The organism is Scytonema sp. NUACC21 (assembly GCF_054684315.1).
This window is the reverse complement of sequence record NZ_BAAFZH010000066.1, coordinates 1-84,287: the sequence shown is the minus strand read 5'-3', so window position 1 is coordinate 84,287 and position 84,287 is coordinate 1. Positions and strand designations below refer to the sequence as shown.

Here is an 84,287-nt window from a genome sequence, read left to right as displayed (position 1 = left end):
GAATCAAAGCATTGGTAATTACTAAATCTACTGCACCATCGGCATTGGAAATAGGCGACTGTCCCATCCCGTCACGGATAACTTTACCACCGCCAAATTTTACTTCATCCCCGTAACTTGTCAGGTCTCGTTCAACTTCGATAAATAATTCTGTGTCAGCTAATCGGATGCGATCGCCCACTGTTGGACCAAAGGTTTCGGCATATGCACGACGATCCATTTTGTAACTCATTGTTAAGCCCTCAAAAAGATTGAACCGCACTCTTAAGGCGGATGGAAAAGAGTTTTTAAGTGTCGAGTTGTCCGTTAATTTTGGCGTTGAAGCCATAGACTTGACGGCTACCCACTAAGGAGACTAAAGTGACTTCTTTTTCATCCCCAGGTTCAAAGCGAACTGCAGTTCCTGCGGGAATATCAAGACGCATTCCCCGCGCTTGTTCTCTATCAAAACTTAATGCAGCGTTGACTTCGTAAAAGTGAAAGTGGGAACCAACTTGAATCGGTCGATCGCCTGTATTTGACACTCGCAATTTCACACTAGGACGACCTGCATTCAGTTCAATGTCCCCGAATCGTGGAATGATTTCCCCTGGTATCATACTTCTTCTGCGCCTTTGCTTGAAATTTATCTTATGGGATTATGCACCGTTACCAACTTTGTCCCATCAGGAAAAGTTGCTTCCACCTGGACTTCATGAACCATTTCCGGTACTCCTTCCATCACATCATCCCGTGTTAACAGTGTGGTTCCATAACTCATTAACTCTGCAACAGTTTGCCCATCTCTGGCACCTTCCAAAATGGCGGCAGAAATATAAGCCACTGCCTCTGGATAATTCAATTTCAAACCTCTTCCCTTACGTCTTTCCGCCAACAGTGCGGCAGTAAAAATTAACAGTTTATCCTTCTCCTGGGGTGTAAGTTGCATCTCCTACCTCTTTCTTCTCCGCTACTCTGCGTCTGGTGCAGTTCAAATCTGCCAAACTCGTGGTATGCAGTCACCACGCGCCAACAATGACTGACGCAGCAGTAGCCACACAGCTGTAAACCAGTTTCTCACTTCATCTGTTGCAGAACCACGGTATCGACACAATAATCCACATGAAAGACGAGTCACACCAGCTGAAGCAGGAGGATTTGTAGAAACGCGCCACGGTGCATCTGTCAAGGAGTAGGGGGTAAAGAGATTCCGCGCCGTCTTTATCAAATCAGGTGAAACCTCTTGTCCAACATAAGCTAGACTACCTGTTACCGGTTGCCCTGCCAATCCATGAGGGCTGTGGAAAACTTCTTCACTACCCGGTAACCATTGCCTGTCAATCCATAAAGGAATACCTTGCTGCCAAACTTCCGTATGCGATCGCCACTCTCCAAGGCAAAATTTCTCTCCTCTGGCACTGCGTCCAAATCGTGTGATTTCCCAACCAATCCAGCTAGCACCTGTTGCTAATTCTACCCGCAAGTCTTGACGATAGATTGCACCGTTAAAAACTATTGTTTCTTGGGGTAACCATTCCAAACAAGCACCACTATCAACCTGTATCTCAATACTTTGTCTTGCTTGGATGCCGTTACTACGGTATATCTTACTTGCTGCTGCTGTTGTGATCAGTGCTTGAGCATCGGGTTGGAGATGAACATTGCACGACAGGCGATCGCCACCTACTACACCCCCCGCTGTATGTAAAATTACACTATGACAAACCCGTTGCCCTTCTGGGTATAATGGGCGTTGCACCTTAAATGGTGCTTGGCTTTGATTGTAAATGAGGGTTGTTGCACCTTGGCGATCGGCATACACTAAGTTCAGTTTGCCATGCCACCCGTCTGGACATTGTGCCGTAGTTTGAGAATTCAGCTGATGATTCACACGTGTACACCGTAGCTTATCAACAGAGGAAACCAGAAATCGAATTTCCTCTCCTTATAAAGGGGAGGTTAGGAGGGGTAAAAATTATGTGCAGCTTCATATCAAGTTGGTATCATACTATTTTTCTTGCCAAAATTATATAATCATCTAATACATAATTAGACTCATACTTTTGACTTAAATACTGCTGAAGTATTGAACTCATATACAATTGTTTGGGTAAGTTTTCTTTAGCGTATTTTGTAAACTCAACACCTCCAAGAGGAGTTCTCAAGTTGGTTGATGTGAGATACTTATACCACACTAGCTCTAACCCAAGCTCATCTATAAAAGTTTTCACTAAAGTTTTTTCCTGCTCGTGGTCTTCACTCTGCTTGGCTTGGTAAGTTCTAAATAGCTTCTTATCTTGAATAATTAAAAGAACATATCCTTGATGCTTTAAACTATCAGAAATTATTTGCTTATAGGTATTATTGGCTTGAGCCCTTTTTTCAGAATCGGTAAAAAAACAATGAGAAATAACTATACAATCAAAAAAATCCTTGGGTATATTGCTAGATAGAGGATTCCAAGTAAAGAGGTCAGCAGTCACAAAACGGAAGTAAGCATTTACTGGGTTTTTTCCGGATTCTATATATCTTCGCCAAAACTGAAGCCCCCGGAATTGGAAGGCATTTTGTTTCTCTAAAGAATAGTATGATATGTGCATTTGAGGGATTTGAAAAAAGCCGCTAGTGCTTTGGAGAAACAAAGCTAAACCATAAGCAACGGTTGCTGGACCTGCTGCAATATCAAGAATCTTGATATCAGTCGATAGCAAACGAGCTTGGTAAATGAGAAACCAGGCTAAGTAAATGCAATAGATATTTTCTAAAAAATATTTCATAAAATAGACGTGTGGAGTCATGCTCAAACTATAGTTTGGGTCTTGTCCACTCTTTAAGCTATTAATATCTTCTAGAGCATCCTGAAGTTTGATGAATAGCTGCTTTTCAGATACCTTGCTGAACTCCTCTTGAAGATATTCCACTAGCCGAACTTCAAAATCTTCAAATATACGTTCATCTATCCCAGTAACTTGAAGTTTATTTTCATCATGTTGTACAATTTGAAAAACTTTATTAACATAAATAATAAATTCTTTGTCGGGAGCTAATATATTGTTATTTATCTTATCTAAAGCCTCTTGAAACTCAGATTTCTCCAAGCGCTGTAATGCTTCGTTGAGTTGAGCACTTAAAGAAGCCAACTCTCTTTTAGATTGCTGCAAATAACTTTCAGACTGAAGATTATCCCTAAATAGCTTTTCCAACCAAGATAGCTTTGCACCCGATTGTTGAATTTCTTGCAACAGCTTTACTGCAAGACGCTTGTTACCTAGTTGAAGAGCCAATTTAAACTGCTGGCTTCTCCACCAATTCGCAATCCTGTTACTCATATCCGAAACCAACTTTACCCTCCTTGATTTCTACACCAGGAAGTTGGCAAACCAATTTTTCCTTAAATCTCATATAGCTTACTTGTCGATCCTTATACCACCAATCGTATTTTTTCTTAATTTCCTCAGCTTCTTGGCGAGTTGAAGCCACAAGAGAACTCCGATTGCTTGGGTGAAAATCTTGAATAACAACCCTATCTACAATATTGAGTTTGGCAATAAAATCAGCTTCATCAATTGGTAATGTCGGAAGTAAAGGTGTAATAGTTATAGACAGTTTTGGAACAAAACCCTTTAAAGGGTGAATATTTTGCTTAATTTTAAGTATGGCATTCAGTCTGGCTTTTATACTAGGGGAACGGGGTTCAAAATCCTTTCTGACAGATTCACTTCCCGTTGGAATACTCATATTAATCCGCAACCGTTTAAATCGTTGTAAAATATCAATATCTCTGGTAATAATTGGGCTGCGAGTTTGAATCACTAGTGTTGGACAGTATTCAAGCATGACCTCCAATAACCTGCGAGTTAATTGATACTTAGACTCGATTGGTTGATAGGGGTCTGTGACGCTACTCATATAAATACTAGGAGGTTTATTAGGGGTCTTCTTATACCATGCTTCCAGTTCCTTTTCTAAAATTGCGACAGAATTTTCCTTGATGATGACCCATTTTCCCCAATCTTGACGCATTTGGGAATCGGGGCTAAACGCAGCAGCATAGCAATAACTACATCCATATTGACAACCACGGTAAGGATTTAACGTAAAATCATAAGCACCAATAAAACCAGTCGCTTTATTCAGCAGTGATTTGGCATTTTGAGCATAAATATTAATATCTCCAAATCGTTCTTTTACTAGTTTTGTTGGGTTATTGATACAATAACCTTCATAAAGTGGTTTCGGCATTTATCAACCCACTATTATATAGAGACGAACAAAGGATAATCTCACGCAAAAATGCAAGATTTACTCCATAAATCACTTCTTCACGCCTTTGGGTTTTTGTATGAACCTTATGACGGTTCTGCAAGGTGGATGCTAGTACAGTACACCATGTAGATATAGCCATGCTCATCGCAAAAGCGCTGGTACAATTCCTGCAACCCTGATATGAGTTGCTGATGCACCTCCCCTTCACGGGGAACATAGGAAGAACTCATTGCACGACCAATAAGTCCAGTTAAATCTAACTGTTGCCGATAGACAAACGTATATTCCCGGAGATTCCTAAAATAAGGAGTGGATAGCAGTGGTTCTACCGACTGCATCCGCGACTCAGCTGGATGGTTCCTTGATGCTTCACGTATCAGGCGGCTATATCCAGCAGTTAATTCATCGGTTTTGTCACGGTTATTCCAAACTACAGCCAGTCTTCCTGTTGGTTTGAGAATGCGACGAAACTCTAATAAACTTGGTTCGGGTTGAAACCAATGAAAAGCTTGAAAACAGGTCACTAAATCAACAGATGCATCCGCTAGGTTGGTGGCTTCTGCGGTTCCATCCCTCAATTGTAAGTTCTGTGATGGTTCAGCCGCCTCTCTCATGGCTGTGTTGGGTTCGATCGCAACTACACTGACACCTCGTTCAGCTAACAAACGTGAGGAAATTCCCGTACCTGCACCAATATCAGCAGCTACAAGTTGTTCAGGCGATGCTAGCCCCTCCAAAATGACATCAATTGCTGCTGTTGGGTAACTTGGTCGGTATCTCACGTAGTCTGCTACTCTATCACAGAAGCACGTGAGAGGATTTAAGGTGTATAGGGGTGTTCGATCGAAATCGTTTTGATTCATAGTTTGGGTAGTCAGGCTCGTTACTTTAGCTGAATTTCTGGGAATGCTATAACTGTAGCCTTTAAGAGCGATCGGTTAAGCAAGAATTATGACGGCTAAAGTTGTTTGCATTTGTAACCTTAAGGGTGGGGTTGGCAAAACTACCCTTGTTATGGCGTTAGCAGAGTACTTAGCAGGCGATACGTATCGTAAACGTGTGCTTGCTATCGACCTCGATCCTCAAACTAATTTAACCAATGCTTTAATGTCAGAGGAGGCTTGGTATAAAGACTTTGAAAAAAGAAAGCTGACTTTACCCTATCTCTTCAAAAATCCAGTTGACTTTTTAGAGCATGCTAAAAATGAAGAATTTATAGTTAAGCATAATGTTTCTACTGTCAAAAATAATTATAAAAACTTTTTACATCTTATACCAAGCAGTCCCATACTATTTCAATTTCAAGAAGAATTACCACCTGATTTCTATTTCAATATTGGGTTGACACCAATAAACCTGATATCTGTACTCATAAAGCCGATTTTAAGAAATTATGATTATATTCTCATTGATTGTCCACCTACTATTAACAAGGTAGTGAAAAGCGCTTTTTTAGCCAGCCATGCTTGTATCTTACCTTGTGTACCTAATAGAATGTCAATCCTTGGTTTACACTTATTACTTGAACATATTAAGAAATTTAATCAAGACAATGGGCATAATTTAAAGCCGTTAGCTACTCTAATTTCTAGATATAACACAACCAGAAAAAATGACAATCAATTTGTCAAATTTATCATAACAAATAAAAACTTACCTCCAGCATTTAAAACTCAAATTTCTGAAAGAGCAAAATTAGCAGAGAATTTAGATTATTACTCTGATAATAAGTTAACATATAAACAAAAATATGATGATTTACATAATACGTTGCTTCAACTGACTCAAGAATTTATTGAAAAAGTAGGATAATAACATGAACGCTACAGAAATTGTAAATTTATTAAGAGCAGTCGCAGACGCTATAGAAGCAGAGCCACAACTGGCAAAGAGCGTAGAAAGACATATAGCTGAAAATTTGAATATACACAAGAAACAGGAGTTTTCTAAAGCAAGTTCCAAGAAGCCAAAAATTACAAGTAAGAATCTTGTAAATGGTGAAACTCTTTTAGCTCAATGTAGGCAAATTTTAAGAGAACAGGGAGAAGAAGAACTAAAAACTTACCTAACTGGAATGGGAGAACAGATAAAAGAAATTTTGAAATACGGTCATCTCGATCCGAATCGTTTGATTCGTCGCAGGAAAAATTTAGATAGCATAATTGAGTACATTATTCAAACTCTAAAAACTCAAGAACACAACGGAAAAACATTTGCATCGTCTATTCTCCTGAATGAAAAAGCTGATTGAACAGTATATTTAGGTGCATTATACAGGGCGCTAAAGCGCTACTACAAACAAAGAGTGATTTAATAAAGCCGACGTACTTAACGCACCTTATCTCTTGCACTTTTCTTCCTTCGTGCCCTTAGCGCCTATGCGCTGGCACGCACGCTAAGCGCAAAGCGCACGCTCCGCGAACGCTATCGCGGTTTAATAAAAAAATATTCCTCATACATTGGTAACTACTTCAACAGCAATCTTAATTCTCTACTTGAGTCTATTACAGGGGATGCCGTTTTATGATAGTAAAAGATTTTCGCATATTGCCTAATAATGGAAAAAATAATTAATTTACACTTTGAATGACTTTATTATGCATCAGAATAGAAATCTGCTGTAAGTTCTATAGACAATTCAGTAACTTTACTGAGTAAGCAATATACAGGGCTTGCTAAGCTTTAGCATGAGTTAGAAAAAATAGACCTTTAACTACTAAAAAATGTATGGAAAATAGCTATGAACTTAATACCATGGATTACTTTACTAATATTAGAAATAGGATTTTTTATTTGTTTTCTATCGAACAAGACGTTAATTGAACCAATACCTTTCAGTATTCTTATAGCTGTAATTATCTTAATTGCCAGCTTGTTTCAACTAACAATGGCAGCAATTTTCCTTTTTAATATTGTCTTTCTCTTGGCATTGCTAATTCTTCTCCTTGGATTAGTTTGGTCTGTATTTTACCTTCTGAAAAGGTGGAAACAAAGACGTTATACTGCTATTCCTCTCGCGATAATTTTGTCCACATGTATTTTATCAACTTATATTTCTCCCATTCAAGTGGAGTTTTTACTATACGCTAAAAACCGTAATGCCATAGTTTCAGCGATCGCAACAGGAGAAATAATGCCAAAGCCTTTGTCAGAAGAAGACATAAGCAGAATGAGTAGACGAAACCCTAATAAAAAACCTCCTACGGCTGCTGAAGTTAAAAATTTTCCAAATTTATGGCGGAATAATTTATTAGGATGTGATGGATTGGGTATGCCAAGGGGCATAGAGTTGCCACAGGGCGTACACACTTCTACTGCTTACGATGGTGTTTTGGTTCGTCGCAAAGATGCCGAAGCCTTGGTGGTAAAATTTTTGGTTGCTAACTATGGTTTTGGTGGTATACAAACAAGTTTTATATATAGTTCAGACAAAACCTTAGATCTACAAGATAAACGTATCGTTTACGATCCTTATGACAAGTCCTCACATGATGAAGAAACAATCAAAGTAATAAATGCTTTGTGTGATAATAAGAATTATTATTTTTCTGCTAGACAAGTAGCAAAGAATTGGTTTTATGTATCAGTAGCAGAATAAGCTGTAAGGCTGGTGGGCACTGCCTGATTCAACAACAATCTTAATAAAAAACAAATATGAAAATGGTGGGCAGTGCCCACCCTACAAAAATAGCCGCCTCCTGTGAGGGAAGCAGCTGTTTGTTGAAAGGTGGGGGTTCCCCACCCGAAAAGAATCTTAGTAGTCGAAGTCACCACCGCCCATACCAGCGCCAGCGCCAGCAGGAGCATTATCCTTTGGTTCGGGCTTGTCAACCACGATACATTCGGTAGTCAACACCATACCAGCGATGGATGCAGCGTTTTGTAGGGCAGAACGAGTTACTTTAGCTGGGTCAACAATACCAGCATCCAACAGGTTGACGAATTCGCCTTTAGCAGCATCGTAACCGATGTTGAATTCTTTCTCTTTCACGCGCTCAGCAATGACAGCACCATTCTGACCTGCGTTTTCAGCAATGCGCTTCAGAGGAGCTGTTAAGGCACGAGAAACAATCAACGCACCAGTTAACTCTTCACCGCGCAGGTTGCCATTTGCCCATTCTTCAAGTTGAGGAGCAAGGTGAGCCAGTGTTGTACCGCCACCAGGAACGATACCTTCTTCAACAGCAGCCTTGGTAGCGTTGATAGCGTCTTCCAAGCGCAGCTTCTTGTCTTTCAGTTCGGTTTCAGTAGCAGCGCCTACTTTGATAACGGCGACACCACCTGCCAATTTAGCCAATGGTTCAGTTACAAGCACCTGTAGACATGAGTCTAGAGCGTGCTTTGGAATACATTGGTCCAGATGAATTGGTGGAAGTCACTCCCCAATCTATCCGTCTGCGGAAGATGACGAAGAAGTTGGCGAAGCGTTAATAGTTAGTGGTTAGTAGTTAGTAGTTAGTAGTTGTTTGTTCGCTACTACCTACTAACTATTAACTATTGACAAATGACCAATGACAAATGACCAACTACAATCCCTTATCGAGGATTGTAACTATAACTCCCCTGAAAGTCCCGCTTTGTAGAACGAGATGGGTCGAAACCGTCATTGCGGGCGCGACGACGCAAGTCACCAAGGTCGGGTGAAGCACTGACAGCATCTTCAATACTAATTTGACCGGTTAGCATCAATTCGCAAAGGGCGTGATTCATGACCTGCATTCCTTCGTCGGTGCTGCTTTCCATGAGTTGGAATGCTTCTACCTCTTCACCCTTGAGCAAGTAATCTTGCATTGCAGGTGTATTGATGAGAATTTCTTGGGCTGCTACGCGACGACCATCGGTTGTGGGAAGCAGCTGTTGGGCAACGATCGCAACTAGTGAGTCCACAATTTGCACCCGCATGGCTGCTTGCTCTTCGGGGTTGTAAATGTTAAGCAAGCGATTGATAGCGCCAATGGCGTTTTTGGTATGGAGAGTTCCTAAAACCAAGTGACCGGTTTGTGCTGCTTTCAAAGCGGTATCAACAGTAATGCGATCGCGCATTTCACCAATCAAAATAACATCTGGGTCTTCCCGCAACACTGACCGCAAAGCTTGATGAAATTCATGGGTATGCAAGCCTACTTCCCGTTGGCTTATCAGGGATTTTTGAGAAGTATGAACGTATTCTATGGGATCTTCTATAGTGACAATGTGTCTTTGCACCGTCTCATTGAGATGGCGAATCATAGCTGCTAAAGTTGTCGATTTTCCTGAGCCAGTTGGTCCTGTAACTAAGATTAATCCTTGTTTGTGACTAATAATGTATTTAAGGATTGGTGGCAAACCCAAACTATCAATAGAAGGTACCTGTAGGGTAATTAGCCGCAATACCATTGCGCCACCACTTAAGGTTTCAAAACAATTAACACGACAGCGCAGGAATTCAGGATAATAAATTGCGGTATCCAGTTCTTTAGTTTCTGCAAACCTTTCTCTTGCAGAAGGAGACAGAATCTCTTCTAGATAAGCCTCAAACATTTTTGGCGAAACTTTCCCGGCTTTTTCATAGCTAACCATTTCACCCCGAATCCGAAAGCGGGGAACTTCTCCTACTCGAATATGGATGTCGGAGGCATGCTGAGTATAAGCATCGCGTACCAATTGTTGAATAGAGAGAGAGATGGTCTTGTTTGGAACTTGCTCTACTCGTTGCAGGAGGTGATTTGGCGGAGGTGGTGGTAGATGGGGTATTTTTGCATTCTTAAACCGCGACGTTAAATCGTTATCCATTTGAGTTTCCTGGGGTAGATGTGGAATAAACAGGAACGGTTAGTTCAGCCAAGACAAAACTAACTGGTTTTACCTAAATTAACCGTAAACTTACCTAGAGTACTAATTTAATCCCATCCTCAGTTAATCCACTCGTTTCATAATTTATCTTCATCAAGTCTTTAGGGAAACCCTTAAGTAATGCCAATTTGAAGATTTGTGGGTTAGCTTGGTTTACATGAAAATCATTAAAAATATCACTAACTGGTTGGAAACCCGCGCTTGTGCCCCTGCATACAGTGGTTGGGTGTTAATGGGAATTGCTATTTGTTTTTTCGCGGCTGGAATTAATACAATGGCTGGCTGGCTTTATGCCATCAGCGGTGTCAGTTTTGCTTTGTTAGGCTTGGCAGTCGTCTTACCACCGCGATCGCTTTTGGGTCTGGTTGTGAAACGTCTTCCTATCGAACCAGTGACAGCAGGAGACGATTTCACGGTTGAATTAGAAATTTTCAATCAGGCACAACAACCTGTAACTCTGCTGCAAGTTCAGGATATGCTGCCCTTTGTTTTAGGAAAGCCCGTACAGAGGTCAATTGAAAAAATTTCCATTGGAGAACATTATCGTTGGGTATATCACCACCCAACAAAGCGGCGGGGGATCTATCGCTGGCAATCCGTTGAATTGGTAAGTGGTGCTCCCTTAGGGTTGTTTTGGTGCCGCCGTTTTCGTGATGCTGCTGTCATGGCAATTGTCTACCCCAAAATACTACCCCTTACCTCCTGTCCCCTTATAGATGAAATGGGAGAGGAAGATAGTAAAAGGGGTGACCCCCGTGGCAGACCTTTACAGACAGCCACCCAAGGGCTAACTCGCTCCCTGCGTCCTTACCATATAGGAGACCCCATTCGTCTCATCCATTGGCGCACTTCTGCCCGTTATGGAGAGTTCCGAGTGCGGGAGTTAGAAGTGGTTACAGGTGGCCAGGAAATTATCATTGCTCTGGATAGTGCTGGCAATTGGAATGAAGAGAATTTTGAACAAGCAGTGATTGCTGGGGCATCACTGTACTTCTATGGCGCACGACAGCAAATGCAGCTAGCACTGTGGACAGCATCAACAGGGTTAATCAGGGGTCAACGTGTTGTTCAAGAAACCTTAGCAGCGATCGCATCTAATGAAGACGCTAGTACACTACGTCCCAACTCCCCCTTAATCTGGCTGACACAAAATCCTTTAACTCTCTCTTCTTTACCTAGCGGTAGTCGTTGGGTTCTATGGCAAGATACTTCTGCACCACACGAACAAGTGGTAGTCAATAGGGATTACCCAGGAATAGTGCTTGACGCTCAACAACCACTCCAACCCCAATTGCAACAAAGGTTAAATTAACTGGAGTTGCTCTCTAAAATACACAATCAGACAATTCTGTCCGGATAATCAGGGGAGGCAGGGGAAGAAAAATGATACCCCTGCTTATCTTCTTCCCATCAAATTCCGTAGGAAAGGATGGCTAAGGTTGTATCAATTAAAATCAGTACAAAAAGATGAGGCTATAAATACAGATACAGTTAAAATTCCTGTTTAAAGTATCAACACATATCTCCCATTATGTATAAAAAATCCATAAAGCGAACACATATTCGTTGACGGCAAAAGAACAAGATAATTAGTATATACATATACGACCGGGGTAAACACATCTTAACAATCATTGACAAGAATATGATTTTATAAATTGTTTGCAACGTAGGCTTTTGCTGCTAAATGCATCAGGAGTTATCGCTTGGATTGTTAAGATTCAACATGATAATTGTTAAGCAAAGTTCATAATTATCGTGAATTGCAATAGTCTGAAAAAACAGAACTGCGTCCAACAGATAGATTGTTATTCTTGTCAATAGCATTCAAGATGCGCTTGCCTTGGATATACATCTTCAAATACGGATGCGGAATTATCAATAGCAAGATAATTGTCTTTCAGAACCTGCGTCTAAATACTTTTTACATTTTTCACACAAATTTAAAAATGGTAAATATAGGCTATCACAGTGCTAGGATTCAAGGGCAAGTACTTCGTTCCTTGTATAAAGCTTTGCTCGTTAACTTAGTTAATACTTCTATCGAACAAACTCGGAAAGTTCCAATAAATGTTTACGCCTTATCATGCGAGCGAGATTTGCCAGAACAGGTGGTAAGTATTCGGTCATTTATCCGTTATATTGGCATTCCAGATACATTCACTGTCATTTCTGATGGAAGTTACACGGATGCCAGTCGTGATTTGCTTTGCCGCATACATCCCTGTGTTAAGGTGATGCCTATAGAAGAACTTATTCGAGCGGATATACCTAAATGTGTCACTCATTATGCCCAGCTACACCCAATGGGCAAAAAGTTATCGGCATTAATGTCTATTCCTGTTAACGGTACAACTATCTACACAGATTCAGATATTTTATTTTTTCCTGGCGGAATTGACTTACTTGATATAGTTTATTCTGACGATAAATACAATCGATATCTACCTGATTGCGCTAATTCACTAGATAAGCGAATTCTTTACGAGGCTGACGAAATATTAAATCCAATCAACGCAGGATTTATTGTATTCAAGCATGAGTTAGATTGGAGCTTTGCTACTGAACGCTTGGCGTATCTTAGAGAACCTCCGGGCTATTTTACTGAACAAACCATCGTACATTTGACAATTCATAAAAATCATGGCAAGCCGCTGTGTAAAGAACGATATGTTCTCAGCGTAGAAGACCAGTTCATCTATCCAGATAAATTTGCTAGTAAAGAAATTGCTTTAAGACATTATGTTAGAGATGTCAGACACAAGTTTTGGTTGAATGCAGGGTTATATAGCTTTTCCTAGTCATTTGAAAATAGTTGCGAGCAGTGTTAGAACGCAGTCACCGAATTTAGAACCCATCATTCAGCGAAGAAATGAATACAATACAAATCTCCTCATTTGACGTATTTGACACAGTTCTGACGCGAGTCGTTGGAGCACCAAGGGCAATCTTTCTTCTGCTAGGTAAACAACTCGCTAGCCAATCGCTGATTAGCTGTACGCCTGAAGCCTTCGCTCATGCTCGTATCAAGGCTGAACACCGAACCTACGGAAATGTAGGTGAAAAATGTTCTTTATATCAAATCTATATAGAACTTGCTATTGCGCTGCGGCTCACCGATGAGCAACGCGACAAAATGATGCACCTAGAATGTGTCCTGGAGTCCGAACTCATTCGCCCCGTTCCGATGGCAAAGAAACTTATACAAGCTGCCCGCGACCAAGGCAAGCGTGTAGTTTTCGTTTCCGATATGTATTTGCCACCGGAGTTCATCAAAGAGCAGCTAGTGCGTCATTCGTTCTGGGTACAAGGTGACGAGTTATATGTATCTCACGAATACGGAAAATCCAAGGCAACAGGTCAACTTTTCCAAGAGTTGATAAGACGTCAGGGGATTTCACCTGGACAAGTATCTCATTGTGGTAATGATTTGCGTGTTGATGTCCAAGGAGCCAAAAAGGTTGGACTGAAAGCTCAGCATTTTAACGAAGGCAACTTGAATCGGTATGAAGAAATACTTGAGTCTTATTCTTCTGCCACAGAGGGTTTATCTTCTGCTCTAGCTGGGGCTTCAAGATTAACGCGTTTACAAGTCCCAGTGTCATCCTCAAAAGAAGAGGCTCTGCGTGATGTTGCAGCTGGTGTGGTTGCACCTATATTGGTTGGTTATGTTCTCTGGGTGCTCCAGCAGGCACAGATGATGGGCTTAAAACGGCTCTACTTTGTGTCGCGGGATGGTCAAATTTTGCTGGAAATAGCGCGTAGATTAGTTGGTAAGCTTGAAGTTTCTTGCGAGCTGCGCTATATCTATGGCAGCAGGCTAGCTTGGAATATGCCAGCTGTCGCCAGTCTCGATCGCAAGCAAGCATCCGAGATGTTGCAAAGATCGAGTTGGATTTTGGATGGCACCACTGACGTTTCTATTCGGGACTTTTTTGCTCGGGTTTGTATTGCTCCTGAAGAAATTAGCGATTGTTTGGCTAGCGTTGGATTCAAAGAAGAAGATTGGTTCCGAATTCTCAGCCCTCGCGAACAGCAAGCTTTGCATCCATTGCTGCAAAACGACAAGGTCATTGAACTGATTCTTCAGAAAGCAGAACAGAAGCGACAACTTCTGATGAAATATCTGGAGCAAGAAGGAATGTTAGACTCAACAACCAAGGGGTTAGTTGATGTCGGTTGGTTTGGCAGTTCCTATGATTCCCTGGTCGCGCTGCTCAATCCTGAGGGAGCTACACTCAATGCGGGTCTATTTTTTGGACTCAGAAGCAATCCCAAAGACAATGTATATGACCCTACCAAGAAAGGCTATTTCTACGATCTGCGGACAAGGACTGGGTTGAGTGAGGGGTTACCTCATTTGGGTATGGTTCCTCTAGAAATGTTTTGTAGTGCAGATCATGGTACTGTCGTGGGCTTCATGGAGGAAGGCGATCGAGTTCGACCAGTTTTCAAAGAAGAACGCAATCAAAAGATTATCGACTGGGGTCTACCACTTGTGAGAAAGGCAATTTACTCTTTTACAGAGAATTTGCTACTTGATGCAAGCTTAATTAATTCATGGTCAGATGTGCGTGAGGCTTCTGGAAATGTGCTTCAGTCCTTCTGGTTCAATCCTTCTTATATTGAGGCGCAGGCTTGGGGCGATTTTCCTTGGGAGAAAGGTCATAGTGATAAGACTGATTCTCTTGCCCAATCCTACAACTGGATGGATGTCGCTAAATCTTTTTTGACTGCGAGATTAGCTGATAATCCAGGAGTCTGGTTAGAGGGATCGATAGCCCGGAGTTCTTCACCAATCCCAAGTGCAATACAAAGTTTTCTCCGCTATCGGAGCTTGCTCTCAAAAATCAAGCAAAGTTTGCCTCAAAAGCAATTATTAATAACTGAATCTTGATATACCTTCAGTGTCGGAATTGGGGTGTATACGAGATAGTTGAAAAATATTGCCATTTCACCGGGAGCGCGGATTGTGTTTAGTTCCCGGAATTGGCTCTATTACCAACTATTAATAGGAAAAAAACAAGCAGATCGCCTTAAGAATTAGGAACAAAGAGTAATGGTTAATTTAATTAATAATGGCACTATAATTCAAGAACAATTTACTGAACTTGGGGTTGAAAAAGACTCAATTTATCATTGTTCTGGTTTTCCCATAGGTGAAGGTGGGGGCGCTGAACGTTATTTGGCTTATCTTTTTTCTCGTCAGTTACCTGGTGTTAGCTCGCGTATTATTAAATCACTCGACACTATTGACCAGAGTCAGGTAAAATTGCTGCACATCCATAGTGCAGAGTTTTTATGGGAACTAACCGGAGAATGTTTGGCTATTTTTACAGCTCACAATCACACTCTCTACTGTCCTAGCGGAACTAAATATTTAGCAGGTCAAAGCGTAATTTGCGATCGCAATTTTTCTTATCTGGGATGTATGTGGGGCAAAGTAGTCGATGGCTGTGGTAGCCGTAAACCTGCGAGAATAATTAAAGAATTTCAGTTCACTCACGATCTCCTATCTCTTGTAAAAAAACTTAAAGTTATTATCATAGCCCCGAGTGATTACGTCCGGAACCAGCACATTAAAAATGGTATACCCGCTCACCAAGTTATAACCCTGCATAATGGAATTGCTGTTTCTGAAACACCTACTGCACCCCTAAGTGTAGAAACACATAAAAATCATAGAATCTTGTTTGCTGGGCGGATTGTTCCTGATAAAGGGTTGGAATGGCTGCTCAAGAGTTTGGCACAAACTGATGAGCGCATTCACCTCGACATTGCAGGTGACGGGTGGGATCGACCCAGGTTAGAAAGGTTAGCAAACTCCCTTGGTTTAAATAATCGTATTACTTGGCACGGATGGTGTGAGAGTCATAAGTTAAAGTCTCTTTATCAAGAGTGTTTTGCAGTTATTTTCCCGAGTGTTTGGCCTGAACCTGCAGGTTTGGTTACCCTTGAAGCTTATGCTCACCATCGACCTGTTATTGCCAGTGCGGTAGGTGGTATCCCAGAATACATGCAAACAGGAGAAACAGGTATTTTGGTTCCAGGTAATGATATTCAAAAACTAGCGCAGGCGATTACTGAGTTATCTACAGATTATCAAAAATGCGTTCGCATGGGTCAACAAGGTAACGCTTTGTTAATGGAAAAATTTACTATGGATGTTCACGTGAAAAAGTTACAAAAAATTTATGAAAAAACCGTAACGGAATTCTATTCCTAAGTTTTAGGGGCTTCCAAATCAAAAACTATCCCAAAATCTCTTGAGGGTAGGGGTTCTCCCCAACCCTCAATACAGAACGGGCGAGACGACAGTAGGGGCGAACAACCGTTCGCCCCTACAACTTCGTTACGTACCATTTTTGTTAGTTTTGGTAAGTTTTATCTTAAAGATAGTAAGGTAGGCTATGCAATACAGCAGCAATCAAACGTGTAGCATAGCCCAACCTACATTTGTTACTAACCAATGACAAATGACTAAGGACGATCCTTACTAGTTACGTTTTTCTTACCGACCTACTTATATTTGAAAAGCGCCTTGATAATCGAATCAAATTTTGTCAATTGAAAACTTCAATAAACGCAAAGAAACTTAATTTGCGCGATCGCCACTCAATGTAGCAATTCTTCTCTTCCCTGCGCCCCATCCAGTTTTCACCTAATTGATTAAGTAAAATATACAGGCTGGATGAATGGGAAGACGGGGAAGTTCCCCCAGTTGTACCTTACATATGCTGCGGTACAATGCGAAGATATGTTTAAATTATGAGTAGTCGATCCCATGATTTCACCAGAAGTTAATACAACATCCAGCGAGCATAGCTTGGAGGCAATGCGCCACTTTTCCGAACAATACGCGAAGCGCACGGGAACTTACTTCTGTAGTGAACCCTCTGTGACAGCCGTTGTGATTGAAGGGCTTGCCAAGCATAAAGATGAACTAGGAGCTCCTTTGTGCCCCTGTCGCCACGATGAAGACAAAGAAGCGGAAGTCAAAGCCACTCAGCTGAATCATATCACGATTGGGTAACAATACTTTAGAAAAAAACAATTAACTTATTGTCCGGAGAAAAGTAGCAGGGTAAATGTGGCAGCTTAAAAACGATTTTCAACACGGAATATGCGGATGACAAGGACAAATTCATACCCTTTTGTCCATAAATTCCGTGTCGGAAGTTGTGGGGAGATAAGGACTCGTAGAAGAGAAAAGCACAAATTCCCTTTATTCCTATTTTACCTTTTTGGTTCCCTTCTGTGCCCTAATGTTGGCAAGCTCAAATTTAATACTTCGTTCTTACAAACTTACACTGAAATAAAAAACGAATGATAACACAAAACGGACAAAAAATAACCGCTTCAGCAATATGTTTCCATCAGGCGGGGAATCAATCCAATACGTAGGTTGGGTTGAGGAACGAAACCCAACACAACGAAACCGAATGGAACGAAACCCAACACAGAGGGCGTCTGTATATTCTTTGTTGGAGATGTTTGTGTGTTGGGTTTCGCTGTCGCTCAACCCAACCTACGTCTACGTTGTTTGTCGCAGATGTTTATGTGTTGCTACCGATTGGGTGACAGCATAATCAACTGTTGCTTTAAGAGTTCTCTCACCCTATCTAACTCTAACTGCGTATTTTTCAAAATCTCTCCTACTGTTAACTCCCCATTGCAGCTTTGTAAAAACTCTAGCTCCATTGGAGATAGGTTAACAAGTTGATAATCGTAGTTGAAAATACACTGGTTGGGAAAACCTTCTATACAGGGGTTTCTCTCTGGAGTTGCTGCGAGTATTGTTTCTGAATCTGACCAGTTTGCTTTAGGCAAGGGTGGACGACTTAAGAAAAATTCGTAGTGAGTGACTTCTGGATCTAATAATTCTATCAGGCGGTAGCGTTGGCGATCGCTGAACTTATTTGCCCGTTCTACTAACTCTGGTGCTTTACCCAAAAGTCTGTCTAACTGCCAAAAACTGGGATTTGAAAAACCAACAAAATCCAATCCTGAAGCATCAATGAGTTCAAACAATGTTTCTATGTTGTAATCTATTTCCTGGGGATGTACGTACATATCCGCAAAGCACTCATCCCGCTGATTCTCCAATAACCAACGTTCCTTTTCCCGCTTCAGAATACGGTTATTTTCAGGTAAGGAAGCAAATATCTGTCGTCCAACCGCTACACCATCGCGATAATCGCCCCGCTTTTCGCCCTGAAGGAGTGCGATGGCTTTTTGCATCAGTTGAATTTCCCAACGCCCCAATTCTCCGTAAACAAAGATGTGCATCAAGCCACCAGGGGCTAACTTTTTTGCCAAAGCTTGAATTCCACGAATTGGGTGGGGTAAGTGGTGAAGTACACCCACGCAGTTAATCAAATCAAACTCACCCGGTAATTGTTCCACATCATACAAGCTGAGATGGTGAAATTCAACTCGGTTTGCCCCAGAACGTTGGCAGCGTTCCTTTGCGACATCCAGCGCCTTAGCACTGAGGTCAATACCAACAACATGGGCTGTAGGATTGAGATGAACCAGGTATTCTGTTCCAACCCCCGTACCACAGCCCGCGTCTAAAATCCGGATATCTTGCTTTTGAGGTTTCTGACCCGTACAAAAGTTATAGGCAGCCAACCAATTCCAGCGCCAGTTGTAACCTGGAGGTGGCTCATCTAATAAGGGTTCAGGGGGGAAGGGGTAGGTATTGTAAAGTTTGGCAACAGCAGCGCTAATAGTTTGAGAGTCCGACATAATGAGCCTCGGGCAAAAGTTTTTATGCCTTTAAATTGGTAGTCTAGGGCTATACAAGCAAAGCCTACCTGGGCAGGGTACATATATTCTTAGTGCAACATACAACATAGCGCTTTTCTCCACCTTGTAACCCAATCATTCAATTGTTATCATTATCGGTTTTCTGTCTTTCTCGACCTCTGTAGAAATTGATACAAATATCTAAAATTTATGGTGTAAACTTTATTGTAAATGCAGTAATTCTACTGAAATAGAAATTTTGAATTTGAAGAATAAATTTACTACTTTGCATAAAAAAGCAAGCTTGTTAAAAATGGACTACCATACCAGTTCAAAATAAAAGTTAAACTTCTGCGTGATTTTGAAGACAAGTCAGTGTGTGTCTTTATTGACTAAAAATATTTATTATAAACAAAAATTTAACTAATTTAAAAAGCTTGTTCACAATAGCTAAATAATGCGAGAATCTGGAAATATTAGAAAAAATCATGGCAACCACTGATGGCAAAGATTTTGATGGCACTTAAAAATTAAAAAGTATTTAATCTAAATATCAAAATGTCTATTATAATGAACAGTTTAAGTGGTCAGATGGAACCTGAGCCAAACGTTATAAGTATCTACGAAACTATTGTGGCTGGAGACATTTCTAAAGTGAGAGAATTTATTGATAGTGGAATTGATGTCAATTGCTTGGACTCTGAAAGTGGTTGGACACCCTTAGAAATAGCAGCAAATGAAGGCAATTTGGAAGCGATAGAAATTTTGCTAGAGGCGGGTGCTTCTGTTCACAAAGGTGCGTCTACTCCATTACACTTAGCAGCTAGTAATGGTTTTACACAGGTCGTTAATTTATTACTGGAAACAGGAAAATACGCAGAAAAAAAGAAAAACCAGAAATTTTACAATGCGTTCCTAACGGCGATTTGCGGGGGTTATCTTGAGATCGTGCGATCGCTACTTGCTGCTGGTGCTAATGTTAACCAGGTTTGGGATTGTGGCAGTAGCTTGCATTACGCTATACAACAGGGTCACAAAGCCATTGTGGAATTACTTCTAACAGCAGGTGCTAGTGTTGATATTCGAGATCCGGATGAATACGGTTACCAATTCACTCCCCTTATGGAAACTGCAACTGAAGTTAGAGATGAGACTGGTGAAATTGCCAAGATGTTGATTGCAGCTGGAGCAGATATTAATGCTAAGGATATCAATGGTCGAACTCCATTGATACTTGCTGCAGAATTTTGCAATGCTGAAGTTGCTGCCATACTTATTCAAGCTGGGGCTGATATCAATGCAAAGGATAATGACGGTAATACTGCTTTAATGTATGCCTCAAGAAATGAAGTTTTAGAAACGGAAAATTATCTAGAAACCTTTGGAAGCTCCCTTGATAATCTCAAAATAATGAGACGCATCAGTATTGCTAAAATGTTAATAGATGCGGGAGCTTCAACAGAAGGCTTGATGGCGATCGCTTTAGTAAAAGCAGCAGAACAAGGTAGCCTATCAAAAGTTCTAGATTTTATTGAAACTGGGGTTAATATTAATGCAAAAAATTCTTACGGACAAACAGCTTTAATACAAGCAGTAGAGCAAAACCATATTGATATTGTTGCAACCTTAATTAAAGCTGGCGCTGATGTTAACTTAGGTGAAACTGATGGGACAACACCTTTAATGAGGGCAGCTGAAAAAGGTCATATTGGAATTGCTCGAATGTTAATCCATGCAGGATCTCATGTAAATGCCCATAATAAGTACGGACATACAGCGCTTTTCTATGCCCAACAGGATAATTTTTCAGCTATTGTTCAATTATTACGCAAGTCGGGAGCTAAGCAATATCACAATACTCCAATTTTACAAAGACTGGGCATTGATAGCAGCAATTTAAACGATCGATACGTTTTGGTACAAGCCCCAATTGATGATGTATCCAGAGCCCTATCTCAAATTAGGAATGCTACAATTTGGTGTCGCGATGTCTTTGAAAGAGAAGTCATCCTCACGGATGTTTGCTTTGTAGTCTTTCGGTTCTTTGGCCATCATTGGACATTGATTCATGAAGAAAATATGACTTTGTCCTATCATATCGGGAATGGCAAGCAGGAGATTTTGGAGGAGCAACTTCAGGATATGTTGAAAGTAGAAGACGCTCAAGCTCTCTCCAAATTATTACAAACAAAAGCTATTTACTACGGTTGTAACTGTACAACTAATAATAGCAGGTACGAGCTATTTGACAAGGGCGAATGCCTCGAAGAGTTCTACTACTCTTGTAACGAGAATTTTGCGGATGAAAAACTGGTAAGTTCAGACGAGTGCCTGATCGCTCATAAACACTTTCGATTCCGTTCAAAGTTGCGCTATCTCAGTTTAGGTGAGATTGTCAAGCATCAATCAACTGAGGATGAGGACTTCGACAAAGAATCTTCAGTCTCAATTGACAGCTTCAAATTTGTAGATGATTTTTTTAAAAGTCAAAACGCTTATATTCCAGCTTGGGGAAGCCATGGATGGGGTAACAATGCAGGTCGGCGAGTGACTCTAAGTGTCATTGGTCTCGACCCTGAGGACGTAGAACGTATGGATTTTATTGCGGTGAAGTAGAGAATGGGGTGTTTCTCGCAGTTCAACCGTACAAAAGCAAGAGAGTCAATGAACGGGCTGGATGTAACAGTTGGTGTGGAGGTGCGTTAAAAAGCGCATCTCCAAAACAAGTTAAAAATTGTAATATTTATTTACAAATTTTCATAAAATTCTCAGAGACGTTGAAGCACGGACTTTGAGACCTGATACATAAGAACTACAGTTTCTACATACTTCTTAATAAAGCCCCTGATAAACCGCAAAACGTTCTAATCTAAAAGCTGACTGGGTTAATTTTTTCTGGCAGTCTTTAAGGCGGCACTCTTTAGGCATAACCACACGCCCGTGTCAAGCCTGAGAGCAACCCAGACTTAACACAAGAAAAAATATGATGGGAGTTTTACAAATCCGATGAGTGTTAAGGCAAGTGGTGGAAGCTCAGTTGCGCGTCCGCAACTATATCAAACCCTAGCTGTATCAACAATTTCCCAAGCAGAGCAGCAAGACCGCTTTCTGGGATCTGGCGAACTCAATGAACTGGCAAACTATTTTGCATCGGGTGCAAAGCGTCTAGACATCGCCCAGACGCTCACGGAAAATTCAGAGATTATCGTCTCTCGCGCTGCCAACCGTATTTTCGTTGGTGGTTCGCCAATGGCTTTCTTAGAAAAGCCAAGGGAACCCGAGATGGCAATGGTTGCTGCTGGGAACGTCAAAGAAGGTATGAAGTTGGGAACTGTCACCTATGTTGAATCTCGTGGTGGTTTCCTAGAAAACTTACGTTCTATCTTTAACAGCTCGCCCGGTGCTCCAATTCCTCCAGGGTTCCGACCCATTAACATTGCCCGTTACGGTCCGGCAAACATGGCGAAGAGCTTGCGAGACCTATCGTGGTTTTTGCGCTATGTGACTTATGCGATCGTGGCAGGAGACCCCAACATTATCGCTGTCAATACCCGTGGTCTGAGAGAAATTATTGAAAACGCTTGTTCCGGTGAAGCCACAATTGTGGCTTTGCAGGAAATGAAACTAGCAGCGCTTTCTTATTTCCGTAAAGACCCTCAAGGGACAGAGATTGTATCTCAGTACATGGATGTTTTGATTACAGAATTCAAAGCACCCAGCCCTTCGAGTAAACTGCGCCAACGTCCGAGTGGCGACCAACAGGGTTTACAACTGCCTCAAATTTACTTTAATGCGGCAGAACGGCGTCCTAAGTTTGTGATGAAGCCGGGATTGTCAGCAACAGAAAAAATTGAAGTCGTGAAAGCGGCTTACCGACAAATCTTTGAACGCGATATTACTCGCGCTTACGGTCAGTCCATTTCTTACCTGGAATCTCAGGTGAAAAATGGCAGCATTTCAATGAAAGAATTTGTCCGTCGCCTTGGCAAATCTCCGCTTTATCAAAAACAGTTTTTCCAACCTTTTATCAACAGCCGCGCCCTAGAACTCGCTTTCCGCCACTTCTTAGGACGGGGACCAAGTAGCCGGGAAGAAGTACAGAAATACTTTGATATCGTTTCCAGCCGTGGTCTACCAGGTCTGATTGATGCTTTGGTAGATTCTCAGGAATACGCCGATTACTTTGGGGAGGAAACAGTACCCTACATCCGGGGTTTGGGTCAAGAAGCCCAAGAATGCCGCAACTGGGGACCTCAGCAAGACCTGTTTAACTACAGCGCCCCCTTCCGCAAAGTTCCTCAGTTTATTACACTGTTTGCTGACTACGAGCAGCCACTGCCCGACCAGCATCCATACGGTTCTGGTAACGACCCATTAGAAATTCAGTTTGGGGCAATCTTCCCGAAAGAAACTCGGAACCCAAGCAACCGTCCTGCTCCTTTTGGGAAGGATACCAAGCGCATCCTGATCCATCAAGGACCTGGTATTAACAACCAAAACAGCAATCCCAAAGCAAGAGGTGAATTCCCCGGTAGTTTGGGACCCAAAGTGTTCCGTTTGGATCAACTCCCCGGTACAAGAGGGAAAAAATCACCCACTGGAACCAGTGTTAAATTCTCGGAAAGCTCAACTCAAGCTCTTATTCGGGCTGCTTACCTACAAGTTTTTGGTCGCGCTGTCTACGAAGGTCAGCGTCTGAAGGTAGCAGAAATTAAGCTGGAAAACGGTGAAATTTCCGTAAGGGAGTTTGTCCGTGCTTTGGCTAAGTCAGACTTGTTCCGCAAGCTGTACTGGACTCCGCTTTACGTCTGTAAAGCAATTGAGTACATCCACCGTCGCTTGTTAGGTCGTCCTACTTACGGTCGTCAGGAAAATAACAAGTACTTTGACATTTGTGCTAAAAAGGGTTTCTACGCGCTGATTGACGCCATTATCGATACCCAAGAGTACAGTCAAGCATTTGGTGAAGATACAGTTCCTTACGAACGGTATTTAACTCCTAGCGGTGTTGCACTGCGACAACTTCGTGTTGGTAGCATTGGCGAAGATATCGGCACTAAGGTAGAAAAGCAAGAAACACCCCGCTTTGTGGAACTGGGTGCCGTAAAAGAAATGCGGACGGAACCAGATATTCAGTCCCGCATTAGCCAAGGTGTTAGCAAGAAGCGCGAACAAACAAAAGTCTTTAAGTTGGTAGCAGGCAATAACGATAAAGTTGCGATAGGAACTGTTATCGGTGCTGCGTATCGTCAGATTTTTGAGCGCAATATTGAGCCTTACGTCGCCCAAAATGAATTCTCATCGCTGGAAAGCAAGTTGGGTAACGGTGAAATCACCGTTAAGGAATTCATTGAAGGGTTGGGTAATTCTAACCTGTACCAGAAAGAGTTCTATACTCCTTACCCCAACACCAAGGTCATTGAGTTAGGCACAAAGCATTTCCTGGGACGCGCTCCGCTGGATCAAGCAGAAATCCGCAAGTATAATCAAATACTGGCTACTCAAGGACTGCGTGCGTTTATCGCGGTAATGGTGAATAGTGCGGAGTATCTCCAAACCTTTGGTGAGGATACCGTACCTTACAACCGCTTCTCCACCTTCCCTGCGGCTAACTTCCCCAACACTCAAAAGCTTTACAACCAACTGACCAAGCAAAGTAAGGACATTGTTGTCCCCAGCTTTGAGCCAGTGAAACCACGTATGGATGTCGCTCAAATGCCAATTTTGGCGAAGGCGATCGCAGACATGGCAGCGAAGGCTCGTGAAATTGACAAGAGCAAGCCACTGTTTATTGAACTGGGTCGCTCCTATAACGATGGTCGCGGGCAATCAGTTGAAGTGGGTGTGGGTACAACCCGCCGCAAACCAGCACGCATTTACCGCATGACAGTTGGTGCAAACCAAGCAGAAATGCAACAGGTGATGAACGCCATTTACTGTCAGGTATTGGATGTGTTTAGCGGTCAAGTTCCCCAATACTTCCGCCGTACTGACTTAGAAAGCCGACTGCGGAATGGAGAAATTTCTGTCAGAGAGTTCGTTCGCGAACTAGCAAGTTCAGAAATCTATCGCAAGCGCTTCTACACCCCCTATCCCAACACCAAAGTTATTGAGTTCCTCTTCCGCCATATCTTGGGACGCGCACCAGCAACCCAAGCGGAAATTCGCCAGTACAACAAACTGCTGGCTGACAGTGGTTTAAAAGCTGCTGTAGAGGCACTGGTCAATAGTGCGGAGTACTCTCGCTACTTTGGTGAGGATGTGGTACCTTACTACCGCTATCCATCTCTACCCGCAGGTAACTACCTTGGCAGCGTGAAGGCAGCAGCTGACCTAGTGAAACAGTCTTGGTCTAGCTTGTCTCCTTCTCTGCTGACTGGTCGGTCTAACTTGCGTTAAGCGAAGTTAGCCAAAAATTAAGAGTCAAGAGTCTCTGTAGAGAAGCGCCATGGCGCTTCTCTACACCAGATTGTTGACTGAGTTCGCTGTTGCAATATTTCTTAATGTTGCATTCAGATTGCAGTTGCAACAGTAAACATGAAAAACAATGTTACAAAGTGTTAAGAGCAGTCATATTTGCTCAACATAATGCCCGAAAATAAATCCGGAAGGTAGATGAGTTCAAAAGCTTGTGTACGACTTTTGACACAAGCAAACTCCGCCAACCAAATTAAAGTCGCACCAGTTTAACTAAAGTTCTGGTTTCATTAGTTCTGGAGGAATCCATTAATGAGTATCGTCACGAAGTCCATCGTAAAGCGGGTAAAGCATCAACACGATATAAATTACTAAAACCAGGTGGTAATTCTGCTCGAAAGCTTTCAGCAACAAAGCGCAAACGGTTTTGAACTTGTTTTTGGTCTTCTGGATCGAGTAAATTAATAAAGTTGGCAACAAAAATAACTGTTTTAATACTACGTTCTAGCAGCCAATCTCGCAAGTTTTCTCGCTCTCCTAAAGTCATTAACTTGCGTGCATCTAGCAATTGTATTACTAAGTCTGCACCTAAAAGTTCTTGGCGTACCAAATTATTTTGTTCTTCTCTGTCGTTGGTTCCCGGTAAATCTAAGAATTCTACACCTGTATCTAAAAAGGGATGAGGACAAAAAACTTCTACAGATGCTACATCATTTCGCATCCGCCTGTCACCATCCAAAATTGCAAATTGCTTTAAAATTTCAGTTCCATTACGATAAATTTCATTACCATCTATTAAATTAATCCGAGTTCTCAGACTAGTTCCATACTTAACAATAATTGTAGCACCTGTAGTAGGAATTAAATCTATTGGTAAAGCGCGATCGCCCAACATGGCATTTATTAAAGTAGACTTGCCATGATTAAAGGGTCCAAAGACCGCAATCCGAAAGTTAGGATTGATAAGATGATTGCAGATGGTAGTAATATCTTGTTGTAATTGCGATTTTGGCTCTAAATTGAGCAATGCAGATGCTGCTTTTAGAGTATCTGCCAGTTGTCGGTAATCTACTTTTTGTTGTGATTGCATACTTTTCTTCTTCTCCTTCCCATGCTTTGTTGAAGTAAGTCGGTAAGAAAGAACGTAACTGGTAAAGGTCGTCCTCAGTCATTTGTCATTAGTAAGGATTTCAGATGCATTTACATTTTGTAACGTATTTCTGTTTATTGACACCGACTTACTTAATTCTTATGTTTTAGATTGCTGATATCCCCGGCTTATCTAAAAAGTCGGGGAGCTACCAACCTAACCACTTAGAATTAATAACATGAAGCACTAGCTGTAATAAGCTAGTAAATCGTTGTAAGCTGACTCGACGGTTTGCAATTGTGCAAAAATATCTTCCTCTAACTGTTTCAACCGCTTCAATTCATTATCGCGGTTGATTTCGCGAGTTTCCTTTTGCTTCAGCAAATTATCCAACTCCGATTTACGGGCAGAGATATCATCATTAATGCGCTTGCTGACTTCCTTTTCATAAGAGTCAAAACACTCTTTTACCGCCTTGTGAACTGTATGCCATTGCTCTTGCGCCACCTGTGGCAGATACTTCACTAACTCTTTCTTTGCTGTTTTCACTAACTCTTTTCGTGCTTGATCTGCCTGCAAAACGCCAACACCCAAGCCTAGCAAAGCAAATCCAATAGGTCCGAGTAACATCCCCGTGACTGCTGTAATTATTCCCCCAATACCAACAACAGTGAAGTAGTTCAATAGAATATTTTTCCAGTCAAAACCTACGCCAGCCATTGCAACACCAGCTAGGTTACCGCGAGATAAGGATAACAAACCCATTGCCCATTTTGCCCATTTAGGAGCATTATCTTCTTCGGTCGTTGTGGAAGTGTTAACCTGAACTTTTTCACCAGTCAATTGTTCTGTAATTCGGTCTGTCACTTGATTGTAAGAAGCGCCATATTGGGCAGCACTTCTTGACAGTTGGGCAAAGGCTGCATTAATGTCTTTTTCAGCAGTCAAAGTCCAAGCAGCAGCTTTATCATTGATGTATTGCTCAAAAGCTTTCTGCAATGCGGCGTTAAAGGCTTCCCGTTTCCCACGACTTAAAAAATCAAACAGATTTAATTCTGGCTGATAGCGAAGGAAATCGGTTTCAAAGGTATTGCCTAGGTTTAAAACGTAGTTCCGGAAAGAATCTGCAACAGCTTTGGAGCTTGTATCCCTCGTGTTTCTAATTTCTTGCTGGAATTGGTCGTGGATACTTGTCAGTTTTTTAAATTCTGGTTCCACAGAGTTAATTCTTGCTCGCAATTGATTGACATCTTGGTCAAGTAATGGTATTCTTCTTTCAATCGCTTCACGAGTGCGATCGCAAGTTTGTCTCGCTAATGTCCTGACTTGACGCAGTTCGGCGATCGCTCTTTCCCTAGTGAGAAAAGTATTTAGCGCACCCATAAATTCGGTAAAGCCAGTTCCCTCTAAGGAAGCCTGAGGATTTTTCAATCTTCGGCGCAGTGCTTGAATTGAGGAGATTTCAAACACTCGTTCATCATAGATGTCATGACCGTCTACATAACAATATTCCGACAAATTCGCTCGAAAAACTTTCCGTAGTTTATCTTCTGCTGCTTTTAGTTCCTCTTCGTCATCAGGATCGATCAATGATTCCTTCACTTGGTCCCAAGCATTAATTAAAAAGAAAACTGATAGTCCTCGACCTTTAATATAGTTTTCCAGATAGCGCCTTTCCCCAAGCGTACAAGGCTGTGATGCCCTCATGACAAACAGAATGGCATGACAATTGTTAACGTAACCTAATGATAGTTCGTTTCTTGCTTCTGTATCGTTCAATCCTGGACTATCAACAATTTCAATACCCTTAGACAGGAGTGGTAATGGGTACTCCACCACTGCATAATCAACATCTGGGAATGCTTGTTTTTTCTCTTGCTCTAGTTTTTTTGCTTCTTGTGGGTCGATAGTATATTTAAATTTAAAGCTTTGAAAGTCCAATTGTTGTGGGCTTTTGCCATCATTAAAGTAAACAGTGACTTTTTTTTCCGGTCCGTAACGTAGAACTGTCAATACTGCCGTACAGGGATTAACATCGCTTGGTAGTAAATTCTCACCAAGTAAAGCGTTCAGTAGCGTACTTTTACCCCGTTTCATATCTCCCAAAACGAGCAGGCGAAATACACCAGTACGCAGATTTTTACTAGCAACTCTAATGTCGTCAATATCACGTTCTAAGCTAAGTTTTCCTGATGCTGTGTCTGCAACCACTTCAGCTTTGTTAATTGTGTCAGCTATATTATTTAAAGCAATAGCAACTTCAGCCCGAACTTGAACAACACGCTCTAAATCATTGAGAAAACTATCAGTTCCTGCTTTAACAACCATGTTTATTTTTTCCTAAAAATATTTTTACTTTTTGAGTCGAAGAAAAGTTTATAGGTAACAAAAGACAATAATCCAATAATGACAATTCCTGCGAAAAATGAGGCTACTTTAACAGCAACAATTGTTACCACCCCAAGAGCAAATAATTTAGCTCCTAAAACAGCTTTTTTTTGCCACAGTTTTTCAGATCCTTCAGACTGATGCTTGACAGTTTGATAGACCTTTGCATCTTCAGCACTCATTTGAGTTTCTAACTCACGCAGTCGCATTTCCGTGTCTTTTTCCCGGAGTTGGCGCTCAACCCGTTCTAAGTCTTTATACTTATCGTCTGGAGATTTCACCCTAGGTTACTCCATTAAATCAGGATAATACTAGCAATTAAAATGCCTGATAGGTAAAATAACTGACATGACTTTATATTTACATCAGTGCAAGTACTGTTTTTGTAGTAGTTAGTAGTTAGTGGCTGTGACGTTAATCTAAAACGAAGCTTTTACCACTATCCACTAACTACTATCCACTATCCACTAACAGTGACGAACTTGAGACTACCTTCCCTGCTGTGCCCAAATACGTGTTGGTAGCCCCCAAACGTAGATAAAACCTTCAGCCGCCTTATGGTCGAATTTATCTTCAGCACCGTAGGTGGCTAAATCAGGAGTGTAGAGGGTATTCTCGGAAGTCCGCCCAACAATGGTAGCGTTGCCTTTGAAGAGTTTTACCCGCACGGTTCCAGAGACTCGCTCTTGCGTCTTTTGCATAAAGGCATCTAGTGCAGCTTTGAGAGGGCTATACCACAGACCGTTGTACACTAATTGACTGTAAGTCTCTTCAATCCCACGCTTGTAGTGGGAAACATCTGCGGTCAAAGTCAAACTCTCTAAATCCCGATGTGCCTGAATTAACACGAGCATTGCAGGAGCTTCGTAAATTTCCCGTGACTTGATACCTACCAAGCGGTTTTCTATCATGTCAATGCGTCCGACACCGTGATTGCCAACTACCTGGTTAAGTTGTTCAATCAGCTCAACTGGGTTTTGCGGTTCACCGTTGATTGAGGTGGGAATACCCCTAGTAAAACCAATTTCGATATACTCTGGCTCGTTGGGAGTATCGGCAATAGCTTTTGTCATCGCATAGATTTCTTCTAGTGGTTCCACGTTAGGGTCTTCTAAAACCCCTGCTTCTATACTCCGACCAAGCAAGTTTCGGTCAATACTGTAGGGTGAGGATTTTTTTACTGGTGCGGGGATACCATATCGTTCACCGTAGGCAATGGTTTCTTCACGGCTCATTCCCCATTCCCGTGCTGGTGCAAGTATCTTGAGATTGGGGTTTAGGGCGGCAGTCGAGACATCAAAGCGCACTTGGTCGTTACCCTTACCAGTGCAACCGTGAGCGATCGCATCAGCACCGTATTCCTCTGCTGTTTCTACTAATATCTTAGCAATCAACGGACGGGCAAGAGCCGTTCCCAGAGGATAGCGATTTTCATACAAAGCATTCGCTTGAATTGCTGGAAAAGCGTAATCTTTGACAAAACTCTCTTTAACATCCACCACCAAAGATTCACTTGCACCTGATTTCAGTGCTTTTTCTCTGACCGGTTCTAATTCATCGCCCTGACCTAAATCTGCGGCTAAGGTGATGACCTCTTCTACACCCCACTCATTTTTGAGGTAGGGAATGCATACGGAAGTATCGACTCCACCAGAATATGCCAAAACAACCTTTTTTGCGCGACCCATGTGTTTCTCCACTTGCTGAAACAAAAGCAAAGCAATGAGTCACTATTTTACGTATAAATTTTGATTTTATACACATCAAAAATTTCCTAATAATTGTAAAATCTTATACACATTTTCCCGAAATTGTATTATGGAATTAGAAAAACTGGTGCCTACATATGTCTCTCAGCATTAAGGATTTGGAAAAACTGCAAACCCAACTTAGGGAGGTTTCTGAACTTTGGCCCATTGATTTTGAATAGCTTTCGATCGGAATTTATCTCCAAAGTGATTTGGGAAACCCCCACCATAATCTTGGATTTGGTGGGAAGGATGTCACTTTTTGGCAGATAACATCGAAACTAGATTTTGCTTAAACAAAGGATGGATTGGGAGAGTTGATAGGGATGTTGGGCTGGTGAGTTGCAAAGTGGTTTCGTGAATGCCAAAAGTTTCTTGGAGATGGGTTTTTAATTGCTTGAGCAAGCGATCGCGTTCCTCAAGAGTAGTACACTCAGTTGTTATGTGAGCGCAAAGCATCACCAGGTTTGGGCTAATTCTCCAAATACGGAGTTTGCTTACCTCCACAACTTGAGGGAAGGATTTTAAAGAAGTTTCTACCTGTACTGGATCGATTGATGGTGGTGCGTACTCTAAAAGAATCAAGAGACTTTCTCGAAGCAGTGGCAAGGCACTGAAACCCGTAAAGCCAGCAACTAATAGACTAACAACGGCATCTGCCCAGAACCAATCCCAAAGGTGAATCGCTACAGCTGCAAGAATAACACCCAAGGAACTAGCAGTATCTGCGATGACATGAAGCAAAGCACCCCGCACATTCAAGTCGTTGTGAGAGTGGGGATGAAGCAAAGTGATATTGAGGAGATTGACGATTAAGCCTATCATTGCCACGACTAACATTGGTAAGCCAGAAATGCCCTCTGGGGTTTGAAAGCGGTGGATGGCTTCCCAACAGATAACAAGAGCAATGACAAGCAAGGTTAACCCGTTTGCTAAAGCAGCTAATATTTCAATGCGGCGATGACCAAAAGTTGCCCTTTCAGTAGCGGGTTTCTCTGCCAACCAACTGGCTAGTAACGATATTCCCAAGGCTGCCACATCAGAGAGAATATGTTCTGCGTCTGCCTGTAAAGATAAGCTGCCGCTTAACAAACCCACACTCCACTCTGTCATAAAAAACCCAGTCAGCAAACATATAGTTATTGACAAAAGCCGAGTTTTTTGCTTATTAGAAGTTACTTTTGTAACACCATCTGAACAAGGGCATTCACACCTTTGAACTGAAAGCATGGCTTACCACCTTGTATAAATTATCTTTTTAAGAAGAAAGGTATATGTTTGGGATAATAACGCCCAGCAATAAATTTTTAGTGGGTATTGCTTGACAACTGACGCTTTAGGACGATGCACAAGTTCCTCTATGGCTGTGGAAAAGAATGAAAACGCTCTAGGTAATTTTACCGCTTTCAGAGAATAGTTGTTATTAAAATTACGTAAAATTACCTTTACTTTATAAGAAATTCATCAAGGTTCTCTTCGTTTGTACGTATTATTCTGGTTGAGCGGTGCGATTATCTTTACACTCAGTTTTTTAAACTAAAAAGCAAAGGACTATTATGCTCCGTCAAAAAGTCAAATGGTTCATTTCGGTAACCTTAACTTTACTCGGTTTCGGGTCAAGCATAAAAACTGCAACTGCACAGACTACCTATGAATTTACAGCCAACTATAGCACAGCAGTCGAAATTAATGAATTCAGACCAGACTTGGGTATAATCAGGGCAACCATAACAGGTGAGAGTATCGGTGCTCCTTTCGGATTGGAATCTTTTATCAGCAATACTTACGGGCAACTTCAACCCTCAAGCAATCCATCTATTCTCAAATACAACTTTAATTCAGATCCTGGGGCATTTGGCTTGACAAATTTACCTGTATTTGCTGACAGGTATTTTGGTGGTTCTAATGAATTATTTGGAAGAGCCAGCGATAGCGCTGAAATTAATTTAGCCGAAGGTACAATTAGGGGTGGTGGTAATATAACTATCTTTGATGGAACGGGTATATTCCAAAACGCCACAGGTACAATAACTTTTACCCAAGAGGACAGACTTGGTCCTCCAGGAACGCCCTCTCAGGGTCTCGCTACACTAAACTTCTCTATCCGCACCCCCCGCACAGTTCCAGAACCAACAGCTACCACAACGCTAGTTGCTATAGGTCTAACTGGAGCATCTCTCATTCTCAGTCAATCCCGTCGTAAGGGTAGTTCTAACTGATAAAACAGCCTTGCTGCTTCTAAACGACTAAAACACCTTTGTTGTCAAGGGACAAAGGTGTTTCAGCTGTTAGGAACAGTGTAGGCGCTACGGCTGTCCTATGCTAAAGATGGGCAATATTATTGTGGGTGAGTTTGTGTTTTTTAGCGTTGTTATTCCGACTTACAATCGCAAGCCAATTTTGGAAAAGTGCCTGAGAGCCCTGGAAACTCAGAAACTGGGAGATGATGTAGGGACAAGAGGTGACGACGCGTCAAGACAAAGCGGGGCGTCTGTTCAAGGTTACGAAATTGTCTTGGTGGATGATGGATCTACTGACGGTACCTTAGAGTGGTTGTCAGCACACAAAAGCGAGTTTCCCCACGTACAAACATTTTGTCAAGACCACAAAGGACCTGCGGCTGCTCGAAACTTGGGAGTAGAAAAGGCGCAGGGAGATATTATTATTTTTATTGATAGCGATTTAGTTGTCACAGAAAATTTCCTGCAAGCCCATGCTAATGCACTAGCCCAAGGACACAAACAATTGGGAAGCGATCGCTTCTTTACCTATGGTGCAGTCATTAACACTTGCAATTTTGCCAATCCTACAGCTGAACCCTACAAAATTACCGATTTTTCCGCCGCTTTCTTTGCAACGGGTAATGTAGCGATCGCAAAACATTGGCTGGAAAAAGTAGGTCTTTTCGACACCAGATTTCAACTCTATGGTTGGGAAGATTTAGAACTAGGTATTCGCCTCAAGAAACTGGGTTTAAAACTTATTAAATGTCCGGAAGCTGTAGGCTATCACTGGCATCCACCCTTTAGTTTGGAGCAAATTCCCCGCTTAATTGACAAAGAAATTCAACGCGGGCGGATGGGCGTTTTATTTTATCAAAAGCATCCAACCTGGGAAGTGCGAATGATGATTCAAATGACTTGGTTACATCGCTTACTCTGGGGAATTCTCTCACTAAATGGCACTCTAAATGAGCGGACAATGGCTCCATTTTTGCAATGGCTGATTAATTTAGGTAAACCTCAGTTGGCGTTAGAAATTGCCCGAATTTTTTTGAACTGGTATAACGTCAAGGGTGTGTATGAAGCTTATTACGAGGGTTTAGGGACTGGGGAATAGCCAGTAGGGAATTTTCTACCTTGTATTTCGTATTTTTTCACAGTTCGTTACTCCCGACCTAGCACTCCCCATTCCTCAAAATGTGTTAACCTTGTATGGTTCAATAATCTCGCACATTCAGGAGTTCGGGTGTTTCCTCCAGGGGAAATACGCCTGAATGGAGGTTTAACCCGAATAGGAGTAAAAAATATGCCAGTTGTTTCATTGGCTCAAATGATGGAGTCAGGGGTTCACTTTGGGCATCAAACCCGTAGATGCCGTGTTCATCACTAATTTTCTATCTACCTTTGGAATTAGTAACTAAGCTGGTCTATCAGAGATCATAATCTCGACTGGGAATCGATTTTTGTCGAATATTAAATTTTGTCATAAAAGGTAAAAAAAATCGGTTTTTTTGTAAAAACCGGGTTGTTAGCTGTATCTATTGCAATTGGTAGGCAGTAGGCACCCAGCCCAAATATCTTAATTGCCAGATTTTGGCTTAAGTGCTAGCAACATTTCCACTTGAGAGGTTTCTTTGTTGGGGCTAGTTGCAGTAACGCCCAAACCGCGAATGGAATTCATGATAGCGCTTGCTTCTGGTGGGATTGGTTGCTGTTGTGCAGTGGCGAAACGGTTCAACAAGGACAAGGTTTTATCCATATCTACATAGAAGTAACCGCCGTTAGGTTTTTGCAAAGTGTCGGTGACTGCTTTGAAGTTATCGCTGCTGCTCAAACCTTGACCTTTCCTATCCGCGAGCATTTCAGCGATGGGACCACCAATAGCCACAAATACGGTGTCTTGATTTAACCAACCATGTGCCAGTAATGCTCCCTGTTGGGGAATTTGCCATTCCGTAACTTCTTTGTTACCAATATTTCTTTTGGCAATATTTAGAGATTGTGCTTTAACAAGGTTATCCAACTTGCTGAGGGTGCTTTCCGCAGCTTTGCGATCGCTCGTGTGGAAGATAAAGGCTCCGCCAAAACCAACCTGTGCCAACACGCCTTGATTGGATGGAATGGCAGCAATCCCAAACTCTCCGTTCATCCAGCCGAAAATGTCCTTATCCAAGTCTATGTTGATATATTTCAGTTGCTGGCGGGCAGTTTCTAAGGTTTGCTTCAATTCAGGAACATCTTTTGATTGTTCTACAACTGCTGACCACCAACTGTTGATCCCCTGACCGCTAATTAAGGCTAATGTCTCAGCAGGTAATTCAGACACCACCTGAGCGGAACTGTTTTGATACTGAAATTTGACCAGTTGGGGATCTAGCTTAGCCACTGCCTTCATTCTTACGCCCGCGTTATCAATGCCAACCCCAGCCACCATAGATTTCACCTGCTTGAGTTGTGACATCGTTTGTGGGGGTAACTGCGCTGATTGTGGATTGGTAGCTACGAGTTGCTTTACCATGCCAGCATAATCGGGCACATAAATTTGTGCGATGGTGTTTTCTACATTCACACCTTGGCTCAGCAGACTGTTTGAACCTTCTTTCGTAGCGAAGGAAGGTTGTCCTTTATACGTATCAATTGCATTTTCTATAGCTGGTTTTTCTGTGGCTGATACTACATATGTATTATTTAAAATGGCAGTATAAGTGGGTGAGCCTTTACCCGATGCTTCTATAATTTTTTCGCCTTTGTAGTCACTTTCTTTAATTTTTACGTCTTTTTGTGCCTTTAACTTGCTGGCAAAATTCAAAGCGTTTACTTTATCTTTGATCCCCACCACCATTAGGACATTAGATTGCTGTGCTGTTTGCGGGGAATTCTGAGCCGGTTTGACTGGGTTAGGTGGAAGGACGGCAATCATCACACCGCCTATCCAAGGTTTAAGGTCTTTTTCATAAGAAATGCTGTTGTCAGCTGATAAGCTCTTATTAAGGTCTTCGAGCCCTTGAGCAACGATTTTTTGTGCTTCTGGAGTACCAAACTGCTCTAACTTTGCCCAAACCTTGGGATCGGTGGAAATATAGGTTGCCATCAATGCTTCATCTGGTACGATTTTGGCAGCACCCAAAGCATCAGAGATATTTCCACTAGGTCCTGCTTTGAAATACATATAGGCAGCTACACCCCCTGCTACGACTATTGCAGCGCCGATAGCAGGAATTAAAAAATTATTAGATTTACTTGCTGGCATTGTTAAATATCCTATTTTGTTCCCATTTTCTTAGAGGTTTAGTAAAAACGTCATTGTGGAGTTTTCGGATCTATCGCTCATTTGGTACTATTTTTTCGGTTTTTACTGATAAAATTAGTACTTCTATACGTGGTGGGTATTTATAGCGCTCCTAGAACTACTACATCATCTTTAAAAGCGAATCCGTAAATGGAAGTTCTTTATCTGAAAAATATATTCCTTATGATAGTTGCAAGCTATTCTAAGCTATATATCTATGGTGTATTTTTACAAAATGTTAAACTTTCTACATTTAAGATACCCATATTCAGATAAAGGTGTGCAAAGTATTAGGGTGCATCGGGGTCAATTGAGAAACAGCACGGAGAAATCGTGTTGCTCTCTCAATATTTCACTTATGAGTTTTCAGGGTTTCCAAGGTCAGTAAACATCGATGTCGCAGTATTATTTTGATACAGAGAGTAACCAATACAAATCTTTTGAATTACCGGGGGCAAAACCACACTACAACCCAGATCGACCCGGACAGGTAGAGCATATTTTTCTTGACCTCAGCCTGGATGTTCCTAACAAAAGTTACCAAGGCAGTTGTGTTATTACGCTAACACCCATCCGTAATGGTCTGGAGCGTTTGGTTCTGGATGGGGTTAACCTCAACATTCACTCTGTTGAGGTGGATGGAAATCCACAACAGTTTGAATACGATGGCAAACAGTTGTTTGTCAACCTCAATCCACCAACCCAGGTGAACAAGAGGATTGCGATCGCGATTGCTTACTCAGTGGAAAAACCACAACGGGGTCTTTATTTTATAGAAGCAAACAAACACTATCCCAACAAGCCCACTCAGGTGTGGACTCAAGGAGAAGACGAAGATTCTCGCTTCTGGTTCCCCTGTTTTGACTATCCGGGGCAGTTATCTACCTCCGAAATTCGCGTCCGGGTTCCCAAACCTCTCATCGCCATTTCCAACGGCGAACTTATTGCCACAGAAGAAGACGGCGATGACAAAATTTATCATTGGTTGCAGAAGCAAATTCATCCGACTTACTTAATGACTTTAGCAGTAGGTGATTTTGCTGAAATACGGGACGAGTGGAATGGTATTCCCGTTACCTACTACGTAGAAAAGGGGCGTGAAGAAGACGCCAAGCGCAGTATGGGCAAAACTCCTCAAATGATAGAGTTTTTGAGCGAGAAGTACGGTTACCCTTACCCTTATCCCAAATACGCTCAAGTGTGTGTTGACGATTTCATTTTTGGTGGAATGGAAAACACCTCAACAACACTGTTAACAGACAGATGTTTGCTGGATGCAAGGGCAGCCCTTGACAATCGCAACACCGAAAGCTTGGTCGTCCACGAATTAGCACACCAGTGGTTTGGTGATTTGGTGGTTATTAAGCATTGGTCTCATGCTTGGATTAAAGAAGGCATGGCTTCTTACTCAGAGGTCATGTGGACGGAAAGGGAATATGGTGCAGAAGAAGCAGCATATTATCGTTTGTTGGAAGCCCGGAGTTATCTGGCTGAAGATAGCGGGCGCTACCGCCGCCCAATGGTAACCCACGTCTACAGAGAAGCCATTGAACTCTACGATCGCCATATTTACGAGAAAGGATCTTGTGTTTATCACATGATTCGGGCAGAACTCGGAGACGATTTATTTTGGAAAGCAATCCAGACATTTGTGCGGGATAATGCTCATAACACGGTAGAAACAGTAGATTTGCTGAGGGCGATTGAGAAAGCGACTGGGCGCAATCTCTTGTTCCTGTTCGACCAGTACGTTTATCGCGGCGGTCATCCTGATTTTAAGGTGGTTTACTTCTGGGATGCAGATTCTCGTTTGGCTCGGGTAACCGTTACTCAAAATGCTGGAGCATCAGGAAACAACGGTAGCACTAACAATCTGTTTGACCTCAAAATTCCTATCGGCTTTGGGTACGTTCGGCAACCCAATAAGGGGACAGGGGAACAAGGAAACAAGGGCGACAAGGTAGAAGTATCATCCCTGTCTACCCCCTCTTCTACTTCGCAACAGACGCCTGCAGCCCTCTCCCCTTACTTGAAGACCTTTACGGTGAGAGTCAACGAGAGGGAACAAAGCTTTTATTTTCCCTTAGAGGAAAAACCTCAATTTATCAGCTTTGATGTTGGGAATCACTTCTTAAAAACCGTGTCTTTGGAATACTCTATACCGGAGTTAAAAGCACAGTTGGAATTCGACCCCAACCCAATCTCTCGTATTTATGCGGCTGAGGCTTTGGCTAAAAAAGGTGGGTTGGAAGCACTCAAGGCGCTTTCTGCTGCATTGAAAAATGAACCATTTTGGGGTGTCCGCGCTGAAGTTGCAAGACAAATAGCAGAAATCAAGTTGGATCAAGCTTTTGATGTATTAATTGTAGGGTTAAAAGATACACACCCTCACGTCAGACGTGCTGTTGTGGAATCACTGGCTAAAATTAAAACTCATGAAAGCTATAAAGTTTTAAAGGAACTGCTAGAAGAGGGCGACCCCAGCTACTATGTAGAAGCGGCAGCTAGCCGTGCTGTTGGTGCAATTGCAGCGGCAACGACAGATGAAAAACCCAAGGAAGAAAAAGTTCTCAAACTGCTAAAATCTATTTTGCAAGAAAAGGCAGGTTGGAATGAAGTGGTGCGGAGTGGTGCGATCGCGGGGTTAGCAGAACTTAAAACCTCAGCCGCCGCTTTAGATGTACTGATGGAATATACAAAGCAGGGTGTACCGCAACCACTCCGTCTATCAGCAATTCGCGCTCTTGGAAAGATTTCAGTCGGTCAAAGTGCTGCTTCTTTAGAGCGGATTTTAGAGCGAGTGACAGAAATCTCTCGGGAAACGTTCTTTTTGACCCAATTAGCTGTGGTAGCAGCCTTGGGACAAATGGAAACTCCCAAAGCGATTGTCCTACTGCAAGCCGTAGCTGACCAAACACCCGATGGACGGGTGCGTCGCTATGCTGAAGAAGAAATTTCGCGGGTTCAAAAGAACCTTGGTTCTGAAAATGCATTGATTCAGTTGCGTTCTGAACTCGATCAACTCAGACAACAAAATCAGGAACTTAGAAGTCGGTTGGAGAATTTGGAAGCAAAATCTAAGTCATTAAGTTAGGTCTACATAAAAAACGTTAGACATGGAAACCCGGTTTCTCAAGAGAAGCCGGGTTTTTAAGTAGGTCGGTCAGAAAAAACGTAACTGGTAAAAGCTGTCCTTAGTCCTTTGTCATTGCTGAGTCCAGTCCTGATAGCGTTTGCGTAGCGTGTGCAAGGCACATAGCTTGGCACGAAAGTGCCATAGGAGGGTTTCCCGCGTCCTAGGAACTGGCGCACATTCGGAGCATCTGGGCTTCTGAGATACCCGGAGGGTCATTAGTAAGGTTTTCAGATACATTGACATTTTGTGACGTATTTCTGTTTATTCACACCAGCTCTGCACGCAAGCAAATTTACGTACCATACAGTCAGAAACATAAATGTATTATTTACATAATACACTATCTTCTTTTTCTTTTTGTTAAGAAAAATTGTCTTTTTTTAATTTAATTTTTTTTTAAGAAGAATTTTTAACTATCATACTTGAGGCACTTGCAAGATAATTTTTATACATATAACCATAAAGATTTTATGAAGATTCGCCGTCTAGATGAAAATTAGCGGTAGAAAATATTAGGATTTGATACAAGTCGTCAAATTTCTGTGTAAAAATGTCACAGAATGTGCCTACCTTTTTGAAGGTAGAGATCTTTCTGCGTGTTTACACGTAGAATTCAGTTTGGGCATAGCGGGAAATGTGTAGACTTGTTCCAAGTATTTTGACAATTTAATCTCCAGAATATGACTATCGGAGGAATCCAAAAACTCATAAATATATTTAATTTGTAGGAGGAAATACTTAAAGTTTTTTTAAGTTTTTTAAAAATTAAAAAACATTTGAGCATTTGCACATAACTCTGCGGGGTGGTAATAATGCGTAAACCTGTTCTAACGATTTTTTACCAGTTCAATCCTTGGAATACGACAATTGGAGGAATTCAGACACTCATCAACACGTTTATAAAGTATGCTCCAAGCGAGTTTGAGGTAAGACTCGTAGGAACAGGGGATGACCCAAAACAGCCTGTTGGTATATGGCAACAAGCAGAATTTGCTGGGAAAGAAATTAGTTTTCTACCTTTATTTACACTGCAAAATGATAATATCAGACACTTAATACCAACAACACTGAAATATACGGCGGCTCTGTTTGGACAGTGTTTTGAATCAGACTTTATGCACTTTCACAGGATAGAGCCAACACTAGCAACCTTTCATTGGACTGGAGAAAAAACCCTTTTTATACACAACGATATTCAGATGCAAATGCAAGCTGCAGGTAATAAAAAAGCTATCCTTTGGCGAAGATTTCCTGCAGCATATTTTGCCCTAGAAGGTTTGTTAGTAAACCAATTTAGCCAAATTCTCTCTTGCAATACCGATGCAGCAGAGTTATATAAGCAGCGCTATCCCAAGCTCCAAGACCGTGTTGCATATATTAAAAATTTTTTCGACAACGAAATTTTTTACTCATTGACCAGAGAGCAACGTCAAGCTAAAAGACGAGACTTAGCATCTCGACTGGATTTGGCAGAAGACACACGTTTTGTCTTTTTCGCCGGTCGGCTTCATCCCCAAAAAGACCCCATTTTGCTTGTACGTGCAATTGCTGCTTTGAGGGATTCCAATGTTCACCTGCTGATTGCAGGTGACGGTGAGTTAGCACCAGACCTTCGTGCAGAAATTGCTACCTTGGGGGTATCCCATCAGGTTACTATGCTGGGAGCAGTCACCCAAAAGGAACTTGCACATTTGCATCGTATCTGCAATGTTTTCGTCTTAAGCAGTGCCTATGAGGGTCTACCGTTGGTGGTTCTAGAAGCGCTTGCTAGTGGAACCCCAGTTGTGACAACTCAATGTGGTGAAACGCCAAAGCTGCTTAATGCTAAGAGTGGAGTTATCTGTTCGGAAAGGACACCAACGTGTATAGCACAGGCTATACGCAAGGTTCTGCTGCATCCAGAAGATTATCCAATAGAAGCTTGTGTGCGGACTGCACAACCCTATGCAGCCCGTACAGTTGTCCGCGATGTTTACAGCGATATGTTAGAGCGCTGGGAACAAAAAGCCACTCTGGCTGTTGGAATCTAAAAAGTAAAAAGTAAAAAGTAAAAAGTAAAAAGTAAAAAATAAGAAATTCTTTTGACTTTTAGCTTTTGACTTGATTTGACCGCTACTAAACCATTTTAGAGCATAAATAAAAACTGAATTAGTATGAAAATTGCTGTCATCGGTGCAAAAGGTCTACCTCCCAAACAAGGGGGAATTGAACATTACTGTGCAGAACTATACCCTCGCATAGTAGAACAAGGGCACTCAGTTGATTTGTTTGCCCGTTCTTCTTATACGGATTGTTCTTGGCACGCTTCCTATGATTATGAAGGCGTTCAAGTGATTTCCGTGCCTGGTTTGAATGTTAGAGGAGTGGATGCTTTTATCACTTCAGCCTTGGGAGCTGTGGCTGCTAGTGCTAAGAAATATGATATCGTCCATTTCCACGCTCTTGGTCCGTCTTTGTTTACTTGTTTGCCAAGAATTGTCAATTCTGCAAAAGTAGTCGTTACCTGTCAGGGTCTGGACTGGCAGCGTGCTAAATGGGGCAGCTTTTCGACTCGTGTTATTCACTTGGGTGAGAAAGCCGCAGTACGTTTTGCTCACGGATTGATTGTGGTCTCAGATGCATTGCAAAACTATTTCTTGCAAACTTATGGCAGAAATACAGTCTATATTCCCAATGCACCAGCAAACTATGGTAAGTCAGATGCAAATTTTGGCTACGGTACTCAGTTAGGCCTGAAACGGGGACGCTATGCTGTATTTGTAGGCAGACTTGTACCGGAAAAGCGTCCCGATTTGCTAGTTGAAGCTTTTAGTACATTGAAGCCACCAGGATGGAAGCTTGTTCTAGCAGGAGGTGTGAGCGATACAAAATCATTCACCTCAAGCCTACTAGAAAAGGTTGCCAGCGATCGCAATATTGTCTACGCAGGGGAACTTCGCGGTCCTCGCCTCTGGGAAATTGTGCGGGGGGCTGGTTTATTTGTTCTTCCTTCCGATCTTGAAGGTTTACCTCTAGCAATGTTAGAGGCAATGCAGGAAAGTGTACCAGTGTTGGCAAGCGATATTCCACCCCACAAGCAATTGCTTCAAGGGGGTAGAGGAATGCTGTTTGAAGCTGGAAATAAAGAGGATTGCATTCGTTCTTTGGATTGGGCAATTCATCATCCTCAAGAACTAGAAACTATGGCGATCCATGCGAAGAAACACGTGCAGCTGAACTATAGCTGGGATCGCATCACGAATGACACTTTAAAACTCTATACAACACTTCTAGAGTCACCTGAATCTTCAAGTGTATCGGAGCAAAGACAGACGGGGCTTGTCGAAGTGTTGGGGAAAAAATAAATATAGCCCGTGTCAAAAGTCCTTTGTCATTTGTTTTTTGTCAATGACTAATGACCAATGACTAATGACCAATGACTAAAAACTACTGTAACAGTGCCTGTTCTGCTTCGCGCAGCTGCTCCAAGCTGTTCATTAGTTCCTCTTTTTAAGAAAACATAAAAAATTTGCGGATTTTTGCATCGCGCAGATTAGGCTGAACAATTCCTATTCAGGTTACTGCATGACACTTGCTACTCCAACCAAATACCAAATTAATTGGGTAAATACCCTCTTTTTCGCTGGTTTACACATCGGAGCATTATTCACCCTCCTTCCCAGTAACTTTAGCTGGAAATCCGTAGGTGTTGCTTTACTTCTCTACTGGGTAACAGGTGGCTTGGGGATCACTTTGGGATTCCACCGTCTTGTGACTCACCGCAGTTTTCAAACTCCTAAATGGCTGGAGTATTTCTTAGTCTTTTGTGGGACGCTTGCCTGCCAGGGAGGCCCAATCGAATGGATAGGCACCCACCGCATTCATCATTTACACTCAGATACAGAAAAAGATCCCCATGATTCCAACAAGGGCTTCTGGTGGAGTCACATGGGTTGGTTAATTTATCAAAGAAAAAATCAATCAGAACTTCCTCGCTTTACGAAAGACATAGCAGACGATCCAGTTTATCAGTTTTTAGAAAAAAATATGATTTTCCTCCAGGTTGCCCTGGGTGTGTTTCTGCTGCTTTTGGGTGGCTGGTCTTTTGTTGTTTGGGGAATTTTTGCTCGGATTGTTTTTGTATACCACTGCACTTGGTTGGTCAATAGTGCCACCCATAAATTCGGTTACCGCAGCCATGAGTCGGGTGATAATTCCACAAATTGCTGGTGGGTAGCCGTCCTGGTGTTTGGCGAAGGTTGGCACAACAACCACCACGCTTTTCAGTACTCAGCGCGTCATGGGTTGCAATGGTGGGAAATAGACTTAACTTGGATGACAATTCAATTACTTCAAGCTGTTGGTCTTGCTACAAATGTCAAGCTGGCTGATGTGAAGAAGTAATTTAAAGGCTCAAGTGGTGAGGATAAGGGATGAAAGGTGCCTTTCTGGCATGGGTTGGGAAACTCGTGTTGCTTAGAATGCAGTCTTGTCAGTAAATTTTTTATCCTTTATCCTTAAGATTTCGTCTTTTTTTGCGCTTTAATGGATTAGATTGTTATAATCCGAACGCTAATGTTACAAAAGTTTGCGTTAAAGCGCTTTTTTGGTGACTTGGTAGTGAAGGTGCTCCTTTAGGTATTCATGATTACATCAACAATAGACAGTCATAAACCAACTTCTGACCCCAGTCGTTCTGAACTGACGCTGAAAGATATTATCAAAACTCTGCCACAAGAATGTTTTCAACATAATCCCCCCAAAGCTTGGACACAATTATCAATCAACGTGTTGATGGTTGTCCTGGGCTATGCAAGTCTGATAGTGGCTCCTTGGTATCTCTTACCATTAGCATGGTTTTTTACTGGAACTGCTTTAACAGGTTTTTTTGTCATTGGACATGATTGCGGACATCGTTCCTTTTCCAAACGCCGGTGGGTGAATGATGTTGTAGGGCACGTGATGATGATGCCCTTAATTTACCCTTTCCACAGTTGGCGCATTGGACACAATTATCACCACACCCATACAAACAAGCTGAAAGAAGATAACGCTTGGCACCCAATTACTGTAGAAACCTATGAAGGTTGGAGCAAACTCTCACAGTGGGGCTTTCAACTGTTTATGCGGCTGCGATTGTGGTGGATGGCCTCAATCCTTCATTGGGCTGTTGTGCATTTTGATTGGAGGAAATTTCGAGAAAAAGACCAAGCCAGTGTTAAGCTTTCTGTAGCTGTCGTCGTTCTGTTTGCAGCGATCGCATTCCCCATTCTCATCGCCACAACAGGTATTTGGGGATTTGTCAAATTTTGGTTTATTCCTTGGGTGGTTTACCACTTTTGGATGAGCACTTTCACCTACGTTCACCATACCGCTCCAGATGTCCCTTTTATTGCAGAATCAAAGTGGAATGCCGTAACTGCCCAACTTGGTGGAACAGTGCACTGCGATTACCCCCGTTGGGTAGAATTCCTTTGCCATGATATTAACGTCCACGTCCCCCATCACGTTTCAACTGCCATTCCCTCCTATAATTTGCGTCTTGCCTACAGCAGTATCAAAGAAAATTGGAGTTCCTACCTACATCCTGAATGTCGGTTTTCTTGGCCTTTAATGAAACAAATTACAGACAACTGCCACCTGTACGTTGTAGATGATGGTTATCTGTCTTTCAAGGACTATTACGCAAAGCGATAAATGATTTCTTTGCCGTTTCTTAGATAACCTAAAAAAGTAGGGGTTACTGCCCACCATTAATGAATTGGTGAGCAGTACCCAAGCTACAAATACTGACAATAGAGATCGTTTAAGCGCCGAAAAGAACTAATTGTCATTTTCCTAAACCTTTACTATCCTGATATCTTGCACCTTCCATTGGGAGGGCATGGTGAGCAGTGCCCATCCTACGAAATAATGAGCTTTTTGGGCTTTTATTTTTGTAATAAGGCGATGGTGCAAGGTATGAGCTATCCCTATCATCCTAATTGATAGGGAAATTTCTGAATGCTGCAAACTTAATGCAGGTTAGAAAAATTTAACCTGCACCTAAAGTTGTGTGTTCCAAAAGCTAAGTTTACATTTCAAGAACAGAATCAAGTGCAAACGGAAACCATCAATTTAAACAATTCTCACAGTGGCACTGAATTATCTGAGAATGCCACCCAATTACCCTTTACCCTTAGTTCTTTAAAAGCTGCAATCCCAGCGGAATGTTTTCAACCTAATGTTGGAAAATCACTGTTTTACTTTTTCCGTGACATCTTCATTATTAGTCTGCTTTACGTAGTGGCTCATTACCTGGATTCTTGGTTTTTCTGGCCTATTTTCTGGGTCATACAAGGGACTATGTTCTGGGCTTTGTTTGTAGTGGGACATGATTGCGGACACCAATCATTTTCTAAAAAGAAATGGCTCAACGATCTCATTGGTCATCTTTCCCACACACCAATTCTCGTTCCCTATCACGGTTGGCGAATTAGCCATAGAACTCACCATTTAAACACGGGGCACCTTGATAATGATGAGAGTTGGTACCCTGTCAGCGAATCTCAGTACAGGGTGATGTCTTGGGAGGAAAAGATAGGCCGTTATTATGTATTCTTATTGGCTTATCCGATTTATTTATTTATGCGTTCCCCCAACAAGGAAGGCTCTCACTTTTTCCCTAGCAGCTCGCTTTTCAAACCTTCTGAGAAATGGGATGTCATTACCAGCACTGTTCTTTGGATTGGTATGGTGGGTTTGCTTGGTTTCCTCACCTATCAATGGGGTTGGATGTGGTTGCTCAAATACTACGCCGGACCATATATTGTGTTTATCATATGGCTGGACTTGGTAACGTTTTTGCACCACACTGAACCAGACATCCCTTGGTATCGTGAAGAAGAGTGGACTTTCCTAAAAGGCGCTCTTTCAACAATTGACCGCGATTACGGTTTCATCAATCATATCCATCATGATATTGGTACCCATGTCGCTCACCACATATTCCTCAACATCCCTCACTACAATTTAAAGAAGGCAACTGAAGCTATTAAACCCGTGTTGGGTGATTACTTCCGTAAATCTGAGGAACCCATTTTGATTTCACTGTGGCGTTCGTGTATCAGCTGTCACTTTGTACCGGACACGGGAAGTAAGGTTTACTATACTTCTCCTCATCAGGGTTAGTGGTTAGTGGTTAGTGGTTAGTGGTTAGTGATTAATGGCTAATGGTTAATAGTTAGCACTCCACTACCTACTAACTACTAACTACTAGCTACTACCTACTACCTAAAACCTTCCATTTCCCAAAACGATGTGCTTCACCGTTGTCAAGCTTTCTAAACTTATCAATCCGCGTCTGTGACCTTTTTGGTTAGACATTCCCAAAAACACTGAATCTCCTCTTGAGGGATTCCGGGAAAAACGGGGAGAAGCATTGATATAGGTAGAAGCACTGTTAACTCCTAAGGCAAACTGCCGACTTTCTTGGTAGGATTCGGTTGCAATACAGTCTGCATGGCCGCTGCTATATTGGTTGATCCAGGCTATTGCTGCTTCTAAGCTATCTACCAATTTAAAAGCGACTGTCTTATTTAAATAAGCACTTCCCCACTCTGTATCTTTTGCCAGCTGTAACTGCGGAAAAGCATCGATAAGTTCGGTATCTCCTTTGATTTCAAAGCCCTTTTCTTTCAAGCTGTTCCATAGTGTAACCAAAGATGATGGTTGAGCTTGGCGATGAATGAGAACCTTTTCAATAGCGTTCACCGGGTCGGGTTCGCTTTGGTGACTATCCATAATCATCCAACGCACCATTTCTAAGCTGCCATTAGGCGACCAGTAAAGATAACAATTACCCATAGCTGACTTGAGAACGGGAGATGTCGAATGTCGCACCACTTGCTGCACTAAACTGGAACGTCCGTAAGGAATTACGAGGTTTAGACATTGGTCTTGGGTCACTAAATCTCGGGTAGATGTTCCATGCTCTTCTATTATCAGCTGTATGCAATCTTCTGGAAGACCTACATCAACTACAGCAGTTCTTAATGCCTCAGCAATTGCGCTGTTAGAATGAATTGCTTCAGTACCGCCTTTGAGAATGAGACTGTTACCAGTTTTGATGCACAAACCTGCGGCAATTGCCCCTAAATCGGGAAACGCCTCATAAATAAACCCTATAACTCCCAAAGGCATTAACTGCGAGTAGGCTTGTGAGTCTTCTAGCTGATAGTCAGCGTGTCTCACCCGTCGCAATGGGTCTGATAATTCCCCCAATCGCTGCAGAATTTCCACTGTCATCTCCAGCCGTTTTGGAGTCAGTTTTAGCCATTCTAATATTAGGTCTGGTACTGCCATTTCTCGGCTGGCTTCCAAATCCAACGTATTGGCTTCTAAAATATCGTCAAATGAACTTATAAGCGCCTGTGCCATTGCCAGCACGGCGCGACTGCGATCTACACCCTTAGTGGTTCCCAACTTTAGGGAAGCAGTGTGTGCGCGTCTTGCACTCGCAACTATTGGTTCGAGATAATCATCAAAAGCATCCACTGTCCGCCTCGTTAACGTCTGTAAGTGAGCCAGACCATTAGTGCTGGTAAGATAGCTAACAAGACTGCCACCATTGCCCAAGCAACAATGCTGTAACCACTCGCCAATCTCAATGCTAATGGTAGCCATATAATCACTAGCACGAAAATGATGCCAAGTGCTACGGGCAAATAGCTTTCTCCCAAACGTGGATGAGCAACTTGCCATGAATTGCCCGTCCAACGCCAAGCTTGCTTGTAGGGATAGGTCGTGGAGAGTTTCTCCAGCACATATCCATTATCTTCTACTACAAATATTTGCTGACAGCGATCGCATCCAAATGCTTCTGTCAGGGTAATCGGAACTAACCGTCCCCGACGACGACAGGGGCACAGGTATTCGACGTTTAAATCTATTTTTTCAGCTTTTTGAGGTTGCACAAGCGAACTTAATAACTTGGGCGTGTGTTGTGGGCATTAAGGATAATATGCCTTGACATAGCCAATATGGCATACTGTTCCCCTAAACTTTTTATAACATCAGCCAATTTGGGTGACTCTTGCCCTACAGATATATTTTGCTTTATCTTGCGGCAAGACTGGTTTATCACTTAATCAACCATAGTTTCAAAAGTTTAACCAGCTTTTATTGTTTTTTTCATTGTAGTGCATTTTACAAACAGCTAGCGCAGGTTTACTATCTCTACCGTCATTGGGCTCAAAGAGAACGAAATTCCCTTGGGCACTCATTCTCCTCTATTTACTTTATACGGTAAAAGCTGAGCCTACTTATGCCACTTTTAAGACAGTAGAAACAAAAAATTTCTTAACTTTAAATTAATTTACATCGCACCTACGCCCTCAAACTCAGTTAACTATTCCAGAATTAAGACCCGTCATCCGGTTTCTTTAAGAGAGTTTATTTCAAAATGGAAAAACCCCTCAACAGGGGCTTCACCTATATATTATTCTGTAGTTTACTCAAGAGCGGGTAACGCGATTCGAACGCGCGACATTCACCTTGGCAAGGTGACGCTCTACCACTGAGCTATACCCGCAACCGCCTTCTTTATTTAATATTGCAGATACTTCTGTGTTTGTCAACAATTTTTTTGTAATTAGTCCTTAGTCATTTGTCATTTGTCTTGTAACTAACGACTAAGGACTAAAGACTATTCAGCAGCCAATTCCCCTACGCTTGCACTTTTCAGAGATGCAGGGGACAGAGAATTACCACTGAAAGGTTCTGCCAGGTTAGAGCGTAACTGTCGCATAAGGCTAGCCATTTCCAAAGCACTCATAGCGTAGTCCCAGCCATGATTGCTTTTAATGCCCGCTCGTTCTAAAGCCTGCTGCATGGTATCAGTCGTTAAGATACCAAATACTACTGGTACACCAGTTTGAAAAGCTGCAGCAGCAATACCTTTAGCTACCTCAGAAGATACATAATCAAAATGAGGCGTTTGCCCTTTGATAACAGCACCCAAACAAATGACAGCATCATAGCGACCAGAGAGTGCCAATTGACGAGCCACCACTGGAACTTCAAAACTACCCGGTACCCAAACATAATCTACCTGAGAACCGTGAGGGTTAACATCGACGCCGTGGCGTTTCAAGCAATCTTGACAGCCTTCTAGCAACTTAGTGGTCACTAGGTCATTAAATCGACCAATAACCAATGCGAATCGCATTGGTTCTGTCTGAGTAAAAGTTCCCTCGAAAACTGCCATGAGCCTCTAATTCATCTATATTTTCAAGTGCTTCGCATACAAGTATAGGAGCATAAGCTGAGATTGGGTATCAGGAATTCGGCATTAGGAATTAAAGATTGGGGTTGATTTCCCGTCCCCTGTTCCCTATTCCCTATCTCCCGTTCCTTTCTCTGCTCCGTGCTCTTCTATTTGTATGCTACTTGCCAGACAACGGTCAAAGCAGCCTCTAAACTACGAAAAAGTTTAATGCGCCAACTAGAAACACTAAACCAAACCAAACACCAGAACCAATCCAAAGCAGTCTCTTAGATTCATTCCAATTTTGTGGACTAGCATAGGCAACAGGGACGCCAATCACCAAAACGAAAGACACAGCAACCAGGGCCAATAAAGCAACTTGGAATACAATGGTCATCTTCCCTTCTCCCAAAACAGCAAATTACTAAAGTTAGAATATTGTACAGAGCAACACTGAGAGTTTTCCCTTATTTGTTAAACTAGCAGAAATTGCAACACTTTAGTCAATGGTCATTTGTCATTAGTCATATGTCATTGGCAATTAGACAAAGGACACTCGTACTAATGACTGTGGATTTAATTCTTTGTCATACAACGGCGGACTTTGACTCATTAGGAGCAGCAGTAGGAATTTCACGCCTATTACCGGGCAGTAAAATTGTGCTCACTGGTGGCGCTCATCCACCTGTTAGGGATTTTTTGGCATTGCATCGGGATGAGTATCAGTTAATTGAACGGCGTTCGGTCAATCCAAAAAAGATTCGTTCCTTAGTTGTGGTGGATACACAACAGCGCGATCGCTTGGGCAAAGCTGCTGAGTGGTTGGATTTACCCCATATCAAGGACATCAAAATTTATGACCATCACCAAGAACAACACGGCGATATTCCAGCGACAGAATACCATATCGCCTCTGTAGGGGCGGCAACAACTCTCATCGTAGAGCAATTACAGCAACAGCAAGTTTCCCTAACAACTGCGGAAGCAACCGTAATGGCTTTGGGCATTCATGTGGATACAGGCTCGCTAACATTTGACTACACTACACCACGGGATGCCATAGCTTTAGCATGGTTGATGCAACAAGGGGCTAGCTTGTCAGTCATTAACCAGTATCTAGATCCCGGTTTGTCTCCCCAATTACAGCAGTTATTAAAGGTGGCGCTGGAAAATTTACAAAAGGTAGATATTAGAGGATATAAACTAGCTTGGGTCACTCTGAAAACAGAGAGTTTTGTCGCGGGGTTATCAAGTCTTGCCTCCCAGTTAGTAGAGTTAACAGAAATAGATACTTTGCTGCTTTTTCATGAAACTCCTGTTTCTGAAGAGGAATCACGGCTCACAGCAATCGGGCGATCGCAAATCAAAGGAATCGATCTCAACGAATTATTCCAACCCTTAGGTGGTGGCGGACATTCTCAAGCAGCATCGCTGAACCTGCGAGGAGTTAACACCGAAGAAATACGCAATCAACTTTTAGAAAAGTTAAAAGCAATAATCCCCCATCCACCCACTGCGAGGGACTTAATGTCCTCTCCAGTCCGTACCATTCGTCCGGAAACGACCATTGCAGAAGCGCAACGTACCTTATTGCGGTATGGTCACTCTGGTTTATGTGTTGCAGATGCCCAGGGGCAATTGTTAGGTATTATTTCTCGAAGGGATTTGGATATTGCCCTACACGATTTAACTCGTAAAGCTTATCTTATACCGGGTATTATCACAGTTGTCTTCGTTGTGTTAATGTTTGCTACAGTAGGTCAGCCTTACACAAATCAAAAAATCGTAGCGACTTACATAGCTTTTGTTGCTTATTACTTCATTTACCAGTTATGCGGTAAACAAAAGCCTTGGTGGGTTCTACTGATATCAGCATTAACGACGGCACAGATATTGGGATATCCCATCAGGGGTTTGGGAACACCCGTGTTAGATCTCTTTATCTTTGTATTTCGTGGCATCCTTCCCGGAAATTTACCTACAGAACAGGAATCTGTAACGTTTACTGAATTGCTGGTACGGATGTTTTTTGGTGCCGGTTTGATGGAGGAATTACTCAAGGCAATCCCTATTTTTGGGGCGTATTTTGTTGCTAAGTTCTTGCCATCGCCTTGGAGGGAACGTGTAGGCGTCTGGGAACCTCTTGATGGTATTCTGCTGGGAACAGCTTCTGCTGTTGGTTTTACTATGACGGAAACTCTCAGACAGTATGTGCCGCAAATTACTCAAGCCGTTCTGCAAGACTCGGGAGCAGAGGAAACCGGTCAACTTATGGGTTTACAACTGCTGATTCCGCGCATTTTAGGTTCTGTTGCCGGACATATGGCTTATAGTGGCTATTTTGGCTATTTTATAGGGCTAGCTGTACTTAAGCCCTCTAGGAGTTGGCAAATTTTACCAGTGGGTTATTTAACGGCAGCCGGATTGCATGCTTTGTGGAATGCGACAGGAGTTCTCAACGGCTTGCTGCTAGTGGTTGTTGGAGTGTTGTCTTACGCTTTCTTGATGGCAGCAATTCTTAAGGCACGAGCTCTTTCACCAACGCGATCGCAAAATTTCGCTACGCGTTTTCTTGGGAAGTAATGCAAGGAGTCATTGGTCATCAACCATTGGTGATTGGCTGTGGATCTATTTAGTTGGCGACTAAAAACTTTGACCTCGTTTGGTTTTGACTCTTGAGTTTTTAAGTCATTAATTCACAAGCGAATAAAATCGCTTTGATTTCAATTCGTTATTTATACATTGGAGTGGATGGTTGCTGTTGTAACACCAGCTATTTTGGGATTAAAAGGGGCTTTGATGTCTGAAGATAGAAGGCAACTGCTGCATTGAGAGAAAAACAGTCAGGGTGAATGCCTGTAGTTGGTCGAGCAACTTGCCCCCAGTTGAATCCTAAGAGAATGAATGTTGAATTTTTTAGGCTTCCTCCAGGAATGCATTGAGTTGATTGATGGCGTAGTACGCGATCGCCATACTAACTTTAGCTTGTTCAATTTCTGATAAATTTGCCCATTCACGGCTGCCAAACATCTCAAGTACGGATTTTTCGTTCTGGGTTTTGCCACTTCTCATAGCGTATGCTAAAGGACGTGCCATAACAAACAGATCGTCTGAATCCCAATTAGGTAGGACAGCTTGTACACACTGTACGAGTTGTTCGCCAATGGCTTGTTTGGAGTCAAAAATTTCAGTTGCTTTTTCGACAATACTGCTTAGCCAATCTTGAGGTATGGAATGAGCAAAAGTTGTAGTTAAAGTTTTTTGAAGATTAGCCACAAAAGCCATCTTTGTATTACACTTGTAGTGTCGGGAATTGAAAATTCCCGACCAGAGTGTGTCTAATTGGTTGTAGAACCCTTGCGAACGTAGTGTCAGTTCTTCATTCAAAACATCGTCCATTTGGAATTGCTGTTCTAGTTGGGAAAAATAGTCATCTGATTGTTCTTCAGCAGGGTTCCAAGGATATGTAACATCTTCAGGTTCTAGGATTGTTTGCAAAAGTTCTAAATCTACTTGAGATGGTTTAAAAGTGTTTGAGTTGTTGATATTGTTAACCATTTGTCGCCTTCCTTGTGGTTTGTTTTGTGGTAATGTCAGCTACAGCTGCACGAGTGTGGTTTCCGCAAAAAAATAGAATTTACCGAAAAAACTGTTTGTTTTCGGTAAATTGTCGCTTGGTTGAAAATTTGTACTCCAATTCATGCTGAAGCATTCTCAATAATGAATTCCCAAGGTTGACTTTTCGTACTTCCAAACTTTAACTGCATTCCCGATTGTAAAGGTACTTCCTGACGGTGGATTTGTTGCCAAACATTAGCACGTAGAACCCAGGTTGTGCCGTAAGTGGATAAATCTTGCAGGTAATAAGTTCGTACTGGGTTAGTACCTGTGAATGTGTTGCGACACAAGATTTCGGCATGACGTTTGGAGACCGAAGGTTCTGAAATGACGATATCATTGTCTGTGGTGCGACCAATACGAGTGACGCCCGGTCGTAGTGACCAACTTTTTCCTCCTGGAGAAAGCGATCGCAATGAAGCATTAGGAAGCAGAGAAGCTATACCGGGAATAGAAGTTTCTGGCAGTTCCGTAATTCCTTCATCAAAACTTCGGATCAGTTCGCCATTGTAATCTGGATGTAGGTACAGAACTGGTAAAGTCCAAGCTGGTTGGTTGAACTTATAAATAGTTAATAACTGTTGTCTGGCTTCTGCGACTGCTTCATCAATGGGCTTGCGAGATCGCAATGCTTGGGCAAAAGCCTGAATAAAAGTATGACTTTCGCGATCGGCAATTTCATCGCGCATTGCCAAAACAGCTGGTACCCCTTGACGTATCAACACTTCTGCCAAGCTGCTATAAGGGATAGCTTGGTGATTTATATGAGCCGGTTGTGCTCCCCAACAGGAATTAAAAACCGCCAGTTTTACGCCCGTGCGGTTTAACACTTGTGCCAATTCCATGCCATTGAGGGTTAAATCTGGTCGTCGCAAAACCAGCAATCCTCCGTCTGGTCCCGGCAGACCGTGACCGGCATAAAATAGTACATTATACGCTTTGGTTTCCAGTTTTTGAATCAATTCTTGTGGAGTTGGTTGTAGGAGTGGTGTCACCATACAAGGTGCATAGCCAGTGTAATGACTACCTACCAAAGAACCGCTTGAGAGCATTTGTTCCAGCATGGCGGCTTCTTGTTCTAGTTGTAGCTTTTCATCTTGACCCAGAACTAGAAGAATATTTAAGGCTTGGTCAGCTCTTAAGTATGGTAATGCTTCGACTTGGCTGGTAGTGCGACTGAAGAGTATATTTTGCGAAAGTGAGATGGCTGATTGGCCTGCTTCGCGCTGCATAATTTCCCAAGGTAGGGCAATCAAATGTGGGTCGCGAATTTCCAACCGCACGTGCAAGCGTGTATGTTGCCCTGCGGCTAGACCACGGCTGTGCTCAAAGCTGTTGAGAATTGGACCATCGAATACCCAACCCCACAAACTAATGCCCAAATACTGCATCAAGCGACTGCTGTAACTGGTTGTTTGACCTGTGGGTGGGGTAATCGAATCTAGGGGTAGTGGATTTTTCGGTGGAGGCGTGACTCCAGGGGAAATATCCAAGCGACTGTGACCGGCAAACATCTCCTGCCACTCTTGCCAAGCTTGAGTCAGAACAGGGGGCCACACGCAGTCACGTAAAACATAGCCACTGGGATTGGGAGCATTCACAACCCAAATGGCAAAACTGTCGGTGCCGGTATTAACGAGGCGGGCGATCGCCAGGTTTAAAGATGGCATGGATTCGTTGATTTTCGTTAATTTAACAGGTGCAATCAATAAATTCAAATAACAATTTTAAAAGGCAAACTTTTTTGCCTTTCAAGTTTTTTATCTAAAGTTATTACCCGTATGTTTCAGGCTTCTACCAGTTTATCGATTTTTTGACTCACTGCTACTACCCCGATGAAGTATTAGCTCCTTCGGTTGCACTCGACTCCACAGATGATGTGGATACAGGAGGTTCAGTTTCAGTGCTCGGTCTATTAACACTGGGGTCAGCCTTGGGCTCTAGCTGAGGCTGACATTGTTTCTTTTGGGTATCGTTAGCTGAGGGTATGTTCAATTTTTTATATTTGGATACTTCAATTTTAACTATCTGACCTTGTTGTGGAAATTGATTATTTGAAGGGGTAGAGCCTGAATTATTTGGTGATGTTGCTGGCTGAGTTGATGTTTTTCCAACCAAGCAGACCCGCAAATAGACCCAAGAAGAGTTTTGCGTCGCTGATTCGTTGGCTGCTTCTGATTTAGGTTGAGTTGTTTCTTGCAAAATACTATCTGGTGGAACTTTAATATCGCTGGCTGGGGATGTAGCTGATGCAACCGTGCTGAAAAATTCCTGGCGGTCGGTACGAATAACTCTCCTTTCGGTTTGTGGGGAGTTTTCAGGATTGTCAGGTACTGATACAGAGGGAGGGGGGCTAATAGGAGCAAGTAGGGATGCTAACTTTTCTACTACAACCGGAAACCAACCTTGCTGAAATGCCAATCCCACCAAAGCAGCTACTGACAACAGAATTGGGATAATTATCAGTTGTAGCGGCAGATTGAAAGCATTTTGCTCCTTATTAGAGGAGCTCACTTCAGTTTTTCGCTCGGGGTTGCTAATTTCTAGTGGTGGGGTAGTTAGACGACTGGTTGCGCCTAAAACAGAAACATCAGCAACTGGTGTGATATCTGATTTTGGTTCGGTGTATTGAACTTGACAGTGAACTAAAGCAATGGTGACATTATCATGTCCATTTTGATTGTTTGCGATTTCCACTAATTTATTTGTGACAGTGGCTATATCCGCGTTCCCAGTCAAAATTGGTAAAATTTCTGTCTCCCAATATTGTTCTACACGGTCAAAATCGCTTAATCCATCTGAACACAACAAGAAAACACAGTCTTCGTCAAGGATAAACCGCTGTGATGTTGGGTGTAGCGAACTGCTTGCACTCATGCCTAACGCTTGTACTAATGAGCCTGATGCTCCTTGCTGCACCGCATCCCGGTATGTAGCATAACCTAACCGAACCTCTCGTGACGCAACGTCATCATCAAGCGTCACTTGGTAACAACCGTAACGTGTAATCCAGTAGGCACGGCTATCACCAACATGAGCGATATACATTTCATGAGCAACAGGCAATGCCATGACCAGGGTTGTCCCCATACGCTGACGCCCATGTCGGTGTTCGCTGTCATTGCGTTGACTGATTTTATCGTTAGCAACTGCTGTTGCTCGTTCTAAATCATCTAGCAGGGTTAAAGGGTTGATATGGTCGGGGGGGATGTTGACTAACTCCTGGATTTGCTGCTGGATAGTATCAATCGCTAAATTTGAAGCTACGCTGCCTCCCTCGTGTCCGCCAATGCCATCACAAACAATGGCTAAGGCTGTTTGTTGGGGTGGTTTACCGATAAGACTTCCACTAGGCGGGTAACAGGCATCTTCGTTTCGCGGTCGGTTGGGTCCAATATCGCTCTTTGTGGCAATTTTAATTCTGGGTTTTTGCCATTTGCCAACTTCGGCGAGCCCTTTATCTAAAACTGCAATAAGTTGTTCGCCAGATCTTATCTCTTGACTTATCAAGGAACGGCAAACCTCACTGATAAATTTAGCGACTGCTGGTTGTGCTTTTTGGCATAACTGTTGCTGCCAAAATTCACCCAATTCGGTTAAGCTAGGGCTTTGTTTGTCATAACGCAGTTCCAACAAGCGGACTAACGGGCCTTCTACCCTCAGAACTTCTGGGGTGAGTAAACTGCAGGCTACGCCTTCACCAGCTAGAGGTTGCCACAAATGTGCTATTTGCCACAGCCAGTTAAGTTGGCGCATTGAGTTCGTGTGCTGCCAAGCCGCGATTAACTCTCTCTCTAGTTGAACATCCCAACAAACTGTATTTTCGCTACGGAGTGGCGGTTTTTCTAGTAGTAATATTTCTCCATTCGTTGTCCCTTCATTTATATGAATCACTCCGTACACTTGGGGTACATACAAACGGTAGGGAAATAGCCTTAGGTATGGTCTCACTGCTGGCAAACTTTCTACATCTAGCGTCTGCGGCGGAAAACCGGGCTTAGTATCTAAAAGAATAGCTTTGCTGATAACCAAGTAGCGATCGGCTAATAACTCTTTCGGCTGAGCCATATTCACACCATCTGCCACTGCCCAAAGATATCGCTTGGGCAGTGGTGTACGGCATTGCTGACAGAAGTTGTTTGTCAGAGGGTTTGGAGCCAGACAAGATTCATTTGGGCAATGTATTGCCGCTTCATTTTCCATAGTCTTCGCACCGATCGGAACTATTGGCATTTTCTCAACAGCATTTACTTAGCGGTACTCTTGACCGCTCTTGATATATCCAATTTTGGATCACGATTTTAACCTGCGGACAAAAATAGGGTGCAAAGTGTTCTGAAAAATTTGCCCAATTATTGAGAATGGGTACCTTTTGTGCATGATTGTATGCAATGATACGCACCGATTTTACTTGCATGACCCCTGTTGTATGAGGCATAAAGCTAATTTCGACACCTTTTTATCAATGATTGCAGGCTGAAAAACACAAAGTTATGAAGGCATTGTTACCAGGTTATCAAAAACTCAGCATATTTGTTATATGTTGTCTTAAGGAAAGTTTATCTAAAAGTTTTTCAACAATTGTTGCTTATTTAGCGAGCTTCATCAAAAATTAATACTTTCACCGGATATTAAATTATGCTCTGTGAGAGTTTAATCACTTTCTTCTTTGTCCTCGGTCATTGGTCTAGTGTGCTTAACCCATAACCGAGGGCAGCCTTCAGTTTCTAGAAGTGCGATCGCTACCGCATTAAATTTAAGGGTTTATTTAGCCTGATAGCAATAAATTCTGTATTATCAATCTGTTTTGGTGTCCGTCCCATAGTATCGGCGTAGTTATTGTCGTTAATGACTAACAATGTTCTGGCGTCTATGGGCAGCACACTTTCGATAGTCACGAAGGGAAACGTAAACACTCCCTTAGTCGTGCCATTACCACCAATACCTCTAGAGTCAACAATTTTTAACAAATCTACTAGTAATTCTTTTTCTACAAAACCTTCTCGATTTGTCTTTGTGATATCGATTTTGTAGAGGCGTTTGAATTGAGCGGGGGTTTTAAATGCTGGATTGTTGGGGTCGCCTTGGTTATTATCCCGCTCGATAACTATAAATTCATTATTGTTAATGGCAGTCAGTTCTCCAATGAGATGGCTGGGATTTTCCATACGGTAGGGAAAAATTTTTCCTGAATACTTTTTGCTAGCTATGTCAAACTCATATATTAATAAGCGGTTCTTTTGCGGCTCGTCCTTTAATGCCCCTTCCAACATTGCGTATAGTTTTGTACCACTACTATTTAGTGCCAAACCTTCAAACCCTCTAGAACCTCCAAGGTTCGCGGCTGACAAGAGTGCCTTATCATCTGATAACTTGATAATATTTGGATGGTCGGGAGATTTTACAAAACTTAACCCTCCCTTCCCTGAAAAAACGGGCAAAGGAGTTGGAATATTTAACAGTTCTCCATTTCGATCTATGTGTAGCAAAAATGGACCAAACTCATCTCCCAACCAGTAAGTTCCATCATTCACCTGGCGGAAGGATTCAATATCAAAATCTCCTCCAGTCAGCAAGCGATTGCTTTTGATAAGCTGACTGACTGAATAGGTGCTATTTGGATAATAAGTTAAATCAGCAACAATGGCAAAATTATTTTTTCTGTTTTTGTCATTCAGTTCTATAAAACTTTGGCGATTAAAGCTTTGAAGTCTTTCTCCGGTTCTTATATTCACGGGAAAAACTTTTCCTGTCATGAAATCAGGTTCTACTGCGTAAATACGCAATACATAGTCGGGGGAATTTGCTTTTGCGCCAAAACCGTTATCTGAAATAACTAAGTAGGTACCTTGTTTGGGTCCAGCGATGGCAGCAGAAAAACCCTGTACTGGTTGTGTATTGATGAAGGGAGTCGTTCGGTTTGTCTTCTTGAAAAGACCTGTGGTCGTTCCAGGAGCAAAAGTATCTGCCCTCAGAATAGCACGCCCAACAAGCTCAGCAGCGCCAACTGAGGAGTTAAGCAAAAGGAACAAAACTAACACAGGCTGCTGCGCTAACAACGCACTCAGCAATTTTGGAATTTTGAGCATGGCAACTCCTCACACCTCACTTAAACTGTAGCAAGCAATTGAGTTACGAGTGCTGAGTATTGTGTGAGGGTGTACTCAGCACTCAGCAACCCTTACAGCCCGTAAGGTTCTTTTTGGTCGTCTGCTGCAACTTGGGGAAGCCCCATGCTGTAATTAACAACCCGTGCGCTGAGATTGTAGCTGATTTCGCCTTTGTGCAAGAGTCCTCGCACAAAATGCTCTAAGTCCGAACCAATGCGGCGTAAGTTGTAGTCTGTCAGGTCGGCACCACTATATGCTTCTACCAGTTCATCAAATTTGCGATAAACCCTTTGCAGAGCATCTTCATTCCAGTTAAATTCGTTGTCTGGGTCTCTATGAGTTTAAGTAAGCCAGGAATTGCCGTTTTTGAACCTATTTGACCCAGAGCTAATGCGGCACAAGAACGCACTTTTGCTTCGGGGTCTTCTATGAGTTTAAGCAAGCCAGGAATTGCCGCTTGCGAACCTATTTGACCCAGAGCTAATGCGGCACGAGCACGCACAGAATATTTGGGGTCTTTTATAAGTTTAAGTAAGCCAGCAATTGTCGCTTCTGAACCTAATTGACCCAAGGCATCTGCAGCACGAGAACGCACAAAAGATTTGGAATCTTCTATGAGTTTAAGTAAGCCAGGAATTGCCGTTTTTGAACCTATTTGACCCAGAGCTAATGCGGCACAAGAACGCACATTTGCTTCGGGGTCTTCTATGAGTTTAAGCAAGCCAGGAATTGCCGCTTGCGAACCTATTTGACCCAGCGCTTGTGCGGCATGAGCACGCACATCAATTTCGGGGTCTTCTTGTATAACTTTAATTAAGTGAGGAATTGCTGCTTCTAAACCTATTTTAGCAAGTCCTTCTATGGCAGAATAGCGCACATCAGATTCAGAGTGTTCTATGAGCTTAATTAAGCCTGGAATTACCGCTTCTGAACCTATTTTAGCAAGTCCTTCTACGGCAGAATAGCGCACATCAGATTCAGAGTGTTCTATGAGCTTAATTAAGCCAGAAATTGCCGCTTCTGAACCTATTTTACCCAGCCCTAATGCACTAAGATAACCTACATCAATTTCCGGGTCTTCTATGAGTTTAATTAAGCTAGGAATTGCCTCTTCTGAGCCAATTTGACCCAGCGCGTATGCGGCACGAGCACGCACAGAAGATCCTGGGTCTTCTATAAGTTTAATTAAGCTAGAAATTGCCGCTTCTGAACCAATTTTACCTAGCGCTTCTGCCGCATTAGCACGTACAGAAGAGCTTTTATCCTCAAGGAGTGCTAACAGGGTATTTATTGCCTCTTCTCTTTCACCCAAGGAAGCACGATATTCTTGAAATTTGACTTTATCTATTTGCGCGGCTTTGTTTTTCAACAACTGTAAGGCTTGAGCTTGAAAGGCAGTCTCATTCAAACTGCAAAGAGTTTGAAAGACTTGTGACCGAATTTTGTCAGTGACTTGTAGTGAATCACTGACTTCCAGCGCCACCAATGCTTGCAAAATCTCCTCTGGTAGGCTAGTCTCTGCAGTTTTCAAGCCTTTGGGATTTTCAGCAAGGCAACTAGCAGCAAAAAATAAATCGCGGTGCAACCATTGTTCATATTCGCTGTGTTGGTCAAGAATTGCCCGAATAGCCTTGGCAGCAGGTTTGGGCTTTTGTTGGGCAATGAGCAGCAGCAATACTTCTCGCCAGTGAGGATCGTGAAGATGGTCTTTGATGTAATTTATTACAATGTTAAAGTCGTTCTCGTTTTGTAGCTGGTAGATAATTTCTTGAGCACAAAGATATTCCTGAAAGGTTTTATGCACAAAGGCGTAACAGTCTTGTCCTTGTTCATTGAGCAAACCTGTACGGTCTCTTATAAACTCTACAAAGCGTTTTGCTTCTGCTTGAGCCTCATACAATTTAACCTGTTTTAGCGTCTTGATGTCTTTACTCAACTGCTCAATTAGTTCATCCCGGTCAATGAGGGTACCGCCTTCTTTATCTCCCGTACTCTCTTGTGTATGAATCCAGCAAGCCAGACTTTCTAACAACCGTTTTAAGTCATCTAATTCTAAATACTGGAATACCAGGCGATTGCTGAATTCTTTATTAGCATCCCAAGAGGTTAATAGAGTTTCTACTGCTTTTTCATATAGCTTATAGCGCTCTCTTGGTAAAGAAGCTTGATAACGGTGAATTAAGGCAATAATCGTTAACAGGAGTGGATTTTTTGCCAACAGCTTAATCCGGTCATTATCAGCAAGTGCCTTTCTCAGGCTATCTTTGCGGCGTTGCGCTTCTTCTAAATCTTGAATGCGGCTGTCGTACCAACGGTTGATAAACTCTTCTATCTTAGTATCGTCAAATGGCTGGAGTTGATAGTGAGGAAAATCTTCCGTGCGAAAAAAGTCGCGCCTGTAACCCGCAGGACGAGAGGTAATAATCGCCCAATTTCGAGAGAATTGACTTAAAAAAACTTCAATCTGATTGACAATTTCATAGCGGTGTGCAGTATCCGCAACTTCATCTAATCCATCTAATAAAATTAACGCTTTACCATTTTCCAGCCAATACTCAAAAAAACCAGTTGGAATCTGTTTTATGCCTAAATTTTTATGAGCAAATTGCTTTATATATTCTAAAATACTGAGTTCTCCGTGTCTCGCTAAATCTCTGATTTTAATCAAAATTGGTAGTAAATTTTTATCTGCTGTTAGCCCAAGATTTTGTGTTTTTTTATCAGCTATCATTACGGTAAAATAAGTCATCAAGGTGGTTTTACCAGAACCTGGAGCACCTAATAAAACTAATTTATTAGACTTACTTTCACTTAACAGTTGTTTTGCTAAAAATTTACGGCTAGAAATATTTTCCAATCGTATAATCTGACGTTGTTGCCGAATTAACTCTGCCTGACGCTTGTTAATGTTCGCCACTTCATCGGTTAACTCAATATCTTTTTCAGCATCTAATTTATTCTCGCTGGTTTGTGCATCTTCTATAACATCAGGCATGACAAAAATCTGAGTGGATTTGATAGATTTTTCCACTTCTTTACCTTCTACTGCAATTCCAGCAAGCTTAATATCATCAAACCAGTATACTAGCTGCTTGCAGTATTCTTCTTTAGCAATTTTACATCTTAAATAGGCACTCGTTTTTTCAAAGTAAATTTGTGTAAATTTTGTAACCCAGGGCTCAAGACCAACCTCATTCAGTTTAATATTTAACTTGTTTGCAGCTTGCTTAAAAGTCTCAATTAGATGACGTTTATCAGGTGCTTCTTGATTTCTTAGCGGTTTTTCTAATTCCTCTTGAACCCCTGAAGATTCAAACACTTTAGCAAGGAATGTACCAATTTGCTTTTCCTCACAACGGTGAAACAGCCCTTGTTCTAATCTCTTCTTTTCTTCCTCTTGAGCCGCTTCTATCCCCTCTTTAATAGCCATCTCCAACTCTGCTGGATTTAATTGGCTATTAATTTTTTTAATGATTGCTTTTGCAACCGTTGGCAGAGTAGCCTTTAGTAAACCCCCGCCAATAGTTAACCAATCGATCATACTGACACCATCTTTACTAAAGTGGTATTTGCTGTATTATCCCTAACACCATAATATAAGGGATTCATGGAGTGTGGGCGATCGCACTATACCCTAAACTAGAATCGCTGCTTTTAACAGTTAGTGGATGGTGTGCGAAAATGTAGTTGTCCAAGGCAAGGTTATTCTCTGATGAACCAGATCTTGTAGGTTGGGGAGCCACAAAAAGTGCGGTGAATCTAGAGAAAGTAGGCGGATTCCCAGAGTTGAGTGAAGTGGCGTTTGAAGAACAAAACCCAACGAACCAGTTTTTGTAGTGCCACGCGTTGGATGTTGCTTGGTCTCAGCACAGAAGCTTAACTAGATGTTCATGTTAAAATTATACATGGAAGACCGTTGGGAGCAGTCAAGGTGAAATTCAACCAAAAACTAGCAATTGCCGCTCTTGGTGTTACCTTAATATTCGCTGGCATAGAAGTCAACCGAAACTCGGTTGCATCGGGAACCGACCAAACCAAGGCTCAACAGTGTTCGGTCTGTTCTTTGGGGGGATTGGGAGTGTTGTGCTTGTCTTCTCTATTCCTAAAAAGTCGGAAAAATAAGAATCTGCCCTTGTAGCAATTCCTTTGTTGGAGGACTGGTGTTAGTGGTTCACTGCTTTGTTAAGTAACCATACCTATATGGGCAGCGACGATATGCCAAGTTCCGCTTGGAGAGATAGCCCAAACTCGCGTGTAACGAAAGTTACCATTTGCAGGGCTGCCATTATAACTACCAGATACTTGCATACGGACTGATACGATCGCTACCTCTCCATGAACTTGGATATGCTGCTCAGAAGGTTTCAGTTCATGAATCTTAATCAAACCAGATTCGTGAGCAGCTAGATCGTCTTGTTTTCCCAATAACTCCCCAAGATGACTTGTGATGATAATTTCGGGAGCTAATAGTTCATTTAAGACGCTGACATCAGAAGCAAGCATCGCAAGTCTAAGGCGTTCTTCCGCATCGATAATCTGAGTTTCAACTGTGTTACTCATGGTGCTTAATCATTTAGATGTAGTAACAGTGCGCGATAGCTTCGCTCCTGCCCGGAGGGCAGATCGCATCATCCTCTTGTAACATGAAACCTCTATCCTACCAACTCTTTAGGGCTTCCTCATCCGTTGTAGGAACCCTTACCTGATAGTTTTTTGATGGCAAGCGATAGCTTCGCTACAGCATAGCGGCAAATCGCTACAAGAAACGATAATGAAAATAATGTTATCTTTTACGATTTTTTTAGTGCAAACAAGATTTTTTATGAAACCGCCATAGCGAAGCGTGCGTGCTAGCGCGTAGACGCCAAGGACGCGGAGGATGAGAAAACAGAGAATATTTATAAATCATTTAGGATTGCTATATTGACAAGAAAGGAGAGATATGAAGGAGAATTGTCAGGCGTTCGGGTTCGGTTATTTTAAATAATCGAGCGATCTCCATCCATCTTAGAGGTACCGCCAAAAACCCAAAACAGCGAAATGAGTAGAGAGCGCGTTTATGACCGAGGCAGAACTACTAGAGGTAATAGAACAAGCAGCAACAGAAGGCGCAACAGAACTTGACCTCAGTGGCAAAGGATTGTCGTTTTTACCATCTGAGATAGGCAAACTGTCTGAACTCCAAAAACTGATTCTTGGGAAATACTGGTATAACAAAGAGGGTAGTATCGTCGGTACTATCGGGAACAACCTGAGTGCTTTACCTAAAGAAATTGGACAGCTTCATCAACTTGAAGAACTTGAGATAGTTGGGAATCGCCTCAAAACTCTGCCACCGGAAATTGGACTCCTTACCAACTTGCGATCGCTCAACCTCGAAAGTAATCAACTGAGCGAGTTGCCAGCAGAAATCGTCCAACTCACCAACTTGCAATCGTTATACCTTGGTGATAATCAACTGAGCAAGCTGCCACCAGAAATCTTCCAACTCACCAACTTGCAATCGTTATCCCTCGGTGATAATCAACTGAGCGAGCTGCCACCAGAAATTGTCCAACTCACCAACTTGCAATCCCTTAACCTCAGTTCTAATCAACTGGGTGAACTGCCACCAGAAATCGTCCAACTCACCAACTTGCAATCTCTCGATCTCAGTTCTAATCAACTGAGTGAGCTACCAGCAGAAATCTTCCAACTCACCAACTTGCAATCCCTCGATCTCAGTTCCAATCAACTGAGCGAGCTACCAGCAGAAATCTTCCAACTCACCAACTTGCAATCCCTTAACCTCAGTTCCAATCAACTGAGTGAGCTACCAGCAGAAATCTTCCAACTCACCAACTTGCAATCGTTATCCCTCGGTGATAATCAACTGAGCGAGCTGCCAGCAGAAATTGTCCAACTCAACAACTTGCAATCCCTTGACCTCAAAATTAATCAACTGAGTGAACTGCCAGCAGAAATCGTTCAACTTACCAACTTGCGCTCGCTGTACCTTTGGAGTAATCAACTGAGGGCTCTACCAGCAGAAATCTTCCAACTCACCAACTTGCAATTGCTAGACCTTAGCTCTAATCAACTGAGTGAGCTACCAGCAGAAATCTTCCAACTCACCAACTTGCAATCCCTTGACCTCAATGATAATCAACTGAGTGAGCTGCCAGCAGAAATCTTCCAACTCACCAACTTGCGATCGCTATACCTTTGGAGTAATCAACTGAGGGTTCTGCCAGCAGAAATCGTCCAACTCACCAACTTGCAATCCCTTGACCTGAGTTTTAATCAACTTAGTAGGCTGCCATCAGAATTCGGACGCCTCACCAATTTGCGCTTGCTTGACCTGAGTTCTAATCAACTCAGTGAGCTGCCAGCAGAAATCTTCCAACTCACCAACTTGCGATCGCTATACCTTTGGAGTAATCAACTACGTGGGCTGCCACTCGAAATTCGACAACTGCCAAACCTGGAAACACTTGAGCTGCGTGGGAACCCAGTCCCGATCCCCCCTGAGATTTTGGGTTCAAAGGAAAGCCCGAAATATCCCGGTGATGTCAATGAAATTCTCGATTTTTATTTCCGGGTGCAAGATCCAAACGAAACCGAACCCCTTTATGAAGCAAAATTCTTGATTGTTGGTGAAGGGGGTGCAGGTAAAACCTCCCTAGCTAAAAAAATTGAAGCTGAAACCTATCAACTCCAATCCAATGAAAAATCAACTCAAGGCATTGACGTAATTCAGTGGCGCTTTACACATAACGATCGAGATTTTCGCGTTAATATCTGGGATTTTGGCGGTCAGGAAATTTACCACCAAACCCACCAGTTTTTTCTCACCGAACGTTCTCTCTATGCCTTAGTTGCGGATACTCGCAAAGAAGACACTAACTTTTACTGGTGGTTGAAGATTGTTGAACTCTTAAGCGACAATAGCCCGGTTCTGATTATTAAAAATGAAAAACAAGACTGTCAGTGTGAAGTTAACGAGCGCTCTCTGCGAGGAGAATTTACCAATCTCAAAGAAGTTTTAGCAACTAACTTAGAGACTAATCGCGGTTTAACAGAAATAAAAGATGCTATTGAGCAATACATTAGCAGACTGCCTCATGTTGGTACACCTTTGCCTAAACTTTGGGTAAGAGTTCGTTCTGCTTTAGAAAATTATTCTCGCAACTACATTAGTTTTGAAGAGTACTGTCAACTTTGCCGATTTAATCAGTTAACTGACCGTGAAGATATGCTGCGACTTAGCCGATATCTACACGACCTGGGCGTATTCCTTCACTTTCAAGACGATCCTACATTAAAACACTATGTCATTTTAAAACCAGAATGGGGTACAACTGCTGTCTACAAAGTGTTAGATAATGAAACAGTCAGGAAAAATTTGGGTTGTTTTACACGGGAAGATCTCAAACATATTTGGAACGCCTCTGAATATGCCGATATGCGAGATGAACTGCTCCATCTTATGATGCGCTTTAAGCTTTGCTACCCAATTCCCAATCGTCCTGGCAACTATATTGCACCGCAATTACTCAATATCAACCAACCCAATTACCCCTGGGACGATACAAACAATCTAATTTTACGCTACGAATACGAGTTCATGCCCAAGGGAATTCTCACACGCTTCATTGTGGAGACACACCCTTGGATTGAAGAACAAAAACTTGTTTGGAGAAGTGGTGTTATTCTCAATAAAGACCAAACACGTGCCGAAATCATTGAACGCTACAATCACAGAGAAATAAAAATCCGTGTTACAGGAAACCGCAAGAAAGAATTGTTGGCAGTTATTAATCATGAATTCGACAAAATTCATCAATCTTTTGAACGTTTGCAATACCGTACTCTTGTTCCTTGCAACTGCGTGGAATGTAAAGGAAGTCAACAACCTCATTCCTACCCTTTAGACAACTTGCACAAGCGCTTGAAAGCTAATCGGTATCGGATTGAGTGCGAGAAGAGCTATCAAATGGTTGATGTTCGCAGGCTAATTGATGATGTCAATTTGCAACAACTGGGTTCGGAACAGGAACTTAATCACAAATCTGTACAATTACAACAGGAACTCTCTCAGGATAGAGATAAGTCATTCCAAAATCAAAAAGCGACTCCGCAACAGCGCAAAAAATTACACTCTGCTCTCAGCAGTGCTTTTCCCAAACCGTCATCGCTTGAGCAATTGTTATATTACGAGCTAGGTAAAAACTTAAACGAAATCACTCAAGAGAGTAATCTCAATACAATTATCTTTAAATTAATACAAACAGCCGAATCTCAAGGATGGCTTTCACACCTAGTTCACGCTGCATATGAATCAAATCCTGGAAATTCAGAGTTAAAAGCTATTGCTCAAGAATTTTGAAAAAACATAGGCTTGAAAAACAATGTTAAGACGAATTAATTATGGAGATTTCTCTTCTGAGAACACATTGGTATGAAATGGCGTTCCTCACGGCTTACACTCGTTGCTTTACCCGCCTGGAGGTTCAAACTCCCATGCGATAGCTTCGCTCCTGCCCGGAGGGCAGATCGCTATGACAGCTTGGTGTGATAGGTTTGAATTGCACCTCTAGATCGAATCGTCTGTTGTGGCTAAGGATCGTTTTCATCAAGTTGTTAAGACCGCTCTTGCTAAGGATGGGTGGAATGTTACTCACGATCCGCTTCAGATTAAAGTAGGCGTTACTCACGCTACAAATTATGTGAATTCCTTATTAAATTTAATTGCTATATATCGGCAAGAATTTTCAGATTCCTCCACTCTTGCTCGGGAAAAAGCTGTTGAAATTGATTTAGATTTTATAGAAGAAGATTTGCCCAAGCTTTTAGATTCTATGAAGGTGGGAACTTCGCGTATTCGGAATATTGTTTTGGGTTTACGCAACTTCTCTCGTTTGAATGAAGCAGAAATGAAACTTGTCGATATTCATGAGGGCATCGATAACACTTTGATGATTCTGCACCATCGATTGAAGGTAAAAAGGAACCTGCACGATACGGCTGAAGCCGTTAAGCCAAGGGCTTATCGTTCTGAGATAGAACTTACCAAAGAATACAGTCAACTTCCTTTAGTTGAATGCTACCCCGGTCAACTCAATCAGGTCTTTAGGAATATTATTGCCAATGCGATTGATGCTTTACACGATCGCAGCGAAATTGAGGGTAGACGTTTGTGCGATGGCTACAAACCAACAATTCGCATTGGGACTGAACTAGCAAACAGCGATCGGGTCTTGATTCGGATTGCTGACAATGGTCATGGGATATCTGAGAATGTACGTCAGAAAGTCTTCGACCCATTTTTTACTACTAAGTCAGTCGGTAGCGGTACTGGGTTGGGATTATCAATTAGCTATCAGATTGTTGTGGATAAACACAAGGGTAGTTTAACCTACAGTTCTGTTCTTGGCGAGGGAACAGAGTTTGTAGTCCAAATTCCGCTCAGACAGTCATGTAGCTAATAATACTCATAATCTAGATGAAATCGGTGGGCGCTGCCCTACTATCTAGCTCATGATTTGGTGTTGGTGGGCACTGCCCACCCTACTATCTACCTTTAGTTATGGGGTAATTACGATTTTTGAGAAGCGACTTGACTGGCTACGAGGCAAGACGGCGAAAGTTAACCCTAAGACCATCACGAGGATATGGTGTGGGAAATAGGACTGGATTTAAATTTTGTTCTGCTTCCAGTTCCCACTCATACTCGCGTAGCAGCATTGCTGTCAACAGTTTTATTACCAATTTGCCAAACTCTTTGCCAGGACATTCTCGCATTCCACCACCAAAAGGTACATAACCAAATGGTTTCGCTTTATCCTCAGCCCTCTCTGGCGCAAAACGCTGTGGGTCAAAAAGTTCGGGTTGTGTATAGATAGAACTGTCTTGATGAGTTCTTCTAATCACGTAAACAGCAATCCAATTTTGGGGAATACGATAACCATTGAATTCAAATTCCTTGATGACTTTGCGGAAACCAAAAGTAGCAGACGGAGTGACTCGCAAAACTTCCTTAACGACTTGCTCCAGATAGTTCATCTGCTTTAGGTGTTCCAGTGTTAGCGGTTTCTCCAACCCCATCTGTTGCTGTTCTGCACGGGCAGTTGCCAAAACTTCCGGAGACTGTGCTAACAACATACACATTGCTGTCAGCGCAGATCCTATTGTATCGTGACCCCCAAATAGAAACGTTAGAATTTGGTCTTTCACTTCTTCCAAACTTAACTTATTCCCATCTTCGTCTTGTACTTGCAACAGTAGCCCTAAAAGATCTTGATTTGTATGTGATTGCTGCTGGCGTTTTCGTACAATTTCCTCAATGCGTAGCAGTAGTTGCTTGCGACTGTGTAATGCTCGACCAAACTTAGTCCAAGGTAAACGTATTGGTATGGAAAATAGCCCGTCTCCCCACTCCTCAAAGTACTTGCTGAAATGGCTATCATCAGAAGTATCCACATCTACAAGAACCTTGCAAGCGACATCAAGAGAATATTTGCTCAGTTCTGGGAACCAGCTGAATGTACCCATGCGTTCCCATTTGTCTAAATAACTATGGCTGATGCCTTCTATTGCGGAAACGGATTGTTCCAGGATTTTTGGTTGAAAGGCTTTATTGAATATCTTGCGTCGATTTTGGTGCTCGTTACCTGTTTGGATAACTAAAGACTTCTTCCCTAGCAATACCTTCAGACTTTCTGGCCATCCAACAGAAAGATGGGACTTTTCATTGGCAAACAAATGACGATTTGCTTCTGCTCCGATCGCCATCACTGTAGGATATCCAAATAAACTGGTTTTGAAAATAGATCCGTATTGCTTCTGCCGCTTTTCGACATAATGTGGATCGTACAGGAAGTTAAACGTTTCACCAATTAAAGGTAGACCCAAGTTCCCAGGGGGTAACGGTAGAGATTGTTGGCTAATAGTTGCTGTCATTTTACGTCTCTTAGTATTTAACTGGTTCCAACATTTCTACACTTTGATAGCGCTCTGTATGAGAATACCAATCCAGATTGCCACGTGTCCAAGCATGCATTATGGATATATATTGTGCCAATTCGGTATCTAGTTCGTTTCCAAAAACTGGCATAGACTCTTCCAAGCTTATGAGAGCTTCTATCTCTTTATCGTGCATGATAACAGCACGCTCGACGGATTCTTCTAAAGAAAGCTGTTGTTGATAATGCAGTACTAAAACTATGTTATGTACATCTCCGCTTAACATTTCTCTAGATGCTGAAAAGATATCATTACACCAAGCAATAACGTTAATTGTCATTAGCTTAAGCTTGTCTACAAAATAGTGATTTCGCAAAAAATCACTAAGTATGAAGTCATTACAAAATTCACTCACTGTGAAGAAAAGATGCCCTCCTAAACTTGCTCTACGGATCTTCATATGAGTGTCAATGTCAGGCACGATGTTTTGTGCGCGGACTTTTGCTTCTTCAACGCATCCTTGAAAGTATTCTTCAAAGCAAAGGAGAAAGTGACGAAACCATCGAGCGCTTCCTTTTTGAACCGTTCTCTGCCGCAAGTCGTATAAGGCACGAGTCAGAGGTATGTCACTGTTTGTAAGTTCTGCTCCATGTAAGATTTCCAAAAATCTTTGGCGATAAACCTTCAATGCTTCAGGTTGTTTTTTTAACTCTGACAAATCGCATTTGTCGTCCCAAATAAATACCCAACTTAACCAATCATTTCCAATCTTTAATTCTTCTAATTCGCAGTTTGGATAAGCACGTGCAGCTAGTAAAAAGAATTTTGACTTAGCAAAACGACGATAGGTAGATTCATTTGCAAGTAAATTGAAGCGCAACACCCATTCTAAAGAATAATCGCCCAGCACATCAACATATTTATTAATTTGAGATGGAAATGGACAGTATAATTTAGGGAAAGTGAATTGATTCATAAAACTTTTCTCAGTGACAGAAATACAGGACAATTTGACCCAACCTCAGGTCAGTGGGCTTAAACAACAACTGCTAGTGGCAGCTAATTTCCTAGAGATCTTGGCCAATCGCGTTCTTACAAAGCAATTTACTGCTGCAAGTAACATGAAATTTTGGTTTTAGGCATATCCTAATGAAGATGGACAAGGAGTAAACTTTTCTAAGGAATTAATGCCCAAAACGAAAAGCTATTCTTCTTTTAAGTCGATACTTGCAAATTCAATAAACTTTCTGGAAGAAGCTAGAGCAAAACCATGCCTTTGCATCAATACGATCGCTTATTTTAACAGTGCTTTCCTCAACTTTTTCCATCTTTACTTTTTCTGCAATAATGGCTGAACTACAACACGCTATACAGGATTTGAATTGAAAATTACTCCTGCATTTTGTAGGATTTCAGATGATTACTATTGCTTCAAAAACTTTATTGTGTCTAATTATTAAGTTTAAAAAAAAAAATTACATCCGTAAATTTATCTGTTTACAAATTTGGTAAATAATCAATAGAAAAACGTATTTTTTCCAGGTTATATAAAGAAAATAAAAAAAAAGTGTGAAGACATAGCTTATTCATTGTGGACAAGTAAGTAAGCTTTTTGTTAACTAGTATAAAAATAGACTTTAACTCAGAGGATTATTGAATTTATGAGTTATTTTAATTACTTCTAATTAAGTAGATTTATTGAATTGTCAGGAAATACTAATTTTCTAAGGCTGAAAAATCTATTAAAATCTATTTACCTTTTCGTAAATAATCTCTTTCCCAGCCTCTAGCTGGGAACCGGATGCTAAATCCCCGACTTCTCGAAAGAGTCAGGGATCTAGAGCACTTAAGGGTAAACCTAATTACGGGTTGAGACTGATGGAATTTTCCTCTCCCAAGGTAGGCATAATTTCCGCTTTCACAGTTGGATGTGTAATTGATTGCAAAATGGGGGTATTAGCAACCGAATTGTTAGCCAATGTGAAGATGGGATTTGATAAAATTCCAATTACGGAAGTAGCAACTAAGGTCACAATTAATCCTACCTGTATGGGTCTGTAGCCGGGAAGATTCCAACGCACTTCTGGATAATTCTTGACTGCGTCAGACATCTCATGAGGTTCTTTAACAACCATCATCCTAACGACGCGGATGTAGTAGTAGATGGAGACGACAGTAGTAATTAATCCAAGCAAGACTAACCCGTACTGTCCACCTTGCCAACCTGCCCAGAACAAGTAAATTTTCCCGAAGAATCCAGCTAATGGTGGAATACCACCCAATGAAAGTAGGGAAATACTTAATCCTAAGGTCAGCAGTGGATCTTTCTGATACAAACCAGAGTATTCCACGATTTGGTCGGTTCCCGTCCTTAGAGAGAATAGAATTACGCAGGTGAAACCGCATAGGTTCATAAACAGGTAAACCAACAGGTAGAAGACCATACTGGCATATCCTGCCTCTGTACCGGCAACCAAGCCAATCATGACAAACCCGGCTTGAGCAATGGAAGAATAAGCCAACATCCGTTTCATGCTGGTTTGAGCGAGGGCGACTACGTTACCCAACACCATACTCAAAACAGCAAGAGCGGTGAAAACAAATTTCCACTCTTCTGTTACTAAGGGGAAGGCGGTTGTCAGCAAGCGGATAGCTAGGGCAAACCCAGCAGCTTTAGAACCAACCGATAAAAAAGCAATCACAGGAGTAGGCGCACCTTCATAAACATCTGGTGTCCACTGGTGGAAGGGCGCAGCCGAAATTTTGAAGCCAACACCCGCAATCACAAATACTAGGGCAATGACTAAGCCCAGAGATTGGCCAAAACCAGATATGGCAATTCCATCGGCGATCGCACTCAATTGGGTTTGCCCACCTGATAAACCGTACAGCAGCGAAACCCCATACAAAAACACCGCTGTGCTTGAAGCGCCAATCAACAGGTATTTTAGTGCTGCTTCATTGGAACGGGGGTCTCGCTTTGTGTAACCTGTGAGCAAATAAGAGGAAATACTCAGGGTTTCCAGAGAGATGAAAATCATCACCAACTCACTAGCCCCTGACAAAAACATTCCTCCCAGGGTAGCGGTTAGCAAAATCGCTATGAATTCTGCTAAAGCGGTGCCACTTTGTTCGACATAGCGAATTGACATCAATATCGTTACGGCAGCAGATAGAGCGATAATACCGCGAAAGACGATACTGAGGTCATCGCCATTAAAGGCACCAATAAACGAAATGGGATTTGTGTTATCCCACTGGAAATACAGGGCGAGGGTAGAAGTTAGCAAACCCGCACACGCCAGATATCCTATCCACCGTGCGGATGTCCGCCCTACAATCAAGTCAACAATCAAAACCCCCAAGAGGGTAAGGATGACAATTCCCTCTGGCAATATTGTTCCAGCATTTAACTGGGATGCAAGACTAGCAAAATCCATGAGCTATGTTGGTTTTGGTTATTAGACATAATGGTCCAACTTTGTTCATTCTATTGTCTTTTGCTGATGTTGCATTATTCTTGTTGTGTTAAGCCACTGCTACTATTACGTTAAATTATGTTTAAGTTTATAGATTGTAATTCTACTTACAGAATACAAATCGGTCATTTGAGTGTATATTCCTTCTTACCAAAAATCATTTACTTTTATCTATCCTTTGCATAAGAATAAGCAGATTCAGATACTTTGTGACGCTCCTACACCTCCCTAGCGGGTAGGTGTAGCACCAATCGAACAGGAATGCAGTTCTAGTCCAGCACCCTCAATTACAAATGAGCCATAACGGGACTCGGATTTGAACCGTGGTCTACCGCTTCGCTTGCCATTGCTGTCACCCGCAATAAATCGTTCAAATGTTTTGTCTACGCACTTGCAGACTTCCTGTAAGGTGTTTGCAGGAACTCACTTAAAGTCCAACTCCTCACCCGAACATTGCACCGTCATATCATGTCCGGGTAAAGACTTATCATTAAGGCAGATGGGGAGATGGGGAGAGGGTTTTCCGGTTTTTGCGATTATTGTTTAATCATAACTAATTTAACCGGACTTAATATTACAAGGTCTTTTTTGAGGTCTGGCAGATACTTTTTCTGGATTCTCTACGAACATTAGCCAAGAAAATGTCAAAGAAGGGGGCATCGAACCCCCTCCTTTGACCCGCATTCCTCTCACCCTCCCCTATCGGGTAAGACGTGAGGCTCCTGCGGGGTTAGCTGAACTGCCCGCAAACAAAAATCTCTATTCAGCTACTTATTTAACAGCCATCGCTACAATGTGCTGCATTTTTTAAAACTGTCAGTGCTTCTTGGCAATAACTCTGAAGCTTGATTTTATCAATAACTTCTAGCGTTAATAAGAGCGTCTGGAATATCCACCGACACTGCTCTTGCCCCAACCACCAGAGCTAGAGCGACCGTTTTTCTCCTCCCGTGGTTTTGCTTTGTTGACTTTGATTACACGACCCATCCACTCTGCACCATCCAGAGATTGGATAGCAGCTTCTTCTGCTGCTTCTGATTCCATTTCTACGAATCCAAAGCCCCGCACGCGACCTGTCTCTCGATCGGTGGGTAGCTGAACTCGGGTCACAGTACCATACTCGGAAAATACTTTGCTAAGGTCTTCTTGTGTAACGCTGTAGGATAGGTTACCTACGTAAATTGACATGAAACTCTCCAGAATCCAATGACACAAGAGATGTTCATCCGGAGATTTGCTTGCAGTTATTGATAAAAACAAGGTTTCTTTCGCCGAATTCACTTCTCCAAATTTATCGTAACACAACTTTTTATTAAGAGAGACTAAGCTTGCCATTCTGTCTTGATTTCTGAGAAGTATCAATTTTTACTATTTTCTTTTAAAAGGGGGAAATGACTCATTACAACTAAAATTATGTAAGCGAACTATACTAGATATACTTTCTATACTAATAGAATCTAGATGAACTGAAACTTTCTTCAGAGGATCTGTCTTAAACTCTGTCTCTACCGACATTCCGCACGTATCCCCATCAAAATTGGCTTCAGGGGTAACTCAAGATTTCTCTCTTGCGAAAGCTATGAAAATGACCATTCATCAAATCAACCAAAAATAAACCTTTCAACTCCACCGATCGCTACTGTTACTTTGATATTTTTTCTTTCTACTTAATAAGTATGAATACTTATGAAGATTGCTTTTCATTCAGCCAATACATTGACAGTATTCGCTATTTCAGTAGTAAGAATCAACATAACTAGATAAAAAATCTTAATATACTGTCTTTCCTACTAACTACTAATATTTTCTTACAGTTTCATACCCCCGTTGAGTATTAAGTACCCTATGCTTTTGAGGAACAGAAATGCAGCGTTCGGTATTATAGTACTGCAGTACTATAATACCGACTTCTATGTGCCGTGTTTCTCCTACAGTTCCACTTCTCTATAATGTGATGCCGATGCTCGGTTACTTCTCCCTCTGCTAAAGTGAGGTGAGATAGCTTTTTCTCGAGACATTTGATATACCCCACTTTATCCATTGCGTTTGCCCTTATATGTTGGCAGTTCCCTAGATTAGGCTAAACCTCCTATGGCACCTTTGTAGCAAGCTATGTGCAAGGCACAGGCACAGGCTCGGTCGCGATCTCGATGCCTTCTGCTATGTTGGCAAGGACTGTACGCGATCGAGACTGGGCTTACGGAAGTTCTTAAATTTGATTTAATTTTGGCATAGCCACTAGAAATGGCAATAGGGTATTAATGTATTGACCTTGAGGGGGATTTTGAAAACTGTAGTCGCCAATTATGCCTGAGATAAGTTAAAGATTGAAATAACTGGAAATTCACACCCCTGCTGCCCCTACTTTTCCCTTTGGTTCGGGCTTTGCCCACAGGTATAGGGATTGTTCACGCCAAGCAGGCGGTTTGTGTCAGGATTAAATCACATTAATCCAACAGCGCAAGGTTTAATTTAACCGACACGCTCTCAATGATTTCTTTCAATTGATTGTTTAGCTGAACAGCTATTTTTTTTTGTAATTTCCATGTCAACTCTCGTCATCGTTGTCATTTGTCATTCGTCATTTGTCATTTGTCATTTGTCATTCGTCATTCGTGATTAGTCATTCGTTATTTGTCATTAGTCATTCGTCATTTGTCTTTGACCGAGGACTAAGGACAAAGCACCAATGACCAAGGACAAAGGATTAAGGACAAAGGACAAAGGATTAAGGACAAAGCACCAATGACCAAGGACCAAGGACAAAGGACTAATGACAAAGGACAAAGGACTAATGACCAAGGACTAAGATACATTTGAAAGAGCGCGTTATCCTAGTCTGAGTTGGGTGAGGGCTTAAGGCTAAACTATGACAACAAAGGTGCTGAACAATCGCTATCAAGTTATCCAGGTCCTGGGATCTGGTGGATTTGGTGAAACCTTTTTGGCGGAAGATATCCATATGCCTTCTCGCCGTCGGTGTGTCATCAAACAACTCAAACCGGTCACCAAGGACCCAAAAATTTACCAAATGATTCAACAGCGGTTTGAACGAGAAGCGGCAACCCTGGAGTATTTAGGTGAAGGAAGCGAGCAAATTCCCAAGCTATATGCTTATTTTTCCGAACAAGGACAGTTTTACCTCGTTCAAGAATGGATTCAAGGTGAAACATTGACCAGTTTTGTCAGCGCTAAGGGGTTGCTGAGCGACACGGAAGTCAGGAAAATTTTATTAAGTTTGCTGTCAGTCTTGGATTATGTCCACAGTAAAGGCATTATCCACCGGGATATAAAACCAGATAACATTATTATCCGCTCTTCCAATGGCAAGCCCGTTCTGATTGATTTTGGTGCGGTTAAGGAAACAGTCCGTTCAGTAGCTAGTACTTCGGGGAATTTAACGCAGTCAATTGTGATTGGCACACCAGGGTATATGTCGAGCGAGCAAGCTATTGGACGCCCGGTTTATGCAACTGACATATATAGTTTGGGGATAACAGCAATCTACTTACTGACAGGGAAACACCCCCACGAACTAGAAACTCATCCCCAAACTGGCGAAATTATTTGGCATAAATACGCCCCTGGTGTATCCCCCGAATTAATGACGGTTATCAACCAGGCAATAAAGCCCCATGCTAGCGATCGCTACACAACTGCTAGTAAAATGCTATATGCTCTGCAATCTGCGACTTCTGCACCAACCCTTCCACCAACATCAGCCCCTCAAGCCACAATACCCCTGTCTCCCAACGGTATTGGTTCTTTGCAAAATACCAAACTCCATTCTCCCAATGAAAGAACTCCGGTTATTTCTCCTTCTTCCAGCGACTGGCAAAAAAGAGCATGGATTGCAGGCAGTTTGCTTGTAGGTAGCTTGATTGGTGCGGTTGCAATAGGCAGCATAAGCCGCCAACCGGAACCTGAAATTCCCGTTGCTACATCACCTGTACCTGCACCACCTGCAGAAGCCAACATAGCAAATCCAACTTCATCACCAACAGCTGTCACGCCTTCAAACGAAGCCAATTCGCCAAGGCGCGTGCCCAGAGTTTTTGTACCACCTCCAGTCCCAGCCCCAGCTGCACCCAATCCAATTCTGAATAACCCACCAATAGAACAGCCAGTAGAAACTCCCGCACCTCCTTCCGATCCTGTTGTCTCTGCCCCTCAAGAACAGGAAGAACCATCAACATCTCAACCAGCCTCAGAACCCTCTGAAGACGCAGATGATTCCGAATCCCCAGATGCTTCTGCGCCACAACAACAGGAACAACCGGAAACTCCCCCAGCCAACGAAAACTCAGAAGCTTCCACGCCAAAAGCCGAGGAGGAAAATCCAAAAGTAGCAACTGCTAATACTAGCAATCCCAGTGTCCCTGCATTTCCTGTTGGCACTTCTAAAGAAACAGTTCAAGCAGCATTAGGAAAACCCCGCAGGCGTTCCAATGGTTTGTGGAAGACTCATGCTTATCTCTACGAGTTAGAACCAAACCGTATCGATCTTGGTTATTTATTTGACCGCAAAACTGGAGTTCTGCGTCAAACAGAAGTTTCTTTTGCTCAATCTGTTGAGCCTGAAGTCATGCGGAGTACACTGCAAGGTATGTTGGGGGGCAATGCCTCTGGTGATATCAAGCAAGGGCTGCAACAAGTCTACGAACGCCAAAGCAGTAGATATTCCTTTAATGTTGGTAAGTTAGAAGGGGTCATAGAACGCAATAGAGAAGACCAAATTTATATTGCTGTTTGGGATGGAGATTTGCATTAAAAAAAGTGCTGAAGGTAGATTTCTTTCTTGACAGGTGACATGGAAAATAGTAGGAGATGTCTACTGGGCGAACACCATGACAAGCAACAAAACAACAAGACGCAATTTTTTGAAAACTAGCGTAGCTGTTGCTGGAGGAATTGTGGGAACTTCGGCTTGTCAAAAACTCACAAATCCCACAGTAGAATCATCGGAAAATTTTAGTTCTACAGTAGATTTGCGATCTGCCCAGAGGGCAGGAGCGAAGCTATCGCAGGATGCATCTACCCCAGCATTGAGCACACCGTTAGCGAAAATGCCACAAAGAATGCTGGGACGCACGGGTGTAACATTGCCAATCCTTGGTTTGGGAGGATCTGCCTCACCCCTCTCCCGCCCACAAGAGGAAGAGGAAGCTAACTCCACAGCCATTATTGAACGGGCGTTTGAACTGGGTATTCGTTACTTTGATACGGCTTCCAATTACGGACCGAGTGAAGAACGCTTGGGTAAAGTGCTATCATCCCATCGGCAAGATATATTTTTAGCCAGTAAAAGCAATGCCAGAGATCGCGATCGCGCATGGCGAGAATTAGAGCAATCTCTCAAACGTTTAAAAACCGATTATCTTGACCTGTGGCAGTTTCACTCTGTTTCCTTCGATTGGAATCTAGATGCCATTTTAAATTCCAAACACGGTGCAATTAGAGTTGCACAAGAAGCGAAAGCGCAAAAAATCATACGGTTTATTGGTATCACAGGGCACAACAATCCTGAAATCATAGCCGAAGGGTTGCGCCGCTATCCATTTGACACCGCACTCATCCCCATCAATGCTGCTGACAAACACACCCCAAATCCCTTCATTACAGGCGTGTTGCCACTGTCACAAAAGAAAAACACTGGTATCATTGCCATGAAAGTCCCCGCCTATGGGAAGCTGTTTAAACCCGGTGTTCTGGAGGGAATGCATCAAGCGATGGGATATGCTCTCTCCCAACCCGGCGTTCACTGTTGCATTATTGCAGCAGAAGATGTAAATTTGCTAGAGCAAAATGTGAGAGTCGCTCAAGCTTTTCAGCCGCTTTCAAAAGAGGATTTATCAATCATTGAGCAACGAACTGCTTCTGTTTGGCAAGATAGTAGTTTTTTCCGTCAATGGGCTTAATATATAAAGTATGAAGGATGAACAAATAAGTTAAGCGTAGGTTGGGGAGCCACTGCGTTGTGGGGGTTCCCCCATTGAAGCAAGTGGCGTTTGAGAAACGAAACCCAACACAATCGGTCCTCTTTAAAAAATTGACTGACAATACTTTTTCCCATAACCTCTGCTAGTAAAGGAGGCACTGCATTAGCTACTAATCTGTGCCGATCTAATGTTTTGACGTTCCCACTACGTCCCATTAAATCTTTCATCTCAATTTCGCGGACGGCGAGAGGTTGTGGGTGCGGGAGAAGATGGCGGAAAAAAACACACTGTTACTGTGAGTGAGGCAGCTTTGCCAGGAAACCTAAGAACGCTGATTGAATTGCCCGAACAAGTTAAAAGGTAAAAGATTTTTTACCTTTTTACCTTTTTCCTTATAGTACTTCCCAACCCTTGCCTTTATAACCGTATTGGAAAATTTCTGGATGCAAAATTTCTGCCAAAATTTCCAATGAATCTACCAGTCGCGGGCCCGGACGATTGAAGTAGGAATTACCGTCAGTAATGTAGACTCTGCCAGTTTGAACAGCGTGCAATTGCTGCCACTCTGGATTCTGACACAGCAATTGAGCTTCTTGGCGGGTTCGATTTAAATCAAAGCCGCAGGGCATAAAAACAACGATATCTGGATTGTTGGAAATAAAAGTTTCCCAACTCAAAGAAGTAGAAGATTGACCTGCAACGCCAAACAGAGATTGTCCTCCTGCGAGAGTCACCAATTCAGGAATCCAATTGGCAGCAAACATCAAAGGGTCAGTCCACTCAATACAAGCAACCGTTGGCAGGTGTTCTGTTTGGGATAAACCTTTTGTTTTTTGCTCTACAATTTTTACCCGAGCTTCCAAATTTTCTAGTATGGGTCGGGAGTCTATGCCAAAAACCTTGCTCACTCTATCAATATCTGCCCAAACATCTTGGAGAACATTTGGTTGCAAGGAGATAATTTGAGGTGAGATCTGGGTGAGAGACGCAACTGCTTCTTGTACATCTTTTATACTAACAGCACAGACATCACACTGGTCTTGGGTAACAATATGAGTCGGCTGTAATTTTTCCAAGATATCTGTTTTAATTTGATAAATACTTAGAGCCGATTGCAACAAACTGTTGATCTTATCATTAATTTCACTGCTAGGGTCATTCGTGTTTATACGCGCTTGCGTGCAAGCTGGGCGATTGTTGATTTCTGGGGGAAAATCACATTCGTGCGATCTCCCCACAATTGCATCAGTCAAGCCCAGCACTGCTAAAATTTCCGTGCCTCCTGGAATTAAGGAGACAATTCTGACGCCATCATCCGTCATTGCTTCACCTCTGCAATAACTGACATATCCTTATAATTGTCGCAGAAGTTTGCCACTTCAGTATCTTTCTATAGGTGAATGATACAAAGCTTTTTAAGAAGATTCTACCTACTTACTTATAGCTTTACGTTTACTTGATAAAGTACAATCTCAAACTTATAGATATCGTTATATTGGATCTATTCCTAAGGAATGCTAAGGGTTTATCATTCGTCTCTCATGTACACGTGCTAGTTCTAAATCTAGCCATTGTAGTAGTGGGTGACTTGGAGGATAAGGCGGCACGACAATAAGCGGTAAGCATGGGCATAGAAAACTTTTTGATGAAAACAGAGCTTCCACCTCAACGATTGCAGGAAATCACACTATGTGTAGGCGAACAACAGCAGTGTCAACCTTTAGAAAACAAGCGAACTCAGAAAGCAGTGTATCAAAATCAAGTAACCGAGCTTTCCATGCAGGACACGAACCAACAGCAGGGAGAAAACCAACCTACACAACCCTTTAGGTCTGCCTTATCAGACGAAGCTAGGTTTCGATACTTGTCTGAAGCAGCTTGTGAAGGAATTATATTACATGATGGCAGCATCATATTAGATGCCAACAGTACTCTCATCAACATGACTGGTTATGAAGCTTGGGAACTGGTTGGCATGAGTAGTTTTGCACTGTTTACTCCAGAATCCCTGAAGTTAATTAAAGAAAATACTCTTTTGGGCTGTAAAAAACCATATGAAGGAGTTGTAGTTAGGAAAGACGGTTTCACAATTCCTGTTGAACTGCAAGGTAAAATCATTTCTTATCAAGGAAAGCAAATACAAGCGCTCGCTATCAGAGATATTACAGCACAAAAGCAAGCAGAAAAGGCTTGGCGAACAAGGGAAGATTGGTTGATCGGGCAAAGCAAAACCCTTGTAAAACTTGCTCGCAGTCAAACTTTTCAGCAAGGGAATCTCAACCTAGCATTTGAGGAAATTACAGAAGCGGCTGCCCAAGCTTTAGAAGTGGAACGTGTTGGTGTATGGTTATACAGTAAAGACTTCTCAAAAATTGAATGCGTAGATTTATATGATACTAAAACAAAGCGACACGCAAGAGGTACATCACTTTTAAAAGCGAACTATCCTACTTATTTCCAAGTTTTAGAAGAGCAACGCACCCTAGCAGTTGATGATGCTATACGAGATAGGCGAACCCAAGAATTATCTGAATCTTATCTTTCCGTGCTAAGTATTGCATCTCTCCTAAATGCATCAATTTGGTTAGAGGGTCGCTTGATAGGAGTTGTTTGCCACGAACATACTGGTAGCATTCGTCAGTGGACATTGGAAGAAGAGAACTTTGTCGGCTCAATCGCAGATTTTGTTGCCTTAGCAGTAGAAGCAAGTGAGCGACATACCCTGTACTCAAATGTGCGTCAAAGTGAAGCATGGTTCCGGGCGATTGTTGAAAATGCTTCTATGGGCATTGGACTTGTTGAGATGTACGGCAGGATTGTGGAAGCCAATCCTGTGTTATGTCAAATGCTGGGATACAGCCAACAAGAACTATACGGTAAGAATTTTACAGATTACATTTTCAATCATCCCGGCGATCTAGAGATTTACCAAGAATTACTCTCAGGAGACAAGAAACGTTTGGATATGGAAAAGTGTTTTCTGCATAGAGACGGTCAGCCTGTGTGGGGGCACTTAAGTATTTCTCTCATTCCAGACACAAATGGTGAACCTCAGTTTTACCTGGTGACCATACAGGACATTACTAAACGCAAAGAAACAGAGTTGAAACTGCATGAAAGCAAAGAGGCAGCTGAGGCTGGTAGTAAAGCAAAAAGTGAATTTTTGGCAACCATGAGCCATGAATTACGGACGCCTTTGAATGCAATTATGGGGTTGTCCCAACTGCTACAACAAGAAATAGTTGGTTCTCTTAATGACAAACAGAAAGAGTATATCAATTGTATTTACAACAGCGGCGAACACCTTCTGGCACTCATTAACGATATTCTTGACCTGTCTAAGGTAGAAGCGGGTAAAGAAGAGCTTTTCTTATCACCCGTGTATGTAGAAGAATTATGTAATTATGTCATATCGACAGTACGCGATCGCGCAACTGAAAAGGGGCTGCAACTGACTGTAGAAATTGACAAAGAAGCAGATATATGTTATGCCGACGATCGTCGGATAAAGCAGATTTTACTCAATCTACTCACAAATGCTATCAAATTTACTCCAGCAGGAAAGGTATCGCTAGAAGTCAAAAAATTACCCCAAGGAATTACATTTGCTGTCAAAGACACTGGTATCGGAATTGACAAAAGCCAATTTCAATTTTTGTTTGAACCTTTTAAACAACTTGATAGTCGGCTCAATCGGCAGTACGAAGGTACGGGTTTGGGTTTAGCTTTGACACTCAAGTTAGCCCAATTGCATGGTGGAGATGTCACTGTGGAATCAACTTTGGGAGAAGGAAGTTGTTTTACCTTATTTCTGCCGTGTGAACACCAAGCAGACAGTGGGGATAGCCAGACTATCTCCTCTTCGTCTCTCCTCCTCCCCGCCGCCTCCCCTATGACCTCAAGCAAACGTATTTTACTTGTAGAACATGACGAACACACTGCTATCTTGTTGCAAGATTATCTTCAAACAATAGGTTACCAAGTCGAGCGAGTGATTCACGGAAACGGCTTTTTAGAGCAAGTGCGAGACCAACAGCCAGACTTAATTTTGTTAGATGTGGAGTTATTGGGAGCTGTCACAGGCTGGGATTTGCTCAGACAACTGCGGCAACAAAGCGATTTACAAGATTTACCTGTGGTTGTGATGATACCATTGGTTATGGCAAGCGATCGCGAACGGATAAAACAAGTCGGTGCTAACGACTGTCTGAGCAAACCTATCAGTATCGTTCAACTGGAATCAATACTAATGCGTTATCTCACTTAATGCAGTTTTTTGTATTTGATTGAACTTAGTTCTAATCGTTTCTATTCGCCTGCGATTGACACCCAGATCGCTTTGACCCAATCGCGACGATGAGCGAACTTGGATAACATTGGCATCGCGATCTAAATACAACTCCACATCATCCACAAATCTGAATACGGGAATAGTAAACTCAGCATACAAATAATCCTCAGTTTCAGTAACTATTTTGGTTCTAGGTAGCGATCGTATCAGGCGTTTGAGATCGGTGAAAGCCTGTTCCGGAGTAGAGGTATAGGTAAGGGGTTCAATTTTGTGAACTGCATCCGAACTTTGGCTGCAAACACAGTTGGGAGTCTTGGGGCATGGTGCTAATTTAGCGTCGCGCACACCCAAGTGATTCGGTCGTTTGCCTGCAAAAACCATCATTCCCTTGATGAAACATGAATAGGTGGACTGTTTTGATGGTCGTAGACATTTGTTTCTACCGCTTCAGCTTTTTGACAGAGAAATGACCAGCTTGCTGCAAATTTATTTGTCATGGAATCTAAAAGCGGTATAACGTAGAACGTAGGTTGGGTTGAGGAACGAAACCCAACATTTAAAGT

55 protein-coding genes, 1 tRNA gene and 8 pseudogenes are annotated in these 84,287 nt (G+C 42.2%); 28 read left to right on the top strand and 36 right to left on the bottom strand.

Annotation, left to right across the window (positions count from 1 at the left end; translation table 11 throughout):
* From ureC to ACYRY3_RS11680, 7 genes and pseudogenes are all read right to left on the bottom strand, one after another.
* Positions 1–232: pseudogene (gene ureC / locus ACYRY3_RS11710) on the bottom strand (urease subunit alpha); the annotation flags it as partial.
* A gap of 55 nt (positions 233–287) precedes the next feature.
* Positions 288–599, bottom strand: a complete 312-nt coding sequence (locus ACYRY3_RS11705; RefSeq protein WP_460201842.1) for an urease subunit beta — start codon at positions 597–599, stop codon at positions 288–290.
* A 26-nt stretch (positions 600–625) separates the two neighbouring features.
* Complete coding sequence (ureA, locus tag ACYRY3_RS11700; protein ID WP_460201840.1) at positions 626–928, bottom strand: urease subunit gamma; 303 nt, start codon at positions 926–928, stop codon at positions 626–628.
* 42 nt (positions 929–970) lie between these two features.
* Positions 971–1,870 carry an urease accessory protein UreD gene (locus tag ACYRY3_RS11695; RefSeq protein WP_460201839.1) on the bottom strand — a complete coding sequence of 300 codons (900 nt, stop codon included), beginning with the start codon at positions 1,868–1,870 and terminating at the stop codon, positions 971–973.
* Positions 1,871–1,982: 112 nt separating this feature from the next.
* The gene (locus ACYRY3_RS11690; RefSeq protein WP_460201838.1) at positions 1,983–3,221 is read right to left on the bottom strand and encodes a photosystem II assembly protein; all 1,239 of its coding nucleotides are present in this window, start codon (positions 3,219–3,221) and stop codon (positions 1,983–1,985) included.
* 79 nt (positions 3,222–3,300) lie between these two features.
* Complete coding sequence (locus tag ACYRY3_RS11685) at positions 3,301–4,221, bottom strand: SPL family radical SAM protein (protein ID WP_460201837.1); 921 nt, start codon at positions 4,219–4,221, stop codon at positions 3,301–3,303.
* A 107-nt stretch (positions 4,222–4,328) separates the two neighbouring features.
* Positions 4,329–5,108 (bottom strand): class I SAM-dependent methyltransferase, encoded by a 780-nt coding sequence (locus tag ACYRY3_RS11680; protein WP_460201836.1) that lies wholly within the window; start codon positions 5,106–5,108, stop codon positions 4,329–4,331.
* A gap of 88 nt (positions 5,109–5,196) precedes the next feature.
* On the opposite strand from ACYRY3_RS11680, the gene ACYRY3_RS11675 reads away from it, so the two are divergent.
* From ACYRY3_RS11675 to ACYRY3_RS11665, 3 genes are all read left to right on the top strand, one after another.
* Complete coding sequence (locus ACYRY3_RS11675; RefSeq protein ID WP_460201835.1) at positions 5,197–6,057, top strand: ParA family protein; 861 nt, start codon at positions 5,197–5,199, stop codon at positions 6,055–6,057.
* A 4-nt stretch (positions 6,058–6,061) separates the two neighbouring features.
* On the top strand, positions 6,062–6,496 hold the full coding sequence (locus tag ACYRY3_RS11670) for a hypothetical protein (protein ID WP_460201834.1): 435 nt from the start codon (positions 6,062–6,064) through the stop codon (positions 6,494–6,496).
* A gap of 489 nt (positions 6,497–6,985) precedes the next feature.
* Complete coding sequence (locus tag ACYRY3_RS11665; protein ID WP_460201833.1) at positions 6,986–7,843, top strand: hypothetical protein; 858 nt, start codon at positions 6,986–6,988, stop codon at positions 7,841–7,843.
* 156 nt (positions 7,844–7,999) lie between these two features.
* Here the strand turns inward: ACYRY3_RS11665 and ACYRY3_RS11660 are convergent.
* Positions 8,000–8,548 (bottom strand): annotated as a pseudogene (locus ACYRY3_RS11660) (TCP-1/cpn60 chaperonin family protein); the annotation flags it as partial.
* Between ACYRY3_RS11660 and ACYRY3_RS11655 the strand changes: the two are divergent.
* Positions 8,542–8,676 (top strand): annotated as a pseudogene (locus ACYRY3_RS11655) (hypothetical protein); the annotation flags it as partial. The pseudogenes ACYRY3_RS11660 and ACYRY3_RS11655 overlap by 7 nt on opposite strands.
* Positions 8,677–8,781: 105 nt before the next feature.
* On the opposite strand, the gene ACYRY3_RS11650 reads toward ACYRY3_RS11655, so the two are convergent.
* Positions 8,782–10,017: a type IV pilus twitching motility protein PilT gene (locus ACYRY3_RS11650; RefSeq protein WP_460201832.1), complete on the bottom strand. Its 1,236-nt coding sequence runs from the start codon at positions 10,015–10,017 to the stop codon at positions 8,782–8,784.
* A 217-nt stretch (positions 10,018–10,234) separates the two neighbouring features.
* Between ACYRY3_RS11650 and ACYRY3_RS11645 the strand changes: the two genes are divergently transcribed.
* The 4 genes from ACYRY3_RS11645 (at position 10,235) to ACYRY3_RS11630 (ending at position 16,303) form a co-directional block, all read left to right on the top strand.
* Entirely contained in the window at positions 10,235–11,389 is a 1,155-nt protein-coding gene (locus ACYRY3_RS11645; protein WP_460201831.1) for a DUF58 domain-containing protein, read from the top strand.
* Between the two features lie 637 nt (positions 11,390–12,026).
* Positions 12,027–12,878, top strand: a complete 852-nt coding sequence (locus ACYRY3_RS11640; protein WP_460201830.1) for a hypothetical protein — start codon at positions 12,027–12,029, stop codon at positions 12,876–12,878.
* Between the two features lie 71 nt (positions 12,879–12,949).
* Positions 12,950–14,974: an HAD family hydrolase gene (locus ACYRY3_RS11635; protein ID WP_460201829.1), complete on the top strand. Its 2,025-nt coding sequence runs from the start codon at positions 12,950–12,952 to the stop codon at positions 14,972–14,974.
* Between the two features lie 162 nt (positions 14,975–15,136).
* The gene (locus tag ACYRY3_RS11630; protein ID WP_460201828.1) at positions 15,137–16,303 is read left to right on the top strand and encodes a glycosyltransferase family 4 protein; all 1,167 of its coding nucleotides are present in this window, start codon (positions 15,137–15,139) and stop codon (positions 16,301–16,303) included.
* Here the strand turns inward: ACYRY3_RS11630 and ACYRY3_RS11625 are convergent.
* Complete coding sequence (locus ACYRY3_RS11625) at positions 16,300–16,440, bottom strand: hypothetical protein (protein WP_460201827.1); 141 nt, start codon at positions 16,438–16,440, stop codon at positions 16,300–16,302. The genes ACYRY3_RS11630 and ACYRY3_RS11625 overlap by 4 nt on opposite strands.
* Before the next feature lie 421 nt (positions 16,441–16,861).
* Here ACYRY3_RS11625 and ACYRY3_RS11620 point away from each other — a divergent pair.
* Positions 16,862–17,092, top strand: a pseudogene (locus tag ACYRY3_RS11620) (ferredoxin-thioredoxin reductase catalytic domain-containing protein); the annotation flags it as partial.
* A 551-nt stretch (positions 17,093–17,643) separates the two neighbouring features.
* On the opposite strand, the gene ACYRY3_RS11615 reads toward ACYRY3_RS11620, so the two are convergent.
* Positions 17,644–18,828, bottom strand: coding sequence for a class I SAM-dependent methyltransferase (locus ACYRY3_RS11615; protein ID WP_460201826.1), 1,185 nt, complete (start codon positions 18,826–18,828; stop codon positions 17,644–17,646).
* Between the two features lie 570 nt (positions 18,829–19,398).
* Between ACYRY3_RS11615 and ACYRY3_RS11610 the strand changes: the two genes are divergently transcribed.
* Together ACYRY3_RS11610 and ACYRY3_RS11605 are read left to right on the top strand one after the other, a co-directional pair.
* Positions 19,399–21,444, top strand: a complete 2,046-nt coding sequence (locus ACYRY3_RS11610; RefSeq protein ID WP_460201825.1) for an ankyrin repeat domain-containing protein — start codon at positions 19,399–19,401, stop codon at positions 21,442–21,444.
* A 390-nt stretch (positions 21,445–21,834) separates the two neighbouring features.
* Positions 21,835–25,227, top strand: coding sequence for a phycobilisome rod-core linker polypeptide (locus tag ACYRY3_RS11605; protein ID WP_460201824.1), 3,393 nt, complete (start codon positions 21,835–21,837; stop codon positions 25,225–25,227).
* A 352-nt stretch (positions 25,228–25,579) separates the two neighbouring features.
* On the opposite strand, the pseudogene ACYRY3_RS11600 reads toward ACYRY3_RS11605, so the two are convergent.
* The 5 genes and pseudogenes from ACYRY3_RS11600 to ACYRY3_RS11580 all read right to left on the bottom strand — a co-directional run.
* Positions 25,580–26,335: pseudogene (locus ACYRY3_RS11600) on the bottom strand (dynamin family protein); the annotation flags it as partial.
* A gap of 246 nt (positions 26,336–26,581) precedes the next feature.
* Positions 26,582–28,663: a dynamin family protein gene (locus tag ACYRY3_RS11595; RefSeq protein WP_460201823.1), complete on the bottom strand. Its 2,082-nt coding sequence runs from the start codon at positions 28,661–28,663 to the stop codon at positions 26,582–26,584.
* Between the two features lie 2 nt (positions 28,664–28,665).
* Positions 28,666–29,004 carry a DUF3040 domain-containing protein gene (locus tag ACYRY3_RS11590; protein ID WP_460201822.1) on the bottom strand — a complete coding sequence of 113 codons (339 nt, stop codon included), beginning with the start codon at positions 29,002–29,004 and terminating at the stop codon, positions 28,666–28,668.
* A gap of 207 nt (positions 29,005–29,211) precedes the next feature.
* Entirely contained in the window at positions 29,212–30,411 is a 1,200-nt protein-coding gene (locus tag ACYRY3_RS11585; RefSeq protein WP_460201821.1) for an argininosuccinate synthase, read from the bottom strand.
* Positions 30,412–30,726: 315 nt separating this feature from the next.
* Positions 30,727–31,701, bottom strand: a complete 975-nt coding sequence (locus ACYRY3_RS11580) for a cation diffusion facilitator family transporter (protein WP_460201820.1) — start codon at positions 31,699–31,701, stop codon at positions 30,727–30,729.
* 326 nt (positions 31,702–32,027) lie between these two features.
* On the opposite strand from ACYRY3_RS11580, the gene ACYRY3_RS11575 reads away from it, so the two are divergent.
* Entirely contained in the window at positions 32,028–32,690 is a 663-nt protein-coding gene (locus tag ACYRY3_RS11575; protein ID WP_460201819.1) for a hypothetical protein, read from the top strand.
* 109 nt (positions 32,691–32,799) lie between these two features.
* Complete coding sequence (locus tag ACYRY3_RS11570) at positions 32,800–33,810, top strand: glycosyltransferase family 2 protein (RefSeq protein ID WP_460201846.1); 1,011 nt, start codon at positions 32,800–32,802, stop codon at positions 33,808–33,810.
* A 462-nt stretch (positions 33,811–34,272) separates the two neighbouring features.
* Here the strand turns inward: ACYRY3_RS11570 and ACYRY3_RS11565 are convergent, their stop codons facing one another.
* Positions 34,273–35,943 carry a DUF3352 domain-containing protein gene (locus tag ACYRY3_RS11565; protein ID WP_460201818.1) on the bottom strand — a complete coding sequence of 557 codons (1,671 nt, stop codon included), beginning with the start codon at positions 35,941–35,943 and terminating at the stop codon, positions 34,273–34,275.
* A 433-nt stretch (positions 35,944–36,376) separates the two neighbouring features.
* Here ACYRY3_RS11565 and ACYRY3_RS11560 point away from each other — a divergent pair, with 433 nt between their 5' ends.
* From ACYRY3_RS11560 to ACYRY3_RS11535, 6 genes are all read left to right on the top strand, one after another.
* Positions 36,377–39,076, top strand: a complete 2,700-nt coding sequence (locus ACYRY3_RS11560) for a M1 family aminopeptidase (protein WP_460201817.1) — start codon at positions 36,377–36,379, stop codon at positions 39,074–39,076.
* A gap of 854 nt (positions 39,077–39,930) precedes the next feature.
* Positions 39,931–41,148 (top strand): glycosyltransferase, encoded by a 1,218-nt coding sequence (locus ACYRY3_RS11555; protein WP_460201816.1) that lies wholly within the window; start codon positions 39,931–39,933, stop codon positions 41,146–41,148.
* A 123-nt stretch (positions 41,149–41,271) separates the two neighbouring features.
* Positions 41,272–42,462: a glycosyltransferase family 4 protein gene (locus ACYRY3_RS11550; protein ID WP_460201815.1), complete on the top strand. Its 1,191-nt coding sequence runs from the start codon at positions 41,272–41,274 to the stop codon at positions 42,460–42,462.
* A gap of 220 nt (positions 42,463–42,682) precedes the next feature.
* Complete coding sequence (locus ACYRY3_RS11545) at positions 42,683–43,501, top strand: acyl-CoA desaturase (RefSeq protein WP_460201814.1); 819 nt, start codon at positions 42,683–42,685, stop codon at positions 43,499–43,501.
* Positions 43,502–43,741: 240 nt separating this feature from the next.
* Positions 43,742–44,794 carry a fatty acid desaturase gene (locus ACYRY3_RS11540; RefSeq protein WP_460201813.1) on the top strand — a complete coding sequence of 351 codons (1,053 nt, stop codon included), beginning with the start codon at positions 43,742–43,744 and terminating at the stop codon, positions 44,792–44,794.
* Between the two features lie 399 nt (positions 44,795–45,193).
* On the top strand, positions 45,194–46,267 hold the full coding sequence (locus ACYRY3_RS11535) for a fatty acid desaturase (RefSeq protein ID WP_460201812.1): 1,074 nt from the start codon (positions 45,194–45,196) through the stop codon (positions 46,265–46,267).
* Between the two features lie 102 nt (positions 46,268–46,369).
* Here the strand turns inward: ACYRY3_RS11535 and ACYRY3_RS11530 are convergent, their stop codons facing one another.
* From ACYRY3_RS11530 to psbZ, 5 genes are all read right to left on the bottom strand, one after another.
* Complete coding sequence (locus tag ACYRY3_RS11530; protein WP_460201845.1) at positions 46,370–47,632, bottom strand: glutamate-5-semialdehyde dehydrogenase; 1,263 nt, start codon at positions 47,630–47,632, stop codon at positions 46,370–46,372.
* An 11-nt stretch (positions 47,633–47,643) separates the two neighbouring features.
* Entirely contained in the window at positions 47,644–48,051 is a 408-nt protein-coding gene (locus ACYRY3_RS11525; protein WP_460201811.1) for a hypothetical protein, read from the bottom strand.
* 545 nt (positions 48,052–48,596) lie between these two features.
* Positions 48,597–48,668, bottom strand: a tRNA-Gly gene (locus ACYRY3_RS11520).
* A gap of 114 nt (positions 48,669–48,782) precedes the next feature.
* The gene (ribH, locus tag ACYRY3_RS11515; RefSeq protein ID WP_460201810.1) at positions 48,783–49,343 is read right to left on the bottom strand and encodes a 6,7-dimethyl-8-ribityllumazine synthase; all 561 of its coding nucleotides are present in this window, start codon (positions 49,341–49,343) and stop codon (positions 48,783–48,785) included.
* A gap of 208 nt (positions 49,344–49,551) precedes the next feature.
* A complete protein-coding gene (psbZ, locus tag ACYRY3_RS11510) occupies positions 49,552–49,740 on the bottom strand; it encodes a photosystem II reaction center protein PsbZ (RefSeq protein ID WP_460201809.1) in 189 nt (62 codons plus the stop codon).
* A gap of 131 nt (positions 49,741–49,871) precedes the next feature.
* Here psbZ and ACYRY3_RS11505 point away from each other — a divergent pair.
* A pseudogene (locus tag ACYRY3_RS11505) lies at positions 49,872–50,339 on the top strand (DHH family phosphoesterase); the annotation flags it as partial.
* A gap of 525 nt (positions 50,340–50,864) precedes the next feature.
* A pseudogene (locus ACYRY3_RS11500) lies at positions 50,865–51,926 on the top strand (PrsW family glutamic-type intramembrane protease); the annotation flags it as partial.
* Positions 51,927–52,259: 333 nt separating this feature from the next.
* On the opposite strand, the gene ACYRY3_RS11495 reads toward ACYRY3_RS11500, so the two are convergent.
* The 6 genes and pseudogenes from ACYRY3_RS11495 to ACYRY3_RS11470 all read right to left on the bottom strand — a co-directional run bounded on the left by ACYRY3_RS11495 (position 52,260) and on the right by ACYRY3_RS11470 (position 62,612).
* Positions 52,260–52,901: a hypothetical protein gene (locus ACYRY3_RS11495; RefSeq protein ID WP_460201808.1), complete on the bottom strand. Its 642-nt coding sequence runs from the start codon at positions 52,899–52,901 to the stop codon at positions 52,260–52,262.
* A gap of 140 nt (positions 52,902–53,041) precedes the next feature.
* A complete protein-coding gene (locus tag ACYRY3_RS11490; RefSeq protein WP_460201807.1) occupies positions 53,042–54,631 on the bottom strand; it encodes a CHAT domain-containing protein in 1,590 nt (529 codons plus the stop codon).
* 157 nt (positions 54,632–54,788) lie between these two features.
* The gene (locus ACYRY3_RS11485; RefSeq protein ID WP_460201844.1) at positions 54,789–57,164 is read right to left on the bottom strand and encodes a protein phosphatase 2C domain-containing protein; all 2,376 of its coding nucleotides are present in this window, start codon (positions 57,162–57,164) and stop codon (positions 54,789–54,791) included.
* A 539-nt stretch (positions 57,165–57,703) separates the two neighbouring features.
* Positions 57,704–59,050: an esterase-like activity of phytase family protein gene (locus tag ACYRY3_RS11480; RefSeq protein ID WP_460201806.1), complete on the bottom strand. Its 1,347-nt coding sequence runs from the start codon at positions 59,048–59,050 to the stop codon at positions 57,704–57,706.
* Between the two features lie 92 nt (positions 59,051–59,142).
* A pseudogene (gene ndhM, locus ACYRY3_RS11475) lies at positions 59,143–59,403 on the bottom strand (NAD(P)H-quinone oxidoreductase subunit M); the annotation flags it as partial.
* Positions 59,331–62,612: a HEAT repeat domain-containing protein gene (locus ACYRY3_RS11470; protein WP_460201805.1), complete on the bottom strand. Its 3,282-nt coding sequence runs from the start codon at positions 62,610–62,612 to the stop codon at positions 59,331–59,333. The gene ACYRY3_RS11470 and the pseudogene ndhM, both read right to left, overlap by 73 nt.
* Positions 62,613–62,758: 146 nt before the next feature.
* Between ACYRY3_RS11470 and ACYRY3_RS11465 the strand changes: the two genes are divergently transcribed.
* Entirely contained in the window at positions 62,759–62,908 is a 150-nt protein-coding gene (locus ACYRY3_RS11465) for a hypothetical protein (protein WP_460201804.1), read from the top strand.
* A gap of 94 nt (positions 62,909–63,002) precedes the next feature.
* Positions 63,003–63,209 carry a hypothetical protein gene (locus tag ACYRY3_RS11460; RefSeq protein WP_460201803.1) on the top strand — a complete coding sequence of 69 codons (207 nt, stop codon included), beginning with the start codon at positions 63,003–63,005 and terminating at the stop codon, positions 63,207–63,209.
* A gap of 44 nt (positions 63,210–63,253) precedes the next feature.
* Here ACYRY3_RS11460 and ACYRY3_RS11455 read toward each other — a convergent pair whose 3' ends face one another.
* Positions 63,254–63,631, bottom strand: coding sequence for a nuclear transport factor 2 family protein (locus ACYRY3_RS11455; protein WP_460201802.1), 378 nt, complete (start codon positions 63,629–63,631; stop codon positions 63,254–63,256).
* A gap of 499 nt (positions 63,632–64,130) precedes the next feature.
* On the opposite strand from ACYRY3_RS11455, the gene ACYRY3_RS11450 reads away from it, so the two are divergent.
* Together ACYRY3_RS11450 and ACYRY3_RS11445 are read left to right on the top strand one after the other, a co-directional pair.
* On the top strand, positions 64,131–67,439 hold the full coding sequence (locus ACYRY3_RS11450; RefSeq protein WP_460201801.1) for a leucine-rich repeat domain-containing protein: 3,309 nt from the start codon (positions 64,131–64,133) through the stop codon (positions 67,437–67,439).
* Between the two features lie 226 nt (positions 67,440–67,665).
* Positions 67,666–68,538 carry a sensor histidine kinase gene (locus ACYRY3_RS11445; RefSeq protein ID WP_460201800.1) on the top strand — a complete coding sequence of 291 codons (873 nt, stop codon included), beginning with the start codon at positions 67,666–67,668 and terminating at the stop codon, positions 68,536–68,538.
* Positions 68,539–68,677: 139 nt separating this feature from the next.
* Here the strand turns inward: ACYRY3_RS11445 and ACYRY3_RS11440 are convergent, their stop codons facing one another.
* The 4 genes from ACYRY3_RS11440 to ACYRY3_RS11425 all read right to left on the bottom strand — a co-directional run bounded on the left by ACYRY3_RS11440 (position 68,678) and on the right by ACYRY3_RS11425 (position 74,682).
* The gene (locus ACYRY3_RS11440) at positions 68,678–70,012 is read right to left on the bottom strand and encodes a cytochrome P450 (protein ID WP_460201798.1); all 1,335 of its coding nucleotides are present in this window, start codon (positions 70,010–70,012) and stop codon (positions 68,678–68,680) included.
* A gap of 10 nt (positions 70,013–70,022) precedes the next feature.
* Entirely contained in the window at positions 70,023–70,991 is a 969-nt protein-coding gene (locus tag ACYRY3_RS11435) for a terpene synthase family protein (protein ID WP_460201797.1), read from the bottom strand.
* A gap of 886 nt (positions 70,992–71,877) precedes the next feature.
* Positions 71,878–73,455 carry an NAD(P)H-quinone oxidoreductase subunit N gene (locus ACYRY3_RS11430; protein WP_460201796.1) on the bottom strand — a complete coding sequence of 526 codons (1,578 nt, stop codon included), beginning with the start codon at positions 73,453–73,455 and terminating at the stop codon, positions 71,878–71,880.
* A gap of 909 nt (positions 73,456–74,364) precedes the next feature.
* The gene (locus ACYRY3_RS11425) at positions 74,365–74,682 is read right to left on the bottom strand and encodes an RNA recognition motif domain-containing protein (protein WP_460201795.1); all 318 of its coding nucleotides are present in this window, start codon (positions 74,680–74,682) and stop codon (positions 74,365–74,367) included.
* 1,681 nt (positions 74,683–76,363) lie between these two features.
* Here ACYRY3_RS11425 and ACYRY3_RS11420 point away from each other — a divergent pair.
* Both ACYRY3_RS11420 and ACYRY3_RS11415 read left to right on the top strand, forming a co-directional pair.
* A complete protein-coding gene (locus ACYRY3_RS11420; protein ID WP_460201794.1) occupies positions 76,364–78,265 on the top strand; it encodes a protein kinase domain-containing protein in 1,902 nt (633 codons plus the stop codon).
* Positions 78,266–78,341: 76 nt separating this feature from the next.
* Complete coding sequence (locus ACYRY3_RS11415) at positions 78,342–79,412, top strand: aldo/keto reductase (protein WP_460201793.1); 1,071 nt, start codon at positions 78,342–78,344, stop codon at positions 79,410–79,412.
* 413 nt (positions 79,413–79,825) lie between these two features.
* Here ACYRY3_RS11415 and ACYRY3_RS11410 read toward each other — a convergent pair whose 3' ends face one another.
* Complete coding sequence (locus tag ACYRY3_RS11410) at positions 79,826–80,755, bottom strand: cobalamin-binding protein (protein WP_460201792.1); 930 nt, start codon at positions 80,753–80,755, stop codon at positions 79,826–79,828.
* 323 nt (positions 80,756–81,078) lie between these two features.
* On the opposite strand from ACYRY3_RS11410, the gene ACYRY3_RS11405 reads away from it, so the two are divergent.
* On the top strand, positions 81,079–83,700 hold the full coding sequence (locus ACYRY3_RS11405; protein WP_460201791.1) for a PAS domain S-box protein: 2,622 nt from the start codon (positions 81,079–81,081) through the stop codon (positions 83,698–83,700).
* Here ACYRY3_RS11405 and ACYRY3_RS11400 read toward each other — a convergent pair.
* Both ACYRY3_RS11400 and ACYRY3_RS11395 read right to left on the bottom strand, forming a co-directional pair.
* On the bottom strand, positions 83,680–84,105 hold the full coding sequence (locus ACYRY3_RS11400) for a DUF1499 domain-containing protein (RefSeq protein ID WP_460201843.1): 426 nt from the start codon (positions 84,103–84,105) through the stop codon (positions 83,680–83,682). The genes ACYRY3_RS11405 and ACYRY3_RS11400 overlap by 21 nt on opposite strands.
* The coding region (locus ACYRY3_RS11395; protein ID WP_460201790.1) for a hypothetical protein at positions 84,105–84,287 on the bottom strand (183 nt) is incomplete at its 5' end. The genes ACYRY3_RS11400 and ACYRY3_RS11395, both read right to left, overlap by 1 nt.

What these genes read in the sequence shown, in the direction of transcription:
- ACYRY3_RS11400 (WP_460201843.1), bottom strand. Translation starts at nt 84,105, where the DNA reads ATGGTTTTTGCAGGCAAACGACCGAATCACTTGGGTGTGCGCGACGCT.
- ACYRY3_RS11630 (WP_460201828.1), top strand. Translation starts at nt 15,137, where the DNA reads ATGGTTAATTTAATTAATAATGGCACTATAATTCAAGAACAATTTACT.
- ACYRY3_RS11405 (WP_460201791.1), top strand. Translation starts at nt 81,079, where the DNA reads ATGAAAACAGAGCTTCCACCTCAACGATTGCAGGAAATCACACTATGT.
- ACYRY3_RS11705 (WP_460201842.1), bottom strand. Translation starts at nt 599, where the DNA reads ATGATACCAGGGGAAATCATTCCACGATTCGGGGACATTGAACTGAAT.
- ACYRY3_RS11680 (WP_460201836.1), bottom strand. Translation starts at nt 5,108, where the DNA reads ATGAATCAAAACGATTTCGATCGAACACCCCTATACACCTTAAATCCT.
- ACYRY3_RS11545 (WP_460201814.1), top strand. Translation starts at nt 42,683, where the DNA reads ATGACACTTGCTACTCCAACCAAATACCAAATTAATTGGGTAAATACC.
- ACYRY3_RS11430 (WP_460201796.1), bottom strand. Translation starts at nt 73,455, where the DNA reads ATGGATTTTGCTAGTCTTGCATCCCAGTTAAATGCTGGAACAATATTG.
- ribH (WP_460201810.1), bottom strand. Translation starts at nt 49,343, where the DNA reads ATGGCAGTTTTCGAGGGAACTTTTACTCAGACAGAACCAATGCGATTC.
- ACYRY3_RS11480 (WP_460201806.1), bottom strand. Translation starts at nt 59,050, where the DNA reads ATGCTCAAAATTCCAAAATTGCTGAGTGCGTTGTTAGCGCAGCAGCCT.
- ACYRY3_RS11580 (WP_460201820.1), bottom strand. Translation starts at nt 31,701, where the DNA reads ATGCTTTCAGTTCAAAGGTGTGAATGCCCTTGTTCAGATGGTGTTACA.
- ACYRY3_RS11425 (WP_460201795.1), bottom strand. Translation starts at nt 74,682, where the DNA reads ATGTCAATTTACGTAGGTAACCTATCCTACAGCGTTACACAAGAAGAC.
- ACYRY3_RS11565 (WP_460201818.1), bottom strand. Translation starts at nt 35,943, where the DNA reads ATGCCAGCAAGTAAATCTAATAATTTTTTAATTCCTGCTATCGGCGCT.
- ACYRY3_RS11540 (WP_460201813.1), top strand. Translation starts at nt 43,742, where the DNA reads ATGATTACATCAACAATAGACAGTCATAAACCAACTTCTGACCCCAGT.
- ACYRY3_RS11485 (WP_460201844.1), bottom strand. Translation starts at nt 57,164, where the DNA reads ATGGAAAATGAAGCGGCAATACATTGCCCAAATGAATCTTGTCTGGCT.
- ureA (WP_460201840.1), bottom strand. Translation starts at nt 928, where the DNA reads ATGCAACTTACACCCCAGGAGAAGGATAAACTGTTAATTTTTACTGCC.
- ACYRY3_RS11575 (WP_460201819.1), top strand. Translation starts at nt 32,028, where the DNA reads ATGCTCCGTCAAAAAGTCAAATGGTTCATTTCGGTAACCTTAACTTTA.
- ACYRY3_RS11650 (WP_460201832.1), bottom strand. Translation starts at nt 10,017, where the DNA reads ATGGATAACGATTTAACGTCGCGGTTTAAGAATGCAAAAATACCCCAT.
- ACYRY3_RS11635 (WP_460201829.1), top strand. Translation starts at nt 12,950, where the DNA reads ATGAATACAATACAAATCTCCTCATTTGACGTATTTGACACAGTTCTG.
- ACYRY3_RS11585 (WP_460201821.1), bottom strand. Translation starts at nt 30,411, where the DNA reads ATGGGTCGCGCAAAAAAGGTTGTTTTGGCATATTCTGGTGGAGTCGAT.
- ACYRY3_RS11550 (WP_460201815.1), top strand. Translation starts at nt 41,272, where the DNA reads ATGAAAATTGCTGTCATCGGTGCAAAAGGTCTACCTCCCAAACAAGGG.
- ACYRY3_RS11640 (WP_460201830.1), top strand. Translation starts at nt 12,027, where the DNA reads ATGGTAAATATAGGCTATCACAGTGCTAGGATTCAAGGGCAAGTACTT.
- ACYRY3_RS11560 (WP_460201817.1), top strand. Translation starts at nt 36,377, where the DNA reads ATGTCGCAGTATTATTTTGATACAGAGAGTAACCAATACAAATCTTTT.
- ACYRY3_RS11470 (WP_460201805.1), bottom strand. Translation starts at nt 62,612, where the DNA reads ATGATCGATTGGTTAACTATTGGCGGGGGTTTACTAAAGGCTACTCTG.
- ACYRY3_RS11450 (WP_460201801.1), top strand. Translation starts at nt 64,131, where the DNA reads ATGACCGAGGCAGAACTACTAGAGGTAATAGAACAAGCAGCAACAGAA.
- ACYRY3_RS11605 (WP_460201824.1), top strand. Translation starts at nt 21,835, where the DNA reads ATGAGTGTTAAGGCAAGTGGTGGAAGCTCAGTTGCGCGTCCGCAACTA.
- ACYRY3_RS11645 (WP_460201831.1), top strand. Translation starts at nt 10,235, where the DNA reads ATGAAAATCATTAAAAATATCACTAACTGGTTGGAAACCCGCGCTTGT.
- ACYRY3_RS11415 (WP_460201793.1), top strand. Translation starts at nt 78,342, where the DNA reads ATGACAAGCAACAAAACAACAAGACGCAATTTTTTGAAAACTAGCGTA.
- ACYRY3_RS11495 (WP_460201808.1), bottom strand. Translation starts at nt 52,901, where the DNA reads ATGGTTAACAATATCAACAACTCAAACACTTTTAAACCATCTCAAGTA.
- ACYRY3_RS11440 (WP_460201798.1), bottom strand. Translation starts at nt 70,012, where the DNA reads ATGACAGCAACTATTAGCCAACAATCTCTACCGTTACCCCCTGGGAAC.
- ACYRY3_RS11615 (WP_460201826.1), bottom strand. Translation starts at nt 18,828, where the DNA reads ATGTCGGACTCTCAAACTATTAGCGCTGCTGTTGCCAAACTTTACAAT.
- ACYRY3_RS11675 (WP_460201835.1), top strand. Translation starts at nt 5,197, where the DNA reads ATGACGGCTAAAGTTGTTTGCATTTGTAACCTTAAGGGTGGGGTTGGC.
- ACYRY3_RS11490 (WP_460201807.1), bottom strand. Translation starts at nt 54,631, where the DNA reads ATGCCATCTTTAAACCTGGCGATCGCCCGCCTCGTTAATACCGGCACC.
- ACYRY3_RS11610 (WP_460201825.1), top strand. Translation starts at nt 19,399, where the DNA reads ATGAACAGTTTAAGTGGTCAGATGGAACCTGAGCCAAACGTTATAAGT.
- ACYRY3_RS11420 (WP_460201794.1), top strand. Translation starts at nt 76,364, where the DNA reads ATGACAACAAAGGTGCTGAACAATCGCTATCAAGTTATCCAGGTCCTG.
- ACYRY3_RS11570 (WP_460201846.1), top strand. Translation starts at nt 32,800, where the DNA reads ATGGGCAATATTATTGTGGGTGAGTTTGTGTTTTTTAGCGTTGTTATT.
- ACYRY3_RS11555 (WP_460201816.1), top strand. Translation starts at nt 39,931, where the DNA reads ATGCGTAAACCTGTTCTAACGATTTTTTACCAGTTCAATCCTTGGAAT.
- ACYRY3_RS11410 (WP_460201792.1), bottom strand. Translation starts at nt 80,755, where the DNA reads ATGACGGATGATGGCGTCAGAATTGTCTCCTTAATTCCAGGAGGCACG.
- psbZ (WP_460201809.1), bottom strand. Translation starts at nt 49,740, where the DNA reads ATGACCATTGTATTCCAAGTTGCTTTATTGGCCCTGGTTGCTGTGTCT.
- ACYRY3_RS11670 (WP_460201834.1), top strand. Translation starts at nt 6,062, where the DNA reads ATGAACGCTACAGAAATTGTAAATTTATTAAGAGCAGTCGCAGACGCT.
- ACYRY3_RS11665 (WP_460201833.1), top strand. Translation starts at nt 6,986, where the DNA reads ATGAACTTAATACCATGGATTACTTTACTAATATTAGAAATAGGATTT.
- ACYRY3_RS11455 (WP_460201802.1), bottom strand. Translation starts at nt 63,631, where the DNA reads ATGAGTAACACAGTTGAAACTCAGATTATCGATGCGGAAGAACGCCTT.
- ACYRY3_RS11435 (WP_460201797.1), bottom strand. Translation starts at nt 70,991, where the DNA reads ATGAATCAATTCACTTTCCCTAAATTATACTGTCCATTTCCATCTCAA.
- ACYRY3_RS11685 (WP_460201837.1), bottom strand. Translation starts at nt 4,221, where the DNA reads ATGCCGAAACCACTTTATGAAGGTTATTGTATCAATAACCCAACAAAA.
- ACYRY3_RS11595 (WP_460201823.1), bottom strand. Translation starts at nt 28,663, where the DNA reads ATGGTTGTTAAAGCAGGAACTGATAGTTTTCTCAATGATTTAGAGCGT.
- ACYRY3_RS11625 (WP_460201827.1), bottom strand. Translation starts at nt 16,440, where the DNA reads ATGGTACGTAACGAAGTTGTAGGGGCGAACGGTTGTTCGCCCCTACTG.